Annotated in this window: 111 protein-coding genes and 2 tRNA genes (1 of these 113 running past the window's edge); 43 read left to right on the forward strand and 70 right to left on the reverse strand. The window is 59.1% G+C overall.

Translation table 11 applies throughout. From position 1 onward, the window contains the following. The first annotated feature begins 215 nt into the window (after positions 1–215). From AB1462_RS16900 to AB1462_RS16910, 3 genes are read left to right on the forward strand one after another with little or no spacing between them, the layout of a single operon-like run. Complete coding sequence (locus AB1462_RS16900) at positions 216–875, forward strand: paraquat-inducible protein A (protein ID WP_259192636.1); 660 nt, start codon at positions 216–218, stop codon at positions 873–875. Beyond that, the gene (locus AB1462_RS16905; RefSeq protein WP_090409749.1) at positions 862–1485 is read left to right on the forward strand and encodes a paraquat-inducible protein A; all 624 of its coding nucleotides are present in this window, start codon (positions 862–864) and stop codon (positions 1483–1485) included. Before AB1462_RS16900 ends, AB1462_RS16905 begins: the two co-directional genes overlap by 14 nt. Next, the gene (locus AB1462_RS16910; RefSeq protein WP_367247400.1) at positions 1478–3781 is read left to right on the forward strand and encodes an MlaD family protein; all 2304 of its coding nucleotides are present in this window, start codon (positions 1478–1480) and stop codon (positions 3779–3781) included. Before AB1462_RS16905 ends, AB1462_RS16910 begins: the two co-directional genes overlap by 8 nt. Before the next feature lie 149 nt (positions 3782–3930). On the opposite strand, the gene mksF is transcribed toward AB1462_RS16910, so the two are convergent. From mksF to mksB, 3 genes are read right to left on the reverse strand one after another with little or no spacing between them, the layout of a single operon-like run. Further along, positions 3931–6771: an Mks condensin complex protein MksF gene (mksF, locus tag AB1462_RS16915; RefSeq protein ID WP_090409745.1), complete on the reverse strand. Its 2841-nt coding sequence runs from the start codon at positions 6769–6771 to the stop codon at positions 3931–3933. Further along, positions 6768–7475 carry an Mks condensin complex protein MksE gene (gene mksE, locus AB1462_RS16920; protein WP_090409743.1) on the reverse strand — a complete coding sequence of 236 codons (708 nt, stop codon included), beginning with the start codon at positions 7473–7475 and terminating at the stop codon, positions 6768–6770. The genes mksF and mksE overlap by 4 nt, the downstream gene beginning before the upstream one ends. Continuing rightward, positions 7465–8742 carry an Mks condensin complex protein MksB gene (gene mksB / locus AB1462_RS16925; protein ID WP_090409742.1) on the reverse strand — a complete coding sequence of 426 codons (1278 nt, stop codon included), beginning with the start codon at positions 8740–8742 and terminating at the stop codon, positions 7465–7467. Before mksB ends, mksE begins: the two co-directional genes overlap by 11 nt. Before the next feature lie 187 nt (positions 8743–8929). Between mksB and AB1462_RS16930 the strand changes: the two genes are divergently transcribed. After that, on the forward strand, positions 8930–9673 hold the full coding sequence (locus tag AB1462_RS16930) for an energy transducer TonB (RefSeq protein WP_367247501.1): 744 nt from the start codon (positions 8930–8932) through the stop codon (positions 9671–9673). After that, positions 9666–10118 carry a ribosomal protein S18-alanine N-acetyltransferase gene (gene rimI / locus AB1462_RS16935; protein WP_032886035.1) on the forward strand — a complete coding sequence of 151 codons (453 nt, stop codon included), beginning with the start codon at positions 9666–9668 and terminating at the stop codon, positions 10116–10118. Before AB1462_RS16930 ends, rimI begins: the two co-directional genes overlap by 8 nt. A 57-nt stretch (positions 10119–10175) precedes the next feature. Here rimI and AB1462_RS16940 read toward each other — a convergent pair whose 3' ends face one another. Next, positions 10176–10580: a serine kinase/phosphatase gene (locus tag AB1462_RS16940; RefSeq protein WP_090409738.1), complete on the reverse strand. Its 405-nt coding sequence runs from the start codon at positions 10578–10580 to the stop codon at positions 10176–10178. Between the two features lie 151 nt (positions 10581–10731). On the opposite strand from AB1462_RS16940, the gene can reads away from it, so the two are divergent. After that, positions 10732–11376 (forward strand): carbonate dehydratase, encoded by a 645-nt coding sequence (can, locus tag AB1462_RS16945; RefSeq protein ID WP_003188288.1) that lies wholly within the window; start codon positions 10732–10734, stop codon positions 11374–11376. Here can and AB1462_RS16950 read toward each other — a convergent pair. The 5 genes from AB1462_RS16950 to AB1462_RS16970 all read right to left on the reverse strand — a co-directional run bounded on the left by AB1462_RS16950 (position 11373) and on the right by AB1462_RS16970 (position 16994). Beyond that, entirely contained in the window at positions 11373–11897 is a 525-nt protein-coding gene (locus tag AB1462_RS16950; RefSeq protein WP_259192632.1) for an SET domain-containing protein-lysine N-methyltransferase, read from the reverse strand. The two genes, can and AB1462_RS16950, sit on opposite strands and share 4 nt — an antisense overlap. 145 nt (positions 11898–12042) lie before the next feature. Next, the gene (locus AB1462_RS16955) at positions 12043–13212 is read right to left on the reverse strand and encodes a hypothetical protein (RefSeq protein ID WP_090409733.1); all 1170 of its coding nucleotides are present in this window, start codon (positions 13210–13212) and stop codon (positions 12043–12045) included. 121 nt (positions 13213–13333) lie between these two features. Then, entirely contained in the window at positions 13334–15034 is a 1701-nt protein-coding gene (gene acpA / locus AB1462_RS16960) for an acid phosphatase (RefSeq protein WP_090409731.1), read from the reverse strand. A gap of 96 nt (positions 15035–15130) precedes the next feature. Beyond that, the gene (locus AB1462_RS16965; RefSeq protein WP_090409729.1) at positions 15131–15451 is read right to left on the reverse strand and encodes a hypothetical protein; all 321 of its coding nucleotides are present in this window, start codon (positions 15449–15451) and stop codon (positions 15131–15133) included. A 124-nt stretch (positions 15452–15575) separates the two neighbouring features. Beyond that, positions 15576–16994 carry a short-chain fatty acid transporter gene (locus AB1462_RS16970; protein ID WP_090409727.1) on the reverse strand — a complete coding sequence of 473 codons (1419 nt, stop codon included), beginning with the start codon at positions 16992–16994 and terminating at the stop codon, positions 15576–15578. Positions 16995–17179: 185 nt separating this feature from the next. Between AB1462_RS16970 and AB1462_RS16975 the strand changes: the two genes are divergently transcribed. Further along, a complete protein-coding gene (locus AB1462_RS16975) occupies positions 17180–18469 on the forward strand; it encodes an MFS transporter (protein WP_090409725.1) in 1290 nt (429 codons plus the stop codon). Positions 18470–18472: 3 nt separating this feature from the next. Here AB1462_RS16975 and AB1462_RS16980 read toward each other — a convergent pair whose 3' ends face one another. Further along, the gene (locus tag AB1462_RS16980) at positions 18473–19843 is read right to left on the reverse strand and encodes a gluconate:H+ symporter (RefSeq protein ID WP_367247405.1); all 1371 of its coding nucleotides are present in this window, start codon (positions 19841–19843) and stop codon (positions 18473–18475) included. A 185-nt stretch (positions 19844–20028) separates the two neighbouring features. Between AB1462_RS16980 and AB1462_RS16985 the strand changes: the two genes are divergently transcribed. From AB1462_RS16985 to AB1462_RS16995, 3 genes are read left to right on the forward strand one after another with little or no spacing between them, the layout of a single operon-like run. Beyond that, complete coding sequence (locus AB1462_RS16985) at positions 20029–21249, forward strand: TolC family protein (RefSeq protein WP_367247407.1); 1221 nt, start codon at positions 20029–20031, stop codon at positions 21247–21249. A gap of 18 nt (positions 21250–21267) precedes the next feature. Beyond that, the gene (locus tag AB1462_RS16990) at positions 21268–22374 is read left to right on the forward strand and encodes an efflux RND transporter periplasmic adaptor subunit (protein ID WP_090409719.1); all 1107 of its coding nucleotides are present in this window, start codon (positions 21268–21270) and stop codon (positions 22372–22374) included. A gap of 18 nt (positions 22375–22392) precedes the next feature. Next, entirely contained in the window at positions 22393–25539 is a 3147-nt protein-coding gene (locus AB1462_RS16995) for a CusA/CzcA family heavy metal efflux RND transporter (protein WP_367247410.1), read from the forward strand. Here the strand turns inward: AB1462_RS16995 and AB1462_RS17000 are convergent. The 3 genes from AB1462_RS17000 to AB1462_RS17010 form a co-directional block, all read right to left on the reverse strand. Beyond that, positions 25463–26899 carry a heavy metal sensor histidine kinase gene (locus AB1462_RS17000; RefSeq protein WP_259192625.1) on the reverse strand — a complete coding sequence of 479 codons (1437 nt, stop codon included), beginning with the start codon at positions 26897–26899 and terminating at the stop codon, positions 25463–25465. The genes AB1462_RS16995 and AB1462_RS17000 overlap by 77 nt on opposite strands. After that, positions 26896–27570: a heavy metal response regulator transcription factor gene (locus AB1462_RS17005; protein ID WP_090409713.1), complete on the reverse strand. Its 675-nt coding sequence runs from the start codon at positions 27568–27570 to the stop codon at positions 26896–26898. Before AB1462_RS17005 ends, AB1462_RS17000 begins: the two co-directional genes overlap by 4 nt. A gap of 339 nt (positions 27571–27909) precedes the next feature. Then, entirely contained in the window at positions 27910–29229 is a 1320-nt protein-coding gene (locus AB1462_RS17010; RefSeq protein ID WP_090409711.1) for an OprD family porin, read from the reverse strand. 225 nt (positions 29230–29454) lie between these two features. Between AB1462_RS17010 and AB1462_RS17015 the strand changes: the two genes are divergently transcribed. Both AB1462_RS17015 and AB1462_RS17020 read left to right on the forward strand, forming a co-directional pair. Beyond that, entirely contained in the window at positions 29455–29787 is a 333-nt protein-coding gene (locus AB1462_RS17015) for a DUF2790 domain-containing protein (protein ID WP_259192624.1), read from the forward strand. Positions 29788–29858: 71 nt separating this feature from the next. Next, positions 29859–30434, forward strand: a complete 576-nt coding sequence (locus tag AB1462_RS17020; protein WP_259192622.1) for a flavin reductase family protein — start codon at positions 29859–29861, stop codon at positions 30432–30434. A 17-nt stretch (positions 30435–30451) separates the two neighbouring features. Here the strand turns inward: AB1462_RS17020 and AB1462_RS17025 are convergent, their stop codons facing one another. Continuing rightward, complete coding sequence (locus tag AB1462_RS17025; RefSeq protein ID WP_259192621.1) at positions 30452–31261, reverse strand: AraC family transcriptional regulator; 810 nt, start codon at positions 31259–31261, stop codon at positions 30452–30454. 137 nt (positions 31262–31398) lie between these two features. On the opposite strand from AB1462_RS17025, the gene AB1462_RS17030 reads away from it, so the two are divergent. Both AB1462_RS17030 and ddlA read left to right on the forward strand, forming a co-directional pair. Beyond that, positions 31399–32037, forward strand: a complete 639-nt coding sequence (locus tag AB1462_RS17030) for a LysE family translocator (RefSeq protein ID WP_367247413.1) — start codon at positions 31399–31401, stop codon at positions 32035–32037. A gap of 44 nt (positions 32038–32081) precedes the next feature. Then, positions 32082–33176, forward strand: a complete 1095-nt coding sequence (gene ddlA, locus AB1462_RS17035; RefSeq protein WP_367247415.1) for a D-alanine--D-alanine ligase — start codon at positions 32082–32084, stop codon at positions 33174–33176. Positions 33177–33202: 26 nt separating this feature from the next. Here ddlA and AB1462_RS17040 read toward each other — a convergent pair whose 3' ends face one another. From AB1462_RS17040 to AB1462_RS17070, 7 genes are all read right to left on the reverse strand, one after another. Further along, positions 33203–33517 carry a helix-turn-helix domain-containing protein gene (locus AB1462_RS17040; protein WP_090409699.1) on the reverse strand — a complete coding sequence of 105 codons (315 nt, stop codon included), beginning with the start codon at positions 33515–33517 and terminating at the stop codon, positions 33203–33205. Continuing rightward, a complete protein-coding gene (locus AB1462_RS17045) occupies positions 33504–33824 on the reverse strand; it encodes a transcriptional regulator (protein ID WP_131700439.1) in 321 nt (106 codons plus the stop codon). The genes AB1462_RS17040 and AB1462_RS17045 overlap by 14 nt, the downstream gene beginning before the upstream one ends. 168 nt (positions 33825–33992) lie before the next feature. Then, complete coding sequence (gene pgeF / locus AB1462_RS17050) at positions 33993–34715, reverse strand: peptidoglycan editing factor PgeF (protein ID WP_367247417.1); 723 nt, start codon at positions 34713–34715, stop codon at positions 33993–33995. A gap of 23 nt (positions 34716–34738) precedes the next feature. Next, on the reverse strand, positions 34739–36568 hold the full coding sequence (ggt, locus tag AB1462_RS17055; RefSeq protein ID WP_315337420.1) for a gamma-glutamyltransferase: 1830 nt from the start codon (positions 36566–36568) through the stop codon (positions 34739–34741). A gap of 35 nt (positions 36569–36603) precedes the next feature. Then, positions 36604–37383: a PhzF family phenazine biosynthesis protein gene (locus tag AB1462_RS17060; RefSeq protein WP_259192602.1), complete on the reverse strand. Its 780-nt coding sequence runs from the start codon at positions 37381–37383 to the stop codon at positions 36604–36606. A gap of 124 nt (positions 37384–37507) precedes the next feature. Then, positions 37508–38341, reverse strand: coding sequence for a DMT family transporter (locus AB1462_RS17065; protein WP_259192599.1), 834 nt, complete (start codon positions 38339–38341; stop codon positions 37508–37510). A 306-nt stretch (positions 38342–38647) separates the two neighbouring features. Continuing rightward, entirely contained in the window at positions 38648–38830 is a 183-nt protein-coding gene (locus AB1462_RS17070) for a hypothetical protein (RefSeq protein WP_367247419.1), read from the reverse strand. Between the two features lie 949 nt (positions 38831–39779). On the opposite strand from AB1462_RS17070, the gene AB1462_RS17075 reads away from it, so the two are divergent. The 4 genes from AB1462_RS17075 (at position 39780) to AB1462_RS17090 (ending at position 44797) form a co-directional block, all read left to right on the forward strand. Further along, a complete protein-coding gene (locus AB1462_RS17075; protein ID WP_367247421.1) occupies positions 39780–41036 on the forward strand; it encodes a hypothetical protein in 1257 nt (418 codons plus the stop codon). Then, on the forward strand, positions 41033–42178 hold the full coding sequence (locus AB1462_RS17080) for a hypothetical protein (RefSeq protein WP_367247422.1): 1146 nt from the start codon (positions 41033–41035) through the stop codon (positions 42176–42178). Before AB1462_RS17075 ends, AB1462_RS17080 begins: the two co-directional genes overlap by 4 nt. Positions 42179–42359: 181 nt before the next feature. After that, on the forward strand, positions 42360–43394 hold the full coding sequence (locus tag AB1462_RS17085; protein ID WP_367247423.1) for an AAA family ATPase: 1035 nt from the start codon (positions 42360–42362) through the stop codon (positions 43392–43394). Continuing rightward, positions 43367–44797, forward strand: coding sequence for an AAA family ATPase (locus AB1462_RS17090; RefSeq protein WP_367247425.1), 1431 nt, complete (start codon positions 43367–43369; stop codon positions 44795–44797). Before AB1462_RS17085 ends, AB1462_RS17090 begins: the two co-directional genes overlap by 28 nt. Positions 44798–45070: 273 nt before the next feature. On the opposite strand, the gene AB1462_RS17095 is transcribed toward AB1462_RS17090, so the two are convergent. The 12 genes from AB1462_RS17095 to AB1462_RS17150 form a co-directional block, all read right to left on the reverse strand. Then, complete coding sequence (locus AB1462_RS17095; protein ID WP_367247427.1) at positions 45071–45505, reverse strand: hypothetical protein; 435 nt, start codon at positions 45503–45505, stop codon at positions 45071–45073. Between the two features lie 320 nt (positions 45506–45825). Continuing rightward, positions 45826–47004, reverse strand: a complete 1179-nt coding sequence (locus AB1462_RS17100; RefSeq protein ID WP_367247428.1) for an AAA family ATPase — start codon at positions 47002–47004, stop codon at positions 45826–45828. Positions 47005–47346: 342 nt separating this feature from the next. Beyond that, positions 47347–48204, reverse strand: coding sequence for a hypothetical protein (locus AB1462_RS17105; RefSeq protein ID WP_367247429.1), 858 nt, complete (start codon positions 48202–48204; stop codon positions 47347–47349). 89 nt (positions 48205–48293) lie between these two features. Then, positions 48294–51182, reverse strand: a complete 2889-nt coding sequence (locus AB1462_RS17110; RefSeq protein WP_367247431.1) for a DUF927 domain-containing protein — start codon at positions 51180–51182, stop codon at positions 48294–48296. Next, the gene (locus tag AB1462_RS17115) at positions 51179–51451 is read right to left on the reverse strand and encodes a DUF3077 domain-containing protein (protein ID WP_367247433.1); all 273 of its coding nucleotides are present in this window, start codon (positions 51449–51451) and stop codon (positions 51179–51181) included. The genes AB1462_RS17110 and AB1462_RS17115 overlap by 4 nt, the downstream gene beginning before the upstream one ends. After that, on the reverse strand, positions 51448–51732 hold the full coding sequence (locus AB1462_RS17120; protein WP_017846196.1) for a hypothetical protein: 285 nt from the start codon (positions 51730–51732) through the stop codon (positions 51448–51450). Before AB1462_RS17120 ends, AB1462_RS17115 begins: the two co-directional genes overlap by 4 nt. A 529-nt stretch (positions 51733–52261) precedes the next feature. Further along, positions 52262–52567, reverse strand: a complete 306-nt coding sequence (locus tag AB1462_RS17125) for a hypothetical protein (protein ID WP_367247435.1) — start codon at positions 52565–52567, stop codon at positions 52262–52264. After that, positions 52564–52884 (reverse strand): helix-turn-helix transcriptional regulator, encoded by a 321-nt coding sequence (locus AB1462_RS17130; RefSeq protein ID WP_367247437.1) that lies wholly within the window; start codon positions 52882–52884, stop codon positions 52564–52566. Before AB1462_RS17130 ends, AB1462_RS17125 begins: the two co-directional genes overlap by 4 nt. 101 nt (positions 52885–52985) lie before the next feature. Beyond that, positions 52986–53825 carry a hypothetical protein gene (locus AB1462_RS17135; protein ID WP_367247438.1) on the reverse strand — a complete coding sequence of 280 codons (840 nt, stop codon included), beginning with the start codon at positions 53823–53825 and terminating at the stop codon, positions 52986–52988. A gap of 282 nt (positions 53826–54107) precedes the next feature. Further along, complete coding sequence (locus tag AB1462_RS17140) at positions 54108–55349, reverse strand: tyrosine-type recombinase/integrase (protein ID WP_367247439.1); 1242 nt, start codon at positions 55347–55349, stop codon at positions 54108–54110. Between the two features lie 166 nt (positions 55350–55515). Continuing rightward, positions 55516–55592: transfer RNA gene (locus tag AB1462_RS17145), tRNA-Met, on the reverse strand. 321 nt (positions 55593–55913) lie between these two features. Next, positions 55914–56465, reverse strand: coding sequence for a sigma-70 family RNA polymerase sigma factor (locus AB1462_RS17150; protein WP_090409687.1), 552 nt, complete (start codon positions 56463–56465; stop codon positions 55914–55916). A 262-nt stretch (positions 56466–56727) separates the two neighbouring features. Here AB1462_RS17150 and sctW point away from each other — a divergent pair, with 262 nt between their 5' ends. From sctW to sctU, 11 genes are read left to right on the forward strand one after another with little or no spacing between them, the layout of a single operon-like run. Then, complete coding sequence (gene sctW, locus AB1462_RS17155) at positions 56728–57792, forward strand: type III secretion system gatekeeper subunit SctW (protein ID WP_367247441.1); 1065 nt, start codon at positions 56728–56730, stop codon at positions 57790–57792. Continuing rightward, the gene (gene sctV, locus AB1462_RS17160) at positions 57789–59882 is read left to right on the forward strand and encodes a type III secretion system export apparatus subunit SctV (protein ID WP_259192594.1); all 2094 of its coding nucleotides are present in this window, start codon (positions 57789–57791) and stop codon (positions 59880–59882) included. Before sctW ends, sctV begins: the two co-directional genes overlap by 4 nt. A 34-nt stretch (positions 59883–59916) precedes the next feature. Continuing rightward, complete coding sequence (locus tag AB1462_RS17165; protein ID WP_259192647.1) at positions 59917–60819, forward strand: FHA domain-containing protein; 903 nt, start codon at positions 59917–59919, stop codon at positions 60817–60819. Continuing rightward, positions 60816–62174: a FliI/YscN family ATPase gene (locus AB1462_RS17170; protein WP_259192593.1), complete on the forward strand. Its 1359-nt coding sequence runs from the start codon at positions 60816–60818 to the stop codon at positions 62172–62174. Before AB1462_RS17165 ends, AB1462_RS17170 begins: the two co-directional genes overlap by 4 nt. Beyond that, entirely contained in the window at positions 62161–62589 is a 429-nt protein-coding gene (locus tag AB1462_RS17175) for a YscO family type III secretion system apparatus protein (protein WP_259192591.1), read from the forward strand. The genes AB1462_RS17170 and AB1462_RS17175 overlap by 14 nt, the downstream gene beginning before the upstream one ends. After that, positions 62586–63047, forward strand: a complete 462-nt coding sequence (locus tag AB1462_RS17180; RefSeq protein WP_367247443.1) for a type III secretion system HrpP C-terminal domain-containing protein — start codon at positions 62586–62588, stop codon at positions 63045–63047. The genes AB1462_RS17175 and AB1462_RS17180 overlap by 4 nt, the downstream gene beginning before the upstream one ends. Continuing rightward, positions 63041–64054, forward strand: a complete 1014-nt coding sequence (locus AB1462_RS17185) for a FliM/FliN family flagellar motor switch protein (protein WP_315337431.1) — start codon at positions 63041–63043, stop codon at positions 64052–64054. The genes AB1462_RS17180 and AB1462_RS17185 overlap by 7 nt, the downstream gene beginning before the upstream one ends. Beyond that, complete coding sequence (gene sctR, locus AB1462_RS17190; RefSeq protein WP_090409673.1) at positions 64051–64704, forward strand: type III secretion system export apparatus subunit SctR; 654 nt, start codon at positions 64051–64053, stop codon at positions 64702–64704. Before AB1462_RS17185 ends, sctR begins: the two co-directional genes overlap by 4 nt. A 7-nt stretch (positions 64705–64711) precedes the next feature. Then, positions 64712–64975: a type III secretion system export apparatus subunit SctS gene (gene sctS / locus AB1462_RS17195; RefSeq protein WP_090409671.1), complete on the forward strand. Its 264-nt coding sequence runs from the start codon at positions 64712–64714 to the stop codon at positions 64973–64975. Positions 64976–64985: 10 nt separating this feature from the next. Next, a complete protein-coding gene (gene sctT / locus AB1462_RS17200) occupies positions 64986–65774 on the forward strand; it encodes a type III secretion system export apparatus subunit SctT (protein WP_090409669.1) in 789 nt (262 codons plus the stop codon). After that, positions 65771–66868: a type III secretion system export apparatus subunit SctU gene (sctU, locus tag AB1462_RS17205; RefSeq protein ID WP_367247444.1), complete on the forward strand. Its 1098-nt coding sequence runs from the start codon at positions 65771–65773 to the stop codon at positions 66866–66868. Before sctT ends, sctU begins: the two co-directional genes overlap by 4 nt. Here sctU and AB1462_RS17210 read toward each other — a convergent pair whose 3' ends face one another. The 19 genes from AB1462_RS17210 to AB1462_RS17300 all read right to left on the reverse strand — a co-directional run bounded on the left by AB1462_RS17210 (position 66869) and on the right by AB1462_RS17300 (position 81199). Beyond that, positions 66869–67219 (reverse strand): transcriptional regulator, encoded by a 351-nt coding sequence (locus AB1462_RS17210; protein WP_090410152.1) that lies wholly within the window; start codon positions 67217–67219, stop codon positions 66869–66871. An 11-nt stretch (positions 67220–67230) separates the two neighbouring features. Further along, positions 67231–67434: an HrpT family type III secretion system protein gene (gene hrpT, locus AB1462_RS17215; protein ID WP_090409665.1), complete on the reverse strand. Its 204-nt coding sequence runs from the start codon at positions 67432–67434 to the stop codon at positions 67231–67233. Next, complete coding sequence (sctC, locus tag AB1462_RS17220; RefSeq protein ID WP_367247445.1) at positions 67431–69524, reverse strand: type III secretion system outer membrane ring subunit SctC; 2094 nt, start codon at positions 69522–69524, stop codon at positions 67431–67433. Before sctC ends, hrpT begins: the two co-directional genes overlap by 4 nt. Positions 69525–69539: 15 nt before the next feature. Beyond that, complete coding sequence (locus AB1462_RS17225; RefSeq protein ID WP_090409662.1) at positions 69540–69947, reverse strand: CesT family type III secretion system chaperone; 408 nt, start codon at positions 69945–69947, stop codon at positions 69540–69542. Continuing rightward, positions 69934–70152: a hypothetical protein gene (locus AB1462_RS17230; RefSeq protein ID WP_367247446.1), complete on the reverse strand. Its 219-nt coding sequence runs from the start codon at positions 70150–70152 to the stop codon at positions 69934–69936. The genes AB1462_RS17225 and AB1462_RS17230 overlap by 14 nt, the downstream gene beginning before the upstream one ends. Positions 70153–70271: 119 nt before the next feature. After that, positions 70272–70850, reverse strand: a complete 579-nt coding sequence (gene sctL / locus AB1462_RS17235) for a type III secretion system stator protein SctL (protein ID WP_367247447.1) — start codon at positions 70848–70850, stop codon at positions 70272–70274. A gap of 2 nt (positions 70851–70852) precedes the next feature. After that, complete coding sequence (locus AB1462_RS17240) at positions 70853–71185, reverse strand: type III secretion protein (RefSeq protein ID WP_315337443.1); 333 nt, start codon at positions 71183–71185, stop codon at positions 70853–70855. Between the two features lie 217 nt (positions 71186–71402). After that, positions 71403–72188 carry a type III secretion system inner membrane ring lipoprotein SctJ gene (gene sctJ, locus AB1462_RS17245; protein ID WP_090409656.1) on the reverse strand — a complete coding sequence of 262 codons (786 nt, stop codon included), beginning with the start codon at positions 72186–72188 and terminating at the stop codon, positions 71403–71405. A 7-nt stretch (positions 72189–72195) separates the two neighbouring features. Continuing rightward, on the reverse strand, positions 72196–72561 hold the full coding sequence (locus AB1462_RS17250) for a hypothetical protein (protein WP_315337445.1): 366 nt from the start codon (positions 72559–72561) through the stop codon (positions 72196–72198). Positions 72562–72642: 81 nt separating this feature from the next. Then, a complete protein-coding gene (locus AB1462_RS17255; protein ID WP_367247449.1) occupies positions 72643–72783 on the reverse strand; it encodes a hypothetical protein in 141 nt (46 codons plus the stop codon). A gap of 257 nt (positions 72784–73040) precedes the next feature. Continuing rightward, positions 73041–73964, reverse strand: coding sequence for a sigma 54-interacting transcriptional regulator (locus tag AB1462_RS17260; protein WP_090409651.1), 924 nt, complete (start codon positions 73962–73964; stop codon positions 73041–73043). A gap of 322 nt (positions 73965–74286) precedes the next feature. Further along, complete coding sequence (gene ychF / locus AB1462_RS17265) at positions 74287–75387, reverse strand: redox-regulated ATPase YchF (protein ID WP_090409649.1); 1101 nt, start codon at positions 75385–75387, stop codon at positions 74287–74289. A gap of 22 nt (positions 75388–75409) precedes the next feature. Continuing rightward, positions 75410–75994: an aminoacyl-tRNA hydrolase gene (gene pth / locus AB1462_RS17270; RefSeq protein WP_010213318.1), complete on the reverse strand. Its 585-nt coding sequence runs from the start codon at positions 75992–75994 to the stop codon at positions 75410–75412. 167 nt (positions 75995–76161) lie between these two features. Then, entirely contained in the window at positions 76162–76761 is a 600-nt protein-coding gene (locus AB1462_RS17275; protein ID WP_090409647.1) for a 50S ribosomal protein L25/general stress protein Ctc, read from the reverse strand. 138 nt (positions 76762–76899) lie between these two features. Next, positions 76900–77841 (reverse strand): ribose-phosphate pyrophosphokinase, encoded by a 942-nt coding sequence (locus AB1462_RS17280; RefSeq protein ID WP_003171603.1) that lies wholly within the window; start codon positions 77839–77841, stop codon positions 76900–76902. Between the two features lie 46 nt (positions 77842–77887). Next, a tRNA-Gln gene (locus AB1462_RS17285) sits at positions 77888–77962 on the reverse strand. A 37-nt stretch (positions 77963–77999) separates the two neighbouring features. Further along, positions 78000–78803 (reverse strand): 4-(cytidine 5'-diphospho)-2-C-methyl-D-erythritol kinase, encoded by an 804-nt coding sequence (gene ispE / locus AB1462_RS17290; protein ID WP_259192642.1) that lies wholly within the window; start codon positions 78801–78803, stop codon positions 78000–78002. 49 nt (positions 78804–78852) lie between these two features. After that, the gene (lolB, locus tag AB1462_RS17295; protein ID WP_367247451.1) at positions 78853–79470 is read right to left on the reverse strand and encodes a lipoprotein insertase outer membrane protein LolB; all 618 of its coding nucleotides are present in this window, start codon (positions 79468–79470) and stop codon (positions 78853–78855) included. 4 nt (positions 79471–79474) lie between these two features. After that, complete coding sequence (locus AB1462_RS17300; RefSeq protein WP_090409642.1) at positions 79475–81199, reverse strand: tetratricopeptide repeat protein; 1725 nt, start codon at positions 81197–81199, stop codon at positions 79475–79477. 274 nt (positions 81200–81473) lie between these two features. Here AB1462_RS17300 and hemA point away from each other — a divergent pair, with 274 nt between their 5' ends. From hemA to AB1462_RS17330, 6 genes are all read left to right on the forward strand, one after another. Next, positions 81474–82760, forward strand: coding sequence for a glutamyl-tRNA reductase (hemA, locus tag AB1462_RS17305; protein WP_090409641.1), 1287 nt, complete (start codon positions 81474–81476; stop codon positions 82758–82760). After that, positions 82757–83839 carry a peptide chain release factor 1 gene (gene prfA / locus AB1462_RS17310; protein ID WP_090409639.1) on the forward strand — a complete coding sequence of 361 codons (1083 nt, stop codon included), beginning with the start codon at positions 82757–82759 and terminating at the stop codon, positions 83837–83839. The genes hemA and prfA overlap by 4 nt, the downstream gene beginning before the upstream one ends. Next, the gene (prmC, locus tag AB1462_RS17315; protein WP_090409637.1) at positions 83840–84670 is read left to right on the forward strand and encodes a peptide chain release factor N(5)-glutamine methyltransferase; all 831 of its coding nucleotides are present in this window, start codon (positions 83840–83842) and stop codon (positions 84668–84670) included. Beyond that, on the forward strand, positions 84664–85419 hold the full coding sequence (locus tag AB1462_RS17320) for a molybdopterin-synthase adenylyltransferase MoeB (RefSeq protein ID WP_367247454.1): 756 nt from the start codon (positions 84664–84666) through the stop codon (positions 85417–85419). Before prmC ends, AB1462_RS17320 begins: the two co-directional genes overlap by 7 nt. Beyond that, positions 85412–86206 carry a glutamate racemase gene (murI, locus tag AB1462_RS17325; RefSeq protein WP_090409633.1) on the forward strand — a complete coding sequence of 265 codons (795 nt, stop codon included), beginning with the start codon at positions 85412–85414 and terminating at the stop codon, positions 86204–86206. Before AB1462_RS17320 ends, murI begins: the two co-directional genes overlap by 8 nt. 102 nt (positions 86207–86308) lie before the next feature. Beyond that, positions 86309–86827, forward strand: a complete 519-nt coding sequence (locus AB1462_RS17330) for an acyloxyacyl hydrolase (protein ID WP_090409631.1) — start codon at positions 86309–86311, stop codon at positions 86825–86827. Positions 86828–86902: 75 nt separating this feature from the next. Here the strand turns inward: AB1462_RS17330 and AB1462_RS17335 are convergent, their stop codons facing one another. The 12 genes from AB1462_RS17335 to AB1462_RS17390 form a co-directional block, all read right to left on the reverse strand. Beyond that, a complete protein-coding gene (locus AB1462_RS17335) occupies positions 86903–87208 on the reverse strand; it encodes a YkgJ family cysteine cluster protein (RefSeq protein WP_027606879.1) in 306 nt (101 codons plus the stop codon). A gap of 53 nt (positions 87209–87261) precedes the next feature. Next, positions 87262–87750: a DUF2878 domain-containing protein gene (locus AB1462_RS17340; RefSeq protein ID WP_367247455.1), complete on the reverse strand. Its 489-nt coding sequence runs from the start codon at positions 87748–87750 to the stop codon at positions 87262–87264. Beyond that, positions 87743–89014, reverse strand: coding sequence for a cyclopropane-fatty-acyl-phospholipid synthase family protein (locus AB1462_RS17345; RefSeq protein ID WP_090409627.1), 1272 nt, complete (start codon positions 89012–89014; stop codon positions 87743–87745). The genes AB1462_RS17340 and AB1462_RS17345 overlap by 8 nt, the downstream gene beginning before the upstream one ends. Continuing rightward, complete coding sequence (locus AB1462_RS17350; protein ID WP_367247457.1) at positions 89001–89810, reverse strand: DUF1365 domain-containing protein; 810 nt, start codon at positions 89808–89810, stop codon at positions 89001–89003. The genes AB1462_RS17345 and AB1462_RS17350 overlap by 14 nt, the downstream gene beginning before the upstream one ends. Next, a complete protein-coding gene (locus AB1462_RS17355; protein ID WP_367247458.1) occupies positions 89807–91054 on the reverse strand; it encodes an NAD(P)/FAD-dependent oxidoreductase in 1248 nt (415 codons plus the stop codon). Before AB1462_RS17355 ends, AB1462_RS17350 begins: the two co-directional genes overlap by 4 nt. Next, positions 91051–91833, reverse strand: a complete 783-nt coding sequence (locus AB1462_RS17360; RefSeq protein ID WP_367247460.1) for an SDR family NAD(P)-dependent oxidoreductase — start codon at positions 91831–91833, stop codon at positions 91051–91053. Before AB1462_RS17360 ends, AB1462_RS17355 begins: the two co-directional genes overlap by 4 nt. After that, positions 91830–92252, reverse strand: a complete 423-nt coding sequence (locus AB1462_RS17365; RefSeq protein WP_090409620.1) for a nuclear transport factor 2 family protein — start codon at positions 92250–92252, stop codon at positions 91830–91832. Before AB1462_RS17365 ends, AB1462_RS17360 begins: the two co-directional genes overlap by 4 nt. After that, positions 92245–93687 carry a deoxyribodipyrimidine photo-lyase gene (phrB, locus tag AB1462_RS17370; protein ID WP_367247462.1) on the reverse strand — a complete coding sequence of 481 codons (1443 nt, stop codon included), beginning with the start codon at positions 93685–93687 and terminating at the stop codon, positions 92245–92247. Before phrB ends, AB1462_RS17365 begins: the two co-directional genes overlap by 8 nt. Continuing rightward, positions 93688–94617: a MerR family transcriptional regulator gene (locus AB1462_RS17375; protein ID WP_367247464.1), complete on the reverse strand. Its 930-nt coding sequence runs from the start codon at positions 94615–94617 to the stop codon at positions 93688–93690. It abuts the gene before it with no gap. 15 nt (positions 94618–94632) lie between these two features. Then, on the reverse strand, positions 94633–95598 hold the full coding sequence (locus AB1462_RS17380; protein WP_090409614.1) for a DUF523 and DUF1722 domain-containing protein: 966 nt from the start codon (positions 95596–95598) through the stop codon (positions 94633–94635). 112 nt (positions 95599–95710) lie between these two features. Then, positions 95711–95926, reverse strand: coding sequence for a TIGR02450 family Trp-rich protein (locus AB1462_RS17385; RefSeq protein ID WP_090409612.1), 216 nt, complete (start codon positions 95924–95926; stop codon positions 95711–95713). Continuing rightward, positions 95923–96909 (reverse strand): NAD(P)/FAD-dependent oxidoreductase, encoded by a 987-nt coding sequence (locus AB1462_RS17390; protein ID WP_090409610.1) that lies wholly within the window; start codon positions 96907–96909, stop codon positions 95923–95925. The genes AB1462_RS17385 and AB1462_RS17390 overlap by 4 nt, the downstream gene beginning before the upstream one ends. A 212-nt stretch (positions 96910–97121) precedes the next feature. Between AB1462_RS17390 and AB1462_RS17395 the strand changes: the two genes are divergently transcribed. Together AB1462_RS17395 and hemH are read left to right on the forward strand one after the other, a co-directional pair. Continuing rightward, positions 97122–98021: a TIGR01777 family oxidoreductase gene (locus AB1462_RS17395; RefSeq protein ID WP_367247466.1), complete on the forward strand. Its 900-nt coding sequence runs from the start codon at positions 97122–97124 to the stop codon at positions 98019–98021. Between the two features lie 15 nt (positions 98022–98036). After that, complete coding sequence (gene hemH / locus AB1462_RS17400) at positions 98037–99062, forward strand: ferrochelatase (protein ID WP_259192567.1); 1026 nt, start codon at positions 98037–98039, stop codon at positions 99060–99062. A gap of 117 nt (positions 99063–99179) precedes the next feature. Here hemH and AB1462_RS17405 read toward each other — a convergent pair whose 3' ends face one another. Continuing rightward, on the reverse strand, positions 99180–101276 hold the full coding sequence (locus AB1462_RS17405; RefSeq protein WP_367247468.1) for a TonB-dependent siderophore receptor: 2097 nt from the start codon (positions 101274–101276) through the stop codon (positions 99180–99182). Positions 101277–101388: 112 nt separating this feature from the next. Further along, entirely contained in the window at positions 101389–102543 is a 1155-nt protein-coding gene (gene algW, locus AB1462_RS17410) for a Do family serine endopeptidase AlgW (protein WP_090409601.1), read from the reverse strand. A 102-nt stretch (positions 102544–102645) separates the two neighbouring features. Between algW and AB1462_RS17415 the strand changes: the two genes are divergently transcribed. From AB1462_RS17415 to cysN, 3 genes are all read left to right on the forward strand, one after another. After that, on the forward strand, positions 102646–103404 hold the full coding sequence (locus AB1462_RS17415) for a Nif3-like dinuclear metal center hexameric protein (RefSeq protein WP_074843669.1): 759 nt from the start codon (positions 102646–102648) through the stop codon (positions 103402–103404). 136 nt (positions 103405–103540) lie between these two features. Further along, entirely contained in the window at positions 103541–104458 is a 918-nt protein-coding gene (cysD, locus tag AB1462_RS17420; protein ID WP_017137614.1) for a sulfate adenylyltransferase subunit CysD, read from the forward strand. Between the two features lie 9 nt (positions 104459–104467). After that, entirely contained in the window at positions 104468–106366 is a 1899-nt protein-coding gene (gene cysN / locus AB1462_RS17425) for a sulfate adenylyltransferase subunit CysN (RefSeq protein ID WP_090409599.1), read from the forward strand. Between the two features lie 114 nt (positions 106367–106480). On the opposite strand, the gene AB1462_RS17430 is transcribed toward cysN, so the two are convergent. The 3 genes from AB1462_RS17430 to AB1462_RS17440 form a co-directional block, all read right to left on the reverse strand. Beyond that, positions 106481–107380 carry an acyltransferase gene (locus tag AB1462_RS17430; RefSeq protein ID WP_090409597.1) on the reverse strand — a complete coding sequence of 300 codons (900 nt, stop codon included), beginning with the start codon at positions 107378–107380 and terminating at the stop codon, positions 106481–106483. Then, the gene (pta, locus tag AB1462_RS17435; protein ID WP_065924069.1) at positions 107381–109480 is read right to left on the reverse strand and encodes a phosphate acetyltransferase; all 2100 of its coding nucleotides are present in this window, start codon (positions 109478–109480) and stop codon (positions 107381–107383) included. A gap of 79 nt (positions 109481–109559) precedes the next feature. After that, positions 109560–109850, reverse strand: a complete 291-nt coding sequence (locus AB1462_RS17440) for a DUF3565 domain-containing protein (protein ID WP_315337482.1) — start codon at positions 109848–109850, stop codon at positions 109560–109562. Here AB1462_RS17440 and AB1462_RS17445 point away from each other — a divergent pair. Next, positions 109849–110334, forward strand: coding sequence for a peptidylprolyl isomerase (locus tag AB1462_RS17445; protein WP_090409593.1), 486 nt, complete (start codon positions 109849–109851; stop codon positions 110332–110334). The genes AB1462_RS17440 and AB1462_RS17445 overlap by 2 nt on opposite strands. Before the next feature lie 177 nt (positions 110335–110511). Here AB1462_RS17445 and rpsT read toward each other — a convergent pair whose 3' ends face one another. Next, complete coding sequence (rpsT, locus tag AB1462_RS17450; protein ID WP_003188401.1) at positions 110512–110790, reverse strand: 30S ribosomal protein S20; 279 nt, start codon at positions 110788–110790, stop codon at positions 110512–110514. 253 nt (positions 110791–111043) lie between these two features. On the opposite strand from rpsT, the gene murJ reads away from it, so the two are divergent. Together murJ and ribF are read left to right on the forward strand one after the other, a co-directional pair. Further along, a complete protein-coding gene (gene murJ / locus AB1462_RS17455) occupies positions 111044–112582 on the forward strand; it encodes a murein biosynthesis integral membrane protein MurJ (RefSeq protein WP_367247469.1) in 1539 nt (512 codons plus the stop codon). Positions 112583–112701: 119 nt separating this feature from the next. After that, a protein-coding gene (gene ribF, locus AB1462_RS17460) for a bifunctional riboflavin kinase/FAD synthetase (protein WP_167361135.1) crosses the window boundary here: on the forward strand, positions 112702–113426 show its 5' portion. The gene runs 214 nt beyond the window's last position; the window shows 725 of its 939 coding nt (coding positions 1–725); the start codon lies at positions 112702–112704; its stop codon lies beyond the right edge, outside the window.

Raw genomic sequence — 113426 nt, forward strand, 5'->3', positions numbered from 1 at the left:
GAAACGATGCATCGCCGATGGTAGTGTGGGGTTTCCCCATGTGAGAGTAGGTCATCGTCAAGATTAAATTCCGAAACCCCATTTGCGAAAGCAGGTGGGGTTTTGTTTTGCTCGGTCGAAAAGTGCAGAAAGATGCACGACAAATTTGCACAGTTATTTCTGAACCAGACCACTAGAATAGGCACCTAACCTTTTTTAGAGTCAGAGCCCTATCTATGCCGGATCCGGTTGATGCCCTTGAGGTGTCGGATTTATCACTGGACAACCTCGTGGCATGCCATGAGTGCGACTTGCTGATGCGCAAACCCGTGCTCGCCCTCGGTGAAAAAGCCCAATGCCCGCGTTGCGGTTATGAGCTGTACGCTCACCGCCATAATGTTGTGGAGCGCAGCCTCGCCCTGGTATTCGCCGCGCTGTTGCTGTACATCCCCGCGAACTTTCTGCCCATCATGCAGCTCAATCTACTCGGGCAGTCCTCAGAAGACACCGTGTGGAGTGGCGTAGTCGGCCTGTTCGATACTGGTATGCAAGGTGTCGCCGCCGTGGTGTTCCTGTGCAGCATGGGTATTCCGCTGCTTAAGTTGCTTTGCCAACTGGCGGTGCTGCTCAGTATTCGTTGGAAGATCGGCCGTAGTTACGGCCTGCTGCTGTACCGCATCTACCACCATATGAAAGATTGGGGAATGTTGGAGGTCTACTTGATGGGCGTACTGGTGGCGATCGTGAAACTCGCCGACATGGCCTCAATCACGATTGGCCTGGGTCTGGTCTGCTTCGTCAGTCTACTAATGGTTCAGGTTCTGCTTGAGGTGGTGATGTCGCCGCACCAGATCTGGCAAGCGCTGTCAGGAGAGGATGAGCATGCGGGCGATTGATGCAGGCATTCTGATTTGTACCGAATGTCACGAGTTGAACAGGCAGGAAGCCGATACCGATGAGCAGATCTGCACCCGTTGCGGTGCGCTGATCCATGCCCGTCGTCCCAATAGCCTCGCACGTACCTGGGCTTTGCTGATCACCGCAGCGATTTTATATATCCCTGCCAATCTGTTGCCGATCATGACCATTAACTCCCTCGGCCAGGGGGATCCCAGCACCATCATGGCAGGCGTGATCCAACTGGTGCAGCACGGTATGTTTCCCATCGCCGCCGTGGTATTTATCGCCAGCATCCTGGTGCCGACATTCAAGCTGGTAGGCATCGGCCTGCTACTTTTTTCGGTGCAGCGCCACCAACCGCTTTCCGCGCAACAACGCATTGTGATGTACCGCTTTATTGAATTCATTGGACGCTGGTCCATGTTGGATATCTTCGTGATCGCCATACTGGTGGCGGTCGTAAACTTTGGACGGCTTGCCAGTGTCGAGGCCAACCTTGGCGCTGCGGCGTTCGCCAGTGTGGTTATTTTGACGATGCTTGCCGCTGTAACTTTTGATCCCCGACTGATTTGGGATAACACGGAGTCGGACGACGACCATGAGTGATTTGCCAAAAGCTAAAACCCGCCCGGCCTCCAACTGGTCGGCCATTTGGGTGTTGCCCCTGATTGCCCTGATCATCGGGGGTTGGTTGGGGTGGCGTGCCTATTCCCAGCAGGGTATTGAGATCCAGGTGCGCTTTGAAAGCGGCGAAGGCATCCAGGCCAACAAAACCGAAGTGGTCTACAAAGGCATGTCCGTGGGTAAGGTCAAGACTCTTGCTCTTGACGACGAAGGCAATAATCGCGGGGTGATTGCCACCATCGAGATGAACAAGGATGTCGAGCAATACCTCAAGACCAACACTCGCTTCTGGCTGGTCAAGCCCAGTGTCAGCCTTGCCGGTATCACCGGCCTGGAAACCTTGGTCTCGGGTAACTACATCGCCGCCAGCCCAGGTGACGGTGAGCCCACACGCAAATTCAAGGCACTCTCCGAAGAGCCGCCTTTGTCCGACGCCAAGCCAGGCCTGCACCTGACCATCAAGGCTGACCGCCTCGGTTCGCTCAATCGCGGCAGCCCGGTGTTCTACAAGCAGATACAGGTCGGCCAGGTCAAAAGCTACTTGCTCTCCGAGGACCAGAGTACCGTTGAGATTAAGGTCTACATCGAGCCGACCTACGCCAACCTCGTACGCAAACACACCCGTTTCTGGAACGCCAGCGGCATCAGCATCGATGCCAATCTGTCTGGAGTGAAGGTGCGCAGCGAATCCCTCTCCAGTATCGTCGCCGGCGGCATTGCCTTCGCCACGCCGGAGAATCGCAAGGACAGCCCGCCGACCGATCCGAGCCTGCCCTTCCGCCTGTACGAAGATTTCGACGCTGCCGCTGCCGGTATCAAGGCCAAGGTCAAGCTCACTGACTTCGAAGGCCTGCAGGCTGGGCGTACACCGGTGATGTACAAAGGCATTCAGGTTGGCAGCCTGAAAACCTTGAAGATCGACCCGGACCTGTCCAGCGCCAACGCCGAGTTGACCCTCGACCCACTGGCCGAAGACTACCTGGTTCAGGACACTCAGTTCTGGGTCGTCAAACCTTCTATCTCGCTGGCCGGTATTACCGGCCTGGAAGCTCTGGTCAAAGGTAATTACATCGCCATTCGCCCTGGTGACAAAGGCAGCGCCCCGCAACGCGAATTCGTCGCCCGTGCCAAGGCGCCGCCGCTGGACCTGCGTTCCCCTGGCCTGCACATGGTCTTATTTACCGACAACCTCGGCTCCCTGGATGTCGGCAGCCCGATCCTCTACAAGCAGGTCAAGGTCGGTTCGGTGCAGAGCTACCAGTTCTCGCGCAAGAACAAGCAACTGGTGATCGGCGTTCATATCGAGAAGGAATACGAAAACCTGGTTAACGGCTCGACGCGCTTCTGGAATGCCAGCGGCGTCACCCTGACCGGCGGCCTCACCGGTGGTATCCAGGTGAAGAGTGAATCCCTGGCCAGCCTGATGGCCGGCGGTATTGCCTTCGAAACGCCGCAGCCGAACGTACCGCTGAAAAAGCGCATCCCACGTTTCCGCTTGTTTGCCGACCGTGAGGCTGCCAATCAGCATGGCACCCTGGTGACCATCAAGGTCGACCGTGCTGATGGTATGCGTCCAGGCACACCGGTACGTTTCAAAGGCCTGGATGTGGGCAAGATCGAGAGTGTAGACCTCAGTGCCGATATGCAATCGGTGTTGCTCAGCGCGCGTATTACCCAAGTAGCGGACCGCATCGCGCGCGTCGGCAGCCAGTTCTGGGTGGTCAAGCCAGAGCTCGGGCTGATGAAAACCTCCAACCTGGAAACCCTGGTCACCGGGCAATACATCGAGGTGCAGCCGGCCGCTAAAAATGCCGGCCCGCAGAAGAGTTTCGTCGCGCTGGACCAGCCCCCTGAAGCTGTCCGTCAAGAAGCGGGCCTGAGCCTGACACTCAGCGCCGCACGCCGTGGCTCGTTGAAGGAAGGTGTACCGGTGACCTACCGTGAAGTCACCGTGGGCAAGGTTACCGGCTACGAGTTAGGCCAGACCGCTGACCGCGTGCTGATCCACATCCTGATCGAACCCAAATACGCGCCACTGGTACACAGTGGCAGCCGCTTCTGGAACACCAGCGGTTTCGGCCTCGACTTCGGCTTGTTCAAGGGCGCGACGGTGCGTACCGAGTCCCTGGAGACGCTGGTGGCCGGCGGTATCGCATTTGCCACGCCAGATGGCGAGCGTATGGGGAACACCGCGCGGCCGCAGCAAACCTTCCCGCTGTTCGACAAATTCGAAGAAGAATGGCTGACCTGGGCGCCTAAAATCCCACTCGGTAAATAGACCGAGGCCCACATTTTAAATGTGTTCACAAATCCAATGTGGGAGGGGGCTTGCCCCCGATAGGGCCGTCAAAAACACCGCAAAACCCTAGCCCAAAAAAAGGCCGCGATCCATCCGATCGCGGCCTTTTTACATTTCAGCGCAAAGCGTCAGACCTCATCCAACTCCGGCTCATCCGCCTGCACATTCACCGTTGCCTTCACCACATCGTGGCGGCGGATGTACTTCCAGTCCGCCTCATCGATGTAGATCCCGTTCGGCCCGCTGCCGCCTTCCAGGTCGATTGCCACCTGGGCAGACACCTGCGGCTTCACACTCGCCAGGATCGGCACGAAGCCCAGTTGCAAGCTGGTTTCCAGCAGCGCTGCCTGGTTCTTCTCATCGATATCCGCCGCCTCGTCGAGGTAGTACGGCAGACGCACGCGGCCGGCCTGGTCGCGGTCCATCAAGTGCAGCAACAAGTACATGTTGGTCAGCGCCTTGATGGTCATGGTGGTGCCGTTGGACGCCGCACCGTCGATGTCGGTGTGGATCACCGGCTGACCGTGCACCTTGGTGATCTCGAAAGCCAGCTCGAACAGATCCTTGAGGCCCAACTGGTTATGGTTGGCGGCCACCAGGCGGGCCAGGTATTCCTTGGCCTCTTCGTTCTTGTTGTCCTGCTCGGCACTTTGGCTGAGATCGAACACCGACAGGGTTTCGCCTTCTTCGTACTGGCCAGCACTGTGGATGATCTGGTCGATATGCTTGAGGGCTTCCTTGTTCGGCGCGAGCACGATGCGGAAGCTCTGCAGGTTGGACACCTGACGCTTGTTGATCTCGCGGTTGAACAGCGCCAACTGGTGTTCCAGGCTGTCGTAGTCGCTGCGGATATTGCGCAGGGTCCGCGCAATGTCAGTGACCGCCGCACGGCGTGCCTTGCCCAGTGTCAGTGCCTCATCAGTACGGTGCGCATAGGCGTTGATCAACAATTGCAGGCGACGCTCTACGTCATCCTCGCTGTCGAACTTGGCCACGCCCTTGAGGCGCACCTGAGCGTACAGTGCCTCGATCTGGCCATCGGCACGCAGCAAGCCCTGCCAGCTGTCCTGATAGTCATTGAGCAGCGGCAGCAGGTTGTCCATGGAGTCATCGACCGGGTCCATGAACGGCGTGCCGAATGGCAGGTCCGCCGGCAACAGTTGGCGACGGCGCAAGGCGTCATCCAACGTGCGTTGCTTGGCTTCCATATCGCCGATCTGCCGGCCTACCAGTTGCAGCTTGGCGGACAGTTGCTGGACGCGTTCGGTAAAGGCGTCACTGGAACGCTTCAACTCATCCTGGGCTGCTTCCATCTGCGCCAGGTTTTCCAGTTTTTCGCCTTCCTCTGCACTCAGGGTTTGCGCGCGGCGGAAGTCTTCCAGAGCCTTTTGCGCGTCGAGCACCTGCTGGTACAGCGCTTCGGTCTGGGTCTTGCTCGCAGCGCGGTCAGAGGCCACGGCTTGCTGGGTTTTCAGTTGCTTGAGTTCTTTTTCCAGGCGCTCTTTCTGGTCGCGCAATGCCGCGCGATCCGCCAGGGCCTGCAACGCCGGTGGTTCGATGTGCGAGATGTCGATGGACAGCCCCGGCACTTCAAAGCGCTCGCCCTTGAAGCCATCCAGGATCTGCTCCAGGGATTTGACCCACTGGCCGTCCTCGTCCAGCGTGATGCCGTGCTCACCCAGCGGCAGGCTGAACAACGAGCTGTTGAACAGGCGCATCAGGCGCTCGACATCCTGCTGCGAAAACTCTTCGCGCAGCTTGGCGTAGCTGTTGTTATCCGCGTGATCAAGCTGCTGCTTGACCGACTTCAAGCGTTTTTCCAGGTCGCGCAGACGCTCGTCCAAATCCTCGGCGCTGAACTGCCGCGACTGCGCCAGGGCGCCCGCCAGTTCATCGTGAGCGTCCTTGGCCGCCAGCAGTTGCTGCTCCAGCACCTTGACGTCATCCACCAGGGCAAAGCGATGCTTGAGCACCGACAGCTCGCCCAGCCAACGCTGGATACCGCTGATTTCACGCTCCAGGCGCATCAACTCCTGGGTGCCGCCACGCTGGTCGTTCTGCAGCGCGTCCTGCTCGTTGCGGTAGTGCTCGGCCTGGATGGTCAGCTCTTCCTTGCGCGCACTGGCGTAGTCCGACCAAGTGCCCAGCAGCGAGTCCAGCAGCGGCGACAGGCGATGCAGTTTGCCGCGCAGGGCGTCGCGCTGCCGAACGCCATTGGCCAAGGCTTCGACCAGCGGGCCGGCAGCGACCAGGGAGTTATAGTCCTGCTCCATGCGTCGCACATCGCGGAAGGCTTCTTCGCACGCGGCGATGTAATCGACGCTGCCAGAACGCAGGCTGTGTTCGAACGCATCGAGGAACAGCTGCTTGAGCTTGGCAGCGGTGATTTCGCGCATGTGCAACAGGTTGATAAACAGCGCGCGGAAGGTCTTCAGGCTCTGTTCGCTGGTGGAGCGCAGCGGGATCAGGGTCAGGTCCAGCGGGATCGACGTGTGACCGCCCACCAGCAAACGCCGCAGTTCATCCGGCTTGAGTTCGTAGGCTTTCAGGCCCTCACGCTCAAGGTTGGTGAACAGCTCTTTCTGGCGCAGGCAGGTGTCGTTTTTCTGGTAATGGGCCAGGTCCAGCTTGCCGGCATAGGCAAAGAACTGGTGACCAAAACCGCCGCCCGGACCGCGCCCGACCACGCCGATTACGTGCGGGCCGTGGGGCAGGGAGACTTCCACCAGGATGTAGCTGGTGTCGGTGGCAAAGTAGAAGCGCCGCGATTGCTCCAGGGTGTACTTGCCGAAACTCATGTCCGACATGCGCGCGAGGATCGGGAACTGCAAGGCGTTGATCGACGCGGATTTACCCAGGTTGTTGGCGCCGTACACCGACAGCGGTTCTTCCAGCGGGAACAAACCCAGGCTGTAACCGGCGGTGTTCAATAGCGCGAAGCGGCGGATGCCGTAGCGTTCCTTACTCATGCGTCGGTCTCCTGTTCTTCGGCAATGGCGCGGGCCAGGGCGTCTTCTTCGCTTTCTTGCGCGAAGTCACTCAAGTCCAGTGGGTCATCGGTCTTCAGCAATTTTTCATCGCTGTCTTCGTCGATGATCACTGGCGCAGGCAACGGCAACACGCTGTGCACGCTGGCGGCGAGGTCACGGTCCTGCTGCACCGACAGGCACACGTCGAGGAAGCGGTGCATCGGTGGCAGGAAGCGATAGATGCCGTTGTCTTCGCTGGCAAAACCCAGTTGGGTCATGCGGCGCATGATTTTTTCTTCGAGTTCTTCCTGGGTCTGTACTTCGGCCTGGATAAACAGGTCGCGATACTTTTCCAGCAGGGACGGCAGTTCATCACGGCCGAGGCTGCCTCCGTCGAGCACGGCGATCGGGTCGCGGCCCTGGTCGGCCAGGTGCTCGACAATGATGAAGGTGAACAGCGCCAGGCGCTGGGCGGTCTTGTTGACCTGGGCGCTGGCAATCGCGGAGTCCGGCACGAAGTAGTAGAAGCCACGGGTATCGCACACCAGCTCAAAGCCCAGGGCCTTGAACAGCGTGCGGTACTGGTCCTGGAAGTTCGACAGCTGTGCGTACAACTCGGGGTCGCGGCGGCTGACGTGGTAACCCTTGAACAGCTCGCGAAAGATCGGCGCCAGCTGGGACAGTTCGGATAGATCAAGATGCATAAGGTGTACTCGCAGGATGCTCGGCGGCGTCGGTGCCGGCCGGGAGCAGGGCGAATGAGCGCAGGCTGACCTGGTGCTCGTGTGTGTGGTAGTCGCGGCGTTCCAGGCGCTCGCGCTTGAAGCGTTTTTCGCGCGAGAGCCGCGAGAACCAGTACAGCAATTCGTCGGTGGCACCGTCCGGCTCCTGCTCCAGCAGCCAGGTCATCAGGTCCGGCATCGGCAGTGCGTCTTCGCAGCGCTCGAGCATTTCCTTGACCGTACGCGGCGCGCGCTGGGCTTCGCCCTTGTGGGATTTGTGCGCCTTGGGGAACCGTGCCGGTTTCGGCTCGAAGTTCGCCAGCGCATACACATAGGCCTCGACCTGGCTGGCACTGCCCAGGAAGGTGCTTTGCGGCCGGGTAAACATCGGCATCGCCGCCTGCGGCACCGCGTCCAGGCCTTTACGGCGGATGGCCGAGAGCGCCAGCGCCGCGCCGCGGGTCACGGCATTGTGCCGACGCGCTTCTTCGCGCAGCGGCAACAGCAGTTCGCGGGCATGACGCAACGTCAGTTGGGCGCTGGTCTGCATTTCGAGGATGCGCGCGTGGGTGCGCAGCAGCATGTCATCGTCCACCAGGTGGCCGAGACGCTGTTGCTCGGTGAGCATGCGCAACAGTACGTTTTCCACCTTGCGCACGCCTTGTTCGAAGGCGCCGTCGGCGTTCACCAGTTGGATCATTGGTTCGACGTACTCGTCCCAGGTCGCCAGGACTTCGGCGTAACGCTGGCGCAACGGGATCTGCCGGTCGCTGGTCTTGGCGCGGTCGGCCACGGCCGCGAGGGCCTGTTCGTCGTTGGCGAGTTTTTTCAGTACGTCGCGTACGCGCATATCGAGCAGGCGCAGCTGGCGGGCCAGGTCGTGGCCATCACGGATGTCGAAGGCGTCCTGGATATAACCGGCGAGGCGCTCCAGATGGCGCAGGTAGGCCTCGATTTCCAGGCACAGGCCAAGCCGGTGCTCCTTGCGAAGATAAGCCAGGAAGTCGTGGATCTGCGCGTTGAGCTCGAAACGGTTGGGGCTCTTGGCGACAGGCACCAGGATGTCCAGGCGAATCCACACGTCCAGCAGGCTGGTGATGTCCTGGGGCGTGCTGTCCAGTTGTTGGGCGGCCAGTTGTGTGCGCAGCTCGCTCAGGCTCAGGGTGCCTTGGTCGAAGTGTTCGCACAGTGGCTCAAGTAAGGCCCAGTGTTCGGCGAGGGCGCGCAGGACGCGCTTGGGTTCGATCATGGGAATGGCCGGCTGGTTGGCGATTAAAAGTCGCGATTGTACTGCATCAGGCGCGGGATTTATCCACAGCCGGTCAGTGCACAGTGGGCGATTGTTACCGAACAGCGGTAGAATCCCCGCTCTTTACTTATCCACAAGTGGCCGAGCTGTGCTTATCGAGTCCCGACGTCGCGCTTACTTGACCGCCATGCAGGTGGTCAACTGGCTGCCCCGCACCGAACTGCCGTTCGCCGCCCCGTCGCGGCCCGAGCTGTTAGAGGCGCTTGAGCCCTATGAGGCGTTCGAGACCTCGGGCGAGGAGGCCGCCGTCCCGGTGGTGGTGGCCAAGCCAGTGCCGCAGGCGCGCCCGGCGGTCGAACGGGCCAAGATCGAAGTGCCACGCCCCTCGCCCATGGCCAAGCCGGTGGTGGCCGAAGAGGCCGCCCCGGTGGTCAAGGCGCCGGTGGTGCCGCCACCGCGTTTCGCCCTGCAGCTGCTGCGGGCCGGGCGCTGCCTGCTGCTGGTGGAATTGCCCACCGGCGAGCGTTTCCAGACCCGCGACCCCGCCTACATGCTGCTCAAGGACATGTTGCGCGCCGCCGGCCTGCCCGACAGCCCGCAAATCGTTGGCGACCCGGTACGTTGGCCGTTGCTGGTGCGCGGCACCATGGACCAGGGCCCGGAAGCGGCGCGGGATTTTGTGCAAGGCTTCGTGTCGGCACGCCTGGAGGACGAACCCTGCGTGTGCCTGTGGCTGATCGGGCTGCCCGCCGTGCGGTTTGCCGGTGAGGCGAATGCAGAATCCTGGTACCGCGAACTGCAGGTCGAAGGCCTGGGTTCGGTATGGGCCCTGCCGGGCCTGGAATTATTAATGGAAGAGCCACAGCGTAAGGCTGATGTCTGGCAAGCCATGCGCCGGCTGATGGCGCGCTGGAAAACAACCGATGAGTGAGGCTTTATCCTTCCGCCCGATGACCGAGGCCGACCTCGACGCCGTGCTGAAAATCGAATACGCGGCGTTCAGCCACCCCTGGACCCGCGGGATCTTTCTCGATGGGCTGGGCAAGTACCAGATCTGGCTGATGTTCGAAGGCGAGCAGCAGGTCGGCCACGGCGTGGTGCAGATCATCCTGGATGAAGCGCATTTGCTGAACATCACCGTCAAGCCGGAAAACCAGGGCCGTGGCCTGGGTTTGGCGCTGTTGGAGCACCTGATGTCCCGCGCCTATGCCGCCAAGGCTCGCGAATGCTTCCTGGAAGTGCGCGACAGCAACACCGGCGCGTTCCGTTTGTATGAGCGCTATGGCTTCAACGAGATTGGGCGTCGTCGGGACTACTACCCGGCTGTCGGCGGGCGCGAAGATGCGGTCGTCATGGCCTGCACACTGGTCGATTAAGCACTGAAATCCATGTGGGAGGGGGCAAGCCCCCTCCCACATTTTTACCGTGTTGCATCAGCGGTTTCCGTCTACAGGGTCAATGTCGGCCAACTCGGCCTCATCCAAGCCATTCCCGCCGCCAATCTCATCTTCATCCACAATGCTCAGGTCATAATCCGCCGCATTATCCTCACCTTCCTCCCGAGCATCCCGCGCACCATCTTCATGGATCAGCGTTTCCGGGCTCATATCATCATCAGTCGATTCATGATCATCGGTCGAAGCCCCGGTCATTCCGGCCTCACGCACCCGTTCGTCGGGCATCAGGTGCTCGCGCTCGTGAAGGGGGATCTCGTTGCCGATCTCAGCCGTCGGCTCTTCTTCGTCAAAATCCAGCTCCCGCATCGAGCCCATGCGGTCTTCGTTGTCGTCAATCGGTTCGGGCTGTGTAGCGCCGTAGGGACGTCGTGATTCAGTCATGGCCAATCCTCATACTGTGGGGCTTATAGTGTGTGGACAGGCATGGCCCACCAAGATTCAAGTAATTGCCCGCCGGCTATCTTTATGATCGGCGTGACCCGGACGGGCGGTCGTCTGTCAAAGCTGCGCATCATTCCTGAGGCTTTCCCTGATGAACGAACTACAAGACCTGCTTGATAACAACGAACGCTGGGCGGATGCGATCAAACAGGAAGATCCCGAATTCTTCGCCAAGCTCGCCCGCCAGCAGACCCCTGAATACCTGTGGATCGGTTGTTCCGACGCCCGCGTACCGGCCAACGAGATCGTCGGCATGCTGCCCGGTGATTTGTTCGTACACCGTAACGTCGCCAACGTGGTGCTGCACACCGACCTCAATTGCCTGTCGGTGATCCAGTACGCGGTCGATGTGCTCAAGGTCAAACATATCCTCGTCACCGGCCACTATGGCTGCGGCGGCGTGCGTGCCTCGATGCAGGACCGCCAGTTCGGCCTGATCGACGGCTGGCTGCGCACCATCCGCGATCTCTACTATGAAAACCGTGACGTGCTGGCCCAATTGCCGACTGAAGAGGAACGGGTGGACCGCATGTGCGAGCTGAACGTGATCCAGCAGGTGGCCAACGTCGGCCACACCAGCATTGTGCAAAACGCCTGGCACCGTGGGCAGAGCCTGTCGATCCATGGCTGCATCTACGGCATCAAGGATGGCCGCTGGAAGAGCTTGAACACCACCATCAGTGGCTTCGAGCAGTTGCCGCCACAGTATCGCCTGCGCCCGTTGGGCGAAGCTTAAGGTCGCTTGCGCATCCGCCAACGGGTCATGAACGCCTGTCCTTCGGCGTTCAACGGCTCCTGGCTGCCGGTGATCCAGCCTCGGCAGTTCAGCTCGCCGCAGTGGCAAGCGAACTGCCGGAACAACGCGTCCTCGGTACTCGCGTAGTCCAGGGTCAACGGGGCGCCTGCGGGGATGGGCTGCACGGTCCAGAGCTCCAGGTAGGTGGTGTCGAAAAACACATTGGGGTTGCAGGAGTGCCGCATCAGGCCGCAGAACCAAGAGTCGTAGAGGTGGATGCGAGGTGACAGTTGCAACGTGTGCGGACGTCGCTCGCTCACGGCGTAACCGGAGACCTTGGCGATGCGCAGGCGGCTATCAAAGGCTGTGCGAGCCTGGACACCGGCCTCGGTGCCATCGGTGGCTTGTACGACCTGGAAGTGCTCGGACGAGGGGTAGCCGTCTTTGATGAGCAGCGGCTTGAATGGGTACAGGCAGCCAGACACAGTGGTTTTAGCCTTATCCATGGCTTGAGTCTTCATAACTCTCCTTGGTGGGGCTGCCTCGACCTGCGGATGGAGTCTGACTGCCAGTCTTGCAGCGGATGGGCCCGCCTCAAGACTCGCTGAACATGGATCTGATTTCTACTGTCAACCTTGACAGTAGAAATCGGATTTTTTGGGCGCTCTACAGCGCCGGGGCGGTGAGCGCAGGGGCAGGCGCTGCGTTTTTCAGCTGTTTGAGCTGCGCTTTGATCGCGGGCGTGGCGCATTTGGCATTCGCTTGTTCCGGGGTCAGGTTGCGCACCGAGGAGTAGAACAACTCACAGGTCTGCTCTTTGCGCGTGACCTGCCAGGTGTTCATGCAGGCCTTGAGCAGCACATTCGGATCGCTCGCCGGTTTCTGGCCCATTCCGGCCTGCCAGCAGGCGGCGCTCAAGTCCTGGCCCATCACTTTCAAGCCGGCGTCGTCGGCTTTCTGCTCGTTACCGTCATAGGTGTCCGGGCTGGCCGCGTACCAGATGTAGCTGGGGTGGTTGGCGCCCAGCACCGAGACGGTCTTGCCCGCGACAGGGCTGATCTGCGCCAGGCCCAATACACCCACGGTTTGCCCGTATTGTTGTTTGACCCAACTGCGCACCGGCGCGCCGAACGCGACCATTGGCAGCGAGCCGTTGGGGTGCAGGCTCAGTTCGCTGACCATGCGGGTCTGGTAGTCGGTGAAGTAGCCGTAGACGTTCTCCAGGTCCTTGCCCGCGTTGGACGGCGCGGCGATGGGCGCGATGTCGATGATGGTCTGGTAGGCCGGGGTTTCGGTGGCCGGCACGCCGTTGTCGGTGAGCAGGCTGGCCCAGCGGTCGGTGGTGGCCGACTCCAGGTAATCCTGGGCCTGGGTCAGTGAATAATCCGGCGGGAAATGCAGCAACTCGATGCTCTTGCGGTTTTCCAGGGCCATGCCCAGCGGCAGGAACAGGTACCAGTTGTAGGCCCACTTGCCGTCGCTGTTGAGTTTGCTCGCGCCCTGGTAGGCCAGGTCAGCAGTATTAAGCAGCGCGCTCAGGGGCTGGCCGTAACTCTCAGGTACACCGCTGAAGGTCGCCGCGAGCTGCCCTTCATGGTTTTTGACGCTGACCTTGGCTCGGCTATAGCCGTCACGCTGCAAGCTTTGGTTGAGGTAGTGCTCGGCGGTCTGCTCCAGCGTCCATGGCCGAAAGCAGATCACATTGCAGTTATTGGGGTAAGCGAACAACTGGGTGACCCGTTGAGCGCTGCCCAGTGGTACTTCGATGTCGGCGTGTACGACCGCACTGGCCAGCAGTGCGGCCAGGGTGAAGGACAACCTGGTCGGTTTGAACATACTTGGTTCCTTGTCAGCGAAGGCCCGTCTGCGCGGGATGAAAGCCCACCTCCTCACAGTAGCGGTTGACCAGGAAAACCGCGTGCTAAATCGCCAGGCATGTCGCTATTGGATAAGCGTCCTACACGCTGAACTGCAACGCGTTACTCAAATCCCCCATGGGTTTCTGGCCTCGGGCAATCATGGCGTCATCGCGTTGCTTGAGCCCGTCCAGGGCCTCCAGCTGGAAGACCCGCGTAATCAAACGCAGGATCGATGCGGTGTCGTACACCGTATGGTCCACGGTGCCTTTGCGCGCGAAGGGCGAGACCACCAGCGCCGGGACGCGCGTGCCTGGGCCCCAACGGTCGCCTTTGGGCGGGGCGACGTGGTCCCACCAGCCGCCGTTTTCATCGACGGTCACCACGACCACCATGTTTTTCCACTGCGGGCTTTCCTGCAGCACCTTTAAGGCGCGGGCGATATGGCGGTCGCCCGAGGCCACGTCGGCATAACCGGCGTGCATATTCAGGTTGCCCTGGGGCTTGTAGAAGCTCACGGCTGGCAGCTTGCCGGCCTGGGCATCGGCAAAGAATTTGTTGGTGCTCGACTCATCGCCCAAGCCGCCATCGCGCAGGCGCTTGTCACGCTCCGCACGGTTCTCGGGGCCTTGTTGCTTGAAATAGTTGAACGGCTGGTGGTGGTACTGGAAGTTTGGAATCTTCGGAATGCCGCCCGAATCCTTGAACTGATCCAGCGTCGCCTGCCACGCCCCGGCGTACCAGGCCCAGTCGACGTTCTTTTTCGACAGCTTGTCGCCGATATGTTCGTGAGTTTGCGGCACCAGCACGTTGGGCAGGTCAGGCTTTGCGTAATCCGGGTTTTCCGGGTCACGAATCCAGGTCGGCCAGTAAGGTGGCGCCAGGGTGTTCACAGCGTAGCCGTCCGGGGTCAGCGCGCTGGGGCCGAACTGCGGCGCGCCGGTCATGGCGCTGGCCGGGGATTTATCCAGGGGCTTGAGACGCGTATCGGTCGGGTCATCGCTTTGCAGCGTGGCGATCTGCGCCTTGGCCACCGACTGCGCGGCATTCGGGTAAAACGGCGCGGTGGCGCTGATCAGGTATTGATGGTTGAGGAACGAGCCACCAAACGCACCCTGGAAGAAGTTATCGCAGAGCACAAACTCCTTGGCCACGTCCCACAGGCGCAGGGAATAACGGCTCTGGGCGTAATGGCCCATGACCAGGCCACCGGAGTCGGCCCAGGCGACGAAACCGTCGTTCTTGCCGCCGTTGATCTGCATCTGGTTCTGGTAGAACACGTGCCACAAGTCGCGGGTGACCAGGCTCAACGGCAGGTCTTCAGCGTTCGGGCCCTTGAGGGCGAACGGGGCGTTGGGCAGGTTTTCCTGGAATTGCACTTCGCTGGGGTAAGTCACCCCGTCCACGCTTTGCGGGCCCACTTGCAGCACACCGCCCCAGACGGGGGGCAGGGTGGTCAATAGGCTGCCGTCGCGGTCGCGTTGTTGTGTGTCGGTGGCAGAAAGCGCCGACAGCGGTTTCTCAACGCCAGGGAAGTCCGCAAACAGGTTGTTGAAGCTACGGTTCTCGGCGTAGATCACCACCACGGTCTTCACCTGGTCGTGCAAGGCCTTGTCCAGCTCCTGCGGTGTGAGCGGCCGCGCTGCTGGCTTGCCGGGCGCCTCACTGCTATTGCCGCAGGCACTCAAGGTCGCGCCGACCCCCAATACCGCCGCGCCCCCCAGGAAGCGCCGACGGCTGGTATCTACCGGCGGTTGGGCTGCGGAATCGGGGGCAGGGCGGTCTTCGTGATCGTCACTCATTGCGGGGAGTCCTTGCTGGCGAGTTGTTGCAAGATATTTCGCAGGACGGTAGCAATGCAATGTGACGGAACGAAGACAGCGTTTCGAGTCAGGCGATCACAACAGACGCAGTGCCAATTGGCTGCCGGCGCGCAGGTACTCTACCTGAGCCGTCACGGCATCCTTGACGATTGCCTCGCCGGTGTCGGTCAGGGTGGCTTTTTTTGCATCGATAACGCTGGTCTGCAGTAGTTGCATGGCCACATCCATGGCTTTCTGGAAGGCGGTTACGTTGTTATGCAGGCCAAATTCCTTGATGACAGCAGCCATGCGGCGATCGGCTTCGTCTCGCAGGGTCTTGTACTCGACGAACGATACGTTGTCGTCTTTGTAAATATCATCGAGCAACTGCTCCAGTGATTTGGATAAAGGGGTCATTCGGATTTTCCTTGGGCTATGTGAGAGGCATCCAAGGTTAATCAAAGGGGCTGGCAGGAGGAGTCAGGGTTGTCATCGTATCGAGTAGGACAACCCCTATGCACGTCATCAGAAACGCCGTGCCCTACGGCATCACCGGCGGTAAATACTTCAAGGTCGTCCCCAGCGCCCACAGCAGGAATAGCACCAACGGTGTGTGCACCAGTAACTGTACAAACGAAAACCCGATCAAATCCCGCGCCTTCAACCCCAGCACGCCCAGCAACGGCAGCATATAGAACGGGTTGATCAGGTTCGGCAGTGCCTCGGCCGCGTTGTAGATCTGCACCGCCCAGCCCAGGTGGTATTGCAGGTCATTGGCGACCTGCATCACGTAAGGCGCTTCGATGATCCACTTACCGCCGCCCGATGGAATAAAGAAGCCCAGTACCGCCGAGTACACGCCCATCAGCAGGGCATAAGTGTCGTGGGAGGCGATGGAGGTGAAGAAGGTCGAGATATGGTGCGCCAGGGTCTGGCCGTCGCCGCCCTTGACCACGGTCATCAGCGCTGCAATCGAACCGTACAGCGGGAACTGGATCAGCACGCCGGTGGTGGTCGGCACTGCACGGGCCACCGCATCGAGGAAGCTGCGCGGGCGCCAGTGCAGCAGGGCGCCCACCATGATGAACAGGAAGTTATAGGTGTTCAGCCCCGAAATCGCGCTGATCGCCGGCTTGGTCGAGAACTCATGGAACAACCAGCCCGCCGCCAGCAATGCCAGCAGAATGGTCAGCAACGGGCTGTGTTCCAGCCATTCGCCGGGGCGAGTTGGTGGTTGCAGCTTGGGCAGGTTGAAGGCCGGGTCGACGCCACACGCCTTGGCGTCACGGGCGCTGTTCGGGCCGGGCGCGGTGGCGTAGGCGATGATCAGCGACACCACGATCAGCGCCAGCAACAGCACGCCGGATTGCCACAGGAAGATGGTGTCGGTAAACGGGATCACCCCGGTGATCGACAGGATCGACGGCGGCAAACTGGCCGGGTTGGCCTGCAATTGTGCGGCCGAAGATGACAGCCCCAAGGCCCACACCGCACCCAGGCCCAGATAGGCCGCCGCACCCGCAGCACGGTAGTCCATGCGCAAATCCGTACGCCGGGCCAGTGCACGCACCAGCAAACCGCCGAACACCAGGGACAGGCCCCAGTTGAGCAATGACGCCACCATGGAGATCAACGCGACCCACGCCACGGCGGAGCGGCCGTTTTTCGGGATGCGCGCCAGGCGGTCGATCAGCTTGACCGCCGGCGGCGAGCTGGCGACCACGTAACCACCGATCACCACGAAGGCCATCTGCATGGTGAACGGGATCAGGCTCCAGAACCCGTCGCCAAAGGCCTTGGCGGCTTCGGTCGGTGCGGCGCCCATGCCCAGGGTCGCCACGGCGACGATGATCACGGCGAGGGCGGCGAACACCCAGGAGTCGGGGAACCAGCGCTCGGCAAAGTTCGAGCAGCGCAGGGCAAATCGGGCATAGCGGCTTTCTTCGATAGCATCGGCCACGAGTCATACCTCTTGTAGTTATTATGGGGGCGGCAGTTTTCGCGCATGTTCCTCCACGGCCATTGATATGGGAATGCAGTTATCTTCATCGATCAATGAGGAAAACAAATATATCTGCCGCGATTGCCATCATCCGGCTCAGCTCATAACCTGCACGCCATTTTGTTTGTCTGCCGAGCCTCAACATGACTGCCACCTCTGTTCCACAGGCGCAGCGTTTTTCCCGTTCCGACTACAAAACCCTGGGCCTGGCCGCCTTGGGCGGAGCCTTGGAAATCTACGACTTCATTATTTTCGTGTTTTTTGCGCTGACCCTCAGCCAACTGTTCTTCCCGCCGGAAATGCCCGAGTGGCTGCGTCTGCTGCAAAGCTTCGGCATCTTCGTCACCGGCTACCTCGCGCGCCCACTGGGCGGCATCCTCATGGCGCACTTCGCCGATCATCTGGGACGCAAGCGCGTGTTCAGCCTGAGCATCCTGATGATGGCGTTGCCCTGTTTGCTGATCGGGATCATGCCCACCTACGCACAGATCGGCTACTTCGCACCGCTGATCCTGCTGGCGCTGCGTGTGCTGCAAGGCGCGGCGGTGGGCGGTGAAGTGCCGAGCGCCTGGACCTTCGTCGCCGAACACGCACCGCGCAACCATCGTGGCTACGCCTTGGGCTTCCTGCAAGCCGGCCTGACCTTCGGCTACCTGCTCGGTGCGCTGACTGCCACGCTGCTGGCGCAAGTCTTCACCCCGGCCGAAATTCTCGACTACGCCTGGCGTTTCCCCTTCCTGCTCGGCGGTGTGTTCGGCGTGATCGGCGTGTGGCTGCGGCGTTGGCTCAGCGAAACCCCGGTCTTCCTCGAAATGCAGGCCCGCCGCCAGGCCGCCGCCGAGATGCCGCTGCGCACCGTATTGCGTGACCATCGCGCCGTGCTGCTGCCGGCGATGATCCTCACCTGCGTGCTCACCTCCGCCGTGGTGGTACTGGTGGTCATCACCCCGACCATGATGCAGAAAACCTTCGGCATGAGCCCCAGCCACACCTTTGCCTTGAGCGCCCTGGGCATCGTCTTCCTGAATATCGGCTGCGTCCTCGCCGGCCTGCTGGTGGACCGCATTGGTGCCTGGCGCGCGGTACTGGTCTACAGCCTGCTGCTGCCGGTGGGTATTTTCGTGCTGTACGCCAGCCTGATCAGCGGCGGCATCTGGCTCGGCGCGGCGTATGCGCTGGCGGGCTTGAGTTGCGGGGTGGTCGGTGCGGTGCCATCGGTGATGGTCGGCCTGTTTCCGGCGCAGGTGCGGGTGTCGGGAATTTCCTTCACCTACAACATCGCCTATGCACTCTGGGCGAGTACCACGCCGCTGATGTTGATCGCGTTGATGCCGACCAGCCCATGGATTTGCGTGGGTTATTGCGTGGTGATGGGCGCGGTGGGGGTGGCAAGTGTGGCGCTGTTTGGTAAGCGCCACACCTTGGCGGCCTGAAGGTCAGGTCAAGAAGTGCCACAGCACCAGCGTACTGACCAGGCCGACGACCGAAACAATCGTCTGCAACACCGACCACACCCAAATCGTCTGCTTCAGTTGCAAGCCAAAGTACTCGCGCACCATCCAGAACCCGGCATCGTTGACGTGGCAGAAGAACACCGAGCCGGCGCCGATCGCCAGCGCCACCAGTGAGCTTTGCGTCGCCGCCAACCCGGCCATCATCGGTGCGAGGATGCCGGCGGTCGTGGTGGTGGCGACCGTGGCCGAGCCGGTGGCCTGGCGCAGCGCCACGGCGATCAACCAGGCCAGCAGCAGGTACGGCATGTGCGCGCCTTCGGCGACTTTGCTGATGGTCTGGCTGACGCCGGCGTCGAGCAGGGTTTGCTTGAGGCCACCGCCGGCGCCGATGGTCAGCAGCAACACGGCGATAGGCGCAAGGGCCTTGCGCAGGGTGTTGCCGACTTCGGCGCGCGGCATGCCGGCGGCCCAGCCCAGGCAGATCACGGCGGCGATCACGGCCAGGCCGAGGGCGATCAGCGGTTCGCCGAGGAATTTCAGGGTCAGGCCCACGCTGCTTTCGGCCGGCAGCGCGACTTTGGCCAAGGTGCTCCCGAGCATCAAAATCACCGGCAACAGAATGATCAGCAATGACACGCCAAAGCTAGGCTGGCGCGGTGCCTTGGGCGGGGCGCTGAACAGCGCGCCGATGTCGGCTGGCTCCTCCACATGCAGGCGCTTGGACAGCCAGTTGCCATATAGCGGCCCGGCGAGGATCACCGCCGGCACCGCCAGGCAGAAGCCCAGCAACATGGTCAGGCCCAGGTCGGCGTGCAATGCGCCCACCGCAATCAGCGGCCCTGGGTGCGGTGGCATCAAGGCGTGCAAGGTGGTCATGCCCGCCAGCGCCGGGATGGCGATTTTCAACAGTGGCTGGTTCGAACGTTTGGCCATCACAAAGATGATCGGCACCATCATCACCAGGCCCACTTCGAAGAACAGCGGCAGGCCGATCACCATCGCCACCAGCGCCATCACCCACGGCAACGACTTGCCTTTGCCCAGCCCGAGCAGCGTGGTTGCGATGCGGTCGGCCGCGCCGGATTCCGCCATCAGCGCACCCAGCATCGAGCCCAGGGCGATGATGATCCCGGCTTCACCGAGGATCGCGCCAGCGCCTTTGCTGAAGGCTTTGGCCACCTCTTCCGCTGGCAGCCCGGCACCGACCCCGGCGATAAAGGTGCCGATCAGGATCGACAGGAACGGCGGCAACTTGGTCGCGCTGATCAGCACGATGATGCTGGCGATGGCCAGCAGTACGCAGAGCATGAGACGGGTGTCGTGAACCATCCACGCGGCAGTCGATAACGCCAAGGCGGGACTCCTTATCGAACAGGTTGGGAAAATTGTTTCTTTTTGTTTCTTGTCCGAAAAGCATACCTGATAACGCCCGCCGCAGAGCCATTGCTGTCGGATTTGTAATCTTTGCTCCACCGCTCTGATAAGTCGCGAACGCTACATTCTCCCGGCTTTTACTTTATGGGCGTGGAACTCTCGTTATGGCAATTTCCGTTAGAAAGCTGGTGGGGGCGACGTTGTTGTGGGGAGCTGCCAGCATGGCCCAGGCACAAACCCTCACCCTCGACGCCGCCCTGCAAACCGCCTTCGCCAACAACCCCGACCTGGCGGCTGCGCAATGGGAAATCGAGATCGCCGAGGGCGGTCGCCAGCAGGCCGGGCTGATCCCCAATCCGGTGGCGTCGTGGGATGCCGAAGACACACGTCGCGATACGCGTACCACCACCCTCAAGCTAAGCCAAACCCTCGAACTGGGCGGCAAGCGCGGTGCCCGCATTGACGTGGCGACGCGTGCCCAGGACGCTGCCGCATTGGCCTTGGAACAGCGCCGCAATACGCTGCGCGCCGAGGTGATCGACGGCTATTACGGTGCCCTGCGCGCCCAGGAACGTCTCGACCTGGCGCAACGCTCCCTGGCCTTGGCCGAGCGCGGGCTGGTGGTCGCCAACGGTCGTGTCACCGCCGGCAAATCCTCACCGGTGGAAGCCACGCGGGCCCAGGTGCAGTTGTCGCAGATCCGCCTCGAGTTCAACCGCGCGCACATGGGCCTCACCGACGCCTATCGCCGCCTGGCCGCCAGTACCGGCAGCGCGGCGACCGACTTCCAGGCCGTCGCCACGCCAAGCCACTCCACACCGCCGTTGCCCTCCGCCGCGCAACTGTTGGCGCGTCTTGAACAGACCGCCGAACTGCGCCTGGCCGAACTGCAGATCGTGCAGCACGAAGCCAGCGTAGGCCTGGAAAAAGCCCAGCGTATTCCCGACCTCGATGTATCGATTGGCAGCCAGTACGACGCCAGTGTGCGCGAGCGGGTGAACCTGGTCGGCGTGTCGATGCCGATTCCGTTGTTCAACCGCAACCAGGGCAACGTACTCGCCGCCACGCGCCGTGCCGATCAGGCCCGCGACCTGCGCAACGCTACCGAATTGCGCCTGCGTACCGAAACCCGCCAGGCCCTGGACCTGTGGCAAACCGCGAATACTGAAGTGCGCGCATTCAACCAGCAGATCCTGCCCGCCGCCCAAAGCGCGGTGGACAGCGCCACCCGCGGCTTCGAGATGGGCAAGTTCAACTTCCTCGACGTGCTCGACGCCCAGCGCACCCTGATCGCGGCGCGCACCCAATACCTTGCGGCCACCGCCCAGGCTACCGATGCCTGGCTGCGCATCGAACGGATTTACGGCGACCTCGCCCGGTTTTGATTTTTTCTGGAGTGCCTTATGAACAAACGACACGGCGTGGCGCTTGCCGTCGCCTTGGGCCTGATGCTGTCCGGCGTGGCCAATGCCGAGGAAGAAGAAGGCAAGCTTGAGCTGACTGAACAGCAAATCCAGGCCGCCGGTATCGAACTTGCCGAGGCCCAACCCCAGTCGATCAGCACACTGCTGACGCTGCCGGGGGAGGTGCGTTTCGACGAAGACCGCACCTCGCACATCGTCCCGCGCGCGGCCGGTGTGGTGGAGTCGGTGAAGGTCAATCTGGGCCAGGCAGTGAAGAAGGGCGAGCTGCTTGCGGTGATCGCCAGCCAGCAGATTTCCGACCAGCGCAGTGAGCTGGCAGCCAGCGAGCGCCGGGTTGAACTGGCGCGTATCACCTTCCAGCGTGAACGCCAGTTGTGGCAGGACAAGATCTCCGCCGAGCAGGATTACCTGCTGGCGCGCCAAACCCTGCAAGAAGCCGAAATTGCGCTGAACAATGCCCGCCAAAAGATGACCGCGCTCAGCGGCAACACCGTGCTGGTCGGTGGCAATCGTTACGAGCTGCGGGCGCCGTTCGCAGGTGTAGTGGTGGAAAAACACCTCGGCGTCGGCGAGGTGGTGAGCGAGACCAGCAACGCCTTCACGCTTTCTGACCTGTCGCAGGTGTGGGTCACCTTTGGCGTATTTCCCAAGGATTTGAACAAGGTCCGACTCGGCAAACCGGTGAAGGTCAGCTCCACGGAAATGGGCACCGACGTGCTGGGCACCGTGGCTTATGTCGGCAATTTGCTCGGCGAGCAAACACGCACCGCCACCGTCCGCGTGACGGTGCCCAACCCCGATGACGCCTGGCGTCCAGGGCTGTTTGTCACCGTGCAACTGGCCACGGACACCTACCAGGCCAAGGTCACCGTGCCGCAAACGGCGATCCAGACCGTCGAGGAAAAACCGTCGGTATTCGTACGCACGCCAGACGGTTTTATCACCCGCCATCTCGAACTGGGCGCCAGTGAGAACGGCTACGTCGAAGTGCGCCAGGGCCTGGAGGCCGGTGCCCAGGTGGCCACCACCGGCAGCTTCATCCTCAAGTCCGAATTGGGCAAGGGCTCGGCCGAGCACGCCCATTGATCCTGCGAGTGATTTCTCATGTTTGAGCGCCTTATCCAATTCGCCATCGAGCAGCGCATCATCGTGCTGCTGGCGGTGCTGTTGATGGCCGGTGTCGGCATCGCCAGCTATCAGAAGCTGCCCATCGACGCGGTGCCCGACATCACCAATGTGCAGGTGCAGATCAACTCGGCGGCGGCCGGTTTTTCGCCGCTGGAAACCGAGCAGCGCATTACCTTTCCCATCGAAACCGCGATGGCCGGCTTGCCGGGGCTGCAGCAGACCCGTTCGCTGTCACGCTCCGGCTTGTCCCAGGTGACGGTGATCTTCAAGGACGGCACTGACCTGTTCTTCGCCCGCCAGTTGGTCAACGAGCGCCTGCAGGTGGCCCGCGAGCAATTGCCTACGGGGATCGAAACCGCGATGGGGCCGATTTCCACCGGCCTCGGGGAAATTTTCCTGTGGACCGTGGAGGCCGAAGACGGCGCCCGCAAGGACGACGGCACGCCCTACACGCCGACCGACCTGCGGGTGATCCAGGACTGGATCATCAAGCCGCAGCTGCGCAACGTGCCCGGTGTGGCCGAGATCAACACCATCGGCGGCTTCGCCAAGGAATATCAGATCGCCCCCGACCCCAAGCGCCTGGCGGCCTACAACCTGACCTTGAATGATCTGGTCACGGCGCTGGAGCGCAACAACGCCAACGTCGGCGCCGGGTACATCGAGCGCAGCGGCGAGCAATTGTTGATCCGCGCGCCGGGGCAGGTGGCGTCCATCGACGACATCGCCAATATCGTCATCACCACGTCCGACGGCACGCCGATCCGTGTGCGCAATGTCGCCCAGGTCGAGATCGGCCGTGAGCTGCGTACCGGCGGCGCCACGGAAAACGGCCGCGAAGTGGTGCTGGGCACGGTGTTTATGTTGATCGGAGAAAATAGCCGCACCGTGTCCCAGGCGGTGGCTTCCAGGCTCGAACAAATCAACCGCTCGCTGCCCGACGGTGTGGTGGCGGTTACCGTCTACGACCGCACCAACCTCGTCGAAAAAGCCATTGCCACCGTGAAGAAAAACCTCTTCGAGGGTGCGCTGCTGGTGGTCGCGGTGCTGTTCCTGTTCCTCGGCAATATCCGCGCGGCGCTGATCACCGCGATGGTGATTCCCCTGGCGATGTTGTTCACCTTCACCGGCATGTTTACCCACAAAGTCAGCGCCAACCTGATGAGCCTCGGCGCGCTGGACTTCGGCATTATCGTCGACGGCGCGGTGGTGATCGTCGAGAACGCCATCCGCCGCCTGGCCCATGCGCAGCAGCGCCATGGTCGCTTGCTGACCCGCAGCGAGCGCCTGCACGAAGTGTTCGCGGCGGCCAAGGAAGCACGGCGTGCGCTGATCTTCGGGCAACTGATCATCATGGTCGTGTACCTGCCGATCTTCGCACTCACCGGAGTGGCCGGGAAGATGTTCCACCCCATGGCGTTTACCGTGGTGATCGCGCTGCTGGGGGCGATGATTTTGTCGGTGACCTTCGTGCCGGCGGCGATTGCGCTGTTCGTCACCGGCAAGGTCAAGGAAGAAGAAAACCTGGTGATGCGTACCGCACGCCGGGCCTATGCGCCGGTGCTGGACTGGGTGATGACCCGCCGGCCGCTGGTGTTCGGTCTGGCCGTGCTGACCATCGTCGCCTCGGGCGTGGTGGCCAGCCGCATGGGCAGTGAGTTTATCCCCAGCCTCAGTGAGGGCGACTTCGCCCAACAGGCCCTGCGCGTGCCCGGCACCAGCCTGACGCAATCGGTGCAGATGCAGCAGCAACTGGAAAAAACCTTGATGGCCCAGGTGCCGGAAATCGAGCGGGTATTTGCACGTACCGGTACGGCGGAAATCGCCTCCGACCCGATGCCGCCGAATATTTCCGACAGCTACGTGATGCTTAAACCGAAGGCGCAGTGGCCGGACCCGAACAAATCCCGCGAAAGCCTGATCGCCGATATCCAACGCGCCAGTGCGATTGTGCCGGGCAGCGCGTACGAGTTGTCGCAACCGATCCAGCTGCGTTTCAACGAGCTGATTTCCGGGGTGCGCAGCGATGTCGCGGTGAAGGTGTTCGGCGACGACATGGCGGTGCTCAACACCACCGCCGCAGAAATTGCCGAGACCCTGCAAGGCCTCGATGGGGCTTCGGAGGTGAAGGTCGAACAGACTTCCGGCCTGCCGGTGCTGACCATCAATATCGACCGTGACAAGGCCGCGCGCTTCGGCCTGAATGTCGGCGATGTGCAGGACACCATTGCCGTCGCCGTCGGTGGGCGTCAGGCCGGTACCTTGTATGAAGGTGACCGGCGTTTCGACATGGTCGTGCGCTTGTCCGACGCGCTGCGTACTGACATCGATGGCTTGTCGCGGCTGCTGATTCCGGTGCCGGCGCTGGCCGGGAATGCGGCGGGGCAGTTGGGGTTTATTGCGTTGTCCCAGGTCGCCAGCCTGGACCTGGTGCTCGGCCCGAACCAGATCAGCCGCGAGAACGGCAAGCGCCTGGTGATCGTCAGTGCCAACGTGCGCGGACGGGATATTGGTTCGTTCGTGGAAGAGGCCGAGGCTGCGATTACGGCGCAAGTGAAAGTGCCAGCGGGTTACTGGACCACCTGGGGCGGTCAGTTCGAACAACTGAAGGAAGCCTCCGAGCGTTTGCAAATCGTGGTGCCGGTGGCGTTGCTGCTGGTGTTCGGGTTGTTGTTCATGATGTTCAACAACCTCAAGGACGGGCTGCTGGTGTTTACCGGGATTCCGTTCGCGTTGACCGGTGGGATCATGGCGCTGTGGCTGCGCGATATTCCGCTGTCGATCTCCGCCGGCGTGGGCTTTATCGCTTTGTCCGGCGTGGCGGTGCTCAACGGCCTGGTGATGATTGCCTTCATCCGCAACCTGCGCGAGGAAGGGCGTTCGCTGTCGGTGGCAATCAATGAGGGCGCGCTGACCCGCCTGCGTCCGGTATTGATGACCGCGCTGGTGGCCTCCCTGGGATTTATCCCCATGGCCCTGGCCACCGGCACCGGCGCCGAAGTGCAGCGTCCGTTGGCGACCGTGGTAATCGGCGGGATCATCTCTTCTACGTTGCTGACCTTGCTGGTGCTGCCGGCGTTGTACCAGTGGGCGCATCGCAAGGAAGAGGAAATACCAGGCTGAACCGTGTAAACCGGCCTGGTTGGCTGCTGACGTCGGCGTGCCCCTGATGCAGGTGCATGATCGACTGCACAATGGCCAGCCCCAGCCCGGTGCCACCTTCGGCGCGGGTGCGGCTGCTGTCGGCGCGGTAGAAACGTTCGAACAGATGCGGCAGGTGATGCGCTTCGATGCCCCGGCCGGGGTTGCCCACTGACAGTGCGACGCTCTGCTCGTAGGTTTCCACCAGCAACAACACGCTGGCGCCGCTGGGGGTATGGCGAATCGCGTTGGACAGCAGGTTGGAAATGGCGCGCTGGATCATCAGGCGATCGCCCGTCACCCAGGCGTCGCCGCGCAGGCTGAGAGTGATCTGCTTGTCCTCGGCACTCAAGGAGAACAATTCGATCACCCGCTGCGCTTCGTCACCTAACGACACGGCGGCAAATCCGGCCCGTGCCGCAGGGTGGCTGACCTGGGCCAGGAACAACATGTCGGAAACGATGCGCGACAGGCGCTCCATTTCTTCGGCGCAGGATTCCAGCCCGGCCTTGTATTCCTCCGAGGGCCGTTCGCGGGACAGGGTCACCTGGGCCTTGCCCATCAGGTTGGTCAACGGCGCGCGCAGTTCGTGGGCGAGGTCGTCGGAGAACTGCGACAACTGCTGTACCCCGGCATCGAGGCGGTTGAGCATCACGTTGAAGCCTTGGGCCAACTCGCCCAGTTCATTGGGCAGGTTATCCACGGACAGTCGATGGGTCAGGTCCTGGGTGGTGACTTGGGCCGCCACGTGGCTGAACTGCTTCAACGGCGCCAGCCCGCGTTGTACCAGCCACCAGGCGCCCATACCGATCAGGATCAACAGCAACGGCAGGGCGATCACCGTGGAGCGCAGGTAGGCGCTGAGCAGCGCTTCATCGTCGGAGCGGTCGAGCGACAGCAATACGCGCACATACTCGCCGCCGCGCAAGGGCATCACGTGGGTGGCGGTGAGGATGCGATTGTCGCGACCGTCTACCCAATTCATGTATGCCAAGGTTTTGCCGGCGGGCGCATCCAGCAACAACGGCTGCTGGGGTTTGGCGCCAACGCTGAGCAGCACGGGCGGGTCCGGCTGGACGCCGGTGATGGTCAGGTAAATGTTGTCGTGACCCATCACCAGGTCCAGCAGCGAATGTGGGCGGGCGGCGATATCCTGGGGTTTGAGGTCCTGGCGCAGGCTGTGTTCCAGTTGCTCCATCTTGTTTTCCAGACCCTTGCGCGCGAGGTTTTCCAGCTCGTGGGTCAGCGCCAGGTACGCCAGGGTGGCGAGCAACACCACCAGCCCCGCGCCCATCAGGCTGACCGTCAGCCCCAGGCGCATCGACAGGCTGCTGGTCCTCATTGGCGCGCTTCCAGCACATAACCCACGCCGCGAATGGTATGGATCAGCTTGACCTCGCTCTGGTCGTCGACCTTTCCGCGCAGGCGGCTGATGGAGACCTCGACCACATTGGTGTCGCAGTCGAAGTTCATGTCCCACACCAACGAGATGATCTGCGTGCGGGTCATCACTTCGCCAGCCTGGCGCATCAACACATGCAGCAGGGCGAACTCCTTGGTGGTCAGGTCGATGCGCCGGTCGCCGCGATAGGCGCGATGGCGGCGCGGGTCCAACTCCAGGTCCGAGACGCGTAGCACCTCCGGCAGCGGGATATGTTCGCTGCGCCGCAGCAAGGTGCGTACACGGGCCAGCAGTTCGGGGAATTCGAATGGCTTGACCAAGTAGTCATCGGCGCCCATGTCCAGGCCTTTGATCTTGTCGGCCAGGCGGCCGCGCGCGGTCAGCATCATCACGCGCTGGTTGCCGTCACGGCGCAGTTGCTCAAGTACTTCCCAGCCGTCGGTGTTGGGCAGGTTCACGTCGAGGATCACCAGTTCGTAGATATGCTGTCGGGCCAGGTGCAGGCCGTCGATGCCGCTGGCGGCGCAATCGACGACGTAGCCACTTTCGGTCAGGCCTTGCTGCAAGTAGTCGGCGGTTTTCTGCTCGTCCTCAACCACAAGGATACGCATGGGGATTTACCTTCAAGAAAAACGAAAGGAGATGACCTCATAGAGGCTTGAATGGGCTGTAGGAAAACTCTGGAGCCTGAAGTAGCTTTAGGGTCAAGCCGCGCCAGGCCGGTGCGACGATTCGTCACTGACCGTGCACACAAAAAAAACGCCCCGGCTGGGGCGTATAAAATTCATCTCTGTTCCAAAGGAGCTACACAAAAGCCGCAGAGATGAGATGTGTTCGATGCGCAGTATAAAAAGTGCAACTTAACGAGAAGGTGAGGCCGATATTACAGTTCTGACAGACTTCAACCTGTGAAGAGATGTAGGGCATCGGCAAGTGAATGTAAGCGCGTCTTAAAGAATCGCCAGTGGGTATTCGACAATGACGCGGACTTCTTCAAGGTCGGACTCAAAAGAACTTGAGCGCACGGTGGCCTGGCGCAGTCGCAGCGATAAATCCTTCAAGTTGCCGCTTTGCACCACGTACTTGGCCTCGATATCCCGCTCCCAGCGGCGTTGGTCGGTGAGCGGATCGCCGGCGGCATCGCGGCGCATATACACCGCGTTGGCGTTGCTGTAGTCGGCGCCGGTGCCCTTGCCGTAACGGGCCATGAACGACAGGCCGGGAATGCCGAATGGCTGCATGTCCAGGTCGTAGCGCAGCATCCACGAGCGTTCCTTGGGCGAGTTGAAGTCGCTGTACTGGATCGAGTTGTTGAGGAAGATCGAGTCCGACTGGCGCAGGTAATCGAAGTCGTCATCGCCGTTGTTGCGCTGGTGCGACACAGCCAGGCTGTGGGCGCCGACCTTCACGCCGATCCGGGCGCTCCAGATGTTGTTATCGAATTCACCCAGCAGCTTTTTGCCTTCGTCCACAGCCTTGTAGTAGTTGATGTCGCCGAACAGCGAGACGTCTTCGTTCAGCGGGTAACTGGCGGCGCTGCCGACGTAGTATTGGTCCCAGGCGTCCTTCAGGCGGCTGCTGTACAGGCTCAGGCTCAGGTGTTTGTTCACGGTGTAGTCGCCGCCGAAGTAGCCGATCCAAGGTGAATCGACCGGGCCGGCGTAAAACGTTGCGAACCCTTTGTTCATGCCGCTTTCATTGGGTTGGCTCATGCCGCTCAGGCGCCCGCCCTGCAAGGTCAGGCCCTCCAGGCTGGTGTTCTGCAGGGTCACGCCACGGAAGCTTTCCGGCAACACCCGCGAATCGCCGTAGGCCACCACGGGGGTCAGTGGGAACACGTCGCCGGCCTTGATCACCGTGTCCAATACGCGCAGTTTCGCCGCGCCGCCGACCTTGCTGTAGTTGTCTTCGGGATGGTTGTTGCTGTCCACCGGCAGCACGCCAAACGAGCCCTTGCCGCCGCTGCGGCCCGTACCCGAGTCGAGCTTCACGCCGACCATGGCGAAGGCGTCCAGGCCAAACCCGACGGTGCCTTGGGTAAAGCCGGATTCGAATTTACCGATCAGCCCCTGGGCCCAAGCTTCGGAATAGCCATTACCGGTGGGGCTGGACTGGCCCTTGCGGTCATCGCGGTTGAAGTAAAAATTGCGCGCCAGCACGTTCACGCTGCTGCCTTCGATAAACCCTTCAGGTTTGTCTTGCGCTGCCACGGCTGCCAGGGGGAATGTGGCGATCAGTGAAAGGGGAAGGGTGTAATAACGGATCCGCATGTTTCGCTCCTCGGTATTGGCAGTTATCAGCTTCTTATGGAAGCGGGCGTTCTTATTGATCTGGCCCGGGCTGATAGTTGCAAACCGTGGATAACGATTGGGTGGCGTGAACATTACAATTCTGGAAGCTCGCAGCCACCTAACAAATAAGTAATATTCCAGTGAACATGGCGTCAGGGTTCGTTCGTTAGTCTCGGCACTGAACTTTCAGTCGAGGAATATGTGATGAACTTTTCTACCGTAGGCTTGGGTGTATTAACGGCCGTCCTGTCATTCGGTGCATTGGCCGAAGGCGGGGGTGACCGGACCTTTGCCCTGATGATGGAACGCAATGAAAAAGCCATGGCCGCCTACGCCGAGAAAAACGGCAAACCGGCGCCCCAGGTCCAGGTGTATCGCTATGGCATGGACCTGGACATTGCCAAGGTGGTCAACGTGACGCCGCCGATCCGCGCATGCAATCCCGTGCCGTCGCGCATGACCTATGAAGACTCCAGCGGCAAGCTCACTACATTGGAATATCAAGTGATGGGCGTGTGCCGGAACAATGGCAGCTAAGGACGTGCAAACAACCTGGCAGGCGTGCGCTTGAGGTATCGTAAGTTTTTCGCATTAAGAGCCGATCCTCCATGAATCCGACCCACCGCCGCCCCGTTCCCTTGTCCAAGGCCTACCGTTTGCTCAACCACGGCCCAACCGTGCTGGTCAGTGCGGCCGACAACGGCCAGCGCAATATCATGGCGGCTGCCTGGGCCATGCCGCTGGATTTCGAACCGCCGAAAGTCGCCGTTGTGTTGGACAAGGCCACCTGGACTCGCCAACTGCTGGAAGGCGCCGGCACCTTCGTGCTGCAGGTGCCCTGTGCGGCCCAGGCCGACCTCGTGCAGACGGTCGGCAATACCACCGGCGCCGAGCGTGACAAGTTCGCTGCTTATGGCTTGCAAACCTTCAGCGGTGAACACACCGACGCGCCCTTGCTGGAAGGCTGCGTAGCGTGGCTGGAATGTCGCCTGCTGCCCGAGCCCCACAACCAGCAAACCTATGACCTGTTCCTCGGCGAAGTGGTCGCGGCCTATGCCGATGAGCGCGTGTTCAGCGAAGGTCACTGGCACTTCGAAGGGCATGATGAATTACGGACGTTGCATCATGTGGCGGGAGGGCATTTCCTGACCATCGGCGAGCCCATTGATGGACACTCGCTATAAGCCTGCTGGCGGCACCCTCAGCGCCCGAGCATCTTCACCCAACGCGACGGCGGCATACCGTAGGTGCTGCGAAATTGCCGAGTCATATGGCTCTGGTCGGTGAAGCCGGCGATCAGCGCGGCGTCCACCAGCGACTGTCCCTGCGCCAACAGGCTGCGCACCAGGTCCAGCCGGCGCATCGTCAGGTAGCGGTAGGGGCTGGTGCCGAACAGCACGCGAAAATCCCGCGACAATGCCCAGCGGTCGCGGCCGGCGTGATCAGCGATTTCATCCAGGGTGATGCTGCGGCCCAGGGCGCTGTGGATAAACTCGCGGGCGCGCTCGGCGGCGACGTAATCGAAAGCCTTGCGGCTGACGATGGCGCCAGCGGCGTTGCTCAACGCGTGGGCCAGGTCGAACATCGCGTCCTGTTCCTGCAACGGGTCAATCGGGTGATCGAGGTTCTGCAGCAGCACTTCGCTGGCACGGAACAGCCTTGGGTCAGTGGATAAACCACTGGGGATAAACGGCAACGGCTTGCCGCCGAGGATCTGCTGGATCAGCGACGGCTCCACGTAAATCATCCGGTACTTGAAACCCTCGTCACTGCCGGCGTGGCCGTCGTGGGTCTCATCGGGATGGAGCACCATGGTCGTGCCGGGCAGGCTGTGGATCATGTCGCCGCGATAGTGAAAACTCTGCACGCCAGACAAGGTACGCCCGATGGCGTAGGTGTCATGGCGATGCGGGTCGAACGCAAAACCTGCAAAGTACGCCTCGATACGGTCCAGGCCGCTGGCATGCGGGGCACGGTGCAGCCAGTCGAAGTTGCGGGTCGGTTTGCCCATGGCGGCTTGTCACAAGAAGAGATGGAAATACGTTAACCCAGTCTGCATCCCTTGTCTGCCGGGGTCTTGTACGATTGTGCAGGTGGTAGGCGAGGTCTATGCTCCTCGCTCGTGCCCTGCGTTGATGGAGCTGCCCAATGGAATTTATCAACCCCGCCTACGTGGCTCCCCTGGTCTCACTGGCCCTGCTGTGGGCGGTGGCAGTGGTGACACCCGGCCCCAACTTCTTCAACACGGCACAGCTGGCTGCCAGTTTTTCGCGCCGCCATGGCGTGGTGGCTTCGGCTGGCGTGTCCACCGGCACGATCATGTGGGGGCTGGCGGGTGGGCTGGGCATCAAGTCGCTGTTTACCGCTGCGCCCATGTTGTACCTGGCGTTCAAGATCATCGGCGGCTGCTACCTGATTTACCTGGGGCTGAAACTGTTCAAGCGCTCGGCACCGGCGATGGGCCAGAGCCTGTTGCCGGACGACGCGCGACGTTCGCTGTTTTCCGCCTGGCGCCTGGGGTTGCTGGGCAACCTGTCCAACCCCAAGGCCGCGTTGTTCGTCGCCACCATCTTTGCCTCCACCATGCCGCCGTCGCCGTCGCCGATGCTGCTGACCCTGGCGGTGATCACCATGGCCACCTTGTCGTTCAGCTGGTATTCCTGCGTGGCCCTGGTGTTTTCCAGTGCGCACATGGCCAACCTCTACAGCCGTTCGCGCAAATGGCTCGACCGTTTTGCCGGCGGTTGCTACGTGTTGTTTGGCACACATCTGGTAGCGAATCGCTGACCACCCGTGGTAAGAAGCCTTACTTTCAACAGTGAGGCCGGGTCATGAGCAAGGTGCGGGTAGGGATTATTTTTGGTGGTCGTTCGGCTGAGCACGAAGTCTCGTTGCAGTCGGCGCGCAATATTGTCGATGCACTCGACCGCACACGCTTCGAGCCAGTCCTGATCGGCATCGACAAGGCCGGCCACTGGCACCTCAATGACACCTCGAACTTCCTGATCAACCAGGAAAGCCCGGCGCTCATCGCCCTTAACCAATCCAACCGTGAACTGGCGGTGGTGCCCGGCAAGGCCAGCCAGCAAGTGGTGGAAACCGCCGGCCAAGGCGTGCTGGAACACATCGACGTGATCTTCCCCATCGTCCACGGCACCCTCGGCGAAGACGGCTGCCTGCAAGGCCTGCTGCGCATGGCTGACCTGCCTTTCGTCGGCTCCGACGTGCTCGGCTCGGCGGTGTGCATGGACAAGGACATCAGCAAACGCCTGCTGCGTGATGCCGGTATTGCCGTGACGCCGTTCATCACCCTGACCCGCAGCAACGCCGCACGTACGTCCTTTGAAACGGCGGTGAATAAACTCGGCCTGCCAATGTTCGTCAAACCGGCCAACCAGGGTTCTTCGGTGGGCGTGAGCAAGGTTGGCAACGAGGCTGAGTACCACGCCGCTGTCGAACTGGCCCTAGGCTTTGATCAAAAGGTGCTGGTGGAATCCGCCGTGCGCGGGCGCGAAATAGAATGCGCTGTGCTGGGTAACGAAAACCCGGTCGCCAGCGGCTGCGGCGAGATCGTGGTGAGCAGCGGCTTTTACTCCTACGACAGCAAATACATTGACGGCCAGGCGGCGCAAGTGGTGGTGCCGGCAGATATCAGCCATGAAGCCAGTGAGCGTATTCGCCGCTTGGCCCTCGAGGCGTTTGACGTGCTGGGTTGCGCGGGATTGGCGCGGGTCGATGTGTTCCTGACCGACGACGGCGAAGTGCTGATCAACGAAATCAACTCACTGCCCGGCTTCACCCGCATCAGCATGTACCCCAAGTTATGGCAGGCGGCGGGGATGAGCTATAGCGAGTTGGTGAGCCGGTTGATCGAGCTGGCGTTGGAGCGGCATGCGGGGCGTAAGGGGTTGAGGATCAGCCGTTGATCCTCAGGGAGTGGCCAGTAACGCCATCAGGCGTTACTGAGGACTTCCCGAAAAACGTCTGGTCTTATGGCCGCAATATGCAGCAGTGAGCGTGCTGCACCGGAGGGGGAACGACGCCCCTGTTCCCACTCTTGAAGGGTTCTTACCGAAACCCCCAAAAGCTCGGCAAATTTGGGTTGCGACAGTCCTGTCTTGCTTCTTGCTTCGGCAGCTTGAGTGATTTCGATCTGCTGCACGGCGCCGTAGCGTCCTGCTTTAACATCCTGAATAGCGCTCAGTAATTCTTCGCCGATATTGCGTTTGGCGTCACGTTCCTTCAGTTGTTTATCAGTGAGTGGCATGGTTCATCTCCTTCGCAATTTTGTACAGGATGTGCGCTGGAATATTCTCCGTAGCGCCCTTGCCGTAAATCAGTAGGGCTACTATTGCTCCGCAAGCCAATTGAGTGGTGTAGATGACTCGCACTGCTCCCCTTTTGCCCTGACCCTCCAAGCACCAGCGTACTTTTCGGCAACCGCCCGAGCCAGGAATAACATTCCCGGCATCGGGATGGCTGGCAAGAAACGCCATGAAAATACCCTTTTCATCTTCGCTCCAATAGTCAGGCCATAGTTTGCTGAACAATGGAGATTCTATGATCGTTAACACGAGAAATTCTACGTCTTTGACGTAGCCCCTGGCAAGAAAGTGCGGGCCAGAAAATCGCAGGTGAAAAGGCGCCGCTCAAGAGGGGGGTTATCGCAAAAAATGACATGGCATTTTGCGATCTGAAGACATGTCGAGGATTTGAGAAAGAGTGTTGTAGGCCTTCTCGTGTCAGTCTTTACGAGCAATCCACGAATAAATCAACGTCTTCGCTTCCTCCGGCTGATGCGTCCTTCTTCGGTAGCTGGCAAACGTCGGCGACGTGCAGTAGGTGCACACCTCGCTCACTTCGATCTGCTCACGCTTGACGCCCGCCGCGTGCAGCAACAACAACCCATACCCGCTCAAATCAAACCACGCACTGCCTGCTTGCCGTGCATGGGGCGGGGTAATTTCCGGGGACCGCAGCGGTGCTGGTTGCACGAAGCTCCACGGTGCCTGGACGTGTTGCCACAGGTGCCCTTGGTCACTTTGGAAGTCGGCGATAAAGCCTTCGCTCACTTCATAACAGCACGGCTTGATCGATGGGCCGATAGCCACTTGCAGCTGGTCGGCTGCAATTCCCTCGGCAGCAAAGCGCTGCATGACGTTGGCGATAATCCCGCGTTGCAGCCCCTTCCAGCCGCCATGGACTGCGGCCACCCGTTCGCCCGTTTTCGACGCGAACAGAATGGGCAGGCAATCTGCGGTGATCACCGCGATCGGGTGAGCGTGGTGCGTCAACACACCATCGGCCTCGATCGTATTGGCCACCTGGCCGGCCTGCCATTCAATCACCGAGGCGCTGTGGACTTGCTTGCAGATGAACACCTCATCCGGGCGTAGCGGGTCATCGATCGAACAGAAACCGTGGTCGATGCCAGGGATGGCAGCGAGATTTTCAGCCTGATGCAAGGGATCACCTCCGTTCAATAAAGTCAGTCGCCGAGCGCTTCGCCTTCACGCCGAGGATCGGCGCCACCGCTCAGCGACACCTTGCCCAGGGCGTCCCGCTTGAGCACGATGGCCTGGATGCCGCTGGTCATGTCTATCTCGCTCAGCTCATGGCCCTTGTCCTTCAACACCTGCTTCAGGCCTGGGCTGAACAAGCCCGCCTCCAGCTCGGTTGCCCCATTGCGGCTGCCGAAATTGGGCAGGCCGATGGCGGCTTGCGGGTCGAGGTTCCAGTCGAGCATCGCCACCAGGGATTTGCTCACGTACTCGATGATTTGCGAGCCGCCCGGCGAACCGAGGGTGGCCAGCAACTCACCGCTCTCGCGGTCGAACACCAGGGTCGGCGCCATGGCCGAGCGCGGGCGTTTGCCGGGTTGCACGCGGTTGGCGACCGGCTGGCCGTTTTCTTCGGGGATGAATGAGAAGTCGGTCATCTGGTTATTGAGCAAGAAGCCCTGGACCATCACATGGGAACCGAACGCGGCTTCCACCGTGGTGGTCATCGACACGGCGCCGCCCTGGTCATCTACGGCGACGACTTGTGACGTGGAGATTCGCAGTGGCGAACGGTCTGGTGCGTACGCGACTTGAATGCCGGCCGGTCGGCCTGGCTTGGCGATGCCCATGCTGCGCTCGCCGATCAGCGTGGCACGCTGTGCCAGGTAGGTCGGGGCGACGAGGCCGGCAACCGGTACCGGCGTGAAGTCCGCATCTGCCACGTACAACGCGCGGTCGGCAAAGGCCAGGCGACCGGCTTCGGCGATCAGGTGTACGGCCTCAGACGTGGGCTCAAGCCCGGCAGGCGAGGCGCTTTTTATCGGTGTCATCGGTGCGATGGCCAGGTGCGGGGCGCGGGCTTCCAAGGCCTGCAATGTGCCGAGAATCTGCGCGACCGCAATCCCGCCTGAGGACGGCGGCGGCATGCCACAGACTTTCCAGCGTTTGTAATCGGTGCACAACGGCACGCGTTCCTTGGCGACATAGCCCTTGAGGTCCGCTTGAGTCAGGCTGCCCGCATTGCGGTTGCCCTGCACCTTGCGCGCAATCTCATCGGCAATCGGCCCGTGGTACAGGGCGTCCGGCCCTTCCTGGGCAATGCGCTTGAACACAGCGGCCAGCGCCGGGTTTTTCAACCGTGTACCGGTGGCTTTAGGCGTGCCATCGGCATTCAGGAAATAGGCCGCCATCTCCGGCGATTGTGCGATAAAGCGGTCTGCGGCGATCAGGCTGTGCAAGCGCGGCGAGATCGCGAAGCCCTGTTCCGATAAGCGAATCGCCGGTTCGAACAGCTTGGCCCATTGCAGGCGGCCGGTCTTCTTATGGGCCATTTCCAGGGCCCGCAGCACCCCTGGCGTGCCCACCGAGCGCCCGCCGATCTGCGCGTCGGTGAAGGCCATCGGCGTGCCGTCGGTGTTCAGGAACAACCGCTCGGTCGCGCCGGCCGGGGCCGTTTCGCGGCCGTCATAGGCGTGCACGTTTTTCCCATCCCACAGCATGATGAACGCACCGCCGCCAATGCCGGAGGATTGTGGTTCCACCAGGGTCAACACCGCCTGCATCGCAATGGCGGCGTCAATCGCCGACCCGCCTTGGCGCAACATCTCGCGTCCGGCCTCGGCCGCCAGCGGGTTGGCGGCGGCGGCCATATGGCGCTCGGCATGACGGGTGCCGAGGTCGGTGCGATAGCCCGAGCCCAACTCCGGCGCCGGTGGCTGTTCGTTGACCGGGGTGTGGCAGGCAGCCAGGGTAAGGGCTGCCGCCATGAGCGACAGTAGGCGGCGGGAAATCGAAAACACGTGCTGAACTCCGTTCATTTTGAGAATGATCTGTTGTCCTTGGGTACTGCGGTTTACAGGTAAATCGTGCCTTGCATGTACAGCACCGCCTTGCCGGAAATAATCACGCGGTCGCCCTGCAGCTCGCAGTGCAATTGGCCCTTGCGCTGGCCCCCTTGCTCGGCCGTCAAGCGCGACTTGCCCAGGCGCTCGGCCCAGAATGGCGCCAGCGAGGTGTGCGCGGACCCGGTGACAGGGTCTTCATTGATCCCCACATTCGGCCCGAACCAGCGCGAAATGAAATCAAACCGGGTGCTCTTGGCGGTGACTGCAATCCCGCGCTTGGGCAGGCCCTTGAGCTGCGCAAAGTCAGGCGTCAGCGCGGCGACCTGGGCTTCGTCGTCCACCAGCACGATGTAGTCATCGGTGCCGAACACGTCGGCGCGCTCGATCCCCAGGGCACTCAACATTCCGGCGGGCGGTTCGCAGCGCTGTGGCTGCCGGGCGGGGAAATCCATCGCCAGTTCATCGCCATTGCGCGTCACCCGAAGCTCGCCGCTGCGGGTGGCAAAGCGCAGCACCTGTGGTGCGTCCGCCAGCGCGTGAATCAACACCCACGCCGTCGCCAGCGTGGCATGGCCGCACAGGTCGACTTCGACTTGCGGGGTAAACCAGCGCAACTCATAGAACCCATCGCGGGGCACGAAGTAGGCGGTTTCGGAGAGGTTGTTTTCGGCGGCGATATGCTGCAGTTGCTCATCGGGCAGCCACTCGGTGAGCGGGCATACCGCGGCAGGGTTGCCGCCGAAGATATGTTGGCTGAAGGCGTCGACTTGGTAGATGTCCAGTTTCACCGTGAAGCACTCCGTGTGTGGGGGAGGCTGGACACTAACAGTGGCAAGGGAGGGCGTCAAAAGCGGCCTAACCGAGGATAGGCCGACCCGTCGGGGGGCGTAAGAGCCGAGTGGCGGTGGCGCCTCAGCCCAGTCGCAACACCATAGCCCCGCCGGCAATGATGCACGCAGCCATGATACGGCGGCGGGTCAGTCGCTCCTTGAGCACCAGCGCCGAGATTACCACGCCAAACAGAATCGACGTCTCCCGGAGCGCTGAGACCGTGGCGATCGGTGCTGCCGTCATTGCCCAAAGCGCCAGGCCGTAGGACACGACGGTGCCGAAGCCACCGATAACGCCAGGGCGCCAGTGGCGCGCCAGGTAGCGGCAGAATTCACGCCGCCTGACGGCAACTGCCCACACGGCAAGCGCAATGCCGGTGAGCAGGAATATCCACAGCGTGTAGGCCGCCGGGGCGCCGGATTTGCGCACACCCACACCGTCGATAAGGGTGTAGCCGGCGATGACCGCCGCATTGACCAGCGCTAGGAGGATTCCTTTTCGCTGACCGGTGCCGGGGGCGGCAGCCATGCTCAAAATGCCGATGCAGATGATGGCAATGCCGAGCCAGGCAAATGAGGACAGGGATTCGGACAACAGCCCTACGCTCGCTGTCGCCACCAGCAACGGCGCGGTGCCCCGCATGATCGGGTAGGTCTGGCTCATGTCGGCAATACGGTAGGTCGAGGCGACCAGCACGAAATACATCACCTGCAAAATCACCGACGCGCCGATGAAGGGCCAACTTTCCTTTGCCGGCAACGCCAGAAACGGAATGACCGCTGCTGCAATCAGCGATGCGATGGACGCGATCATGCACGTGGTCAGCAGCTTGTCGTCACCGCCCTTGACCACGGCATTCCAAGTGGCGTGCAACGCAGCGCCCAGCATGATGATTGCGAACACATCAAGGCTCATGAAGGGACATCCTGTTGGCTCAGTTCTGTATCCAGGGATGGGGGCTGCGAGTATGCCCCAGGCACTTTCTTCGAGGCATAAAAAAACGGCCTACCTTGCGGTAAGCCGTTTTTAGTACTTGGTGGTACACAGTCATTTGAACTGATCTTGCAATGCTCTGTATTTAAAGGGTTTTGTTCGGAGGATATCAGTTAGGCATACATGTAGGCATACACGCTGCTTGCTTCTGCCTACAGATGTAGTGGTATTCCCACTAGGTAAAGCACCACCAGTTGGTAGGTGATGTGTAGCCATTCGGCCAGGTAGTCACTTCTTTGTCCGACCTTCTGCCGACAATGAGGCAAGGGCAAGGGTGATGAATCCTGCATTCCCATCCAGGGTTTCTAGTGCCCCTCGGATGTTCTGTGCCACTTCTGTGGATCCTCTTTGCTCAACCCAGTTTGACAGCTCCTCGATAGCTGCCCCCAGCGCCAGTTGGTTTTCATTCATGCGCTTGAGTAATTACGCAAGTAAAGGGGGTGTCTTCCATGATGCTCTCCCACCGTGTTGTCAGGTAGTCAATCTACCTCCAACCAGTGGCGTTGCATATCAGCTCTCCTCACCACCTGGTGATCGGAAATCACGCCGGTCATCTTGATTCACGAGAGGCCAACAATGTGGTGTAGGGCCAATTTTGAATGGCTGTATGAGAGCACATATCCTTCCCCCCTCCAAAACTGGTGTAACCGGTGTTACGGGTGTAACGCCCTTCACAAAACGCCCGGTTTCATTGGCTTTCACGCCCGTTACACAGTCGAGCAACATCGCGTACATCCGATGTAACGCTGCCCATGCGTGTAACGGCAAAGCCAGCATCCTGGGTTGTGTGCGGCCGCTTTGCGCTCCGGCCTACCAAGCGAATTTCGTCGGCTCCGCCTTTCGATGAGAGGAAATCACGCTGGGGACCCTGAGAGTTTTCGCTTCACACGGGGCATGAAACCCGCGGGATCGTGGTAGCAGCATCCACACCAGCTTACTGAAATTTCAATGTTGAAATTGAAAGGATCTTGAAGAAAAAAGGGCTTCTTTACCGTATTGGTAACGGTACTCGCAGATGGCTGAAAGGGTAGGGCATATGCACAGGTGAACTGGAGTTCACCAGCTTCATCTGTTCACTAACTTGGGTGCCCTTTCGCTAACACGCTCCGGCGGGTTTCCGACCACGTATCTAGTCAACTCTCCCAGGGGGCCTGGAGTTTTCAAGTGGGAAAAGCAAAACCATGAACTCTATCGCTGAAGGTTTATCCGCTTACGGGGCCAGGGGGGGGAAGTTGGTATTGCAGGTGTTGAGCTCTTTGAGCATAGGCAAGAAGTGCGAGGGAAAATAATTCTGATATGTATTTTTGACGCCAAAAAAACTGCAATCTGTAACAAATCTGAGAAAACTGGACGATTTTATTTGCGTGAGCTAATAGTTAGTGAACCACTCTCAGAATGGATGCCAATTATGTTCAGGTGTATACCGCTAGCGTTAGCACTGATAGTTCTCTCTGCATCCGCTGATGACGTCGGTCAGTACAGCAATCAGCAAGAATTGAAGATCAAAGCTTTAAATGAGCTTCAATCAAAATATCCTCCGACTCAAGGGGAGAACCAACTCTTTATTTATGGCAATGCTCTCCGCGAAGGACGGGATATCACAGACAGAATCGTGACTGAACGACTTGACCGTGACCCGGACATGGTTTCGAGAATTCGAGGATCGAATTATGGAGTAATGTCAGAGAACGGAAAAGCAGGTAGTCCATTCAGAGAAAAGTATAGGGTCTTTGACCAGACAATTCGCGGTGAAGCAGGGGCAAAGGAAGCAAAAGTATTAGGAGTGGTTATTCCCCTGGAAATTGAGGAGGAAAGGCTAAAACAGTCAATTGACTGTAAAGGCGAGCTCAATGATGGATTGCAAATACTTCAAATTGCCAAGTGTTTTACGTCTCTCTCCAATGCAGTTTTGAAAATAACACCATACGTGAGTATTGATAAAACATATACCAGAGGACTTTCCAGTCTCTCTTCATTAGTTACCACATCAGATATTCATCGCTGCGATGTATCTGTTGTACGAAGCGGTCTTTGGATTACGGCAAAGCACTGTTTGGATGATGTCAAATGGAATCTTGATATATTGCGTATTGTCGTTGAAAACAAAAAAGTGAAAATCATTAAAGCTGTCCCTGCCAACTGCCAGCAGCAACCTTGTGATATAGCGTATTTGTACGCCGAGACACCAACATCTGCAGAGATTCCAACAATACTTTCTAAAGAGGTAGAGATAAGATGGGATAATCCAATTTTTATCCCTGGCATTCCGTATGGTGCAAAGCTTGCCGGTATATTTGAGCCAGAATCGATTTACTCGAACGAAGCTGTTTCCCCAAGTTATGCAAAGCTCAGATATAACGATTTGGTAATGTGGAGCCCATACAACGAAGGCTTCTGTATGAGCCTGATGAAAGATAACGCCAGTTGCATCATTCATACATGCAGTACTGTTAGAGGCTTTTCGGGCGCGCCGATATATAGATACGATCAAGAAAAAGATAAGATCATTCTTATAGGGATTCACTCTGGAGCAGATGGCGAGCTAAATAAGTGCGAAGTCACTAGCAAGAAGGTCAATTACGCAAAACTCATAACTGCCGAGGACTTGCCAAAATGAAAAAATTGATATTTTTAGTTGGTGCGTTAATTGCTGGATGCTCCGGTGCCCCAACTTCCGATGTTTTTTATACTGGGCCTGTAAATTACGATAAAATCGACAAAGACCCAGTGATGGCAAAAACCAAGGTATTCATCAAGCGCGGTTACGCTTGTAATTACAAGACAAAAGCACCTGAATCAGGAGCGTTGGTTGCTCTTCTCCTTCCGACGCTTGTCGAAAAAACTATTGATTATGGATTTGACAAGCTAAAAGAATACAATGCATATCTCAATGCTGATGTTACTGTGAAAGGTTCAGCACTTCTAGCCTACGATACCCTACCCGCTGCATGGCCGCCCAAGGAGGAAAGTGATTCAAAGGCCCTAAAAAAACAACAGTTTGTTGATAGTGAGATCACAAAACTAACTACCTGGTACCTTAAAAAAGATCGTAAAAATACAACCAAGGACGAAGAGCTGAAGAAGCTAATAGATAACAATAAACACAAATTTGGGGAGAGATTTGACAAAGAAAATATAGCAATTCTCCAAGCGTCCGGGAATGATCTTTGTGTAATTTTGATCTCCGGCATATACAAAAATTATGCTGACACCAAGGCCCTCGATGACTTTGTGAACGAGACGGGGGCAAGTAGAGAAAATCTGCTTTCCTATCAGTCAATCGTTCCAACTATTGAAAGTAAAGATGAGGACAAGCCGTTCAAGGGGCTTGTTGGTGCTCCATCTCTTGTATACGAAATGCACATAGTTGTGACTCCAGATTCTGAAATAAACACTTTTGCTGCCGTACCTCAAAACCTCTTCTATCCCCATGCCCTCCATAAGTGGACAGTTGATAGTGTAGAGAGAAGGTTAACTATTATTACCACGCTTGGAAGTCATATACAGCCTATCGAAATTCAGCACATAAAGGCTGGAGGTAACTACGATGTCAAAAAAATATATGATTCCTGGGTAGTGTTTACCGCGCCTAAAGATGAAGTATTTCAGCAGGTTTCTCTCTCTATCTCTGAAAGTCCTGACAAGGCGATTACGACAGATTTATTAGATGCTATAGAAACTCAAAGAGAGCAGGTTAAGAAAAAAGCTAAAGATTATACAGATAAAAAGGTTGGTAATAAAAAGGAGGAGGATAAGTAGCCCTTAATTCCGAAAAATAGAACCCTCTCTAGAGGGCTCTATTTGACGTCCATAAGCCTCTTGCTACAGGCCGAAACCGGCGAGAAGCGGCCACTTGCGCAGTCTGCTATATAGTGCTCTAGTAGACTGAAATAACGATCAGTTGCCCGCATGGAAAGTCTACCAAGGTAGGATTGGATCAATGATCAAACAGATAGATATCTTAAGTTTCGGCAGCTTTTCAGGGTTTGACTGGAATGAAACTGTGAGGGACAGCGGAAAAAACGTTAAGACCTTCCATCGTCTGAATATCCTCTACGGGCGCAACTACTCAGGCAAGACGACCCTATCTCGTGTCTTTCGTGCACTGGAAACGCATAAACTCCCCTCGAACTACGTTGGTTCGTCCTTTACCGTTACGGGCGACAAGGGCGCAGTCACTTGCTCAGGCCTAATGACCCACGGCTATGACGTGAGGGTCTACAACCGCGACTTTGTGACTGATAATCTCAGCTTCTTGGTCAATGAGGATGGCGGCGAGATAAAGACCTTCGCCATAGTTGGCGAGCAAAATAAGGGGATTGACGATGCTATTGCTGCCATTGAGACCAAGCTGGGGAGAGCTGAGGCGAAGGGTGGCCTTCGCTTTGACCTTGAAGCCAAGAGAGAAGAGCGCGACCGCACGAAGACCGACCACAGTACCGCTTTCACTGCACTCGAAGGCAAGTTGCGCGCACAAGCCGCTGACAAGATCAAGAAGAACCTCCAGTACGGAGTTCCTGTTTACAACATCGACCACATCAGACGCGACATTGCCGCCACTAGGAAGGCTGAATTCGTCCCGCTGACGCTTCAGGAGCAGGCTGGCAAACTTGCTCTGCTCAAACAAGAAGCTTTGCCTGACATAACAGATACGGTTGTCATTACCCTCCAGTTTGACTACTTGAAAAATCAAGCCGAGCCGATTCTGTCCAAAGTGATCACGCCGACCACGCCCATTCAAGAACTACTCAACGACAGCGTATTGCAACTGTGGGTCAAGCAAGGTATCGCCCACCACCGTGATAAACGCGAAGTCTGTGCCTTCTGCCGGCAGAGCTTGCCTCATGACCTTTGGCAGAAGCTGGACGAGCACTTCAGCAAGGAATCCGGTGATCTTGAAACCTCTTTGGACAAGGCCATCACCTCACCTCAGTCAATGGCGAGATTATGGCCGTCGGTAGCTTCGTTTCGTTGACAAGCGATCAGTTCTACACAGAGGAACGTGCTGTGTTTGACACGAGCAGCAAGGCTCTTGCCGAAGCATTGGTTGTCTACAAACAAGACTTGGAAGCGCTCAGGACGTTGCTGGAAACACGAAAAAACAATCTGTTCCACTCAGTGGCACTGCTTCCGTCATTGCATGACCCCAAAGAAATCCAGAAGCATGTGGACTCCATCAATACTTTGATTGCCACAAACAATGGCAAGACAAAAACTCTGGAAAAAGACAAGACTGCCGCCAGAGACGTGCTTCGTTTGGCTGACGTGTTTGCATTTGCAAATACGATTACTTATGACACGGAACTTGCCCGCATAACGACTCTCAAGACTAGGGCGGATACCGCAGGCACGGCATACACGGACGCAGAAAAGGAAGTTCGTGACGCCGAGGCAGAGGTCCAAACCTTAAGAGCCAAACAGAAGGATGAACGCAAAGGGGCGGAGCGAGTCAACTCCTTGCTCAACAACTTCTTTGGTCATGACGGCCTCAAACTCGAGCCTCGTGACAGCGCTGACAAGGCAACTGTCAAGTTCGAGATAACACGAGATGGCAAAGCTGCGTACAACCTGAGCGAAGGCGAATGCAGTTTGATTGCATTCTGTTACTTTATGGCGAAATTAGATGATCCTGAAAGCAAAGGTAAGGAGCTGATAATCTACATTGACGACCCAATTTCAAGCTTGGACAGCAACCATATATTTTTTATGTTCAGCTTGATTGAAAGCTTGATTGAAAGCTTGATCGCTAAACCCATAAAAAGAATTGATGGTTCAAACGGCTATCGCTATAAGCAGCTTTTCATCTCAACACACAATTTGGATTTTCTCAAATATCTCAAGCGTCTATCCATTCCAACCAAAAAAATATCTGCGAGTGAGGGTAAGACCAAGAGCGTCTACGACCACGAGCATTTCATGATTGAGCGCAATGGGGCAACAAGCAATATCCTGCTCATGCCGTCTTATCTCAAAGACTACATCACTGAATTTCACTACCTGTTTCATCAGATCTATAAGTGCAAAGATCAAGCCGCCTCACAAATTAGCCATGAGCCTTTTTTTGGGTTTGGCAACAATTTGCGAAAGTTTTTAGAGGCTTTTCTTTTCTTCAAGTACCCATACCATGACGATAGGAACGACACTTTTGAGCGGATAAAGAAGTTCTTTGGAGAGGAGGATACGGCGATTGCTCTTGTCAATCGTCTTAACAATGAGTTCTCTCACTTGGAGGCTGTCCCAGACAGAAGCTTTAAACCAGTAGAAATTCCCGAGATTTCTAAGGTGGCTAACTATGTCTTGGATAAGATATACGCTTCAGATCCTGTCCAATATAACGCCCTATTGAAAAGCATTGGTGAGCCCGGGCGAACGGCTTGATGTCAAGTATTCCAGAGCATCTACCACTCAAGGTGCAACAGCACCTTTGAAATGTTTACGCGTACGCTGATTTGCAGCCCGAAGATGGTAATTTGATTATGTAAGACGTACGCTAGTGACCGTTGACCTCCGGCAAGGACTGCTTAAGGCCAAAACTGATCGCTTGTGAGCGGCTGCTTCTGGACGATTATACCTGTCGCCACCATCTGCGTTGGGAGGCGTTTGATCACAACTAAAAATGCTCGAGCTGAACGTGGGAAAATTTCACGACCGCTATCGATCTCTAGGTCCAAAAATAGACTCCATCGCCTTTTTAATATCGTTTTTGAATTGGTTGAAACTAGGCATATCTAGTCTTTCTACGTCGACAGCGCGTGCTAATTCAATTAAATCATCCCGTACAAGTTCCTCCCTTCCCAGCAAGTTTGCTAAATGCACTTTGGGAGAGCGCTCTTCGGAGTCCTGATTCCCTGCCAAGCTAGTTTCCAAAAGGTGGCAGTGCTGGTAGGGAGGGGTGCCAGCATGGCAGATAAACCACGCTTCAGAAGTCGGCTTTGGAACCATTGCTATACCGGTGATATTTTGTATCTCAAATCCCTTGTAGGTTCCATTGACAATTGTTTCCTGAAGGTCTGGTGATCTGCGCAGCAAAGCTCGGGTACCATCTGTGTCATGGAAATAAATACACAGGTCGGCACCATTTTCCATTGCTATCTGTCCCAATGCCCAAGCGCCTTTTGCATGTTCAATACCCCCTCTCCCATTAGAGTGTGTTTGAAATAGGTTGGGCTTAAGTGTTTTCGTAACTCGAGACCTCTCGCCCCTGCTTATTAGATATGTTGGTATCGGAACGTCGGCAGTCCACTCATACAAATCTCGGTACCAATCGGGTGCATAGAGATAAATTAGCTTGTAAATCAGTATAAGAGTAGGACCAACCTCAATATCTGCACCCTCACTGACTCCCAATCCTCGTCGAGAAACCCCAAGGTCAGTAACTCCCTCTCCACTCACAGCAATTGCTCGGATCATTTGGGGTTATTAGCCTTAGCTACCAAGATTTCCTCTGCCTCTTGGGCTATGACAGCATGAGGAATATCAATCATAACCTCGCCGGGAGAAAGAAAGTCTAGCTTACTCAATGCAGTTGGCACGTCAAAAAGCCGAATGGCCCGAGTTACGCCATCATCTCGTTTGTAAATAAAGACAACTGCTTTGCGAGCCAAGTCATCCTTTAGGAAGTTCAGCACTACTGGAGAGTGAGTCGTCACAAGCGTTTGCTTGGGAGACTCTACCAGTGCATCAACCAACATTTGGGCTACTTCTGGATTGACGCCATTCTCAATTTCATCATATAGTAAAAAAGAGTTTAAACTGAAACGCTGAGCCGAGATGGCCAGCAATCTCATAAAACCATCATTTATGTGTCGAGCTTCAGTCTTAAATGTATCGTCGCCACTTATGGATTCTTCGATTTCTACCTTGATCCACCCACCTGCAACTGACGCAGTATGTATATTTATGAGCTGCGGATAGTATCTGCGCAGATCATTAACGATAGTTTTCCGATCTTTTGTCGAAAGTCCATGTAAAAAAGCAGACAGTTTTTCGCCACCCAGTCCAATATCTGGGAGCTCGCCAGCTCTCGACTTTTCCCTTATCAAGTTTGGAGCCAGGAGATCAAGAGATCGAAATCCACTGATAAAGTTTTTTATTGAGGTTAATTCAGTTCCAAGAACCTCAGGCTTTATTTGAGATAAGGTAGTGCCCACATAATTGAAATCTACAGATTTAGTTTCGCCCCCATAAAGGCGATAGCCTTTATCAGTTGCGTCATAGAGCTCTACTACATTTGATTCTTCTGAACGACTAATATGTTCGTACGTGCAAGCCAGTTTCGTGCGATTGAACCTGGCAATCCAAAAGTAATAATTATTTTCTATACGAAATATAAGCCTAAGCGATATAGATTGTTTTCGACTAGGCTTGAATGTCAAATCGGCAGATTTCCAGTTGCGCATCTTTAGCCAGCGCTCTGTTGAGCCTTGAAATAAGCTCGCAATGAAATCAAATAACTGGAGAATTGTGCTTTTTCCGGCGCCGTTGTAGCCTACTAGGCATGTGAACTCCGAAATATCGAGTTCAAAGTCTATCAGCGATTTAAAGTTATCGACTTTTACCGATAAAACTTGTTTGTCTCGCCGCATTTCTAGATCTCGCTTTCTGTGATTTTCTTTTCATGTTGAAGAACTTTCGATGTGTATGGCAACTATCAGTACTTCGCTGCGTACCTTAGCACAGGAATGCCGGGTAAAAAATCTCAGCAAGGCCTCAACTTAGGCACACCAAGTGTCTGCCTTTGGCCGATTTCGACCTTTTCGGGAGTGCGCGCTCTCTGCTGGGGCGCGCTTGGCATGTGAAGGCGCATTCATTAGGCATGGACTCCACGCAACTGCTTATTTACATGTGGATTGTCGTTCTATGTCTGCACCAGGTGATGCACGATATTGGGACGCGTAAACAGCCCGCGAGGGCGGGCTGATTCGGGGTTATGCGGTGAGTAAGTCTTCAAGAGAGATGTTCCGGGCGACCGCGGCCAAATCGGAGCGTTCAAGCCTCGAATGGAAGGGGCCGAATCGAGGCACCTCAAGTCCAGACAAGGCATCGCCCATTCCGCCCTTTAGGTAGCTGATGGCAAGTATCCGAGAGCCTACAGCAAGCAGTTGCTCGGTCGCCGTGTTCCACTCCTCATCCAATGCAAACCCAACCGCGCTCAATGCTGTCGCCTTGGCTTCATCGCAACGTTGGCGAGCATTCGTGATTTGAGCCTCAAGAGTATCAAGCTCGACTTGCAGGGCACCGAGGATCAGGTCTTGCCTCCTGACCTGCTCGTCCGTTGTTGCCAGCTGCTTAGCGGCCTTTTGCATTTCGCCGCTTGCTGATTTTTCCCCTTCGACATCACCGCTTGCGAGGCATTTGGCGTAGGACGTTGCAGCATCGCGCTCGGCTTGTTGTGCCTTTTCCAGGGCTTGATCGGCTTCTGATTGAATTGTCTGAAACCTGCCGTTCAGGTGCGATTTTTTCCGTTCCAGCGCTTCGACTTCAACGGTTGCATCGGTCATCGCTTGAATAGCGTCAGCTTTGACCTGACCAATTTTTTCCAGCCTATCCAGGTGTTGAAGCTTGCTATCAATTGATGCCAGCTCACGGGGAATCAGATCTATGCGGGCTTTGACGCTTGATAATTTTTCCATAGCCTCGCGGCTTTTAGGGCTTCCAATTACGTTGCCATTCGCACTGAATCCGCTGGGTGCATTGCGCCATTCGGCCTCTAGTTGTGGCAGGCTTTCTTCCAATGTTTCCAGTTCTTGAATTAATGCGGCTTGTTGCTGTTTTAGCTGGTTCATGTTGCGTTCCTAAAGGCGAAAGATTGATTGGTTTTTTTCGTTGGCGGGCCAGGCCAAGGTGAGCCTGCACTCCTCATGGTGCAGCCCTGTTAGGCCGCCTTGGCACCGTGATCACCTTGTTCTGGCACTGCGACAACCACATAGCAGCGCTGCAAGCCCAGTCCGGGTAGTCGCACTGCGGTTGAGGCTTTGCCGTCCTTTCCAGGCTCTAGAACACCCCTTCGCAAAAGCTCTTTGTTGACCGCACTGAGGTTCATGCCTCGGAAGATCTCGGAACGCCATGCTTCCGGCAGCACGTAGTAGGTGTTGGTGGTGTGAAGGGCGTCGCCCATGCCGTGTTCCATCGTCTTGCGAAAGCCCAACCGATCAATCGTACGTGGGCCGTGCTCATCGATCTTGGCGGCGGCAGATTCCCAGCGGGTGAAGCGGCTTTCACCAAAGCGCTCGATGACCTGTCTCAGCCGCGCCAAAATCGCATCGCCCTCGAAATTACCGGCGCCGCCACGTTCGGCCAGCCACGCATGCAGACATACTCGTGCGGCGGTTGTGGCCGTGCCATCCGGCCAGCCGGTGACGCCGAAGGCGGTGGCCAACTCTCCGGCCGCTGCTGCTAGGCCAAAGCGAAGGGCTGCGCGTTGCGCCTGACCACTGGCCGACGCGGGCAGGTTTTGGGTGATGAACTGCTCCACCGTGTGGCGAACGATCACCGACCACCTGAGCATTTCTCCAGGCGCACACAGCGCGCGGAGGAAGGCGGTGAGGGGTGTGCCGTAGTATTTCGCTACACGCGCCTTGAGCGCATCGGAGAGGGCGGCTGCATCCTCAAAACCGTTCAGCACGTCGAACATGCCGAGGCCTTTACTGGCGTCCGCAGGCACGGCGAGCATGCGCACCTCCATACCGGCTTTCAGCTCCTTGTTGGCATCCGCCATGTGCTGCGCCAACGTCTTCTCGCCGGTCGAGAGAAACAGCAAGCGCCACTCCTGCACCTGTCGGCCCGCTTGTCCTCGATCATTCGCCCGGGCTTTGCCGGTGCCATTGCCGAGCATGTACACCGTCTCGCCGATAATGCGCGGGTCGCACATGCCGATTTCATCCAGTACCAGGAGGCCGTCTGAGTGCGCAGCGGCGATGGACTCCAAAGCGTTATCTGTCGAGCGCCACGAACGCACCAGACGGGGCCCGCCATAGACCGAGGCAGCGACCTGCAAGTGGGTGGTCTTGCCGCCGGAGCTGTCGCCATACAGGTGGAAGCCGCCCGACTCGTGTCCTAGCAGGTTCAACAGCGGGCCTGCAAAGGCCACAGAGACGACAAACGCCAAACGGTGGTTGCCAACGCACAGCGCGCCAATTTGCTGCTGCCATTGCTCCAGGGAGCCCGCCTCGCTGATTGGTGGCAACTGGGCTCCTGCTTCATAAAAATGCAGGTGTTCGGCGTGAGAGCCGATCTGTTGTTCGGGCAATAGAAACGCATTGTCGTGCCAGCCCAAACGCGTCACCAAACGTGCGCGCTGTGCGCTGTCGAAGCCGCCGAGATAACTCTGCAGGTCATTGCGTGCGTTGCGCCCGGATCGGCTTCCCGCGAGGCGCAGGCCCATGTCTACCAGTGGACCAAGTACGTCCTTGCCGAAGTCGCCGGTCATGGTCCGGGCCGGGATGTTCCAGCGCTTTTTGGCGCCGTCCGGGTCGTCGAATTCGACCAATAAACCCCAGTTGTGGCCCTTGTCGTCACGAGTGCGAGCGATGATTTCGAGAGGCGAACACACAGGACGCGCCTCGCCATCATCGCCGGAATAAAACACCCCTTCAGACGTCAGGCGAAAGCCGCCCGGCAACAGGTCATTTTTCGATTTCGCAGGACGTTTGGTGAGAGCCTTGGCCTGCTGTTCTTGAGGCTCAGTGGGCTCAGCGGCACCGCCGAAAAACTCACCGCTGCGCACCAGCTCGGCTACGTGGCCAGCGGTCCAGCCTTTGGCTAACGCATCCGCTGCATCGTCGCCGTCTGCCCATTTTCCACCCTTGATGAGCGTGGGCTTTCCGCCTTTGCTGCTGGGCTTGAGCTTGAACACGTCGAGCGAGATTCGTTGTACCGAAGCGACGCCCAGCTCAATCAACTTGAGCTCGATGGCGCCCATGCAGGTCTTCCCGCTGGCATCGTTATCCGGCCATAGCACCACCGTGCGCCCTTTGAGTGGCGTCAGGTCGGCCTTGTGCCAAGAGTTGGAGCCGTTCGGCCAGCACGTGGCTACATGGTCGGGCATCAGTTCAGCGGCGGCATCAGCAGCCTTTTCGCCTTCACACAGCACCACAGGCGCATCGGCGCGCTGTGCCAGCTCATCCAGGCGCAGCAGTGGCCGAGGCTCCAGCAATCCTTGCCAGCGCCATTGCGTGGTTTGCCCATCGGAGCGCTTGCACCAGGTCAACGGTGCGAAAACCTTTCGCGGCTTGCCGTCTTCATCGGGACCCAGGTCGAAGCGATACAGCGCCATGACCGGCTGGCCCTGAGCATCGCGATAGATCCACACTTTGGACGGAACACCGTGTTGCCGGTGTTTGGTTGGACACTTATTCATGGCCTCGGCCGGGATCGGTTCAATCGCAATCCACTCCGGCGTTGCGCTTTTGACCGTTGCGCTTTTGGCAGTCGCAGAGCCAGCGGAAACACTGAGCAGATCCGCCAGCTTTTTGCAGGCATCAACGTCCGTGCCGCCGTCGATGTAGCGCACCAGATCGATCAGGTCGCCGCCCTTATCACCGGTGGCGAAATCCGCCCAGGTGCCTTTGCTCAAATTGACCTTGAGTGAGCCTGCACGTTTGTCCGTGCGCGTCGGGTTTGGTGCGGTGTATTCCTTGCCACCATCGACGCGTTTGCCGTTCGGCAGCCAATGCGCAAGCACACGGTCGATGTGCTTCAGGGCAACGCTTTTTACGTCGGCAAAGCTGGGGCGTTTTGAGGTGTTGCCGGTGCGTTGAGTCATAGGGCGGTCCTCGACTCAAGCAACGCCTCGTTCACGTCGTCGATCAGCGCTTTGGCCATCTCGCCGAGGTAGAACGCAGGCCAACTAAAACGCTCGCCCGCATCGCTGATGGCGGCGTCGAGGATCAGTTGATTGGCGTGGTGCAGAATTTGGGAGACGGCTTCAAGTGCGTCTTCCAGCGGGATACCGGCATTCACCCGAAACAGGTTTTGGCCGTTACCGTTGGCAGGGGAGAACTCTGAGCGTCCACGCGTGCTGGAGTGGGTCACAGCGCACCGCCTTTCTGGCCCATCGGCACAGAGGAGGCATCACCGTACATGGTGAGTGTTTTGATCAAGCCCAAGGTGCCGCGCACATCCCAAATAACGGACGACAGCACGCGGTTGGAGAGCAGGGGTTTATCCCCGTCTAAGTGGTCTTCCAGTAGCATGAGAACGGAGTCGGCACGGTCGAGGGCGCAGGTGATGGCGTCGATAGGCAGACCGGCTTCGGCGTCTTGGCTGACGCAGAGGAGATCCTCGGGCAGTGCAAAGCCTGGGAGCATGCTCATTGGGCACCCCCTGCGACTTCCAGGGCGCGAGCTTTGGACATATGGGCGTTGTAACGGGAGAGGCGTGTAGCGAGGCTGGAGTTGGCGTGTAAAGCGGCGAGAGCCATTGCTCGATGAGCGGCGGCGCGAATTTTGGACGGATTGATGGCGTGCATGTGTGGAGCTCCCATATCTTTTTGAGAACTGCCACGATCCTTCCTACGGGATTGGGTGGCAGCTATGTGCGGGGTAGGAATACCGGAGATACAGGAACCCGGCCAGGCCGAAGCCTGCCCGCACACAGCCGCCATGACACTTGATTGCAGGCGGAAAAAAACGCCTGCAATTGTGAATTGGGCGCTGGTGCGCCTGTACCTTTGCGGGTTCCTACACCCGGTCGCTGAATTTGCAGCGACGGTCAGAGAGTAACGTCCGTTTTTTGAAAGTGCAACTGTGCGGATCACTTGCGGATTTTTTCGATGGGGCATAAATTGATCAGGCATGTAGATTTACCTCAACGCCTCCGGTTGCCGCCGGGGGCGTTTTCATTTCAGGCATGGACTTCCCAGCTCAGGGACACAAAGGGCAAGAAGTCGCTATCTAGGCAAGCGCGTGCATCTTCGTAGGCGTCTATTTGTTGGCCTTCGTCGACGATGATTGCTCGGGGTGCTTGGCAGGGAACTGACAGTGCGCACCAGGTGCCATCTGCCCACCTCATTACCATCACGTCCCGGTTAAGGCGTTTTTGCTCTGTGCGGTGGCGCTCAAAGCGCTGCATACCTCGTGATGAGAACCCCACTTTTCTGAGTACAGAAAAGGGCTGCAAAATGGCCTTGTTGGCGACTCGCTTTTTCATGCTTCCACCCGGTCGCGTGCTTCGATGCGGCTTTTAACCCAGCTTTGAACTTCGGAAAGGACCCAGGCAACAGGTGCGCCGCGCGCGGTGCTGTTGCTCAATTTGACCGGCTGCGGGAAACCACTATCAGGGCACTGCATAAGCTTGTAGATCGTCGAGCGTTTGTATCCTGTAACGATTTCAAGACGTGGCATTCTGATGAGGGTGGTAGCGGGGTCAAATGGAGCGGCTAAGCCTGGTACGGCGCTGGTGGAGTCGAAGGGGATGGCAAAACTTGGGAAGATTGGAGCAGACTGGTGGGCGATGTTCTTTGTCATTGGTATTGCTCTCGATTGATTTGGACTGGCGAGAGCAATGGTCTATAAATGTAGCGTCGGTGAGCAGTTCACTTCCAATTGAAAACCAATTGAAATTTTAGCTACAGCACTAAGTTGCGTTTGAGAATGGTCTCAACGCTTTTGCGAGTTAGGTTTTTTTCGGTTTCAAGTGCAATCCAATCAGGCCGTTGTTTTGGAGGTTTGGCGACCTCACGCTGTAGCCAGGCATGTACCTTCGTTGCAACGTTGCGTTTGGACATCCCCGCTGCGCGGTAGTGACGTCCCTGTTTAACAATTGCGGCGTCTCGAACGCTAATCTCCTCGTTACGCGCCATACCGCTGATGATGCCGCCGATTTTGCGGGTGGCATTCTTAATCGCGCGGTGGGCGATAGGTCTCAGTTCATCTGCGGTAAGGCAGGGTAGGGACGTGATCGGTTCCAAGTAGAGAACGTACTGATCAAGCGCCTCAATGCGCGTGTTCGGATCGACCTGCATCTCTACGAATTGGCAGTAGAGATCCTTGGGCCAGTCGGTGGGAGGTTCGGAGACATGAGACCAAGCCTCTTGGTCGGCTGTGTGCATCCAGCTGGCTATCGCCTCCAGCGCTTTTACGGCACAAGCCATGATGTACGCAGAATGAGCATCGCGTTCTGATGCTGAGTAGCAATTGCTGTACATGCGGACCCAATGCGCGAGGCGTGCCTTGGTATCGGTGGAGGCATACTGAAAAATTGTCTCCTCATGGATCGTCGTCTGAATGCACATGCTGGCGAGATCTTTGTTGATACCGTCACCATGAATGCGCAGGCAGCATTGGTCGATCAAGCGGCAGGCGTCATCGACCTGCCCACGGCAGACGTCATAGAGCGGTTGCTCTGAGAGATAACTGAACAGGCCCCGGCTTAACGCCAAATGCAAAATGGGTTGGTGATCAGTCATTGGCAGCTGTCTCAGGCACCGTGTAACGGGGAGTCCCGCGCCCTGCATTCAAAGCGAGTAACCAGCGAAAGCCGTTTTCTAGGCATAGGCTTAGACCGCTTGCCCGCAGCAGGCGTGTACTGACTTTGGCGTTACACGCAGGGGCAGCGTTACATCGGATGTACGTTAAGCTGCTGAACTGTGTAACGGGTGTGAAAGCCAATGAATTCGGGTACTTGGCGAGTGGCGTTACACGAGTAACACGCGTTACACCGGATTTAGAGGGGGGCAGGGTAAGTGCTCTCACACTGCCTTTCCAAATTGGGCCTGCACCACATTGTTTGCCTCTAGTGAATCAAGGTGATCGGCGTACCACTGCATCATCTGTGTGCGTTGCTCAAGGTACTGAGCCTTGTTGTAAATCCCTCGAACACCTTGCGCCTTGTGGCTGAGCTGGGCCTCGATGTGGTCAGCAGGATAGCCGTGCTCGTTGAGGATGGTGCTGGCGATGTGGCGGAAGCCATGGCCGGTCTGGCGCCCTTCGTAACCAAGGCGTCTGAGTGCCATTAGGAATACGGTATCGCTGCGGGGTTTAGTGCGGTCGCTTCTACCGGGAAACAGGAGTGGGTAAGCGCCGGTGAGTTGCCGAAGCGCCAATAGTGCTTCGATTGCTTGAGTGCATAGTGGCACCAGGTGCTCACGACCTTTCTTGCGACCCTTGCGCTCGACTGGAACGGTCCAGAGCTTCTTGTCGAAATCGAACTCTACCCATTGTGCTTCTCGGAGTTCGCTGGGGCGTACAGCCATCAGGGTCAACAGCCTCAGGCCGAGCTGAACATCTTTGGAGTGGGGGTAGGAGCGTATCGCTCGAAGTAACCCCGGAAGCTCATCGGGGGAGACGTGGGCGTAGTTCTCTGCCTTTCCCGAGGAGAGAAATTTATGCACACCCTCCAACGGGTTGTTGACGGCTCTGCCTGTTACGCGAGCCAGGTCATAGATATCTTTGCAGTAGGCCCTCACACGGCTCATCTGTTCCAGAATCCCCTGACGTTCAAGCCCTCTCAATAGCTCCATCCACTCCATCGACATGATTGAGGTGTAGGGACGTTTACCGAGCGAGGGGAATACATGGCGTTCGAGTGCGCCGAGTATTCTTTTGGCCGTACCAGCATCCCAGCCGCTCAGGCGAGACGTGTGCCACTCCCTTGCCAATGCTTCAAAGGTGTCGTTGGCCGCGTCGATCTCGGCAGCTTGGCGAGCTTTCTTGGAGGTGATCGGATTCTTACCTTCCGATGCGTCTGCGCGTAGATCAGCTGCTTTCTGCCGAGCGAAAGCGCCGCCCACTTCCGGGTAGCCGCCAAGACCAAGCCATGACCATTTGCCGTCCGGTTTCTTGTAGCGTAATTCCCAGGACTTTTGGCCGTTTGGCTTTACCCTGAAATACAGCCCTGGGCTGTCTAGTTCGCGGTATGCCCCTGCCTCAGGCTCCAGGCTGGAAAGTGTAGTGTCAGCGAGAGGGCGCCGCTTGATGCCGGTGCGTTTCATCCTTGTATGCCTTCAGTTCAATTATTTATGAAGCATACACGTGGGCATACACGGTGGGGAAGGATAGGGGTAGATAGAGGTGGACAGCCAGAAACAAGAAAGCCCGCACTAGGCGGGCTTCTTGAGGTGATTCATAGACTGCTGTAGACATCTATGGATCGGTACTTGGTGGCTACACAGGGACTTGAACCCCGGACCCCAGCATTATGAATGCTATGCTCTAACCAACTGAGCTATGTAGCCAAGTGGCGCGCATTATTCGCGTAGAACGGGAAAGCGTCAAGCATTTATTTTTAGTTTTTATCTACGCTTTCAATTGTTTAACGGAAACGACCGGGTTTGGCGACGAGTGGTTCCTGATTCACTTCTCCAGTGAAGGGACGCCCGGGTGGTCGTTAACTCCCTGACGGGAGAGTCTTCCTTCTCGAAAAATGATGTTCGGTGCCGGCCGGATCGGTGCAGTGCTGCTGGGGCACTTGGAGTGCTGTTCACGGCTCGCACGCAAAGGTCTGATTCGGTTGGGCAGATATCCCTGCCGCCCAACGCTTGGCCAGCTAGCCGGGTTTACGGTCTAAACGGGTTCTGGGTGGCGCGCTTGAGCTGCTCGCGTGCCCGCGACAGTCGTGAACGAACGGTGCCGATAGGGATGTCCAATACGTCGGCCGTGTCCTGGTAGCTGCCGTCGGTTTCCAGCGAGGCATACATCGTCTTGCGCATTTCCGTCGGCAGGTGATCGATGGCGCTCAGGGTGTTCTCCAGGCGGCGGTTGATCTCAAACTCCCAATCCAGGTTGTTGTTTTCTTCCTGACCATGCCACAACGACTCATCAAACTCGCAATGCACGGGTTTGGCATACATGCGCCTGAAGTGATTGCGAATCAGGTTCTGTGCGATGCCGCACATCCAGGTGCTGAGTGACGCATTACCGCAGAAACGCTCGCGGTTGCGCCAGGCTTCCAGGTACGTGAGTTGCAGAAGATCATCCGCGTCTTCTGGGTTGAGTACGCGTTTGTGAATGAAACGTCGAAGTTTTTTTTGCTGGTCATCTGTCAGGTGAAGCATGAATTGAGGCGAGCTGCCAACGAGGTGAGCTATAGCTTCAATAGGGAGATTCATGTTTTTTTTCCTTAGGGTAGACGCAGTCGAACGGGTGTCGACAGGACCCTTTAGCACTCCCTGTGCCAAGCTTAAAAAACACATAAGTTCATGATTTATATATATAAATATTTTTAGTTGGTGCATTTTTGCGCAGTGACTTGCACGGAGCGCCGAGGGCTTTTGCAAGTTTTTTCAAATTCGTTGTGCGAGCGAATTTTGATGGAACCGTATGGGAGGGCGTTGCCACACAGGTACACACTCTTCCTGTACTGGCGTGTCCATGAAAGTTGAACCCCACAACGATGTGCAAGCAGTCCGCCCTTTGGATCAAGCAGTTGTTAGCCATACCTCAGCGCCTGCGTCCGCGAAGGGCGTTGATGAGCTTGCCGATCTGTTCAGCCAGGAGGTGACGTCAAACAGTCAGGAGTTGAAGAAGCGGAAGGTGGGGGTGCGCGTGCCTCCAACCGAGCAGTTTTTGCAGCTTTATGATCAGTTGGGCTATCCGGCCCAGGCGACCCTGGCTTCCGTTTCACTACGCATCAGAATGCAATTGCTGCGCAGACCTAGTGTCGAAAAATTGCTGGCCCTGGCGGGAGGGGACCCGGCATGTGCGTATGTGGTGCTCAAGCATGTGGAGGCTCAGGCAGACAGCGAGGTACGTCAGTCCGAGGCCGCGTTGGCACGCGATGCCATTGCCAGGCTTGAAGTCCGTTTCAAAGGGCAAATCCAGGCAGGCCTGAACATTGCCGTGGCCTTGCAGGGGGCTGGGGTTGACCCGCAGGAACGCCAGGCGCTGCGTGTGCTGTATTACGCGAGCGTGGCCCCGCGCCAGTCCCTGACGACGATGATGCAGGCGTTGCTGGGTGTGTACGGTAGCGAGCGGCTTCACATTGGGCTCAATGCGATGAGTAAGGCTTTGGCGGATAACCTTGCGGTCCTGGAGACGTCAATGCCCACGCCGTTGTTGCGCACTTTGCTGCTGGGGCTGCAAAGCTGCAAGCAGTTGAGCACAGTGTTAGCGGGTTGCAGTGAGGTGATTAAGCGCTTGGGCATCGAGCATGACGCAGTAGGCCTGTTGCAGCGTGTGCTGGCGTACGCCGGCAGCGGCATCGAGACTACTGAGGCCCTGCGCCTGGGGAATGATCTGGGTGGTGGTCAGTCCCAGAAGCAACGGGGCGCCCTCCAAGTGCTTTACCCGTTGTTCCAGCAGTTGCCCTTGGCCTGGTGGTCTGACAGTCAAGTACGCCGGGAGACCCTGGCTCGGCTGGTGATCGTGGTGGATGAGCTGGACCGGCACTTGCGCGGGGCCACACGGTTTGCCCGCGGGCCGAGGACCATGACGTGACCGCTCTGTCGGCCATCAACCGTGTGCTGCTCAAAGTGGCACAGCGCGCCGAAGTATTGGGTGCCGTGGTGGTCATGGCCATCATCTTTATCTTTATCGTGCCGCTGCCCACCTGGCTGGTGGATATTCTGATCGCCCTCAATATTTGCATTTCGTGTCTGCTGATCGTTCTTGCACTTTACCTGCCGGGTCCCCTGGCGTTTTCGTCGTTCCCGTCGATCCTGTTGTTGACCACCATGTTTCGTCTGGCCCTGTCGATTGCAACCACGCGTCTGATCCTGCTGGAGCAAGACGCCGGTGACATCGTCGAAGCCTTCGGCAATTTTGTGGTCGGAGGCAATCTGGCGGTGGGGATGGTGATTTTCCTGATCCTGACATTGGTCAACTTCCTGGTGATCACCAAAGGCTCGGAACGGGTTGCCGAGGTCGCGGCGCGCTTCAGTCTGGATGCGATGCCAGGCAAGCAGATGTCCATCGACAGCGATTTGCGTGCCGGCCTGATTGACGGCACGCAAGCGCGGGACAAGCGCGAGCAGTTGTCTCGTGAGAGCCAATTGTTCGGCGCCATGGATGGGGCCATGAAGTTCGTCAAGGGAGACGCTATCGCGGGGTTGATCATCGTCGTGGTCAACCTGTTGGGTGGTTTCTCTACAGGCATGTTTCAGCACGGTTTGAGTGCTGCCGATTCGATGGCGTTGTATTCGGTGCTGACCATCGGCGATGGCCTGATTGCGCAGATTCCGGCGCTGCTGATCTCCCTGACTGCCGGCATGATCATCACCCGCGTGGCGCCGGAGGGACGCAAGGGTGTCAGTAACATGGGCGCCGAAATTGCACGGCAAATGACCAGCGAGCCCAAGAGCTGGATGATCGCTTCGGTGGGGATGCTCGCGTTTGCGATAGTGCCCGGTATGCCTACCGGGGTATTTGTCCTTATTTCGCTGATAACCGGCTCCCTCGGGTATTACCTGCTGCGCCAGCGTCAACGAGAAGCGGAGCCCGCGTCCGAAACGGCCGACGTCGTTCGTGCCGAAGATAACGGAAGCGAGGACTTGCGCGGGTTTGATCCGTCGCGCCCCTACCTGTTGCAGTTCTCCCCGGTTATGCGTGGGGCGCCTGAGATGACGGAGCTTATTCATGGGATTCGCCAGGTCCGAAATGCGTTGGTTACCAACATAGGCCTGACCCTGCCGCCATTCGAAGTCGAACTCGATGACGTGCTGGCCGGCGACGAAATGCGTTTCTGTGTGTATGAAGTGCCGATGGTCAAGGCATCGATTGTCAACCATCTGGCCGTTGAGCGTAACGCGTTGATGGTTGAACCTGAGCACGGAATGCCTGGGCTGGCTGAGCGTGATGAACAGCGTTGGGTCTGGCTGGCCCCGGATGATCCACTGCTCGATGACCCGCAATTGGAGCGCTTCACTGCGACAAGTCTGATCATCGAACGCATGAAGCAGGCCATGATGCTCAGCGCGCCGCAGTTCCTGGGGATCCAGGAGAGCAAGTCGATCCTCAGCTGGCTGGAGCACAACCAGCCGGAACTGGTGCAGGAACTGCAGCGAATCATGCCGCTGTCGCGTTTTTCGGCGGTGTTGCAACGCTTGGCCAGCGAAGGGGTGCCGCTGCGGGCCGTGCGGCTGATTGTCGAATCGCTGATCGAATATGGCCAGCATGAGCGTGAACCCGAAGCCCTGGCCGACTACGCGCGTATTGCGCTCAAGGCGCAGATTTTCCACCAGTACAGCGAGGCCGACGGCCTGCATGCCTGGCTGCTGTCACCGCAAACTGAAAACGTCCTGCGCGAGGCACTGCGCCAGACCCAGACCGGGGTGTTTTTCGCGCTTGACGACGACCACAGCGCTGCGTTGATCAACCTGCTCAACCAGGCCTTTCCCTTGCGGGCCAAGACCAAGAGTGTGCTGTTGGTCGCGCAGGACCTGCGTAGCCCCCTGCGTACCTTGCTGCTGGAAGAGTTCAATCATGTCCCGGTGCTGTCGTTTGCCGAGTTGGGAAGCTCCGCGAAGGTCAAAGTGCTGGGGCGCATTGACCTGGGGCAGGACGAACTGATGCGTGGTGCGGCGGCATGAGCATTTGGCCATGGCCAGCGTGGAGGTTTCGATGATGTTTGAGCTGAGGGTGCTTGATGGTCTGCGCCAGGGCGCCGCGTTGCCGTTGTTTGGGGAGCAGTGGAGCATTGGCGCTCACCCGGAAGCAGACCTGGTGTTGAATGACCCGGGAGTCGTCGAGCAGCATGCGCGCCTGCAGTTTATCTGCGCCAACTGGTTAGTGCAGGCCGAAGCCGGGCTGTTGCGAGACGCCGAAGGCCGGGTACTGGCGCAGATCACTAGCCTGGCGCTGAACACAACGTTTTCACTGGGGGGGGTGCGTCTGTGCGTCACCTTGGCGGAGCAGCCTTGGCCCCAGCAGCTGGTCGCCCCTGAGGCGGTATCGCCGCCAACGCCCCATGAATCTGCGCAAACGATGACGTTATCGTCAATCTCGCACTTGCAGCAAAAGCGCCTCATCAGCCTGGTGTTGGTGGTAACGGCAATCCTTGTGGGAGTGGGCATGATCTCCACAGGGGAGCGTGAGGTACAGGCTTCTCTGATACCGCCCGTGGTTCAGAAGCAGGAATTGGCCTCGTCTTTTGAGGTCCGCCAGCAGTTGTTGAAGATGCTCAAGGAGCGTGAGTTGAGTCAGCGGGTGACCTTGCAACTGATTAATGACCAGGTCGCGCTCAGTGGGGATGTCTCCCAGGACGAGGTGGAACTGGTAGCGCGCATGCTCAGCCGTTTTGGTGAGCAATTTCACAGCACGGTGCCGGTGATCAGCCGTGTGCGTGTGCACAATCGCGAACTGCCGTTCAGGATTGTGCAGATCGTCGGTGGACCGAACGGCCATGTGGTGCTGGAAGAGGGCGGCCGACTGTTTTTGGGGGACGAAGTGGAGGGGCTGCGACTGGTGCTGATCGAAAACGGCAAGGTGGTCTTCGAGGGTGAACAGCGTTACGAGGTGCACTGGTGAGTGCAGAGCTGCAAGCCCGTCTCCAGGCCTGGCAGCAGCGCCAGGCCCAGTCACTGGCCAGCTTTGCGCCGGTGACGATGCGCGGCCGAATCCAGCGCGTAAACGGCATGCTGCTGCAGTGCCGGTTGCCCCAGGCGCGTATCGGTGACTTGTGTCAGGTGGAAAAAAAACCGGGCGACTACATGCTCGCCGAGATCATCGGCTTCGATCAGCAGGACGCGGTGCTCAGTGCCCTGGGTAATTTGGAGGGCGTGGGCGTCGGTGCCGGGGTGGAGCGCCTTGGGGTATCGCATCGCGTGCAGGTCAGCGAGGCACTGTTGGGTCAGGTGCTGGATGGTTTCGGACGGTCGATTACGGGGCAGGGCGTGAGTGCGTTTGTCGAGGCTGACCTGCCGGATACCAGCGCGGTGTTGTGTGAAGCACCGTTGCCCACCGATCGGCCGCGGATCAACCGAGCGCTGGCCACAGGCGTGCGTTCGATCGATGGGTTGCTGACACTCGGCGAGGGTCAGCGTGTGGGTCTGTTCGCCGGCGCCGGCTGCGGCAAGACCACCTTGCTGGCCGAGATCGCTCGTAACGTCGAGTGCGATGTCATCGTGTTCGGCCTGATCGGCGAGCGGGGGCGGGAGCTGCGTGAGTTTCTCGACCATGAGCTGGATGAACAGCTGCGCGCCAAAGCAGTGCTGGTGTGTGCCACCTCCGACCGATCCAGCATGGAGCGCGCCCGTGCCGCGTTCACGGCCACCGCCTTGGCGGAAGGGTTTCGGCGCAAGGGGAAACGGGTATTGCTGTTGATTGACTCCCTGACCCGCTTCGCCAGGGCCCAGCGCGAAATCGGCCTGGCCGCCGGCGAACCCTTGGGGCGCGGAGGTTTGCCGCCGTCGGTCTACAGCCTGTTACCACGGCTGGTGGAGCGTGCCGGGTTGACGCGTGACGGCGTGATCACGGCGATCTATACGGTGCTGATTGAGCAGGACTCCATGAACGATCCGGTAGCCGATGAGGTTCGCTCGCTGCTCGATGGGCATATCGTGCTGTCACGCAAATTGGCCGAGCGTGGGCACTACCCGGCGGTGGATGTGTTGGCGAGCCTTTCACGGATCTTGAGCAACGTCGCAGAGCCTGCGGATATCCAGGCGGGTACGGCGTTGCGACGTTTGTTGTCGGCGTATCAGCAGATTGAGCTGATGCTCAAGCTGGGGGAGTACCAACCCGGCAGCGATGCCCTGACCGATTTGGCGGTAGACAGTCGTCAGGCGATCGATGGTTTCCTGCGCCAGGACCTGCGTGAGCCGACGCCGATGTTGACGACGCTGGAGCAGCTTAAGGATCTGACGTCCCATGTCCCATTCTGATGTGCTTCTCGGTGAGGTCGAGACGCTGCGGCGCCTGCGCAGGCATCGAGCAGACCGGGCCGAGCGCGCGCTGCGTGAGGCGAAGCGCGCCCAGCAGAGCCTGCTCGCACACATCCAGCAGGCAAAGGATGCGCTTGAGCAGACTCAGCAGGAGGAGGCCAGACAAAGTGCTCAATTGCTCAGCCAGCACCAAGGCCAGGTTTTGACCCTGAAGGCCTTGAAGTCCTGGGGCGCGCAGGAGCGCTCCCTATGTGCCAGTACCCAGCGGGAGCTGAACCAGCTGGAGGCATTGCGCAGCCAGCAGGGTGAAAGGGACAGCCGTGTTGGCAGCGCCCAGAAACAGGTTACCGAGTGCCTCCGGCAGGTGGAAAAACTTCAGGAGTTATCCCTTTTACTTGCTCAGGAGCCGATATGACCCAGGTTTCAAATAAACCCACTGACGGGCCGCGCCGGCGTGAGCCGCAGGATGAGCGTGAGCGGGGGGCCACGGGAGGAGTGTCCATGGAATTCGGGAGATTATTCGCTCAGCTGTATACAGAAGACGTTGGCGGCGCTGGGGCGGGGGCTTCCTTATCGGGCAAGAAGGCGTCGGCCGGTATAACCCTGATCGAGGCACTTGCCGAACAACTGGCGCCTCGTATACAGGCCGCTTCGCAGTGGCCGTTGCAGGCGGTGTTGTACTTGCCCCGGCTGGGACGGATCAACGCCAGCGTGCGCCGTGAACAAGGCGCCTGGGCGATCGAGCTGGAGGCGGAACAGAACGAGACGGCGCGTTGGCTCAACGGTGTACGCCAACAGTGTGAGGATCGATTCGCAGGAGCGCTGGGGCTGCCAGTGAGCCTGCGTCTGCCCTGCGTCGGTTGCGCATGCTGATGCCGCTGCTGACATTTCCCTTGATTAATGGCGATACAGTTGCCGCACGCCGTCGACTGGGGCGCGGTTTGCGCTTGCCGTTTCAGGTCGCCGGGCAGGACGGCGAGTTGCTGCTTGAGCCCGGGCGTGCCCCTGACGGGGGCCAGGCGGTCTGCTTTGAGACGGAGTGTGGCGTCCTGGCGTTGGCTGAAGCAGGGCCTTTGCTCAGTCTGTTGGGCGAATGCCCGGTGACCCTGGCCCAGTCCGGCAACGATCCTGAATCGTGGTTCTGGGCGTTGTACCAGCACCACATGAGTCCCCAGGTGCGGGCGCTGCTGGGCTACGTGCGCTTGCTGGAAACTGATCGACCCAAGGGGTTTGGCTGCCGGGTCAACGTAACCCTGGGGTCGTCCCAAATCGAAGGTTACATGTGGCTGGCTCCCGAAAGCTTCCTGGCGTTGTGCGAGGCAGGGCCCTGGCGCGCCACCGCTGCTGCGTTGCCGGCGTCGTTTCACCTGGCAATTGCCGTGACACTGGGGCGCGTTCCGTTACAGATTGCGCAGGCGCGCAACCTGCGCACCGGTGATGTGCTGCTACTTGGCCCGAGTTTTTTTTCAGTCCGGGGCAACGGCTACGTGCAGCTTGGCGGGCAGCGGTTGCATGGCTGCATTGACGATGACACCGGACCGTTGTGTCTGACGCTTACTTCTATCGAGGACACGTCCGTGGACGAAGATTTTGCAGTACCCCATCACTCGGGGCCTGAGGATGATAAACCTGTGGAGGATGTATTTGGCCCTGAGCCATTCGATGAGTTGAGCATGGCGCTGAATGTGCGATGTGGAACGCTGAGTCTTACCCTTGGGGAGTTGCGTAACCTCTCGCCCGGCACGGTACTGGGTATTGCCGGTTACGCTCCCGGCATGGCGGGTCTTTTTTACGGCGACCGGCCCATTGGCGAGGGGCAATTGGTAGAAGTTGACGGGCGCCTTGGTTTGCAGTTGTCTCGTGTGATGTTCGGCCGATGATCCTTCAAGGCTTAGACCCGATAGTTCTGGCGGTCATTCTGGCGACGTTGTCTTTGCTGCCCATGCTGTTGATCATCTGCACAGCGTTTTTGAAGATTGTCATTGTGCTGATGATTACGCGCAACGCCATCGGTGTGCAGCAGGTACCGCCAAGCATGGCCATCAACGCCATAGCGCTGGCGGCCACGCTGTTCATCATGGCACCAGTGGGTTACGAGATCGCCGAGAGCGTCAAGGTCTCGCCCCTGGACATGAGTAACGTGCAAATGTTTCTGCAGACGGGCAATGAGGCCATCAAACCGTTGCGTGCATTCATGCTGCGCAATGTGGATCCGGATGTACTGACGCATCTGCTGGATAACACCGCGCGCCTGTGGCCCGAGCAAATGGCGCAGGAGGTGCAACGCGAAGACCTTATCCTGCTGATTCCTGCGTTCGTGTTGTCGCAATTGCAGGCAGGGTTCGAGATCGGCTTCCTGATCTATATCCCCTTTATCGTGATCGACCTGATTGTCTCCAACCTGCTGCTGGCGCTGGGCATGCAAATGGTCTCGCCGATGACCATTTCCCTGCCGCTCAAATTGCTGTTGTTCGTGTTGGTGTCGGGCTGGTCGCGCTTGCTCGACAGCCTGTTCCTTTCCTATCTCTGAGTGGCGTATGGAACCGATCATGCTGTTCAAGCAAGGCATGCTGCTGGTGGTGGTGCTGTCGGCGCCACCGTTGATTGTCGCGGTGTTGGTGGGGGTGCTGACGTCCCTGGTGCAAGCGCTGATGCAGATACAAGACCAGACGCTACCCTTTGGCATCAAGCTGGTGGCGGTCGGGGTCACACTGATCCTGACCGGGCGTTGGATTGGCATGGAGTTGATTCAACTGATCAACATGACCTTCGAAATGATCGGCCGATCGGCCCTGAACTGAGGTCTCGCCTGTGCTGCTTTATCTCGACTACCTGCCAAGCCTGGTTATCGGCATGGCGCGTATCTACCCCTGTGGGATCCTGGTGGCGGCGTTCTGTTTCCAGCATATACGTGGCATGCCCAGGCACGTCCTTGTGATGGTCATGGCACTGATGCCCGCGCCGGGCATTCATGCGGCGTTGGAGGGCCAGGACTACTCCGCGCTGATACTCGGTGCGCTGATACTCAAGGAGGTGGCATTGGGGTTGCTGCTGGGCGTGTTGTTGGCGATGCCGTTCTGGCTGTTCGAATCGGTGGGCGCGCTGCTGGATAACCAGCGTGGAGCCTTGGCCGGAGGTCAGCTCAACCCTTCGCTGGGGCCGGATGCGACGCCGATTGGGCATATGTTCAAGCAACTGGCGATTTTTCTGTTGATGGCCACTCTGGGGTTAGGCGCGTTGACCCAGGTGATCTGGGACAGTTACCTGATCTGGCCGCCCACCGTGTGGTTTCCACTCCCGGCGCCTAATGGCATGAGCGTATTTCTCGGCCTGCTTGGCGACACCTTCACGCATATGATGCTCTACGCTGCGCCCTTTATCGCGGTGCTGCTGTTGCTGGAGTTCGGCATCGCTCTGTTGGGGGTCTACAGTCAGCAGCTGCAGGTGAGTACGTTGGCGCCACCGGTCAAGTGCCTGGCAGGGATCGGTATTCTGCTGTTGTACTTTGCGCTGCTGCAGGACCTGATCGTTGGTCGTATGGGTCAGTTGAGTGACCTGAAGCATTCGCTGGGTCTTTTATTCAAGGCCCCGATGCCATGAGTGACTCGGGGGAAAAAAAGCACCCGGCGTCAGCCAAGAAGCTGCGTGACCAGCGCAAGAAAGGCCAGGTCGCTCAAAGTCAGGATGTGGCCAAGTTACTGGTGCTGACAGCCATCAGTGAGATCGCCTTGTTCACCGCCGATACCAGCTTGCAACGCTTCCAGCAATTGATGGTGCTGCCGATCTCACGCCTGAACCAGCCCTTTGTGCGGGCTCTGGAAGAAGTACTGTTTGAAGGGTTAGTGGTGTTTTTCTCATTCGGCCTGCTGATGGCCGGTGTGACGATTGCCACGAAACTGATCGCCAGTTGGATGCAGTTCGGATTGCTGTTTGCCCCCGAGACACTGAAACTCGATTTCAATCGCCTCAACCCGGTCAGCCAACTTAAGCAATTTTTTTCTGCCCAGTCGCTGATGAACCTGTTGATGAGCATCGCCAAAGCGTTTCTCTTGGGGCTGATTGTGTACGTAGTGGTCTGGCCCTTTCTTGAGACGTTGATCAACCTGGCAAACAGCGATCTGCAAAGTTACCTCCAGGCGTTGATTGCGCTGTTCCGCTACCTGCTGCATGCCTGTCTTGGGTTATTACTGGTACTGGCCCTCATCGACTTTACGTTGCAGAAGCACTTCTTCGCCAAGCGCATGCGCATGACCCAGGTTGAACTCGTCAAAGAGTACAAGGACATGGAGGGCGACCCGCATGTGAAGGGCCAGCGCCGCGCGTTGGCGCATCAGTTGGCCCAGGAAGAACCGAAGGTCAAACTGCGCAAGCTGGAGGAGGCCGATATGCTGGTGGTCAACCCGACCCACTTTGCTGTCGCCCTGTATTACCGCCCCGGCGAGACGCCGCTTCCGCTGCTGGTCAGCAAAGGCACGGACGACGACGCCCGCCAGTTGATTGCGCAGGCGAAGGCCGCCGAGGTGCCGGTCATCCAATGCGTGTGGCTGGCCCGCTTGCTCTATACCAAAGCGTTGGGCACAAGCATTCCTCGCGAAACCCTGCAGGCTGTGGCGCTGATCTACCGCACCTTGCGTGAGCTCGATGATGAGGCCAAGCGCGAGACTCTGGAGTTGCCGGAGTTGGAGCGGCGCTGATCAACAGCTGGCGCGTGCGTCCAGGGCTTCGAGATTGGCCAGCGACAGCATCCGGCTGAGGGTTCTGTCGAGCGCTTCGTGCGATGCCGACAGCGCGTGCCAGATCACCAGGGCATTCTGAGCGTCGAGGTAGATAAAACAGCCGTCGAATAGCACGGCCAGCTCAAAGCGTCGTTCCAACACCCGCCGCAATTGCCCGGCTTGCAACGCTTCACGCGCGATGTGCAAGGCCAGGCCCGGACGCTTGCCGGCGTGCAGTGCACAGGCCTTGATACCAGGGGCGAGTGTCAGGTGAGCGGCAGCGCCACTCACCAGATTGTCCAGAAATACCTGGCGTTGATTGTCGGGCATTTCCTGGCGGCTCATCGTTCCAGCGATATAGTCTGGTAGTCTGCCCGTTCCCCGGATGGGCCAGGCTCGGCGCGCATCTGCGGTGGCCACCAGATCACCATTTTGTCCTTACTCGATTGAGGGCGTGAGCAGGAGTCGCCCTTGCAGGTAGGCGTGCAGCCGGCGACGAGCAGTGCCGTACCGATCAGGGTGACGCACAGTAAGCGGTGTTTCATGGCGTGGCCTTCTGAGTTGGAGTAATCAAGGAGGGACGGGGCACGCTGAGGTGTTCATCCTTCACCACCGGGCGCATGGCGATAAATACCTCGGCTTCTTCACCCGGCTTGAGCCAGGCACGCGGCCACACGCTGACGGCCAGGGTCTGCGAGTTGCTGCATTCCTTTTCATCGATACGCACGTGGCGGTTGAAGTTGTTGCGCAGTACCACCACTGCCACGTTGAACTCAGGGCCCGCATACCATTGGCTGCGCTCGGTGTTCAGCGTGAGCAAGTCGCGGGTACTGCACAATGTGTCCAGCCCCAGAGGTATCGGCGCCTCCTTGAAGGCCTTGGGCACTTGCCCGCTGACCAGGTGCGCCAGGGTACTGATGATATTGCTGCGCTTGATCTCGGGTTCGTGAGCGCTAAAGCGCCGCGCCAATGGTGCGAGGGCCGCCTGCAATTCGGCCTGTTCGGCTTGGGGCAGGTAGCGTGATGGGTCTGCTTGATCACCAATGACGCGCGGGGTGAGGATGAACAGGCGTTCACGCCGATTGTTCTGCCGTTCGGTCGAGGAGAAAAGCATATTGCCAAGCAGCGGGATATCGCCCAGCAGCGGCACTTTATTGCGCTTGTCGCTGCTTTCGGTGACGTGAAAACCACCGACCACCAGCGAACGCTTTTCCGCCATGACCGCCTGCGTGCTGACCTTGCCCCGGCGTACATCAAGATTGCCGGGGGTGAGGTTGGTTTCGTCGAAGTTGCCATCCTCAATATCCACCGCCAGATGAATCTGATGGCTGCCACGGCTGGTGATGACACGGGGGACAACCTGGAAACTGGTGCCCACGGTGACCGGTAAAATCGTTGCATTTTCCCGGCCGGGCGTCAGGTATTGGGTGCGATTGAAGTCGATGACTGCCGGTTGGTTTTCCAGCGTGAGTACGGAGGGGTTGGAGACCATGCTCGCGAGTCCCTGCGCTTCCAGTGCGCGTATATCCGCGTAGAAACGCTCGCGGTTTTCAATCGATACCTGCGACGAGGTACCCGGTGCCATATTGACGCCGCCGCGGAACCGGCTGTTTTGAAACCCCCAATTCACCCCAAACTCGCGCAATTGCGTGCGCTCGATATCGAGAATGATCGCGTCGATTTCCACCAGCTTGCGCGCGACATCGAGTTGAGTGATCAGGTCGCGGTACATGGCCTGACGGTCCGGCAGGTCATAGATCAGTACAGCGTTATTGCGCACATCGGCTTCGACGCGAATCCTGTTGGTCGAGGTCGGAGCTCGCGGGGTGATTGTGTGAGGCGCGTCCATCTGCCCGGCGTTAGCGTTTGCACCCAGCATCTGCCCCAGTAAAGGGGTGTTCAATCGGGAGGAGGGCGGCATGAGGGGCGCGGGATTTGACGTGGAGCGTTGGTTCAGCCTGTCGAGGGTCGAGTTGGCGCGCGGCTCCAGCAACCCTTGTAGAATGCTGGCCACACCCGGAATCGTGAGCTTCTCGCCGCGATAATCCACTTGGCGGTCCGTTGCATTGGCGAACTTAAGCGGGAAACTCAGCACACTCTGTTTTTCATCCAATGAGCGGCGCTGGCTGCTGAACTTTTTGATCTGTTCGATATAGTGTCGAGGGCCCGAAACGAGCACAACACCGTCCTCGGGCAACTCACCCCAACCGAAGCGGCTATCGAGCAGGCCAATATCGGTGAGAGCATGCTTAAGGTCGGCAATCGTCTCGGAAGAGACTTCCAGGCGCGCCGATTCTTGCTGGTCCAGGGTGCTGATATAGAGGGTGTTGCTGTACAGGTACCACTGGAAACGGTGTTCTACCCCCAGCCTGTCGAGCAATGACTGCGGGGTATTGGCGCGTATCTTGCCTTTGACGCTGCCCTCCAGTAGGCCTTCGATTTGTAGTTGGGTACCAAAGGTATGGGCGAAGTCTTCGAGCACTTCGCGCAGGGACTTATTTTCGGCTTCATAGGCAAAGGCCGTGTTTTTCCATTCGGCGGGGATGGCTGCCCAAGCCTTTGGCAGCGGCGCCAGCAAAAAAGGTAGGGCCAGCAGACAGCACAAGCCGGTGCGTGTGTAGATGTTGTTATTCATGGCGAATTCTCGAATTCAGTGCGTCAGCGTCCGCAACGATTTAATGCTGCGCGGGGGCACAGTCGTGGTGAGGCGCGCGGATACGCTGCGCCAGGTATCACGTTGGTTGAGCAAGCTCTCCAGGGCGGCGAGCACGGTTGGCTGGCTGCACTGGCCTGGCAGGCGTTGGAGCAGCCACAGTTGCCCGCTTGCGGGCGCTTGCGCCAGCGCGCCCTGGTAGTGCTCAAGGCTTGACTGGCCCAGACGCAGCCAAGTGTGCAATGTGCGTATATCAGGGGGGGAGCGGGTCAACTGGACGCGCAGCAACACATCCTGCGCGCTGGACTGGACATTGATTTCGTCGTCTGTTTCAAACAGCGTGGTGAGTTGATCACATCCGCTTGAACAGCCGGCTATTTGCTCGTGCCAGTCACTGAATCCCATTGATGACCACTTTGACTCTTTCGTTCAGAAAGTGTGTGAGGGTCGAAGTGGCAGTCATGCCGGAAGAGAGCTTGAGCTTTTCTTCGAATAAAGCGCTCATGGCCTCTTCGTGGTTTTGAGAGTCTGCATGGTTCTGTTCGAAGTGTTTTACGGTCCTGTCCAGTTGGCTGTAGAGCCTTCCTTGCAGGCGAGGGTCAAAAGTCATCGGTAGGTGTCTCCAGTTCCAGTGATTGATTCCTCTTGTGTGGCGACGGTTTTGTAACGGGTTCCCGCAACTGCGCTTTTATCGAAAAATAGAAAACAGCCACTTGACGAACAAAACCGTTATGAGGGCGGGGTTGGGAGCAACGTGCCGAGTGTGCTCTGCCAGTCGATATGGAAGTCGCCTTCGTCGGTTTCCAGGATCAGGGCCAGGGCGGTGACCTCGTCCTTGCAACGCAACGCCCAGGGCACGTAACTGTGCTGGTGGAGCCAGTGCTCTACCGCCGTCCGGTCTTGCGGGTTACACAGCAAGCATCCTTTGACCGCAGGCACTTGGCTGGTGAGCAGGTGTTTGAGCAGGACGGTGATACGTTGAGCGGGTGTTGCCTCATCGAGAAGGGTGCGAACGGCTGCCTGGGTTATGGACGCCGCGATGTGCTCTACGTTGTCACTCATGGCTTGGCGCTCCAGGTCCCAGCGCAGTAATTGGGCATTGGCTCGCTGCCAAAACTCCACGGATGCTTGTTCCAGCATCTTCTTACATTGGACCTCGGCCTGAAGAATAAGCGCCTGTGCTTGCGCCTCGGCGTTTTCAAGCAAATGACCGGCCTGGGCCAAATCAGCGAGCGTCTCTTTGGGAATGAGAGTAATGGGTAAGTTGGGGGCGCTTGCGTTCAACTCGATCTTGCGGACACAAAACATGGTCAGTTTTCTCGTAGAGGGACACGCTCAGGGTCGTTGTTCGTTGTCGAGATCGCGCGCCATATGGCTGCTTGCCACAGGGTATTCATGCGGCCGCTACTGTCGAGCAACCTGGGGTGTTGATCCAGCTCAAGTACCTGGCAACGGGAAAATCCCAACCGCAGCCGTTGCCAGACAGCGGGTTCAACCCAGGCGCGCAGGTAGTGCAGTGGCGCATCGGTGTCCACCGAAATCGGGTGAGGTGACAGCGCTTTGATCAAGCGTTGGCACCAGAGGTTTTGCTCGTCGTCCAGGAGGGTTTCCTGGCGTGGGTGGCAGACACCATTGACCAGCATGAGGGTGAGGTCCCGTTGGGCAGCATTAGCCTGAGCCAGCTGTAGCAGGGCAGGCGCGGGCGGCGGTGGTAGGCAAGGTTCAATCTGGAACAATGCGCTCAACCGTGCGTGATGGTGACGCGCGAGCGCTGTGGATAGGGTTAAGGCTGGGGTCGTTAGCCAGTCGGAATGAGCCTGTTCCCACGGGCACGCCCACCAATGTGCCCAGGCCAACTCTTCACTCATGGGCATTTGGGCGATCGGGCCCCGCTGGACGGGTAGGTTGTTGGCGCCTACGCCAGGATATCCAGGCAATACCTCCCAATACGGCGGCGATCAGCGGCGCGGCAACGCTGGTGCGCCAGAACCCAAGATCGTCTTCTGCTATTAGAAAAGGGCCGAAATAGACGAGCCTTTGTTGTTCCAGGTAAGCCACCGACGGCACAAAGACGACGGTAAGTTTTTGCGTGTTGTCCCCTGCCGTGCTCATTCCGGGGATACTGCTGGTCACAAGGCGGCGTACTCTGGCGGTGATATTGTCAGGGTCCAGACGCGGGTCATGTTTGATGAACACTGATGCGGCGGCTGGCTGCACCGGCTCGCCCGGTGCCACGCGTTCGGGGAGTACGACGTGCACGCGAGCAACAATCACCCCGTCGATGTTCGACAAGGTCGCTTCCAGTTCCTGAGACAGCGCATGAATGTAACGGGCGCGTTCCTCCAGCGGTGTGGAAATCACGCCCTCCTTACGAAATATATCTCCCAGCGTGGAGCGGGCCATCTTTGGCAGGCCCACGGCCTCGAGCGTGCGTACGGCACGGCTGATGTCTTGCTCCCTGATGCGGACAGTCACTCCATCCTTTGCCGGTACCTTTTGTGCGCGAATATGTTTATCGGCCAGTTCGGCAATGACTTCATTGGCCTCTTGCTCGGACAGCTGGCGATGGAGTTCAACACTTTCACCGCAGCCGCCCAGCATTAATGCCGACGATAAAAGTAGGGTGCTGGTTAGACGCCTGTACATGTTTGATCTACTGAAGGTTGGAGGTCTTCTCAATGAGTTGCACGCACTTGTTGATGATCTTGACCGACACGGCAAGTTGCTGATGGGATTCGGACAGGAACCTGGTAAGTTCCCGTGTCTCCTTGGTGTTTTTACTCAGGCTCAAGTCGCGCATGCCCTTGTTTATACCGTCCAACAATTTGCCCTGTCGTGTGGAACGATCAGCCAACAATGGCATGTCAATGGGTGATGTCGTGATGTTTCTGGGTGGTGCAGGGTTGTTCAGTTGGGATGCAAAGAAATCGACATCGGTGGTCTGATGGACTGGAGTGGATGTTTCGTTTTTGCGCGACCTCAGTGCCGCATCTGAAAAAACGTCTGTTCCGATCTGCATGTAATTCACCCTGAAATACAGTAAAAAAATTTGCCCAGTGACAGCCATCGCCAATGGGCATTGGCGATGGCGGTACATGAGTCAGAACTGTACTTTGTTTACGTTATTTTTTACACCGGTGAGAAATTCGGCTCGAGCACCTTCTCGTGCCAGTTGAAGCTGTTGCTCCTTTTTTTCTTCGCCAAGCTCGCGCATTTTGGCTTCGTGTAACTTATCGGACATGGCGGTAGTTGCACCGCCAAACAGACTTCCCAAAGCGCCGACTATAGGACCTAACATAATGGAGTGACCTCGATTCTGATTTGATTTAAGGTTGATGGCTTAAAATTTCGTGTGTGACGCTGAATGAGCCGACGTACGTCGATCGTGATTTAAGTGGTCGGGTCTTAAGTTGAAGTTCCATGGTTCAAGCGGGTCTGTCTTCGAATGCCCACTTAACTTGTCGCTTAATGTGACAGCGTTAGTGTCATGGATATTCATCAGTCCAACGGTATTTCAAGCTGTTTCAGCCTGTAGTACAGCGTACGCTTGGCGATGCCCAGCTCACTTGCCACGGTATCCACGCAGTGCTGGTTGCGGCGCAGTGATTCTTCGATCAAGGCTTTTTCAATTTGCTGCAAGCGTGTTTTCAGGCTCATGGGGTGCGGTGGTTGGCTGCCTACGATGGTTGAGAGTGGTGGCAGTCCCAGCACGAAGCGTTTGGCGGTCGAACGCAGCTCCCGGACATTGCCCAGCCATGGGTGGCACAGCAGCTGTTGCAACAGTCCGCCAGAAGGAGGCGGTGCAGTGCAGTTGAATTGTTCGGCCTCCTGCTGAACCATCTCCTTGAAAAGCGGGATGATGCGCTCGCGTCGATCCCGCAAGGTCGGGAGTTGCATGCTGACCACGTTCAGGCGGAAGTAAAGATCGCGCCGGAAAGCGCCTTGCTCGACCATGATGTGCAGCGACTGCTGGGCCGACGCTATGACGCGCATATCCACGGAAATGAAGCGGGTCGAGCCCAAGCGCTCTACGCCACGCGACTCTAGTACGCGTAATAGTTTGGCCTGCAGGCTCAAGGGCATGCTGTCGATCTCGTCGAGGTACAGGGTGCCCAGGTGGGCAGCTTCGACAAAGCCGGCCCGTGATTGCATCGCCCCGGTATAGGCACCGCTGTTGACACCGAACAACTGGCTTTCGGCCAGACTTTCTGGAATAGCGGCGCAGTTAACGGCGACAAAGTTGCCTCTGCGTCCCGATAAACGATGAATTCGTTGCGCCAACGTATCTTTACCGGTGCCGGTCTCACCCAGTAATAAAATGTCAACGTTGAGGGTTGCAGTGCTGTTAAGCGTGTTTTCTATCTCATGGCCTTCGATGAGTGAGACGTCTGTTTTACTATCCGTATGGACGGAGGCCGACATCGACTGGTACTCCATGTTCACTATTGCTTCACTGTTTAAAAGCGCAGTGTTTGAGCGCCAGTCAAGTAGAGCGCAGAATATAAAAGTTGTCATGCTTTCTTGATGCAGGATAAGTACCAAAATGGTGTGAGAGCATGACTGTCGTTTAACGATATGGAATTACATATTTTTTTGAGCTTGAATGCGATTAAGTAAATAAGAATAGTCTGAATGGGGGTGCAGCTTTGATGGTTTTTTTTGGATTATTATTTAAGTTGCCGCCCGCAAAAAAGCCGATGCAGTGCATCGGCTTTTTGATTACTTAGGGTGTTGCAAGTGATACTTACACGTTAAAGCGGAAGTGCATCACATCGCCATCCTTGACGATATATTCCTTACCTTCCAGGCGCCACTTACCGGCTTCCTTGGCACCGGCTTCACCCTTGTACTGGATGAAGTCGTTGTAGGCGATCACCTCGGCACGGATAAAGCCTTTTTCGAAGTCGGTGTGGATCACGCCAGCGGCTTGTGGCGCTGTGGCACCGACCTTGACAGTCCAGGCACGGACTTCTTCGACACCGGCGGTGAAGTAAGTCTGCAGGTTGAGCATTTCATAACCGGCGCGGATCACGCGGTTCAGTCCAGGCTCTTCCAGGCCCAGGGCCTCAAGGAACATGTCTTTTTCTTCGCCGTCATCAAGCTCGGCGATTTCCGCTTCGATCTTGTTGCACACCGGAACCACGATGGCGCCTTCTTCGTCGGCGATGGCCTTGACGACATCGAGCAACGGGTTGTTCTCGAAACCGTCTTCGGCAACGTTGGCGATGTACATCACAGGCTTGGTGGTCAGCAGGTGGAAGCCCTTGACCACGGCCTTCTCGTCAGCGCCCATGGTCTTCATCAGGCTGCGTGCCGGCTTGCCCAGGGTGAAGTGGGCGATCAACTGTTCCAGCAGGCCTTTCTGGACCACTGCGTCCTTGTCGCCACCCTTGGCGTTGCGCGCGACTTTCTGCAGTTGTTTCTCACAGCTGTCGAGGTCGGCGAAGATCAGTTCCAGGTCGATGATCTCGATGTCGCGTTTCGGGTCGACGCTGTTGGAGACGTGAATCACGTTCTCGTCTTCAAAGCAGCGGACCACGTGGGCGATGGCATCGGTTTCGCGGATGTTGGCCAGGAACTTGTTGCCCAGGCCTTCACCTTTCGACGCGCCGGCCACCAGGCCTGCGATGTCGACGAATTCCATGGTGGTCGGCAGGACGCGCTTGGGATTGACGATGGCTGACAGTGCATCCAGGCGCGGATCCGGCATCGGCACGATACCGCTGTTGGGTTCGATGGTGCAGAAGGGGAAGTTCTCCGCCGCAATACCGGACTTGGTCAAAGCGTTGAACAAGGTGGATTTGCCGACGTTGGGCAGGCCGACGATGCCGCAATTGAATCCCATGGTGTTTCCCCTCGGAAAAAAGTCAGGCCTTCTGGCTGTGCAGGTTTTTCATCGCGCGGTTCCATTCACCGGCGAAGATATCCGGCAGCACGCCGAGGGCAAAGTCGATGCTGGCATCGAGTTTTTCCTGTTCGGCGCGTGGCGCACGACCCAGGACGAAATTTGAAACCATACTGGCGACACCTGGGTGGCCAATGCCGAGCCGCAGGCGGTAAAAATTATTCTGATTGCCCAACTGCGCGATGATGTCGCGCAGGCCATTGTGCCCGCCATGCCCGCCGCCGAGCTTGAGCTTGGCAACGCCGGGTGGCAGGTCCAGTTCGTCATGGGCCACCAGGATTTCTTCGGGTTTGATCCTGAAGAAGCCCGCAAGCGCCGCGACAGCCTGGCCGCTGCGGTTCATGTAGGTGGTGGGAATCAACAGACGAACATCCTGACCCTGATGCGAGAAGCGTCCGGTCAGGCCAAAATATTTGCGATCGGCCACCAGGTTTACACCTTGGGCGTGGGCGATGCGCTCAACAAAAAGGGCCCCCGCGTTATGCCGGGTCTGTTCGTATTCGGCGCCTGGATTTCCCAGGCCAACGATCAGTTTAATGGCAGTCACGACAGGGGCCCTTCCTTTGGAGTTGTGGATAACATCGCCTGACCTGAGTGCGGCGAAAGTGGACGACAGGAGCTAACTTATCCAGAGATAAACTTCGCGTTATCGCCCGCTTTCTCGCTACGTTTCGGTCCGCGATGTTTCCTCAAGCTCCGGCAATACAGAGTGAATTACTCTGCAGCGCCTTCTTCAGCTTCTGGAGCAACGCGTGGAGCGTGTACGTTTGCAACAGCTTTGTCATCACCGTGAGCCAGTGCGACAAACTCAACGCCTTTAGGGGCCTTGAGGTCGGACAGGTGGATGATTGTGCCGATTTCCAGAGCCGACAGGTCGACTTCGATGAACTCAGGCAGATCTTTCGGCAGGCAAGTCACTTCGATTTCGTTCAGGACGTGAGAGATCTCGCCGCCTTTCTTGATCGGAGCTTCTTCACCAACAAAGTGCACAGGCACGATAGCGGTCAGTTTCTGGCCGGCTACGACGCGTACGAAGTCAGCGTGCAGAACGTGACCCTTGGACGGGTGACGTTGCAGAGCTTTGATGATCACGTTTTGCTTGGTGCCACCAACGTTCAGTTCGATAACGTGGCTGTAGGCAGCATCGTTTTCGAGCAGTTTGGCAACTTCTTTAGCCAGCATGCTGATGGATTCAGGGGCTTTTTCGCCACCGTAAACTACAGCTGGAACCAGGCTTGCGAGACGACGCAGGCGGCGGCTCGCACCTTTCCCCAGGTCGGAACGCACTTCAGCATTCAGAGTAAAATCGTTCATGTTGTATCTCCAAAATAACCACATTCGCCCCAGCGTTTGCGACCAGCGCTAAAGGCGATATGGGCAAAAAAGCCCCGCCCCAACAGTATGCTGGGGCGGGGCGCTTTTCGTCAGTGAGGTGTTCCGAAGGTTTGACCCTTAGCGGAACATCGCGCTGATCGATTCTTCGTTGCTGATGCGGCGAACCGCTTCGGCAACTACCGGTGCGATATCCAGTTGACGGATACGCGCACAGGCTTGAGCTGCTGCGGACAACGGGATGGTGTTAGTCACCACCAGTTCGTCCAGCACGGAATTCTCGATGTTCTCGATCGCTCGGCCCGACAGCACAGGGTGTGTGCAGTAGGCGAAGACTTTAGCTGCACCGTGCTCTTTCAAGGCTTTGGCCGCGTGGCACAGGGTGCCGGCGGTGTCGACCATGTCATCAACCAGAATACAGGTACGCCCTTCGACATCACCGATGATATGCATCACTTCAGAGTGATTGGCTTTCTCGCGGCGTTTGTCGATGATCCCGAGGTCCACGCCCAGGGATTTGGCAACCGCCCGTGCACGCACGACGCCACCAATGTCCGGGGACACGATCATCAGGTTTTCAAAGCGCTGGTCTTCGATGTCATCCACCAATACTGGGGAGCCGTAGATGTTATCTACCGGAATATCGAAGAACCCCTGGATTTGGTCAGCGTGCAGGTCAACCGTGAGAACACGGTCAATGCCTACCACGGTCAGCATGTCAGCAACGACTTTCGCGCTGATAGCCACACGTGCGGAACGCGGACGGCGATCCTGACGGGCATAACCAAAGTAAGGGATTACAGCTGTGATTCGAGTCGCTGAGGAGCGGCGGAAGGCATCAGCCATCACGACGAGTTCCATCAGGTTATCGTTGGTCGGAGCGCAGGTCGGCTGAATAATGAAGACGTCTTTACCGCGGACGTTTTCATTGATCTCGGCTGTAATTTCGCCGTCGGAGAACTTACCGACAGAGATGTCACCGAGAGGGATATGCAGCTGACGTACGACACGTCGAGCCAGATCGGGGTTGGCGTTCCCCGTAAAGACCATCATCTTGGACACGCGCAGTACCTAGAGGCTGAGGGTAACCTGGATGAGTATTAGAAAATGGCAGGGGCGGCTGGATTCGAACCAACGCATGGCAGGATCAAAACCTGCTGCCTTACCGCTTGGCGACGCCCCTGTATCTGTTGCAACGAGTACCCAGTACTCGATTCCTTTTAGAGCAGACTTTGCAGCTTGCGATGCAACATCGAAACGTTGCTTCCCTTTGCTACAAACCCTGTAAGGGTCTCTGTAAGAAGGGCCGAGACTTTATCAGCTTCAGCTTTGCTTGGGAAGCCCCCAAACACACAACTTCCAGTTCCGGTTAATTTTGCTTCGGTAAATTTACCTAACAAATTCAAAGCGTTACGTACCTCTGGATAACGCCTTGCTACAACCGGTAAGCAGTCATTTCGACTGTTTCCCTTGGGAACGGGGCGCACTTTAATGGGAGGAGAGTTACGTGTCAACAGTGGATCTGAAAAAATTTCTGCTGTACTTACAGATACTTGCGGGACAAGCACGACATACCAAGGCTCTTCGGGGTATTCCGGGGTGAGTTTTTCCCCCACGCCTTCAGCAAAAGCGGCGTGTCCATGCACGAAAACCGGGACGTCGGCGCCCAGCGTGAGGCCCAGCGCAGCCAGGCGATCATGGTCCCAACCCAGTTGCCACAAGTGGTTCAGACCCAGCAGTGTGGTCGCGGCATTTGAACTGCCACCCCCGATTCCACCCCCCATGGGCAAAATTTTATCGATCCATATATCGATGCCCTGCGAACAACCGGACTGCTCCTGAAGTTTTTTGGCCGCCCTCACGATCAGATTGTTGTCGTGGGGCACGCCTTCGAATTCAGTGTGCAGTTGGATCACACCATCGTCGCGTAGGGCGAAGGTGAGCTCATCGCCGTAGTCGAGAAATTGAAACAGTGTCTGCAGCTCGTGGTAGCCGTCTTCACGGCGACCGAGAATGTGCAGCATCAGATTGAGTTTGGCAGGTGAGGGCAGGGTCAGTTTTTCTACGGTCACGTTATTGCCCCAGCTTGCGCGGTTGCCAGTCCTTGATTACCAGCGTGACGTCCAGGTCGGTGCCGTGCAGCTTGATGCGCTCTGGCAGCCAATAGCCGCCCTGTTCCACGTAGCTGAGGTACTCCACCTGCCAGCCATCTTGTTCCAGGGTGGCCAGGCGGCTGTCACCGTTAAGGCTCAGGCGGCTCTTGCTGTCCGGTGCGGGCAAGCCACGGACCCACCACACCAGGTGCGAGACCGGCAGTTTCCAGCCAATCTGCTCTTCCAGCAGTGTTTCGGGCGAGGTGGCCTCATAGCGGCCCTGATTGGCCACTTCGAGGCTGGCTTGTCCCGGGCGACCGGTCAGGCGGGCGGCGCCACGGCCCAAAGGGCCGGACAAGCGAATGTCGTAGTAGTCCTGGCGTTGCAGCCAGAACAAGGTGCCGCTGCCGGAGTCTTTCGGCGCGCGCACACCCACTTTGCCTTCGATCTGCCAGCCGTCGATGCTGGCGAGCTGATCCTTGTGCTGCTTCCATTGCGCCGGGTTGCCCTGGCCTTCAACGGATTCACGGCTGCCTATGCCCGCGCAACCGGCGAGCAGGGCGATAAGACTGAACACTACAACGTGGCGCAAGAACATAAGCTTAAAGGGTCTCGGATCCGGTCAGGCGCTTGATGGTGCCGCGCAGGATGGGGCTTTCGGGTTGTTCCTTGAGGAATTTTTCCCAGATTTGGCGGGCTTCGCGCTGCTTGCCATTGGCCCACAGCACCTCGCCCAGGTGTGCAGCGACTTCCTGATCGGGGAAGCGCTCCAGCGCCTGGCGCAGCAAGCGTTCGGCTTCGTCGAGGTTGCCCAGGCGATAGTTCACCCAGCCCAGGCTGTCGAGTACGGCCGGGTCTTCCGGGTTGAGCTTGTGCGCTTGTTCGATCAACACCTTGGCTTCGTCGTAACGCGTGGTGCGGTCGGACAAGGTGTAGCCCAAGGCATTCAGGGCCATGGCGTTGTCCGGGTCGCGCTTGATGATCAGGCGCAGGTCTTTTTCCATCTGCGCCAGGTCATTGCGTTTTTCCGCCTGCATGGCGCGGGTGTACAGCAGGTTCAAATCGTCGGGGTATTGCAGCAAGGCTTGTTGCAGTACCTTCCAGGCGCGCTCACCCTGATTATTGGCGGACAAGGTCTCGGCCTGGATCAGGTAAAGCTGTATCGCGTAGTCCGGTTCCGCATCCCGTGCAGCGGCCAGGCGTTTTTCTGCCTCGTCGGTGCGACCGTTGCTCATCAGGATGTCGGCCTGGCGCAGTTGGGCCGGCAGGTAGTCGTTGCCTGGGCCGACTTGTGCGTATTCGAGCAGGGCGGCCTGTGGGTCGCTGCGTTCTTCTGCGATGCGGCCCAGGTTCAGGTGTGCCGAGTCGACATGACTTTCACGCTCGATCAGCTCTTCCAGATAACCCTTGGCCTCGTCCCAGGCCTTGGCTTCCAGGCACACCAGCGCCAGGGAGTAACGCAGTTCATCGTCATCCGGGTATTGCTGGAGCAGGTTGGCGAACTGCACTTTGGCGTCCTCCATGCGGTCCTGCTCCACCAGCGTGCGTGCATAAGTCAGGCGCAGGCGCTTGTCGTCCGGGTATTTCTTGATGCTTTTTTCCAGCAGTGGAATTGCTTCCTTGCCGCGATTGAGGTTCTGCAGCAGGCGCGCGCGCAGAAGAATCGGCGCGATCTCGCCCTCTTCCGGCGGGTTCTGTTCCAGCAGCTTCAGTGCGGCTTCGGCTTCATCATCCTGTTGCAGTAGCAGGGCCTTGCCGAATACCAGTTGGCTGTTCTTCGGGTGTTTTTGCAGCAGGCGGTCGAAACTCTTCATCAAACCGTTGCGCGTGTCCTGGTCGGTGTCGGCAGCCGACAGCGCAAGAAAGTCGAAATGGGTGTCGCCCTTGCCTTGCAGGACTTTCTCCATATAGACCATGGAGTCGTCATAACGCCCGGCCCGCGCCAATTGGATGGCTGCGGCCCGCTGGGCTTCCAGATCGTCCGGCGCGTTCTTCGCCCAGATCAGCGAGGTGTCCAGCGCGGCCTGATCGGCCCCCAAATACTCGGCAATGCGGAACGCCCGCTCGGAAATTCCCGGGTCTTGAGTGTTGATAGCCTGGGTTACATAGTTATCCAGCGCAATATCGAAGCGATTGCGCTGGCCAGCCAGTTCGGCGCTCAGCAGGCTGAAGATCGTTTCTTCACTGAACGAGGAATAAACCTTGGGCTTTTCAGGGGCGGGAGTACTGTCTTCCACCGGCGGCGTACCGTCCGGCGACGCGGGGGCCAAGGCCTGGCAGCCGCTGAGGAAGACAAAAGCAAGGAGCAACGCGGAGGATCTATTCATATAGGAAGAGGACGACTAACCTGCGGTCGGATCATCATGACACAAGCCTTCGGCCAAACATAACCGTGTAGGCGCGAGCTTGCTCGCGAAAAGCCTGAGGACAACGCGTTTTCTCAGGAGGCCGCGTCATGGTTCACGGCCATCGCGAGCAGGCTTGCGCCTACAGATGGCCTTTTTATAGGCATAAGCTACTAGGACAATAGACGACGGTGGTTGTTCTGAATCTTTCGAAGTAGGACAATTGTCGGCTTCCCGACATCATCAGCGATATTGAATGGCCTTCCTCGCACTCGGTATTAACCACAAGACTGCCTCCGTAGACGTGCGCGAGCGCGTGGCGTTTACGCCAGAGCAGTTGGTTGAGGCCTTGCAGCAGCTCTGCCGTCTCACCGACAGCCGCGAAGCTGCGATCCTTTCGACCTGCAATCGCAGTGAGCTTTATATAGAGCAGGAACATCTTTCAGCGGATGTCGTACTGCGCTGGCTGGCTGATTATCACCATTTGAGCCTCGAAGACCTGCGCGCGAGCGCCTATGTGCATGAAGACGATGCGGCAGTTCGTCACATGATGCGTGTGGCATCCGGTCTCGATTCGCTGGTGTTGGGCGAGCCGCAGATCCTCGGCCAGATGAAATCCGCCTACGCCGTGGCGCGCGAGGCCGGCACCGTCGGTCCGCTGCTGGGCCGTCTGTTCCAGGCCACCTTCAATTCCGCCAAGCAGGTGCGCACCGACACCGCCATCGGTGAAAACCCGGTGTCCGTGGCGTTTGCCGCCGTCAGCCTGGCCAAGCAGATTTTCAGCGACTTGCAGCGCAGCCAGGCGCTGTTGATCGGCGCCGGTGAGACCATCACCCTGGTGGCTCGCCACCTGCATGACCTGGGCGTGAAGCGCATCGTGGTCGCCAACCGTACCCTGGAGCGCGCCAGCATCCTCGCCGAGCAATTCGGCGCCCATGCGGTGCTGCTGTCGGACATCCCGGCCGAACTGGTACGCAGCGATATCGTCATCAGCTCCACTGCCAGCCAGTTGCCAATCCTCGGCAAGGGTGCGGTCGAAAGCGCGCTGAAACTGCGCAAGCACAAGCCGATCTTCATGGTCGATATTGCCGTTCCCCGGGATATCGAGCCCGAAGTCGGCGAGTTGGACGACGTTTACCTCTACAGCGTCGACGATCTCCATGAAGTGGTTGCCGAAAACCTCAAGAGTCGCCAGGGCGCTGCCCAGGCTGCTGAAGAGATGGTCAGCATCGGCGCCGACGAATTCATGGTGCGCCTGCGCGAACTGGCGGCGGTGGACGTGCTCAAGGCGTATCGTCAGCAGGGCGAACGCCTGCGTGATGAAGAGTTGATCAAGGCCCAGCGCCTGCTCGCCAACGGCAGCAGCGCCGAGGAGGTGCTGATGCAACTGGCCCGCGGCCTGACCAACAAGTTGCTGCATGCGCCCAGCGTACAATTAAAAAAACTTACCGCCGAAGGCCGCCTCGATGCGCTGGCCATGGCCCAGGAACTCTTTGCCCTCGGTGAGGGCGCGCCCAGCTCTTCGGATAAAAAATCGCAATGAAAGCGTCACTGCTCAATAAACTGGACGTGCTCCAGGACCGTTTCGAAGAACTGACCGCCTTGCTCGGCGACGGTGAGGTCATCTCCGATCAGACCAAATTCCGTGCCTATTCCAAGGAATACGCCGAAGTTGAGCCCGTGGTGGCTACCTACACGAACCTGCTGAAAGTGCAGGCCGACCTCGAAGGTGCCCAGGCGCTGCTCAAGGACAACGACCCGGACATGCGTGAAATGGCCGTGGAAGAAGTCCGCGAAGCCAAGGAAAAGCTGGCCGAGCTGGAAGGCGACCTGCAACGCATGCTGCTGCCCAAGGACCCGAACGACGGTCGCAATGTGTTTCTCGAAATCCGTGCCGGCACCGGCGGCGACGAAGCGGCGATTTTCTCCGGCGACCTGTTCCGCATGTATTCGCGTTATGCCGAGCGTCGCGGCTGGCGGGTCGAGATCCTGTCCGAGAACGAAGGTGAGCACGGCGGCTATAAAGAAGTCATTGCGCGGGTCGAAGGCGACAACGTCTACGGCAAGCTGAAGTTCGAGTCCGGTGCCCATCGCGTGCAGCGCGTTCCTGCGACGGAATCCCAGGGCCGCATCCACACCTCGGCATGCACCGTGGCCGTGTTGCCCGAGCCGGACGAGCAGGAAGCCATCGAGATCAACCCGGCCGACCTGCGGGTCGACACCTACCGCTCGTCGGGCGCCGGTGGTCAGCACGTCAACAAGACTGACTCGGCGATCCGCATCACCCACTTGCCGTCGGGCATCGTGGTGGAGTGCCAGGAAGAGCGCTCCCAGCACAAGAACCGTGCGCGGGCCATGTCCTGGCTGTCGGCCAAGCTCAATGACCAGCAGACCAGCGCCGCCGCCAACGCGATTGCCAGCGAGCGCAAATTGCTGGTGGGCTCGGGCGACCGCTCCGAGCGCATCCGTACCTACAACTTTGCCCAGGGCCGGGTCACCGACCACCGGGTCAACCTCACCCTTTATTCCCTGGACGAGATTCTCGCCGGTGGCGTGGACGCGGTGATCGAGCCATTGCTCGCCGAATACCAGGCCGATCAACTGGCGGCGATAGGTGAATAAATGACCATCATCGCCAGCCTGCTGCGCGCCGCCGACCTGCCCGACTCGCCCACCGCGCGCCTGGATGCCGAGTTACTGCTGGCGGCGGCCTTGGGCAAGTCCCGCAGCTACCTGCACACCTGGCCGGAAAAAATCGTCAGCAGCGAACACGCCCTGGCTTTTGCTGGCTACCTGCAACGCCGCCGCGCCGGTGAGCCGGTGGCCTATATCCTCGGCCAGCAAGGTTTCTGGAAGCTGGACCTGGAGGTTGCACCCCACACGCTGATCCCGCGTCCGGACACCGAGCTGCTGGTGGAAGCGGCCCTGGAATTGTTACCGGCCACACCGGTCAAGGTCCTCGACCTCGGCACCGGCAGCGGCGCCATCGCCCTGGCCCTGGCCAGCGAGCGTCCGGCCTGGCACGTCACGGCCGTCGATCGCGTGCTGGAGGCCGTGGCACTGGCAGAACGCAATCGCCAGCGCCTGCACCTCAATAACGCCACGGTGCTCAACAGCCATTGGTTCAGCGCCCTGGCAGGTCACGCCTACGACCTGATCATCAGTAACCCGCCCTACATCGCCGACAACGATCCGCACCTGGTGGCGGGCGATGTGCGTTTCGAGCCGGCCAGCGCCCTGGTGGCAGGCCATGATGGTTTGGACGACCTGCGCCTGATCATCGCCCAGGCCCCAGCCCATCTGAACGCTGCGGGCTGGCTGCTGCTGGAGCACGGTTACGACCAGGCTGGCGCGGTGCGCGACCTGTTGCTGAGCCAAGGCTTCGAGCAAGTGCACAGCCGTATTGACCTGGGCGGTCATGAGCGCATCTCCGTGGGACGCCGGCCGTGCTGACCGATCAGGAGCTGTTGCGCTATAGCCGACAGATTCTGTTGCAGCATGTCGACATCGACGGCCAATTGCGCCTGAAAAACGGCCGTGCGTTGATCGTCGGCCTCGGTGGCCTGGGCGCCCCGGTGGCGATGTACCTGGCCGCCGCTGGCGTCGGCGAATTGCACCTGGCGGATTTCGACACCGTCGACCTCACCAACCTGCAACGCCAGATCATCCATGACACCGACAGCGTCGGCCAGGCCAAGGTCGACTCGGCCATCCATCGCCTGAGCGCCCTCAACCCCGAAGTCAAATTGGTCGCCCATCGCGTCGCGCTGGATGCCGATACCTTGGCGGCGGCGGTGGCAGGCGTGGACGTGGTGCTCGATTGCAGCGACAACTTCTCCACCCGCGAGGCGGTCAATGCCGCCTGCGTGGCGATGGGCAAGCCATTGATCAGCGGCGCGGCGATTCGCCTCGAAGGGCAACTGTCGGTATTCGATCCGCGTCGCGCCGAAAGCCCGTGCTATCACTGTCTATACGGGCACGGCAGCGACACTGAACTGACCTGCAGCGAAGCGGGCGTGGTCGGCCCTCTGGTGGGTCTGGTCGGTAGCCTGCAAGCCCTGGAAGCCTTGAAGTTGCTGGCGGGTTTCGGCGAGCCGCTGGTGGGGCGCTTGCTGCTGATCGACGCATTGAGCACACGCTTTCGCGAATTGCGGGTCAAGCGTGATCCCGGTTGCAGTGTCTGCGGGACGCGACATGGGTAAGGACGCGCCGATCGGTGTGTTCGATTCCGGCGTCGGCGGCTTGTCGGTGCTGGATGAGATTCAGCAATTGCTGCCCCATGAGTCACTGTTGTACGTGGCCGATTGCGGGCATATCCCCTATGGCGAGAAAACCCCGGCGTTCATTCTTGAGCGTTCCCGTTCGGTTGCCGAGTTTTTCCGCGAGCAGGGCGCCAAGGCCTTTGTGATTGCCTGCAACACCGCAACCGTGGCGGCCGTCGCGGATTTGCGCCAGGACTACCCCGACTGGCCGTTGGTGGGTATGGAGCCCGCGGTCAAACCCGCTGCCGCTGCCACTCGCAGTGGCGTGGTCGGGGTGCTCGCCACCACCGGCACCCTGCAAAGCGCCAAGTTCGCCGCGTTGCTCGACCGTTTTGCCACCGATGTGCGGGTGATCACCCAGCCGTGCCCGGGCCTGGTGGAGCTGATTGAAACCGGTGACCTCGACAGCCTGGCCCTGCGTCATTTATTGCAGGGTTATATCGACCCGCTGCTCAGCGCCGGTTGCGACACCATCATCCTCGGCTGCACCCACTATCCTTTCCTCAAGCCGCTTCTGGCGCAGATGCTGCCCCCCAGCATCATCCTCATCGACACCGGCGCTGCCGTCGCGCGGCAGCTCAAGCGTTTGCTGGGCGAGCGCGATCTGCTGGCCCTAGGCGATCCTGAGCCTGCACAGTTCTGGACCAGCGGCGATGTGTATCACCTAAGAAATATCCTACCCACACTATGGAAACATTCTGGAGTTGTGCGAAGCTTCGGGTCGTGAAAATTTCGTGAAATGTCGCTGAACTTCTGAATGTGCGTCAGCTTCTATAGCGAGATGGCCTGTAAAAAATCATACAACTTCGTTTTCAAAGGACTGTTTCTTATGAAGCGCTTGTTCTGTTTAGCCGCGATTGCGGCTGTAGTGGTGGGACACTCTGTTTCGACCCAGGCCGCAGGCCTGGAATTTGGGGTGGGCAGTACCAGCGATTCGACGTTGACCTATCGACTGGGCTTGACCTCGGATTGGGACAAAAGCTGGATGCAGAGCGACGTCGGTCGCCTGACCGGCTACTGGAGCGGCGCCTACACCTATTGGGACGGTGATGAGCGTGCAGGTGCCAGCAGCCTGTCGTTCTCGCCGGTATTTGTGTATGAGTTTGCCGGCCAGTCGGTCAAGCCCTACATCGAAGCCGGGATCGGCGTGGCGGTGTTTTCCCGTACCAAGCTGGAAGACAACAACATCGGCCAGGCTTTCCAGTTCGAAGACCGCCTGGGTTTCGGCCTGCGCTTCACCGGTGGGCATGAAGTGGGCATTCGCGCCACGCACTACTCCAATGCCGGGATCAGCAGCAGTAACGACGGTGTAGAAAGCTACTCGCTGCACTACACCATGCCGCTGTAATTCCCAGGAACGCTGCAGAACAATGTGGGAGTGGGCAAGCCCCCTCCCACATTTTGATCGTCATCAGTCTTTAGATCAGCGGTAGGCCGTGGCGATTCCTTCGCGTTCGGTCAGGCACTCCGGTGCGCCCATCTCGAACTCCCGGCAAATCAGCGGCCGACGCTCGTAGATCGTGCACATCATCGTGTCGCGATCCAGCGCCGCGCACCAGCCGTCGTCCAGGCGCAGCATCACTTCACCGCCCCAATCGTCAGTGTCGATATAGCGCTCCGGCACGCCGGTGTCGGTGATCAGCATCACTTCCAGCTGGCAGCAGCAGGCCGCGCAGGTCGAGCAGGTGACGGCGGGTTCGGTGATTTGAATGTGGGGGATGTTGGTCATGGGCGGCAGCTTCAAGCTTTAAGCTGCAAGCTGCAAGTAGAAGCCGACCAGCTTCATCTTTTGCCGGTCGCGGCGCGTGCCAGGAGTGAGAACACTACGATCCAGAGAACGGCCAGCCCGGCCATTGTCGGGCCCAGGCCATAGCCAAACTGTACGCCGGCCAATTGGCTGCCAGCGTAATAGGACAACGGCCCACCCACCGCGCCCAGTAGTGCGGCGCGCCACCAGGGCCGGGCGCTCCAGGCCAAGCAATGGCGCAAAGTAGTCGCCAGCAGCCCCCACAGCAGCATCAGCCAGAACGGAATCAATGGCCCCGGTTCGCTGAACTGGAAAACCCCTGCGGCGCGCAACAGCGTGTCCAACGCCGTGCCCGCCAGTATTACGCTGATGATCAGCGCGCCGTCCTGGGCCCACGAACTTATCCACAGCAGGTGGATTGCCAGCACCGCCAGCCCCACCAGCAACCAGGGGCTATCGCCACCGAGTACGCAGGCAAACCACCCGCACTGGAACAGTATGGCGTTGGCCAGTGGTTTAAGCACTGAAGCGCCCGAGCAACGGAGGGTTGATGGCCGACGGTTTGGCCAGCAGCAATTGCGCAGTGCCAATGGTGCGCTCCATAAAGCCACCCTCGCAGTAGCACAGGTAAAACTCCCACAGCCGCAGGAAATATTCGTCGTAGCCCAACTCCGTCAGGCGGCCGTGGGCGTGGCGAAAGTTCTCGTGCCACAGGCGCAAGGTTCGCGCGTAGTGCAGGCCGAAATCCTCCATGTGCAACAGGTTCATGTCGGTGTCGCGGCTGACGATGTGCAGCATGTTCTGCACACTCGGCAGGGCGCCGCCGGGGAAGATATAGCGCTGGATAAAGTCGACGCTGTTCTTCGCCTGCTCAAAGCGTTGCTCACGGATGGTGATGGCTTGCAGCAACATCAGGCCATCGCGCTTGAGCAGGTGCGCGCACTGTTTGAAGTAGGTCGGCAGGAAGCGATGGCCCACCGCTTCGATCATCTCGATGGACACCAGCTTGTCGTACTCGCCGGTCAGGTCGCGGTAGTCCTGCAGCAACAACGTGACCTGGTCTTGCAAGCCCAGGGCCGCGATGCGTTTTTCGGTGTAGGCGAACTGCTCTTTGGACAAGGTCGTGGTGGTGACCTTGCAGCCGTAATGCTGCGCGGCATACAGGGCCATGCTGCCCCAGCCGGTGCCGATCTCCAGCAAGTGGTCGGTAGGTTTGAGCGCGAGCTTCTGGCAGATGCGTTCCAGTTTGTTCAGTTGCGCCTGTTCCAGGGTGTCGTCGGGCGTCAGGAACTGCGCGGCCGAATACATCATGGTCGGGTCGAGGAATTCTTCGAACAGGTCATTGCCGAGGTCGTAGTGGGCGGCGATGTTTTTCTGCGAGCCCTTGCGCGTGTTGCGGTTGAGCCAGTGCAGGCCTTGGGTGAACGGCCGCGCCAAGCTCGCCAGGCCACCCTCCATTGCGTCGAGCACATCCAGGTTACTCACCATCACCCGCACCACCGCCGTCAGGTCCGGGCTGGTCCAATAACCGTGGATAAAGGCTTCGCCCGCGCCGATGGAACCGTTGGCCGCCACCAGGCCCCAGACCGCCGAATCGACAATCTGGATTTCCCCCAGCAAGTGCGCTTCCCGTGCGCCGAATACCTGGCGCTCGCCGTCCTCGATCACGACCAACTGGCCATGGCGCAGTTGGCTGAGTTGGCGCAGCACACCCTTGCGCAGCAGCGCACTGGTCATGCCGTTGACGTTCAGGCGGTTGGTCTTGACCGATAAGCTAGGGGATTTCATGGCGACGATCCTTGGTATACCCGACAGCTGTGCGAGAGGCGCCGTCGGCGGCCTGATGGGGAAAAATCGGTGTGCGCTTGAGCAACAGGCGCAGGGCCTGCCAATAAATGGCCAGGCAGGTCTTGGCGGTCATCCACGGAAAGCGCCACAGGTAACGGTGCAGGCTGGCGCGGTTCAGCGTTTCTTTGTGCAGGCTCAAGGTGGCGTCGAAGACTTTCACGTCGCCCTGCCAATCGGCCATGTGCACGCCGAGCTTGGCGGCGGGCGGGCTGAAACTCATGCGGTATTCCAGGTCGCGCGGCAAAAACGGCGACACGTGAAACGCCTTGGCCACGGCGAAGTGCTGGTGCTCATCCGGGCCGAGGGCCTGGGCCGGCAGCACGTAGTGATAGCGCTCGCGCCATGGGGTGTTGGTCACTTCGCACAGGATCGCGGCCAGTTGCCCATCGGCCTCGAAGCAGTAGAAGAAACTCACTGGGTTAAAAGCCAGGCCCCAACTGCGGGCCTGGGTCAGCAGGCAGATAACGCCCAGGGGTGTATGCCCCAGGGCCTTGCCGACTTCCTGGCGCACGGCATCGGTCAAGCTCATGCCGTGGCGCGTGAATTCACGCAGGTAGTCCTGCTGGCGAAAACCGAAGGGTGCCAGGCGACTCGCGCCGGCCAGGGGCGAGAGCCCGAGCACTTCGTCTTGTTCGCTGAGGTCCAGGTACAGCAGGCCGATGCGGTAGCGAAAGGCGTGGGCCTTGGGTGCAAACCGTCGATGGGCGATCCAGCCGCTGTACAGGGCGCTGTTCACAGGCTTTCCCCAAAGGCTTCGGCCACGCGCAGGGCGCTGACGACACCATCTTCATGGAAACCGTTGGCCCAATAGGCACCGCAATACCAGGTATGTCGGGTGCCGCTCAGTTCCTCCCAACGCGCTTGCGCGGCCACGGCGGCCAGGCTGTATTGCGGGTGGGCGTAGGTGTAGCGCGCGAGGATCTTCAGCGGGTTGATCATCGGCGTCTGGTTGAGGCTGACGCAGAAAGTGGTGGCACTGTCGATGCCTTGCAGGATGTTCATGTCATAGGTGACAGCGGCCTGGGTCTGCGCGTCGCCGCTGAGCCGGTAGTTCCAACTGGCCCAGGCCAGTTCGCGGTCGGGCAGCAGGCGTGTGTCGGTGTGCAGCACCACGTCGTTGTCGGCATAGGGCAGGGCGCCGAGGATCTCCTGTTCGGCCTGGCTCGGGTCGCCGAGCAAGGCGAGTGCCTGGTCGCTGTGGCAGGCGAACACCACCTTGTCGAAAGCTTCGGTGCCGGCGGCGCTGTGAATGATCACGCCCTCTGCGTCGCGCTCGACCAGGTGCACGGGGCAGTCGAGGCGGATGTGCTCACGAAAGCTGCGGGTCAGCGGTTCGATATAACGGCTGGAACCGCCCTCGATCACGCACCACTGCGGCCGGTTGTTCACCGAGAGCAAGCCGTGGTTCTTGAAGAAGCGCACAAAGAATTGCAGCGGAAAGTTCAGCATGTCCGCCAGGGACATCGACCAGATCGCCGCGCCCATCGGTACGATGTAATGCCGGATAAATCGCGGCCCGTAACCGCCGGCTTCGAGGTAGTCACCCAAGGTCATCTCGGCGCTGATGCGCTGCTCTTGCAGGTCCAGCGGTGCCTGGCGATTGAAGCGCAGGATGTCACGCAGCATGCCCCAGAAGCCCGGCGACAGAATATTGCGGCGCTGGGCAAACAGGCTGTTGAGGTTGTTGCCGTTGTACTCGAAGCCGCTGCTCTGGTCGCACACCGAAAAGCTCATTTCGGTGGGTTTGAAGGTGACGCCGATCTGCCCCAGCAGGCGAATGAAGTTGGGGTAGGTCCAGTCGTTGAACACGATGAAGCCAGTGTCCACCGCATAGGGTTTGCCCTCGACGGTGACGTTGACCGTGTGGGTATGCCCGCCGATACGGTCGCCCGCCTCGAACAGCGTGATGTCGTGACGGCGGCTGAGCAGGTAGGCGCTGGTCAGCCCGGCGATGCCGCTGCCGATAATGGCGATCTTCACAGGTCGTCCTTCTTCGGTGGCGGGCTGCGCAACATGCGTTTGCCGATGATCAATTGCGCGCGGTTCGGCAGTTTCGACAGCGGCCACAGCGTGGCGATAAACAGCGCCGGGAAGGCGATCTCCAGCGGGCGTTTTTCCAGCTTGGCGAAGATATGCCGCGCGGCCTTGTCGGCCGGCCAGCTCAGGGGCATCGGGAAGTCATTGCGTTCGGTGAGCGGGGTGTCGACGAAGCCCGGGCTGATCACCGTGACATCGATGTTCTCGGGCGACAGGCTGATGCGCAGGGATTCGAACAGGTAGCGCAGCCCGGCCTTGGACGCGCCATACGCTTCGGCCCGTGGCATCGGCAGGTAGGTCACGGCGCTGGCGACGCCCACCAGGTGTGGCGTGCGCCCGGCGCGCAACAACGGCAGCGCCGCTTCAATGCAGTAACTGCTGGCCAGCAGATTGGTGCGCACCACGTGTTCGATAATCGAGGAATCGAATTGCTTGGCGTCGACATATTCACAGGTGCCGGCGTTGAGGATGACGGTGTCGACCGAACCCCAGGCTGCGCCGATGTGTTCACCGATCTCGCGCACTGTCTGGCTATTGGTCAGGTCGCCGGCCACCACCAGCACCTGGCCGGGGTACCGTTGGGCGAGCGCTTGCAGCGGGCCTTTGCTGCGCGAACTGAGGGCCACGTGGGCGCCGCTGTTGAGCAACTCCACGGCCAATGCGGCACCGATGCCACTGCTGGCACCGGTCAGCCAATAACGACGGGGCGGCAGTGCGTTCATCCCACTCTCCTTTTCAACCAACTGACGACCCCACCCAGCACGGGAAGGTGTTCGTACAACAGGGCGCCGGCATCGAAGTAATCGCGGTGGCGGTACACCTTGTCATGCCACATCAAATGCGAGCAGCCCTCCACGCGGATAACCTTGCCTTTGCCCAGGCGCGGGTGGCAGAAACTCATTTTCCAGCGCAGGTAACCTTCGCCCTCGGCCACCTGGTCGAAACCGTGGAAGTCGAAGCGCAGCTGGCTGACGTTGCTGTACAGCTCGGCGAAATACGTGTGCAGCGCAGTCAGGCCATGGATTTCATGCAGTGGGTCGGTGAACGCGATGTCCTTGCTGTAGAGGCTGTCGAGCAGCTGCAGGTTGTGCTTGTCCAGCGAGGCAAAGGTCTGGGCAAAGCGGCGCAGGAAGTCACTCATGTTCGGCGACCTCCTGGCGTGAAGGCAGGTTGCGAAAGGCCGCCAGGGCGCGTTCGCGGGATTTTTTCAGGTCGACAATCGAGCGCGGGTAATCCGCCACGCCAAACAAACTGCCAAGCGCTTGCGGGTTGTGCACTTCCTTCTTGTTCAGCGTGGCCAGTTCCGGCAGCCAGTGCTTGATAAATACGCCTTCGCTGTCGAATTTTTCCGACTGGCTCAGCGGGCTGAAAATCCGGAAATACGGCGCCGAATCGGTGCCGGTGGATGAACTCCATTGCCAGCCGCCGTTGTTGGCCGCGAGGTCGCCGTCGATCAGGTGACGCATGAAGAAGCGCTCGCCTTCGCGCCAGTCAATCAACAGGTTCTTGGTCAGGAACATCGCCACCACCATGCGCAGGCGGTTATGCATCCAGCCGGTTTCCAGCAGTTGGCGCATCGCGGCATCAATGATCGGCAGGCCGGTTCGGGCTTGCTGCCAGGCGGCGAGATCCCTGGGCGCATCACGCCAGGCCAGGGCTTCGGTCTCGGGACGGAAAGCGCGGTGACGGGAGACCCGTGGGTAGCCGACCATAATGTGTTTGTAGAACTCACGCCACAGCAGTTCGTTGATCCACGTGATAGCGCCGATGTCGCCGCTTTCGAACTCGCCCTGGTTGGTTTGCAGTGCGGCGTGCAGGCATTGGCGCGGCGAAACCACGCCGGCGGCCAGGTAGGCGGAGAGCTGGCTGGTGCCAGGCTTGGCCGGAAAGTCGCGTTCGTCTTTGTAGTAGCTGATCTGCTGGTCGGCGAAGGCATCAAGGCGGCGGCGGGCTTCGTCTTCGCCGGCGGGCCAGAGGGCGCGCAGGGTCTCGCTGGGTGGTTCGAAGCCTTCGACCTGTTCGGGAATCGGATCGCGCTTGAGCGTGAGCGGGGCTTGGGCCTTGGGCCTTGCGACCAGGCGCGGCAAGGCGCTGTGCAGGCGCGCGTAGCAGACCTTGCGGAACTGGCTGAACACCTGGAAGTAGGTACCGGTCTTGGTCAGCACGCTGCCCGGTTGGAAAAACAGTTGGTCCAGGTAGCGGTGGAACGTCACGCCGTCGGCTTCCAATACCTGGGCGACGGCGGTATCGCGACGGCTTTCGTTGATGCCGTATTCCTCGTTGACGTGCACCGACTCCACGGACAGTTCCCGGCACAATTGGCTCAACACGGCGGGGGCTTGGTCCCAGGTGGCGGCGTGGCGGATCAGCAAGGGAATGTTCAGTGCGCCCAGGGCCTGACTCAAGTGCTGCAGGTTGCGCAGCCAGAAATCCACTTTGCACGGCGCATCGTCGTGGGCCAGCCATTGCTCCGGCGTGATCAGGTACACGGCCGCCACCGGGCCGCGCTGGCAGGCGGCGGCCAGGGCGGTGTTGTCGTGAAGGCGCAAGTCGGTGCGCAGCCAGATCAAGTGCATTTAAATAAGTCCACGTTGGATCAGTAGTTGGTGGGCCGACAACGGGTCTTCGGCCACGAACAATTGCGCAATGTCTTGGGTTAATACGGCCAGCTCGGCCTGGTGGATGCATACCGTCGGTCCGACGATCAGTTTTGCGCAACCGACCCCGACCAGCAGCTTGGTAAGTGCCGGCAATTGCAGGGCCTTGCTCGAGTACAGGAGCACGGCGCGCGGTTGCAGGTGTTCCGCCGCCAGGGCCAACTCGCCGGCGGGCAGCGGCCAGTCGAAGACTTCCACCGGGCAATCGGCACTGCTGGCCAGCCAGGCGCTGAGCCACAGGTGCGGCTCCAGGGGCAGGTCGGAGTGGTTGACCAGCAACAACGGCGCGCCGTGCAACTGACGATTATTGTGGTAGATACGTGCACCGAACTTGCTGCGTAGCCAGGACAGGAAAAACACCCGCTCCATCTGTGCGCCAAACTGGCCTTGCCAGCGTTGCTCCAACTCCTGCAGCAACGGCAGCAGCAGCTGCTCACACAGGGTGCGCGGCGGGTACAGTGCCATGGCCTGGTTGAATACATCGTCCACCCGGCGTTCGGCCAGCTCGCTGACGGCCTGTACCAGGTTCTGGCGCAAGGCTTGCCACTCGTTCTCTACCGCGTCGGGAAGGGCTTGGGCAGAATCGAGCAGGCCTTTGACCTGGCTGACCGGTACGCCGCGATTGAGCCAGGTGAGGATGGTGTGGATACGTTGTACATGCTCGGCGCTGAACAGCCGATGACCCTTGGGCGTGCGCTGGGGCACGATCAGGCCATAACGGCGTTCCCAGGCGCGCAGGGTCACGGCGTTGACGCCGGTCTGGCGCGCCACTTCACGAATCGGCAGCCAGCCGTCTTCGAGGGCTTGGGCGATGTCTGCGCCGGATTCGTCTTGCAAGACAGCGGTCATGACGCTTTTCATGGTTTAGATCGCATTACGCAGGCTGAGATTTTCCGGGTGCGGCTGCAAGTAGGCCTGCTGCGCGATGTAGCGATCCGGGTGTTGGCGAAAGTGATGCTTGAGCAGGGTCAACGGCACTACCAGCGGCACGATGCCCTGCTGGTACTGGCCGATGACCGTCTGCATTTCCTGTTTGTCATCGGCGCTGATGGCCTGCTTGAGATAGCCACTGATGTGTTGCAGCACGTTGGTGTGGGTGCCGCGGGTGGCGCACTTTTTCAGGCCGGTCATCAGGTCGCTGAAATAGCAGGCGGCCAACTCGTCGAGATTGACATCCTTGGCCATGCTGCCGAGGCGGTGGCCCAGGCTCTTGTAATGCATCAGGCTGTGGGCCATCAGCAAATACTTGTAGCGCGAGTGAAAAGCCAGCAAGCGGTGGCGGGTCAGGCCCTCGGCCAACAGTTGCTGCCAACTGGCGTAGACGAAGACGCGGGTCAGGAAGTTTTCCCGCAGTACCGGGTCATTCAGGCGGCCATCTTCTTCAACCGGCAGGTTCGGGTGACGCGCGCAGAACGCCTGGGCGTAGATGCCACGCCCGCCGCCATCCACCGGCGCTCCGTTTTCACGGTAGACCTTGACGCGTTCCAGGCCACAGGACGGCGACTTCTGCATGAAAATGTAGCCACACAGGTCGGTGTGCTCGGCGGCCATTTTGCGACCGTATGCATCCAGTGGCGCGGTGACATTCAGCTCGCGGTGCACGGTGCCAACGGCCTGGGGCTGTTCGGCGTCGCCCACCAGGCGAATGGTTTCACGGGGAATACCCAGGCCGATCGCCACTTCCGGGCACAGCGGCACGAAGTCGAAATACTCGGCGAGTACCTCGCTGCATAGCTGGGATTGCTTGTGACCGCCATTGAAGCGCACGTTCTCGCCCAGCAGGCAGGCGCTGATGCCAATCTTCGGCTTGATGGGCGGTGTGGTGGGCATGGCCAAACCTCTGCAAGATTCCTGTACAAGATCTAAAATCTGTACAACTAAGTCTCATCATAGGTTTGATGCTGTACAAGTCAAATGTTTTGTATAGGTATTCGCGAGTAGGCTATTTCCAGCCGATTTGCCAATCCTCGGCATTTTGCAGGGTTTGCCAGGCCAGGCGTTCAGCGCGCCTGGTCATCACGGCTTGCAACTCGATCTCCAGCAGAGTGCCTTCCTCGTCACGAAACAGCTCGGTCACCAGGAAGTGTTTTTCTTTATTGCGGGGCCGGGCTGCCGTCCACTTCGACAGCAGCAATTTGGCGGGGTTGATGCGGTTCATTGCAGGTGCTCGATCAACCGTCGCGCGGCTTCCTGGCCACTGAGCCATGCCCCTTCCACCCGGCCCGAGAGGCACCAGTCGCCGCACACGTAAAGGCCCAGGTCGGCGTCGGCCAGCACACCGAATTCATGGGCGCTGGAGGGGCGTGCGTAGAGCCAGCGGTGCGCCAGGCTGAAGGACGGTGCGGGCATGGCGCTGTGCAGCAATTCGGCGAAGGCGCCGTGCAGGTGTTCGATCACCGCTTCCTTGGACAGGTCCAGGTGGGCCTTGCTCCAGGTGCTGGTGGCGTGCAGCACCCAGGTGTCGAGGGTGTTGTCGCGCCCGGGTTTGCTGCGGTTGCGCGCCAGCCAGTCGAGCGGGCTGTCTTGCACGAAGCAGCCTTCCATTGGCGTATCCAGGGGCTTGTCGAAGGCCAGGGCAATGGCCCAGGTCGGGTCCATCTTCACGCCGGCGGCAGCACTCGCCAATTTGGGCGCTGCCGCCAGCAGCGCAGTGGCCTGGGGGGCAGGCGTGGCGACGATCACATGGCTGAACGGGCCGTGATTGCCGCCGTCGGCATCCAGCAGGTTCCAGTGTTGCTTGCCTTGGAACACTTCGGTGATGCGGCAACCGAACTCCACCGGCAGGTCGTCGAGCAGTGCGCGGGTGATTGCGCTCATGCGTGGCGTGCCGACCCAGCGGATTTGTTCATCGGGGGAGGGCGTGAGCTGGCCGGACTTGAAGTTGTACAGCTGCGGCTTCCATTGCTCGGCCCAGCCGTTGTTTTGCCAGCGCTGCACTTCGTTGACGAAGCGTCGGTCGCGGGCGGTGAAGTATTGAGCGCCCATGTCCAAGGCGCCAGCATCGCTGCGCTTACTGGACATGCGGCCGCCGCTGCCGCGGCTTTTATCGAAGAGTTGTACAACGTGCCCGGCGTCTTGTAACGCTCGGGCGGCGGAGAGACCGGCGATGCCGGTGCCGATGATCGCGATGGGGACAGTCATGGGAGGCCTCGTTTTACCGTTGGGTACAGACTACGCCGACACCAATAGCTGTACAATATTGTTTTTTGGTATAAGTTTTGGCGTACCTGATCGCTTGGCGTGGCCTATGGTTAACCATGAGGCTTAAACAAAAGTCACGCCCGATTACAAATTGATCCCTGCTTATAAAATAGACTAGTGATCGGCGGCGAACGTTACATGAGGAGCGTCCCATGCATATTTTGCTGACCGGCGGTACCGGACTGATCGGTCGCCAACTCTGCCAACACTGGATTGCCGAGGGTCATCGCCTGACGGTGTGGAGTCGCCATCCTGAAGACGTCGCCCGGTTGTGCGGTGCCACGGTGCAGGGTGTTGGCCGTCTGGAGGACGTGACCGACGCGGTGGACGCGGTGGTCAACCTGGCTGGCGCGCCGATCGCTGACCGTCCCTGGACCCACAAACGCAAGGCGTTGTTGTGGAGCAGCCGCATCGGCTTGACCGAAACCCTGTTGGCCTGGCTCGACGGCCTGGCGCAAAAACCGGCGGTGCTGGTTTCCGGTTCGGCGGTGGGTTGGTACGGCGACGGTGGCGAGCGCGAACTGACCGAGGCCAGTGGCCCGGTACAGGACGATTTCCCCAGCCAACTCTGCATCGCCTGGGAAGAAACCGCCCAGCGCGCCGAAGCGATGGGCATTCGCGTGGTGCTGGTGCGTACGGGGTTGGTGCTGGCGGCCGAGGGCGGCTTTTTGTCGCGCCTGTTGCTGCCGTTCAAACTCGGGCTGGGCGGGCCTATCGGCAAGGGGCGGCAGTGGATGCCGTGGGTGCATATCAAGGATCAAATCGCCCTGATTGATTTTCTTCTGCACAAGGATGACGCCAGCGGTCCTTATAATGCCTGCGCGCCGCACCCGGTGCGTAACCGCGAGTTCGCCAAGACATTGGGCCAAATGCTGCACCGCCCGGCGTTCATGCCGATGCCGGCCTTTGCATTGAAGGTGGGTTTGGGCGAGTTATCGGGGCTGTTGCTGGGCGGGCAGAAGGCGATCCCCGAACACTTGATGGCCGCCGGTTTCATTTTCCAGTTCACTGAGTTGCATGCGGCTTTGGATGACTTGTCCAGCCGCCTCTAAGAGATAGGATGTTGCATGACGGATCACGCGTTGTTACTGGTCAACTTGGGTTCACCGGCCTCCACTTCGGTGGCCGATGTGCGCAGCTACCTCAATCAGTTCCTGATGGACCCTTATGTAATCGACCTGCCGTGGCCGGTGCGGCGCTTGCTGGTGTCGTTGATCCTGATCAAGCGCCCTGAGCAATCTGCGCATGCCTACGCCTCTATATGGTGGGACGAGGGTTCGCCGCTGGTGGTGCTCAGTCGTCGCCTGCAACAGCAGATGACCGCGCAGTGGACCCAGGGGCCCGTGGAGTTGGCGATGCGTTATGGCGAGCCTTCCCTGGAAACGACGCTCACGCGGTTGGCCGCCCAAGGTATTCAGAAAGTGACTCTGGCGCCCCTGTACCCGCAGTTTGCCGACAGCACCGTGACCACGGTGATTGAAGAAGCCAAGCGGGTAGTGCGCGAGAAAAAGCTCAACGTACAGTTCTCGATCCTGCAGCCGTTCTACGACCAGGCGGAATACCTCGACGCGTTGGCAGCCAGCGCCCGACCTTATATAGATGCGCATTACGATCACTTGCTGCTGAGTTTCCACGGCTTGCCCGAGCGCCATCTGAAAAAGCTCGACCCTACGGGCGCGCATTGTTTCAAGGATGCGGACTGTTGCAAGAACGCCTCGCCTGAGGTGCTCGCTACCTGCTACCGCGCGCAATGCTTCAGCGTCGCCCGGGATTTCGCCGCGCGCCTGGGCTTGCCCGACGACAAATGGTCAGTGGCGTTCCAATCGCGCCTGGGCCGCGCGAAGTGGATCGAACCCTACACCGAGGCACGCCTGGACGCGCTGGCCCGGCAAGGGGTGAAAAAGCTGCTGGTGATGTGCCCGGCGTTTGTTGCCGATTGCATCGAGACCCTGGAAGAGATCGGTGATCGTGGTCGGGAGCAATTCCGCGAGGCGGGCGGTGAGGAGCTGGTGCTGGTGCCGTGTTTGAATGACGATCCACAGTGGGCAGCGGCGCTCAATACTCTCTGCGAAAGAGCACCGCTGTCACTGTAGGAGCGAGGGGGACGCCTAGTTCTTGCTCGCGAAGGTCGTTAACGATAACGCAGTGCATCTGGGGTAACGCGGCGCTCTCAGGTGCTTCGCGAGCAAGCTCGCTCCTACAAGGGAGGATTAGAGGTTGAGAGTCAGGCTGACGGTGAGATTGCGCGGTTCGCCGGGATTGACCCAGTAATTGCTGTAGGACCGCTCGTAGTACTTTTCATCGAACAGGTTGTTGAGGTTCAGGCCCACGGTGACGTTCTGCGTGGCCTTGTAATGGGCCAGCAAGTCGACGGTGTGATAGGCGGGCAGTTCAAAGCGGCTGCCCGCTTCACCCGAGCGATCCCCTACATAGGTGAACGCCGCGCCCAGGTCTGAACCGCGTAACGCACCTTCCTGGAATTCATACACCCCCAACAGACTGCCGCTGCGCTTGGCCACGCCGAGAATGCGGCTGCCCGCCGGAATGGCTTTATCACCCTTGGTCACTTCGGCATCGATGTAGGCAAAAGCGCCGATTATCCGTACGGCATCCGTTAGCTGTCCTGTCAGTTGCAGGTCGAAGCCCTGGCTGCGTGCCTTGCCCATGGCGCGGTTGGTATTGGTGGCCGGGTCCAGGGCCAGCACGTTTTCCTTTTCGATATGGAAGGCGGCGAGGGTGGCGCTGAGTCGGTCGTCGAACAGCTCGCTCTTGATCCCCACCTCATAGCCCACGCCTTCTTCGGGCTTGAAGGTTTTACCGGTGGCGTCCAGGCCGCTGTTGGGCTTGAACGAGGTGGAGGCGTTGGCGAACACCCCTACCTCAGGTGTCAGTTGGTAGAGCAGGCCAGCGCGCTGGGTGAGTGCGTCGTGGGTTTGCCGACTCTTGGCGTGGTTGCGGGTGAAGTCGTCGGTGCTTTGTTCGAAGTGCTCGAGGCGCGCGCCGACCATGCCGCGCAGGCGGTCGGTGAAGATGATCTGGTCTTGCAGGTTCAGCGCCTGGCTTTTGGTCTGTTCGAAGAAGTCGGTGCCGGAGCTTGCGCCATTGGGTTTGGGCTGGCCGTATACCGGGTTGTAGAGGTCGATGGCGTAGGGGCTGCCGGCAATGGCGGTGACGCGTTCTTTCTTGCGGTAATCCTCGTACTCGGTGCCGACCAGCAGTTCGTGCTGCCAACTGCCAATGTCGAACAGACCGCGCAGTTCCAACTGGGTGATGCTGTCGTGCCAACCCATGGAGCGTTCGCGGTAACGGCGGTCGAGGGTGTGGCCGTCGGCGTTCAGTGCGCGGTTTTCCGAGGCGTCGCCCCACAGGCTGCCCTGTTTGTAATGGCTGGCCAGGCGCAGTTTCCAGGCGTCGTTGAGGTGATGCTCAAGGGTGGCCTGGATGCGGTTGTTGTGGTTATCAATATCACCGTCGTTGGGCTCGCCGAGGAAGGTGGCGCGCGATACGCCTGGGGCGTCGACGATGCCCCGGTCGAAGGTGGAGCTGTGGCGTACGAATTCGCTTTCCACCAGCAGGCGGGTGTCCGGGTCCAGCTGCCAGCTGAAGGAGGGCGCGACAAATACGCGCTTGCTCTCGACGTGGTCGCGGAAGCTGTTGTTGTCCTCCACCGCCAGGTTGACCCGTGACAGCAGGTTGCCCTCACTGTCCAGCGGCGTATTGACGTCGACGGCAGTGCGATAACGGTCCCAACTGCCGGCGCTGGTTTGCAGGGTGGTGAAGGCTTCAGGCTGAGGCTTTTTGGTGACGATATTCACGGTGCCGCCGGGATCGCCACGGCCGTAAAGGCTGGCGGCCGGGCCTTTGAGCACTTCGATGCGTTCGATATTGGCCGCGTCCGGCGTGCTCGGGTAGCCCCGGTTGGCGCTGAAGCCGTCCTGGTAGAACTCCGACGTGGTGAAGCCGCGCACGCTGTATTCGTAGAGCGTGAGGCCGCCAAAGTTGTTCTGCTTGGACACGCCGCCGGCAAACTCCAGGGCGCGTTCCACGTTGGTGCTGCCCAGGTCCGTGAGTACCGAGGCAGGAATCACGCTGATGGACTGTGGGATGTCGCGCAGGGCGGTGTCGGTTTTGGTCGCACTGGCAGAGCGCATGGCGCGGTAGCCTTTGACCGGGCCGGTGGCCGATTCATAGGCGTCGGTGGTGACGCTGATGGCGTCCAGCTCAACGGTGTTGTCTTCGGCAAAGGCGGGGTCCAGCAGCAAACCCAAGGCCAGGCCAGCCAAGGGGGCAAACTTTCGAGACGGCATGATAGAGCGTTCCAATAACGATATTGAAACAATATAACATGTCTAATGAGAATGAATTTGCTTTGAAATATGAGCTTACAGGTACCCGCAAACGGGTACCTGGCGAGGTGGTTTATTCTTCTTCCTTGACCGGTGCAGGCGGTGGACGCAGGCCGATTTCCGCCAGCAGCTTGATCTCTTTACCGTTGCGCATCACCTGGATCGCCACCTTGTCGGTCGGCTTGATCCGCGCCACTTGGTTCATCGATTTGCGACCATCACCGGCCGGTTCGCCGTTGATGCTGAGGATCACATCCCCCAATTGCAGGCCGGCTTTCTGCGCCGGGCCATCGCGGAAGATCCCGGCGACCACGATGCCAGGGCGCCCGGTCAGGCCAAACGATTCGGCCAGTTCCTTGGTCAACGGCTGTACTTCAATCCCCAGCCAGCCGCGAATGACCTGGCCGTGCTCGATGATCGACTTCATCACTTCCATCGCCAGCTTCACCGGGATCGCAAAACCGATGCCCTGGGAACCGCCGGACTTGGAGAAAATCGCCGTGTTGATACCGGTCAGGTTGCCATTGGCATCCACCAGCGCACCGCCGGAGTTGCCCGGGTTGATCGCCGCGTCGGTCTGGATGAAGTCTTCGTAGCTGTTAAGCCCCAGCTGGTTACGCCCGGTCGCGCTGATGATGCCCATGGTCACCGTCTGGCCCACCCCGAACGGGTTGCCGATGGCCAGTGCCACATCACCCACCCGCAGCCCATCGGAGCGGCCGAGGGTGATGGACGGCAGGTTTTTCAAATCGATCTTCAGTACCGCGAGGTCGGTTTCCGGGTCGCTGCCCACCACACGGGCCAGGGTCTCGCGGCCATCGCGCAGGGCCACCACAATCTGGTCGGCGCCGGTGGTCACGTGGTTATTGGTGAGGATGTAGCCTTCGGGGCTCATGATCACCCCGGAACCCAGGCTGGACTCCATGCGGCGCTGCTTGGGCCCGTTGTCACCGAAATAGCGGCGGAACTGCGGGTCTTCAAACAACGGGTGCGCCGGCTTGTTGATGACCTTGGTGGTGTACAGGTTGACCACGGCCGGAGCGGCGATGACCACCGCGTCCGCGTAAGTCACCGGGCCTTGCACCACCGCGCTGGTCTGCGGCGCCTGTTGCAGGTTGACATCAAGGCTGGGTAAGCCCACCAACTGGGGATAACGCTGAATAATCAGCATCGCGATCAGCACGCCAGCCAGCAATGGCCATCCAAAAAAACGCAGTGCCTTGAGCATCAAGTAAGTCCTGACAGGTTGCAGGGGGCGGGAGAGCGCCCATAATGTCGCGCATTATACGAGGCTGCGAGCGCCTCGGAACGGGATATTTAGGAGTCTTTTATGGCCGTCCCCCTTACCACCCTCGTCGAGGAAGCGGACCGCTACCTTGGCAGCGCAAAAATTGCCGATTATTGCCCCAATGGCCTGCAGGTCGAGGGGCGGCCGCAAGTGATGCGCATCGTCAGCGGCGTTACCGCAAGCCTTGCCCTGCTGGACGCGGCCGTCGAAGCCCAGGCCGATTTGATCCTGGTGCACCATGGTTATTTCTGGAAAGGCGAAAATCCCTGCATCACTGGCATGAAGCAACGCCGCCTGAAAACCCTGCTCAAACACGACATCAGCCTGCTGGCCTACCACCTGCCACTGGACCTGCACCCTGACGTTGGCAATAACGTGCAACTCGCCCGCCAGTTGGACATCACCGTCGAAGGTCCGCTGGACCCGAGCAACCCCAGGATCGTCGGCCTGGTTGGCTCGCTCGCCGAACCGCTGTCACCCCGCGACTTCGCCCGCCGCGTACAGGACGTGATGGGCCGCGAGCCGCTGCTGATCGAAGGCAGCCAGATGATCCGCCGCGTCGGCTGGTGCACCGGCGGTGGCCAGGGTTACATCGACAACGCCATCGCCGCCGGTGTCGACTTGTTCCTGAGTGGCGAAGCTTCCGAGCAAACCTTCCACAGCGCGCGCGAAAACGACATCAGCTTTATCGCCGCCGGCCACCACGCCACCGAGCGCTACGGCGTACAGGCGCTGGGCGATTACCTGGCGCGGCGCTTTGCCCTGGAGCATCTGTTCATCGATTGCCCCAACCCGATTTGACTGCCAAACCTTGGGGCATATTGATATACCGTTTCGATCTAGCTGGCGCCCTGAATAGAAGCAGGTGCTGTGCTAGCATGCCCCGCTCGAACACGGCCCGCTGGCCGTCCATAAGATCGTTTTTCCGTGAGTAGCCATGGTCGACAAACTGACGCATCTGAAACAGCTGGAGGCGGAAAGCATCCACATCATCCGCGAGGTCGCCGCCGAGTTCGATAACCCGGTGATGCTCTACTCGATCGGTAAAGACTCCGCCGTGATGCTGCACCTGGCGCGCAAGGCCTTCTTCCCGGGCAAGCTGCCGTTCCCGGTGATGCACGTCGACACCCGCTGGAAATTCCAGGAGATGTACAAGTTCCGCGACAAGATGGTCGAAGAACTGGGCCTGGACCTGATCACTCACGTCAACCCGGACGGTGTGGCGCAGGGCATCAACCCGTTCACCCACGGCAGCGCCAAGCACACCGACATCATGAAGACCGAAGGCCTCAAGCAGGCCTTGGACAAGCATGGTTTCGACGCTGCCTTCGGCGGTGCCCGTCGCGATGAAGAGAAATCCCGTGCCAAAGAGCGCGTGTACTCGTTCCGCGACAGCAAGCACCGCTGGGACCCGAAGAACCAGCGCCCGGAGCTGTGGAACGTCTACAACGGCAACGTCAACAAGGGTGAGTCGATCCGTGTGTTCCCGCTGTCCAACTGGACCGAGCTGGACATCTGGCAGTACATCTACCTGGAAGGCATCCCGATCGTACCGCTGTACTTCGCCGCCGAACGCGATGTCATCGAGAAGAACGGCACGTTGATCATGATCGACGACGACCGCATCCTCGAGCACCTGTCCGACGAAGACAAAGCCCGAATCGTCAAAAAGAAAGTACGTTTCCGTACCCTTGGTTGCTACCCGTTGACGGGCGCGGTGGAGTCCGAAGCCGAGACGCTGACGGACATCATTCAGGAAATGCTCCTGACGCGAACTTCCGAGCGCCAGGGCCGTGTCATCGACCACGATGGTGCAGGCTCGATGGAAGATAAAAAACGTCAAGGCTATTTCTAAGGGGCTGTCATGTCGCATCAATCTGATTTGATCAGCGAGGACATCCTCGCCTACCTGGGCCAGCACGAGCGCAAGGAAATGTTGCGCTTCCTGACCTGCGGCAACGTCGACGACGGCAAGAGCACCCTGATCGGGCGCCTGCTGCACGACTCCAAGATGATCTACGAAGATCACCTGGAAGCCATCACCCGCGATTCGAAGAAGTCCGGCACCACTGGTGACGACATCGACCTGGCGTTGCTGGTCGACGGCCTGCAGGCCGAGCGTGAGCAGGGCATCACCATCGATGTCGCCTACCGCTACTTCTCCACCGCCAAGCGCAAATTCATCATCGCCGACACCCCCGGCCATGAGCAGTACACCCGCAACATGGCCACCGGTGCCTCCACCTGTGACCTGGCGATCATCCTGATCGACGCCCGCTACGGCGTGCAGACCCAGACCCGTCGCCATAGCTATATCGCCTCGTTGCTGGGCATCAAGCACATCGTGATCGCCGTCAACAAGATGGACATCAATGGCTTTGACCAAAGCGTGTTCGAGTCGATCAAGGCGGATTACCTGAAGTTCGCCGAGGGCATCGCCTTCAAGCCGAGCACCATGGCATTCGTGCCGATGTCGGCGCTCAAGGGCGACAACGTGGTGAACAAGAGCGAGCACTCGCCCTGGTACACCGGCCAGTCGCTGATGGAGATCCTCGAGACCGTCGAGATCGCCAACGACCGCAACTACACCGACCTGCGCTTCCCGGTGCAGTACGTCAACCGTCCGAACCTGAACTTCCGTGGGTTTGCCGGCACCCTGGCCAGCGGCATCGTGCACAAGGGCGATGAAGTCGTGGTGCTGCCGTCGGGCAAGAGCAGCCGCGTCAAATCCATCGTCACCTTCGAGGGTGAGCTGGAGCACGCCGGCCCAGGCCAGGCCGTGACCCTGACCATGGAAGACGAGATCGACATCTCCCGTGGCGACCTGTTGGTGCATGCCGACAACGTGCCGCAAGTGACCGACGCCTTCGACGCCATGCTGGTGTGGATGGCCGAAGAGCCGATGCTGCCGGGCAAGAAATACGACATCAAGCGCGCCACCAGCTATGTGCCGGGTTCCATCACCAGCATCGTGCACCGTGTGGACGTGAACACCCTGGCCGAAGGCCCGGCGAGTTCGCTGCAGTTGAACGAGATCGGCCGGGTCAAGGTCAGCCTCGACGCCGCCATCGCGTTGGATGGCTATGACAGCAACCGCACCACCGGTGCGTTTATCGTCATCGACCGCTTGACCAACGGCACCGTGGGCGCCGGCATGATCATCGCACCGCCGGTCACTCACGGCAGTGCGGCCCATCACGGCAAGTTGGCCCATGTCGCCACCGAAGAGCGCGCCCAGCGTTTCGGCCAGCAACCGGCCACTGTGTTGTTCAGCGGCCTGTCGGGCGCGGGCAAGAGCACCTTGGCCTATGCGGTCGAGCGCAAGCTGTTCGACATGGGGCGTGCGGTGTTTGTGCTGGATGGCCAGAACCTGCGTCACGACCTGAATAAAGGGTTGCCCCAGGACCGTGCCGGGCGTACCGAGAACTGGCGTCGTGCCGCTCACGTAGCGCGTCAGTTCAACGAAGCCGGCCTGCTGACCCTGGCCGCGTTCGTCGCTCCGGATGCCGAAGGCCGTGAACAGGCCAAGGCGCTGATTGGCAGCGACCGCCTGCTGACCGTGTACGTGCAGGCCTCGCCGCTGGTGTGTGCCGAGCGTGATCCGCAGGGCTTATACGCTGCCGGTGGGGACAACATCCCTGGCGAATCCTTCCCGTACGACGTGCCGTTGAATGCCGATCTGGTGATCGACACCCAGGCCCTGTCGCTGGAAGACAGCGTCAAGCAAGTGCTGGAACTGTTGCGTCAGCGCGGCGCGATCTAAACCTCGCGGCCACAAAAAAGCCCGCCCCCGAGTGATCGGTGGCGGGCTTTTTTACATCTTCAAGATCGGGCTCGGTCAAATGTGGGAGGGGGCTTGCCCCCTCCCACATTTTGGTCATCGTTTGCCTGGGAAGTCTGTGTGCAGCTTGTCCAGCAACGCATCCTTGGCTTCCCACAGTTGGTTAATCCACCCCTGGAACGCCAACCGATATTCCCCATCCTGTTCATAATTCTTACCGATAAACTCGGTCGGAATCTGCACCTCTTCAAACTGCACCACCACGTCCTGCACGTTCCCGCACAGCAAATCCCAATACCCTGGGCGTCCGCCAGGGTAGTGAATGGTCACGTTGACCAGTGATTTCAGCTGTTCCCCCATGGCGTCCAGCACAAACGCGATACCACCCGCCTTGGGCTTGAGCAGGTAGCGAAACGGCGACTTCTGCTGTGCGTGCTTGTCCGGCGTAAAGCGCGTGCCTTCGGCAAAGTTGAAAATCCCCACCGGATTGTCGCGAAACTTCGCACAGGTCTTGCGGGTGGTTTCCAAGTCTTTGCCTTTCTTCTCCGGGTGTTTTTCCAGGTAGGCCTTGGTGTAGCGCTTCATGAAGGGAAAGCCCAGCGCCCACCACGCCAAGCCAATCACCGGCACCCAGATCAACTCCTGCTTGAGGAAGAACTTCAGCGGGCGAATGCGTCGATTGAGCACGTATTGCAGGACCATGATGTCAACCCAGCTCTGGTGGTTGCTGGTCACCAGGTACGAATGCTGGTAGTCCAGGCCTTCAAGGCCTTTAAGGTGCCAACGGGTGCTGCGCACCAGGTTCATCCAACCCTTGTTGTTGGTGACCCAGGCTTCATGGGTGTGGTTCATCAGCCATTCGCTGAAGCGCTTGGCGAAGGGCAGGGCCTTGAACAGCGCCACGATGAACAGGAATGAGCACAGCAGGATCGTGTTCAGCGCCAGCAACAAGGACGCGATCACCCCGCGCACGGCGGCAGGTAGAAAATCCAGCATTTAGATATCCATAGGTCGGTTGGCGGCTTGGATCGCAGTCAGTGCGATGGTGTACACGATGTCGTCGACCTGGGCGCCGCGTGGCAGGTCGTTGACCGGTTTGCGCAGGCCTTGGAGCATCGGCCCCAGGCTGACGCAATCGGCACTGCGTTGCACGGCCTTGTGGGTGGTATTGCCGGTGTTCAGGTCCGGGAACACAAACACAGTGGCTTTGCCGGCGACCAGGCTGTCGGGGGCCAGTTGACGGGCGACGGTTTCGTTGGCGGCGGCGTCGTATTGCAACGGGCCGTCGATCAGCAGCGAGCTTTGCTGTTCGTGAGCGAGCAGGGTGGCTTCGCGGACTTTTTCCACTTCTTCACCGCTGGCTGAATCGCCACTGGAGTAGCTGATCATCGCCACGCGGGGGGTGATACCGAAGGCGGCGGCCGAGTCGGCGCTTTGCAAGGCGATTTCCGCCAGCTCGGCGGCGCTTGGGTGTGGGTTCATCACGCAGTCGCCGTAGACCAGCACCTGCTCGGGGAACAGCATGAAGAACACCGACGACACCAGGGTGCAGCCCGGCGCGGTCTTGATCAGCTGCAGGGCCGGGCGAATGGTGTTGGCGGTGGAGTGGATAACCCCGGAGACCAAGCCGTCCACTTCATCCAGTGCGAGCATCATGGTGGCGATCACCACGGTGTCTTCCAGTTGCTGCTCGGCCATCGGCGCATTCAGGCTCTTGCTCTTGCGCAGGGCGACCATGGGCTCCACGTAGCGCTGGCGAATCAGGTCCGGGTCGAGAATCTCCAGGCCCTCGGGTAATTCGATGCCTTGGGCGCGCGCGACGGCTTCCACGTCAGCCGGCTTGGCCAGCAGCACGCAGCGCGCGATACCCCGCGCCTGGCAGATGGCGGCGGCTTGCACGGTCAGCGGCTCACTGCCCTCGGGCAGCACAATGCGTTTGTTGGCGGCCTGGGCGCGTTGGATCAACTGGTAGCGGAACACCGCCGGCGACAGGCGCATCTCCCGTGGCGTGCCGCAGCGCTGGTGCAGCCAGCGCGCATCGAGGTGGCTGGCGACGAAATCGGTGATGATCTCCGCGCGCTCGCGGTCATCGATCGGGATTTCCTTGTTGAGGTTGTTGAGCAGGTTGGCGGTTTCGTAGGAACCGGTACTTACCGACAGCACCGGCAACCCGGCCTGGAACGCGCCGCGGCACAGATCCATGATGCGCGGGTCGGGCAGGGTATCGCTGGTCAGCAGCAGGCCGGCCAGGGGCACGCCGTTGATCGCGGCCAGGCTGACGGCGAGGATGATGTCGTCACGGTCGCCAGGGGTCACCACCAGCACGCCGGGCTTGAGCAGTTCCACGGTGTTACGCATGGTGCGGGCGCAGATGATGATCTTGGTCATGCGCCGGGTTTCGTAGTCGCCTGCGTTGAGGATCTGCGCGCCCATCAGGTCGGCCACGTCGCGGGTGCGAGGGGCGTTGAGTTCCGGCTGGTAAGGAATGCACCCGAGCAGGCGGAAATCGCCGCTGCGCAGCAAGGGCGAATGCTCCTTGAGGCGTGCCGAGAAGGCTTCCATGCTTTCGTCGGTGCGCACCTTGTTCAGGATCACACCGAGCACTTTCGGGTCTTTCGGCCCGCCGAACAGCTGGGCCTGCAGTTCCACGCGGCCGGAGAGTTCGGTGAGCACTTCGTTTTCCGGGGCCGAGACCAGGATCACTTCCGCATCCAGGCTCTTGGCCAGGTGCAGGTTGACCCGTGCCGCATAGCTGGCGCTGCGGGTCGGTACCATGCCTTCGACGATCAGCACGTCCTTGCCCACGGCGGCTTGCTGATAAAGGGTGATGATTTCTTCGAGCAGTTCGTCGAGCTGGCCGTCGCCGAGCATCCGCTCCACGTGAGCTAGGCCTAGGGGCTGTGGCGGCTTGAGGCCATGGGTGCGAGCCACCAGCTCGGTGGAACGCTCGGGGCCGGTATCGCCAGGATGTGGCTGGGCAATCGGCTTGAAAAAACCGACTTTCAGGCCGGCTCGCTCAAGGGTGCGCACCAGCCCAAGGCTGATGGAGGTCAGACCCACACCAAAATCGGTGGGCGCGATAAAAAAAGTCTGCATGCGAATTCTCTGGAGGTGCATGGCTTCGGTGGCGCTCTATGGTTGAGTGTCTACCGGGAATCAGGCGCCAAGGTTATCGTTATTCGGGCGCTTGCGCACACCAGCCGCAGGCAAAGGGCTGACCTATTTTTTCCAGGCGCTGCGCGGCGTCGAGTACCCAGGCGCGCGACTGCCACGGCGGCAGGTGGCGCAGGTGCTGGGTATGGCCGCAAGACAGCGCGGCAACCCAGTGACCCTCCTCGTCCTGGTGGAAACCGATGATCAAGGATGCCGTTGATCGGCCCCGTCCGTCCGGGTTCTGTTCGCTTTCGGGCAAATCCTTGTTTAGACTTGTCCGTTCTTCATTCTTATGCAAAAGGTCTCGCCCCATGACGATCGCCGCTAACAAGGCTGTCTCCATCGACTATACCCTGACCAACGACGCTGGTGAGGTCATCGACAGCTCAGCCGGCGGCGCGCCGCTGGTCTACCTGCAAGGCGCGGGTAACATCATCCCAGGCCTGGAAAAGGCTCTGGAAGGCAAGGCTGTCGGCGATGAGCTGAAAGTGTCCGTAGAACCTGAAGATGCCTACGGCGAATACTCCGCCGAGCTGGTCAGCACCCTGAGCCGCAGCATGTTCGAAGGTGTTGATGAGTTGGAAGTGGGCATGCAGTTCCACGCTTCCGCGCCGGACGGTCAAATGCAGATCGTCACCATCCGTGACCTGGACGGCGACGATGTCACCGTCGACGGCAACCACCCTCTGGCTGGCCAGCGCCTGAACTTCCAAGTGAAGATCGTTGCCATCCGCGACGCTTCCCAGGAAGAAGTGGCCCACGGTCATGTCCACGGTGAAGGCGGTCATCACCATTGATTGATGTTTTGATCAAGTGGTAGCAAAAACGCCCCGACTGGTTCGGGGCGTTTTTTTGGGTCTGAAAATGTGGGAGTAGTGGTGTTTTTCAGGCACAAACAAAAATGCCCCAGACCTTTCGGTATGGGGCATTTCTTAACTGTTTCGCAACCGGGGTTGCGTTGCAGTTGCTACCACTTAGGCTGCAGCAGGAACGCTCAGAGCCTTGATGTGGCCATTCAGGCGGCTCTTATGACGAGCGGCCTTGTTCTTGTGGATGATGCCTTTATCGGCCATACGGTCGATAACTGGCACAGCCAGAACGTAAGCTGCTTGAGCTTTTTCAGCGTCTTTGGTGTCGATGGCTTTAACTACATTCTTGATGTAGGTACGAACCATTGAACGCAGGCTGGCGTTGTGGCTGCGACGCTTCTCAGCCTGTTTTGCACGTTTTTTGGCGGAAGGTGTGTTGGCCACCGTCGAGCTCCTCGAAAGACTTTTTAGGAAATAGCAAACAAAATAGGCCGCGAATCATGCCGATGACTTGATGTGTTGTCAAGGCCGGCTGATGCGAACTGCTGAGTGGTCGATCTGAAGAGGCGGGTGATTTATTTCCGGCGCTTGACCTGTAAACTCGCGAGCTTTGGCGCTGTGCTGTTGCAGGCGCGCAGTATCGCATAAGTGGGCGCTTAGTTCGCCTGCTCTTTATCTATAGGCGCAAACTCTTTCAATGAATCTGCTCAAATCGTTGGCTGCCGTCAGCTCTATCACGATGATCTCCCGGGTTTTGGGGTTTGTGCGTGACACCCTGCTGGCGCGTATTTTTGGCGCGAGCATGGCCACGGATGCGTTCTTTATTGCGTTTAAACTGCCGAACCTGCTGCGGCGGATCTTTGCCGAGGGCGCATTTTCCCAGGCGTTCGTGCCAATTCTGGCCGAGTACAAGACCCAGCAGGGGGAGGAGGCGACCCGTACTTTCATCGCCTACGTCTCGGGCCTGCTCACCCTGGTGTTGATGCTGGTGACCATCGTCGGCATGTTCGCCGCGCCTTGGGTGATATGGGCCACGGCGCCGGGTTTTGCCAATACCCCGGAAAAATTCGCGCTGACCACTGATCTGTTGCGGGTGACCTTTCCTTATATATTTCTGATCTCGCTGTCATCCCTGGCGGGTGCGATCCTCAACACCTGGAACCGTTTCTCGGTACCGGCGTTCGTGCCGACGCTGCTTAACGTCAGCATGATTATCTTTGCGCTGTTCCTGACCCCTTACTTCGATCCGCCGGTCATGGCCCTTGGCTGGGCCGTACTGGCCGGTGGCCTGGCGCAGTTGCTCTACCAACTGCCGCACCTGAAAAAGATCGGCATGCTCGTATTGCCGCGCCTGAACCTCAAGGACACCGGCGTCTGGCGCGTGATGCGCAATATGCTGCCGGCGATCCTTGGCGTATCGGTGAGCCAGATTTCCCTGATCATCAACACCGCGTTCGCCTCGCTGCTGGTATCCGGCTCGGTGTCATGGATGTATTACGCGGACCGCCTCATGGAGTTACCGTCCGGTGTGCTGGGCGTGGCCCTCGGCACCATTTTGCTGCCGACGCTGGCGCGCACCTATGCCAGCAAGGATCGCCAGGAATACTCGCGCATCCTCGATTGGGGGCTGCGCCTGTGCTTCGTCCTGGTATTGCCGTGCGCACTGGCCTTGGGGATCCTGGCCGAGCCGCTGACAGTGTCGCTGTTCCAATACGGGCAATTCGATGCACATGATGCGTTGATGACCCAGCATGCGCTGGTGGCTTATTCCGTCGGCCTGCTCGGCATTATCGTGATCAAGGTGCTGGCGCCTGGTTTTTATGCCCAGCAAAACATCCGCACGCCGGTAAAGATCGCGATCTTCACCCTGATCGTCACGCAACTGCTCAACCTGGTGTTTATCGGCCCGCTGGCCCACGCCGGCCTGGCCCTGGCCATCAGTGCTGGTGCGTGCATTAATGCCGGCCTGCTGTTTTATCAGTTGCGCAAACAACAGATGTTCCAGCCTCAGCCTGGCTGGGGCATGTTCGCCCTCAAGTTGCTGGTGGCCGTTGCAATGATGTCGGCGGTACTGCTCGGCCTGATGCATTTCATGCCTGCCTGGGATGAAGGTCATATGCTGGAGCGCTTCATGCGCCTGGGCGCTCTGGTTGTGGCCGGTGTGGTGGTGTACTTCGGGATGTTGCTGCTACAAGGCTTCCGCCTGCGGGATTTCAATCGCAAGTCATTGAGTTAGAGAGTTTGCCGCGATAAAACGGTTGTTTTATCGATTCGATCCATTTGCCCTGCGCTGTTGCCTGTCGTCCGGGGCCGGGTGTGGTTATAATCGACCACTTTATGAGCAAGAAGCGCGTTATGCAGCTGGTTCGAGGTCTCCACAACCTGCGCCCTGAACATCGGGGCTGCGTCGCCACTATTGGCAACTTTGACGGTGTTCACCGTGGCCACCAGGCTATCCTGGCCCGGCTGCGCGAGCGTGCGGTCGAGTTGGACGTACCTAGCTGCGTGGTGATTTTTGAGCCACAGCCGCGGGAATATTTCACCCCGGAAACGGCGCCGGCACGTCTGGCCCGCTTGCGGGACAAACTGCAACTGCTGGCTGAAGAAGGTGTGGACCGAGTCCTCTGCCTGGCTTTCAACCAGCGTTTGCAGAGTCTCAGTGCCGCCGAGTTCGTTGATCGTATCCTCGTCGATGGTCTCGGCGTACAGCACCTGGAGGTCGGCGACGACTTCCGTTTCGGGTGCGACCGCGTAGGCGATTTCGATTTCCTGCAACAGGCTGGTATCCAGCAGGGGTTTACCGTCGAAGCCGCACAAACCGTCGAACTCGATGGCCTGCGCGTGAGCAGCACCCAGGTGCGTAACGCCCTGGCCGCTGCCGACTTCGCCTTGGCCGAGCGCTTGCTCGGTCGCCCGTTCCGCATTGCCGGGCGGGTATTGCATGGCCAGAAGCTGGCGCGCCAACTGGGCACGCCAACCGCCAACGTGCAACTCAAGCGCCGTCGTGTACCGCTGACCGGGGTTTACCTGGTGAGTGTCGACATTGACGGCCAGCCGTGGTCGGGAGTCGCCAATATAGG

It is taken from the genome of Pseudomonas sp. SB113 (assembly GCF_040754745.1).
Classification (GTDB): Bacteria; Pseudomonadota; Gammaproteobacteria; order Pseudomonadales; family Pseudomonadaceae; genus Aquipseudomonas; species Aquipseudomonas grimontii.

Coding starts and splice junctions, on each gene's coding strand:
- AB1462_RS16900 (WP_259192636.1), top strand. CDS start 216: ATGCCGGATCCGGTTGATGCCCTTGAGGTGTCGGATTTATCACTGGAC.
- AB1462_RS16905 (WP_090409749.1), top strand. CDS start 862: ATGCGGGCGATTGATGCAGGCATTCTGATTTGTACCGAATGTCACGAG.
- AB1462_RS16910 (WP_367247400.1), top strand. CDS start 1,478: ATGAGTGATTTGCCAAAAGCTAAAACCCGCCCGGCCTCCAACTGGTCG.
- mksF (WP_090409745.1), bottom strand. CDS start 6,771: ATGAGTAAGGAACGCTACGGCATCCGCCGCTTCGCGCTATTGAACACC.
- mksE (WP_090409743.1), bottom strand. CDS start 7,475: ATGCATCTTGATCTATCCGAACTGTCCCAGCTGGCGCCGATCTTTCGC.
- mksB (WP_090409742.1), bottom strand. CDS start 8,742: ATGATCGAACCCAAGCGCGTCCTGCGCGCCCTCGCCGAACACTGGGCC.
- AB1462_RS16930 (WP_367247501.1), top strand. CDS start 8,930: ATGCAGGTGGTCAACTGGCTGCCCCGCACCGAACTGCCGTTCGCCGCC.
- rimI (WP_032886035.1), top strand. CDS start 9,666: ATGAGTGAGGCTTTATCCTTCCGCCCGATGACCGAGGCCGACCTCGAC.
- AB1462_RS16940 (WP_090409738.1), bottom strand. CDS start 10,580: ATGACTGAATCACGACGTCCCTACGGCGCTACACAGCCCGAACCGATT.
- can (WP_003188288.1), top strand. CDS start 10,732: ATGAACGAACTACAAGACCTGCTTGATAACAACGAACGCTGGGCGGAT.
- AB1462_RS16950 (WP_259192632.1), bottom strand. CDS start 11,897: ATGAAGACTCAAGCCATGGATAAGGCTAAAACCACTGTGTCTGGCTGC.
- AB1462_RS16955 (WP_090409733.1), bottom strand. CDS start 13,212: ATGTTCAAACCGACCAGGTTGTCCTTCACCCTGGCCGCACTGCTGGCC.
- acpA (WP_090409731.1), bottom strand. CDS start 15,034: ATGAGTGACGATCACGAAGACCGCCCTGCCCCCGATTCCGCAGCCCAA.
- AB1462_RS16965 (WP_090409729.1), bottom strand. CDS start 15,451: ATGACCCCTTTATCCAAATCACTGGAGCAGTTGCTCGATGATATTTAC.
- AB1462_RS16975 (WP_090409725.1), top strand. CDS start 17,180: ATGACTGCCACCTCTGTTCCACAGGCGCAGCGTTTTTCCCGTTCCGAC.
- AB1462_RS16985 (WP_367247407.1), top strand. CDS start 20,029: ATGGCAATTTCCGTTAGAAAGCTGGTGGGGGCGACGTTGTTGTGGGGA.
- AB1462_RS16990 (WP_090409719.1), top strand. CDS start 21,268: ATGAACAAACGACACGGCGTGGCGCTTGCCGTCGCCTTGGGCCTGATG.
- AB1462_RS16995 (WP_367247410.1), top strand. CDS start 22,393: ATGTTTGAGCGCCTTATCCAATTCGCCATCGAGCAGCGCATCATCGTG.
- AB1462_RS17000 (WP_259192625.1), bottom strand. CDS start 26,899: ATGAGGACCAGCAGCCTGTCGATGCGCCTGGGGCTGACGGTCAGCCTG.
- AB1462_RS17005 (WP_090409713.1), bottom strand. CDS start 27,570: ATGCGTATCCTTGTGGTTGAGGACGAGCAGAAAACCGCCGACTACTTG.
- AB1462_RS17010 (WP_090409711.1), bottom strand. CDS start 29,229: ATGCGGATCCGTTATTACACCCTTCCCCTTTCACTGATCGCCACATTC.
- AB1462_RS17015 (WP_259192624.1), top strand. CDS start 29,455: ATGAACTTTTCTACCGTAGGCTTGGGTGTATTAACGGCCGTCCTGTCA.
- AB1462_RS17020 (WP_259192622.1), top strand. CDS start 29,859: ATGAATCCGACCCACCGCCGCCCCGTTCCCTTGTCCAAGGCCTACCGT.
- AB1462_RS17025 (WP_259192621.1), bottom strand. CDS start 31,261: ATGGGCAAACCGACCCGCAACTTCGACTGGCTGCACCGTGCCCCGCAT.
- AB1462_RS17030 (WP_367247413.1), top strand. CDS start 31,399: ATGGAATTTATCAACCCCGCCTACGTGGCTCCCCTGGTCTCACTGGCC.
- ddlA (WP_367247415.1), top strand. CDS start 32,082: ATGAGCAAGGTGCGGGTAGGGATTATTTTTGGTGGTCGTTCGGCTGAG.
- AB1462_RS17040 (WP_090409699.1), bottom strand. CDS start 33,517: ATGCCACTCACTGATAAACAACTGAAGGAACGTGACGCCAAACGCAAT.
- ggt (WP_315337420.1), bottom strand. CDS start 36,568: ATGAACGGAGTTCAGCACGTGTTTTCGATTTCCCGCCGCCTACTGTCG.
- AB1462_RS17065 (WP_259192599.1), bottom strand. CDS start 38,341: ATGAGCCTTGATGTGTTCGCAATCATCATGCTGGGCGCTGCGTTGCAC.
- AB1462_RS17070 (WP_367247419.1), bottom strand. CDS start 38,830: ATGAATGAAAACCAACTGGCGCTGGGGGCAGCTATCGAGGAGCTGTCA.
- AB1462_RS17080 (WP_367247422.1), top strand. CDS start 41,033: ATGAAAAAATTGATATTTTTAGTTGGTGCGTTAATTGCTGGATGCTCC.
- AB1462_RS17085 (WP_367247423.1), top strand. CDS start 42,360: ATGATCAAACAGATAGATATCTTAAGTTTCGGCAGCTTTTCAGGGTTT.
- AB1462_RS17090 (WP_367247425.1), top strand. CDS start 43,367: ATGGCCGTCGGTAGCTTCGTTTCGTTGACAAGCGATCAGTTCTACACA.
- AB1462_RS17095 (WP_367247427.1), bottom strand. CDS start 45,505: ATGGAAAATGGTGCCGACCTGTGTATTTATTTCCATGACACAGATGGT.
- AB1462_RS17100 (WP_367247428.1), bottom strand. CDS start 47,004: ATGCGGCGAGACAAACAAGTTTTATCGGTAAAAGTCGATAACTTTAAA.
- AB1462_RS17105 (WP_367247429.1), bottom strand. CDS start 48,204: ATGAACCAGCTAAAACAGCAACAAGCCGCATTAATTCAAGAACTGGAA.
- AB1462_RS17110 (WP_367247431.1), bottom strand. CDS start 51,182: ATGACTCAACGCACCGGCAACACCTCAAAACGCCCCAGCTTTGCCGAC.
- AB1462_RS17120 (WP_017846196.1), bottom strand. CDS start 51,732: ATGAGCATGCTCCCAGGCTTTGCACTGCCCGAGGATCTCCTCTGCGTC.
- AB1462_RS17125 (WP_367247435.1), bottom strand. CDS start 52,567: ATGAAAAAGCGAGTCGCCAACAAGGCCATTTTGCAGCCCTTTTCTGTA.
- AB1462_RS17130 (WP_367247437.1), bottom strand. CDS start 52,884: ATGACAAAGAACATCGCCCACCAGTCTGCTCCAATCTTCCCAAGTTTT.
- AB1462_RS17135 (WP_367247438.1), bottom strand. CDS start 53,825: ATGACTGATCACCAACCCATTTTGCATTTGGCGTTAAGCCGGGGCCTG.
- AB1462_RS17140 (WP_367247439.1), bottom strand. CDS start 55,349: ATGAAACGCACCGGCATCAAGCGGCGCCCTCTCGCTGACACTACACTT.
- AB1462_RS17150 (WP_090409687.1), bottom strand. CDS start 56,465: ATGAATCTCCCTATTGAAGCTATAGCTCACCTCGTTGGCAGCTCGCCT.
- sctW (WP_367247441.1), top strand. CDS start 56,728: ATGAAAGTTGAACCCCACAACGATGTGCAAGCAGTCCGCCCTTTGGAT.
- AB1462_RS17165 (WP_259192647.1), top strand. CDS start 59,917: ATGTTTGAGCTGAGGGTGCTTGATGGTCTGCGCCAGGGCGCCGCGTTG.
- AB1462_RS17175 (WP_259192591.1), top strand. CDS start 62,161: ATGTCCCATTCTGATGTGCTTCTCGGTGAGGTCGAGACGCTGCGGCGC.
- AB1462_RS17180 (WP_367247443.1), top strand. CDS start 62,586: ATGACCCAGGTTTCAAATAAACCCACTGACGGGCCGCGCCGGCGTGAG.
- AB1462_RS17185 (WP_315337431.1), top strand. CDS start 63,041: ATGCTGATGCCGCTGCTGACATTTCCCTTGATTAATGGCGATACAGTT.
- sctR (WP_090409673.1), top strand. CDS start 64,051: ATGATCCTTCAAGGCTTAGACCCGATAGTTCTGGCGGTCATTCTGGCG.
- sctS (WP_090409671.1), top strand. CDS start 64,712: ATGGAACCGATCATGCTGTTCAAGCAAGGCATGCTGCTGGTGGTGGTG.
- sctU (WP_367247444.1), top strand. CDS start 65,771: ATGAGTGACTCGGGGGAAAAAAAGCACCCGGCGTCAGCCAAGAAGCTG.
- AB1462_RS17210 (WP_090410152.1), bottom strand. CDS start 67,219: ATGCCCGACAATCAACGCCAGGTATTTCTGGACAATCTGGTGAGTGGC.
- hrpT (WP_090409665.1), bottom strand. CDS start 67,434: ATGAAACACCGCTTACTGTGCGTCACCCTGATCGGTACGGCACTGCTC.
- sctC (WP_367247445.1), bottom strand. CDS start 69,524: ATGAATAACAACATCTACACACGCACCGGCTTGTGCTGTCTGCTGGCC.
- AB1462_RS17225 (WP_090409662.1), bottom strand. CDS start 69,947: ATGGGATTCAGTGACTGGCACGAGCAAATAGCCGGCTGTTCAAGCGGA.
- AB1462_RS17230 (WP_367247446.1), bottom strand. CDS start 70,152: ATGACTTTTGACCCTCGCCTGCAAGGAAGGCTCTACAGCCAACTGGAC.
- sctL (WP_367247447.1), bottom strand. CDS start 70,850: ATGTTTTGTGTCCGCAAGATCGAGTTGAACGCAAGCGCCCCCAACTTA.
- AB1462_RS17240 (WP_315337443.1), bottom strand. CDS start 71,185: ATGCTGGTCAATGGTGTCTGCCACCCACGCCAGGAAACCCTCCTGGAC.
- sctJ (WP_090409656.1), bottom strand. CDS start 72,188: ATGTACAGGCGTCTAACCAGCACCCTACTTTTATCGTCGGCATTAATG.
- AB1462_RS17250 (WP_315337445.1), bottom strand. CDS start 72,561: ATGCAGATCGGAACAGACGTTTTTTCAGATGCGGCACTGAGGTCGCGC.
- AB1462_RS17255 (WP_367247449.1), bottom strand. CDS start 72,783: ATGTCCGATAAGTTACACGAAGCCAAAATGCGCGAGCTTGGCGAAGAA.
- AB1462_RS17260 (WP_090409651.1), bottom strand. CDS start 73,964: ATGTCGGCCTCCGTCCATACGGATAGTAAAACAGACGTCTCACTCATC.
- ychF (WP_090409649.1), bottom strand. CDS start 75,387: ATGGGATTCAATTGCGGCATCGTCGGCCTGCCCAACGTCGGCAAATCC.
- AB1462_RS17275 (WP_090409647.1), bottom strand. CDS start 76,761: ATGAACGATTTTACTCTGAATGCTGAAGTGCGTTCCGACCTGGGGAAA.
- ispE (WP_259192642.1), bottom strand. CDS start 78,803: ATGCTGCACATTCTCGGTCGCCGTGAAGACGGCTACCACGAGCTGCAG.
- lolB (WP_367247451.1), bottom strand. CDS start 79,470: ATGTTCTTGCGCCACGTTGTAGTGTTCAGTCTTATCGCCCTGCTCGCC.
- AB1462_RS17300 (WP_090409642.1), bottom strand. CDS start 81,199: ATGAATAGATCCTCCGCGTTGCTCCTTGCTTTTGTCTTCCTCAGCGGC.
- hemA (WP_090409641.1), top strand. CDS start 81,474: ATGGCCTTCCTCGCACTCGGTATTAACCACAAGACTGCCTCCGTAGAC.
- prfA (WP_090409639.1), top strand. CDS start 82,757: ATGAAAGCGTCACTGCTCAATAAACTGGACGTGCTCCAGGACCGTTTC.
- prmC (WP_090409637.1), top strand. CDS start 83,840: ATGACCATCATCGCCAGCCTGCTGCGCGCCGCCGACCTGCCCGACTCG.
- murI (WP_090409633.1), top strand. CDS start 85,412: ATGGGTAAGGACGCGCCGATCGGTGTGTTCGATTCCGGCGTCGGCGGC.
- AB1462_RS17330 (WP_090409631.1), top strand. CDS start 86,309: ATGAAGCGCTTGTTCTGTTTAGCCGCGATTGCGGCTGTAGTGGTGGGA.
- AB1462_RS17335 (WP_027606879.1), bottom strand. CDS start 87,208: ATGACCAACATCCCCCACATTCAAATCACCGAACCCGCCGTCACCTGC.
- AB1462_RS17345 (WP_090409627.1), bottom strand. CDS start 89,014: ATGAAATCCCCTAGCTTATCGGTCAAGACCAACCGCCTGAACGTCAAC.
- AB1462_RS17360 (WP_367247460.1), bottom strand. CDS start 91,833: ATGAACGCACTGCCGCCCCGTCGTTATTGGCTGACCGGTGCCAGCAGT.
- AB1462_RS17365 (WP_090409620.1), bottom strand. CDS start 92,252: ATGAGTGACTTCCTGCGCCGCTTTGCCCAGACCTTTGCCTCGCTGGAC.
- phrB (WP_367247462.1), bottom strand. CDS start 93,687: ATGCACTTGATCTGGCTGCGCACCGACTTGCGCCTTCACGACAACACC.
- AB1462_RS17375 (WP_367247464.1), bottom strand. CDS start 94,617: ATGACCGCTGTCTTGCAAGACGAATCCGGCGCAGACATCGCCCAAGCC.
- AB1462_RS17380 (WP_090409614.1), bottom strand. CDS start 95,598: ATGCCCACCACACCGCCCATCAAGCCGAAGATTGGCATCAGCGCCTGC.
- AB1462_RS17385 (WP_090409612.1), bottom strand. CDS start 95,926: ATGAACCGCATCAACCCCGCCAAATTGCTGCTGTCGAAGTGGACGGCA.
- AB1462_RS17390 (WP_090409610.1), bottom strand. CDS start 96,909: ATGACTGTCCCCATCGCGATCATCGGCACCGGCATCGCCGGTCTCTCC.
- AB1462_RS17395 (WP_367247466.1), top strand. CDS start 97,122: ATGCATATTTTGCTGACCGGCGGTACCGGACTGATCGGTCGCCAACTC.
- hemH (WP_259192567.1), top strand. CDS start 98,037: ATGACGGATCACGCGTTGTTACTGGTCAACTTGGGTTCACCGGCCTCC.
- AB1462_RS17405 (WP_367247468.1), bottom strand. CDS start 101,276: ATGCCGTCTCGAAAGTTTGCCCCCTTGGCTGGCCTGGCCTTGGGTTTG.
- algW (WP_090409601.1), bottom strand. CDS start 102,543: ATGCTCAAGGCACTGCGTTTTTTTGGATGGCCATTGCTGGCTGGCGTG.
- AB1462_RS17415 (WP_074843669.1), top strand. CDS start 102,646: ATGGCCGTCCCCCTTACCACCCTCGTCGAGGAAGCGGACCGCTACCTT.
- cysD (WP_017137614.1), top strand. CDS start 103,541: ATGGTCGACAAACTGACGCATCTGAAACAGCTGGAGGCGGAAAGCATC.
- cysN (WP_090409599.1), top strand. CDS start 104,468: ATGTCGCATCAATCTGATTTGATCAGCGAGGACATCCTCGCCTACCTG.
- AB1462_RS17430 (WP_090409597.1), bottom strand. CDS start 107,380: ATGCTGGATTTTCTACCTGCCGCCGTGCGCGGGGTGATCGCGTCCTTG.
- pta (WP_065924069.1), bottom strand. CDS start 109,480: ATGCAGACTTTTTTTATCGCGCCCACCGATTTTGGTGTGGGTCTGACC.
- AB1462_RS17445 (WP_090409593.1), top strand. CDS start 109,849: ATGACGATCGCCGCTAACAAGGCTGTCTCCATCGACTATACCCTGACC.
- AB1462_RS17440 (WP_315337482.1), bottom strand. CDS start 109,850: ATGGGGCGAGACCTTTTGCATAAGAATGAAGAACGGACAAGTCTAAAC.
- murJ (WP_367247469.1), top strand. CDS start 111,044: ATGAATCTGCTCAAATCGTTGGCTGCCGTCAGCTCTATCACGATGATC.